This is a genomic window from Pseudarthrobacter sp. MDT1-22, assembly GCF_054511035.1.
The window spans coordinates 57,093-171,400 of sequence record NZ_JBTNDK010000003.1; the positions used below are offsets into that span (position 1 = coordinate 57,093).

Annotated in this window: 101 protein-coding genes, 4 tRNA genes, 2 pseudogenes and 1 other annotated feature (2 of these 108 cut by a window edge); of the genes and pseudogenes, 32 read left to right on the forward strand and 75 right to left on the reverse strand. The window is 65.3% G+C overall.

Annotated features, from left to right (window positions below; all coding sequences use genetic code 11):
* From ACX80M_RS03645 to leuC, 4 genes are all read right to left on the reverse strand, one after another.
* Window positions 1-334, reverse strand: partial view of a lysophospholipid acyltransferase family protein gene (locus tag ACX80M_RS03645; protein WP_058932093.1) — the 5' portion only. Its footprint begins 434 nt before the window's first position; 334 of the gene's 768 nt are visible here — the first part of the coding sequence; it begins with the start codon at window positions 332-334; its stop codon lies off the left edge, out of view.
* 10 nt (window positions 335-344) lie between these two features.
* Window positions 345-1,670 (reverse strand): UDP-N-acetylglucosamine 1-carboxyvinyltransferase, encoded by a 1,326-nt coding sequence (gene murA / locus ACX80M_RS03650; RefSeq protein WP_056349177.1) that lies wholly within the window; start codon window positions 1,668-1,670, stop codon window positions 345-347.
* Between the two features lie 158 nt (window positions 1,671-1,828).
* Window positions 1,829-2,431: a 3-isopropylmalate dehydratase small subunit gene (gene leuD / locus ACX80M_RS03655; protein WP_252609957.1), complete on the reverse strand. Its 603-nt coding sequence runs from the start codon at window positions 2,429-2,431 to the stop codon at window positions 1,829-1,831.
* Between the two features lie 9 nt (window positions 2,432-2,440).
* On the reverse strand, window positions 2,441-3,895 hold the full coding sequence (leuC, locus tag ACX80M_RS03660) for a 3-isopropylmalate dehydratase large subunit (RefSeq protein WP_459308886.1): 1,455 nt from the start codon (window positions 3,893-3,895) through the stop codon (window positions 2,441-2,443).
* 113 nt (window positions 3,896-4,008) lie between these two features.
* Between leuC and ACX80M_RS03665 the strand changes: the two genes are divergently transcribed.
* Both ACX80M_RS03665 and ACX80M_RS03670 read left to right on the forward strand, forming a co-directional pair.
* The gene (locus ACX80M_RS03665) at window positions 4,009-4,728 is read left to right on the forward strand and encodes an IclR family transcriptional regulator (RefSeq protein ID WP_058932091.1); all 720 of its coding nucleotides are present in this window, start codon (window positions 4,009-4,011) and stop codon (window positions 4,726-4,728) included.
* Between the two features lie 47 nt (window positions 4,729-4,775).
* Window positions 4,776-5,315 carry a DUF1697 domain-containing protein gene (locus tag ACX80M_RS03670; RefSeq protein ID WP_252601415.1) on the forward strand — a complete coding sequence of 180 codons (540 nt, stop codon included), beginning with the start codon at window positions 4,776-4,778 and terminating at the stop codon, window positions 5,313-5,315.
* Window positions 5,316-5,320: 5 nt separating this feature from the next.
* Here the strand turns inward: ACX80M_RS03670 and ACX80M_RS03675 are convergent, their stop codons facing one another.
* The 4 genes from ACX80M_RS03675 to ACX80M_RS03690 all read right to left on the reverse strand — a co-directional run bounded on the left by ACX80M_RS03675 (window position 5,321) and on the right by ACX80M_RS03690 (window position 9,155).
* Entirely contained in the window at window positions 5,321-6,937 is a 1,617-nt protein-coding gene (locus ACX80M_RS03675) for a GTPase (RefSeq protein WP_252609951.1), read from the reverse strand.
* Window positions 6,934-8,649, reverse strand: coding sequence for a dynamin family protein (locus tag ACX80M_RS03680; RefSeq protein WP_252609944.1), 1,716 nt, complete (start codon window positions 8,647-8,649; stop codon window positions 6,934-6,936). Before ACX80M_RS03680 ends, ACX80M_RS03675 begins: the two co-directional genes overlap by 4 nt.
* Window positions 8,650-8,864: 215 nt before the next feature.
* Window positions 8,865-8,940 (reverse strand) — tRNA-Glu (locus ACX80M_RS03685).
* A 143-nt stretch (window positions 8,941-9,083) separates the two neighbouring features.
* A tRNA-Gln gene (locus ACX80M_RS03690) sits at window positions 9,084-9,155 on the reverse strand.
* Between the two features lie 297 nt (window positions 9,156-9,452).
* On the opposite strand from ACX80M_RS03690, the gene ACX80M_RS03695 reads away from it, so the two are divergent.
* Window positions 9,453-10,847 carry a hypothetical protein gene (locus tag ACX80M_RS03695; protein WP_459308889.1) on the forward strand — a complete coding sequence of 465 codons (1,395 nt, stop codon included), beginning with the start codon at window positions 9,453-9,455 and terminating at the stop codon, window positions 10,845-10,847.
* A gap of 8 nt (window positions 10,848-10,855) precedes the next feature.
* Here the strand turns inward: ACX80M_RS03695 and ACX80M_RS03700 are convergent, their stop codons facing one another.
* Genes ACX80M_RS03700 through ACX80M_RS03715 form a run of 4 tightly spaced genes read right to left on the reverse strand, consistent with a single transcriptional unit; the run spans window position 10,856 to window position 14,757 of the window.
* Window positions 10,856-11,593 (reverse strand): HAD family hydrolase, encoded by a 738-nt coding sequence (locus tag ACX80M_RS03700; protein ID WP_459308891.1) that lies wholly within the window; start codon window positions 11,591-11,593, stop codon window positions 10,856-10,858.
* Window positions 11,593-13,107, reverse strand: a complete 1,515-nt coding sequence (gene gltX / locus ACX80M_RS03705; protein WP_459308893.1) for a glutamate--tRNA ligase — start codon at window positions 13,105-13,107, stop codon at window positions 11,593-11,595. The genes ACX80M_RS03700 and gltX overlap by 1 nt, the downstream gene beginning before the upstream one ends.
* A gap of 20 nt (window positions 13,108-13,127) precedes the next feature.
* A complete protein-coding gene (locus ACX80M_RS03710; RefSeq protein ID WP_058932084.1) occupies window positions 13,128-13,904 on the reverse strand; it encodes a fumarylacetoacetate hydrolase family protein in 777 nt (258 codons plus the stop codon).
* Between the two features lie 55 nt (window positions 13,905-13,959).
* Window positions 13,960-14,757 (reverse strand): MBL fold metallo-hydrolase, encoded by a 798-nt coding sequence (locus tag ACX80M_RS03715; RefSeq protein WP_252613500.1) that lies wholly within the window; start codon window positions 14,755-14,757, stop codon window positions 13,960-13,962.
* A 99-nt stretch (window positions 14,758-14,856) separates the two neighbouring features.
* Here ACX80M_RS03715 and ACX80M_RS03720 point away from each other — a divergent pair, with 99 nt between their 5' ends.
* Window positions 14,857-15,459, forward strand: a complete 603-nt coding sequence (locus ACX80M_RS03720) for a hypothetical protein (protein ID WP_252609933.1) — start codon at window positions 14,857-14,859, stop codon at window positions 15,457-15,459.
* 105 nt (window positions 15,460-15,564) lie between these two features.
* On the opposite strand, the gene ACX80M_RS03725 is transcribed toward ACX80M_RS03720, so the two are convergent.
* The 12 genes from ACX80M_RS03725 to ilvD form a co-directional block, all read right to left on the reverse strand.
* On the reverse strand, window positions 15,565-16,677 hold the full coding sequence (locus ACX80M_RS03725) for a branched-chain amino acid aminotransferase (protein ID WP_252601440.1): 1,113 nt from the start codon (window positions 16,675-16,677) through the stop codon (window positions 15,565-15,567).
* 111 nt (window positions 16,678-16,788) lie between these two features.
* Complete coding sequence (locus ACX80M_RS03730) at window positions 16,789-17,841, reverse strand: 3-isopropylmalate dehydrogenase (protein ID WP_459308897.1); 1,053 nt, start codon at window positions 17,839-17,841, stop codon at window positions 16,789-16,791.
* Window positions 17,842-17,884: 43 nt separating this feature from the next.
* Entirely contained in the window at window positions 17,885-18,565 is a 681-nt protein-coding gene (locus ACX80M_RS03735) for a class F sortase (RefSeq protein WP_252609929.1), read from the reverse strand.
* A gap of 115 nt (window positions 18,566-18,680) precedes the next feature.
* Window positions 18,681-19,496: a hypothetical protein gene (locus ACX80M_RS03740; protein ID WP_459308899.1), complete on the reverse strand. Its 816-nt coding sequence runs from the start codon at window positions 19,494-19,496 to the stop codon at window positions 18,681-18,683.
* A 269-nt stretch (window positions 19,497-19,765) separates the two neighbouring features.
* Window positions 19,766-21,325, reverse strand: coding sequence for a methionine--tRNA ligase (gene metG / locus ACX80M_RS03745; RefSeq protein ID WP_459308901.1), 1,560 nt, complete (start codon window positions 21,323-21,325; stop codon window positions 19,766-19,768).
* Between the two features lie 34 nt (window positions 21,326-21,359).
* Window positions 21,360-22,115: an ABC transporter ATP-binding protein gene (locus ACX80M_RS03750; protein ID WP_056349225.1), complete on the reverse strand. Its 756-nt coding sequence runs from the start codon at window positions 22,113-22,115 to the stop codon at window positions 21,360-21,362.
* A complete protein-coding gene (locus ACX80M_RS03755) occupies window positions 22,112-24,907 on the reverse strand; it encodes an ABC transporter permease (protein ID WP_459308903.1) in 2,796 nt (931 codons plus the stop codon). The genes ACX80M_RS03750 and ACX80M_RS03755 overlap by 4 nt, the downstream gene beginning before the upstream one ends.
* A 204-nt stretch (window positions 24,908-25,111) precedes the next feature.
* Window positions 25,112-26,701, reverse strand: a complete 1,590-nt coding sequence (gene serA, locus ACX80M_RS03760) for a phosphoglycerate dehydrogenase (RefSeq protein WP_056349234.1) — start codon at window positions 26,699-26,701, stop codon at window positions 25,112-25,114.
* 123 nt (window positions 26,702-26,824) lie between these two features.
* On the reverse strand, window positions 26,825-27,850 hold the full coding sequence (ilvC, locus tag ACX80M_RS03765; RefSeq protein WP_459308906.1) for a ketol-acid reductoisomerase: 1,026 nt from the start codon (window positions 27,848-27,850) through the stop codon (window positions 26,825-26,827).
* A 99-nt stretch (window positions 27,851-27,949) separates the two neighbouring features.
* On the reverse strand, window positions 27,950-28,462 hold the full coding sequence (ilvN, locus tag ACX80M_RS03770; protein WP_028271611.1) for an acetolactate synthase small subunit: 513 nt from the start codon (window positions 28,460-28,462) through the stop codon (window positions 27,950-27,952).
* A gap of 2 nt (window positions 28,463-28,464) precedes the next feature.
* Window positions 28,465-30,372, reverse strand: a complete 1,908-nt coding sequence (locus tag ACX80M_RS03775; RefSeq protein ID WP_252601457.1) for an acetolactate synthase large subunit — start codon at window positions 30,370-30,372, stop codon at window positions 28,465-28,467.
* 377 nt (window positions 30,373-30,749) lie between these two features.
* Window positions 30,750-32,471 (reverse strand): dihydroxy-acid dehydratase, encoded by a 1,722-nt coding sequence (gene ilvD, locus ACX80M_RS03780; RefSeq protein ID WP_058932073.1) that lies wholly within the window; start codon window positions 32,469-32,471, stop codon window positions 30,750-30,752.
* Between the two features lie 208 nt (window positions 32,472-32,679).
* On the opposite strand from ilvD, the gene ACX80M_RS03785 reads away from it, so the two are divergent.
* The 3 genes from ACX80M_RS03785 to ACX80M_RS03795 all read left to right on the forward strand — a co-directional run bounded on the left by ACX80M_RS03785 (window position 32,680) and on the right by ACX80M_RS03795 (window position 35,230).
* The gene (locus ACX80M_RS03785) at window positions 32,680-33,915 is read left to right on the forward strand and encodes a sunset domain-containing protein (RefSeq protein ID WP_459308909.1); all 1,236 of its coding nucleotides are present in this window, start codon (window positions 32,680-32,682) and stop codon (window positions 33,913-33,915) included.
* Window positions 33,869-35,038 (forward strand): PQQ-dependent sugar dehydrogenase, encoded by a 1,170-nt coding sequence (locus ACX80M_RS03790; protein ID WP_459308911.1) that lies wholly within the window; start codon window positions 33,869-33,871, stop codon window positions 35,036-35,038. Before ACX80M_RS03785 ends, ACX80M_RS03790 begins: the two co-directional genes overlap by 47 nt.
* 116 nt (window positions 35,039-35,154) lie before the next feature.
* A tRNA-Lys gene (locus ACX80M_RS03795) sits at window positions 35,155-35,230 on the forward strand.
* 278 nt (window positions 35,231-35,508) lie between these two features.
* Here ACX80M_RS03795 and ACX80M_RS03800 read toward each other — a convergent pair.
* Together ACX80M_RS03800 and ACX80M_RS03805 are read right to left on the reverse strand one after the other, a co-directional pair.
* On the reverse strand, window positions 35,509-37,173 hold the full coding sequence (locus ACX80M_RS03800) for a family 16 glycosylhydrolase (protein WP_459308913.1): 1,665 nt from the start codon (window positions 37,171-37,173) through the stop codon (window positions 35,509-35,511).
* A gap of 358 nt (window positions 37,174-37,531) precedes the next feature.
* Complete coding sequence (locus tag ACX80M_RS03805; RefSeq protein WP_459309076.1) at window positions 37,532-37,987, reverse strand: MarR family winged helix-turn-helix transcriptional regulator; 456 nt, start codon at window positions 37,985-37,987, stop codon at window positions 37,532-37,534.
* 95 nt (window positions 37,988-38,082) lie between these two features.
* On the opposite strand from ACX80M_RS03805, the gene bcp reads away from it, so the two are divergent.
* The 8 genes from bcp (at window position 38,083) to ACX80M_RS03845 (ending at window position 48,165) form a co-directional block, all read left to right on the forward strand.
* Window positions 38,083-38,556 carry a thioredoxin-dependent thiol peroxidase gene (gene bcp / locus ACX80M_RS03810; RefSeq protein ID WP_459308915.1) on the forward strand — a complete coding sequence of 158 codons (474 nt, stop codon included), beginning with the start codon at window positions 38,083-38,085 and terminating at the stop codon, window positions 38,554-38,556.
* Window positions 38,557-38,703: 147 nt separating this feature from the next.
* Window positions 38,704-38,785: transfer RNA gene (locus ACX80M_RS03815), tRNA-Leu, on the forward strand.
* Window positions 38,786-39,034: 249 nt separating this feature from the next.
* Window positions 39,035-39,706, forward strand: coding sequence for a fasciclin domain-containing protein (locus ACX80M_RS03820; protein ID WP_141140923.1), 672 nt, complete (start codon window positions 39,035-39,037; stop codon window positions 39,704-39,706).
* A 196-nt stretch (window positions 39,707-39,902) separates the two neighbouring features.
* Window positions 39,903-41,525, forward strand: a complete 1,623-nt coding sequence (locus ACX80M_RS03825; RefSeq protein ID WP_252613639.1) for an ABC transporter substrate-binding protein — start codon at window positions 39,903-39,905, stop codon at window positions 41,523-41,525.
* Window positions 41,526-41,604: 79 nt separating this feature from the next.
* Window positions 41,605-43,107, forward strand: a complete 1,503-nt coding sequence (locus ACX80M_RS03830; protein WP_252601482.1) for a malate:quinone oxidoreductase — start codon at window positions 41,605-41,607, stop codon at window positions 43,105-43,107.
* A 113-nt stretch (window positions 43,108-43,220) separates the two neighbouring features.
* On the forward strand, window positions 43,221-46,472 hold the full coding sequence (locus ACX80M_RS03835) for an efflux RND transporter permease subunit (RefSeq protein WP_252609905.1): 3,252 nt from the start codon (window positions 43,221-43,223) through the stop codon (window positions 46,470-46,472).
* Window positions 46,473-46,585: 113 nt separating this feature from the next.
* Window positions 46,586-47,695: an LLM class flavin-dependent oxidoreductase gene (locus ACX80M_RS03840; RefSeq protein ID WP_252601486.1), complete on the forward strand. Its 1,110-nt coding sequence runs from the start codon at window positions 46,586-46,588 to the stop codon at window positions 47,693-47,695.
* Window positions 47,695-48,165, forward strand: coding sequence for a MarR family winged helix-turn-helix transcriptional regulator (locus ACX80M_RS03845; RefSeq protein ID WP_252601489.1), 471 nt, complete (start codon window positions 47,695-47,697; stop codon window positions 48,163-48,165). Before ACX80M_RS03840 ends, ACX80M_RS03845 begins: the two co-directional genes overlap by 1 nt.
* Before the next feature lie 62 nt (window positions 48,166-48,227).
* Here the strand turns inward: ACX80M_RS03845 and ACX80M_RS03850 are convergent, their stop codons facing one another.
* Window positions 48,228-49,034: a transglutaminase-like domain-containing protein gene (locus ACX80M_RS03850; RefSeq protein ID WP_252601492.1), complete on the reverse strand. Its 807-nt coding sequence runs from the start codon at window positions 49,032-49,034 to the stop codon at window positions 48,228-48,230.
* Window positions 49,035-49,104: 70 nt separating this feature from the next.
* Complete coding sequence (locus ACX80M_RS03855) at window positions 49,105-49,920, reverse strand: hypothetical protein (RefSeq protein WP_252613480.1); 816 nt, start codon at window positions 49,918-49,920, stop codon at window positions 49,105-49,107.
* Window positions 49,921-50,014: 94 nt separating this feature from the next.
* On the opposite strand from ACX80M_RS03855, the gene ACX80M_RS03860 reads away from it, so the two are divergent.
* From ACX80M_RS03860 to ACX80M_RS03870, 3 genes are read left to right on the forward strand one after another with little or no spacing between them, the layout of a single operon-like run.
* Entirely contained in the window at window positions 50,015-50,677 is a 663-nt protein-coding gene (locus ACX80M_RS03860; RefSeq protein WP_252601498.1) for a DUF1684 domain-containing protein, read from the forward strand.
* A 47-nt stretch (window positions 50,678-50,724) separates the two neighbouring features.
* Window positions 50,725-51,573, forward strand: a complete 849-nt coding sequence (locus ACX80M_RS03865) for a fumarylacetoacetate hydrolase family protein (RefSeq protein ID WP_252613478.1) — start codon at window positions 50,725-50,727, stop codon at window positions 51,571-51,573.
* 17 nt (window positions 51,574-51,590) lie between these two features.
* Window positions 51,591-52,082 carry a GtrA family protein gene (locus tag ACX80M_RS03870; RefSeq protein WP_252609893.1) on the forward strand — a complete coding sequence of 164 codons (492 nt, stop codon included), beginning with the start codon at window positions 51,591-51,593 and terminating at the stop codon, window positions 52,080-52,082.
* 98 nt (window positions 52,083-52,180) lie between these two features.
* On the opposite strand, the gene ACX80M_RS03875 is transcribed toward ACX80M_RS03870, so the two are convergent.
* The 7 genes and pseudogenes from ACX80M_RS03875 to ACX80M_RS03905 all read right to left on the reverse strand — a co-directional run bounded on the left by ACX80M_RS03875 (window position 52,181) and on the right by ACX80M_RS03905 (window position 59,744).
* A complete protein-coding gene (locus ACX80M_RS03875; protein ID WP_459308921.1) occupies window positions 52,181-53,338 on the reverse strand; it encodes a cysteine desulfurase family protein in 1,158 nt (385 codons plus the stop codon).
* A 7-nt stretch (window positions 53,339-53,345) separates the two neighbouring features.
* Entirely contained in the window at window positions 53,346-54,218 is an 873-nt protein-coding gene (gene nadC, locus ACX80M_RS03880; RefSeq protein WP_459308923.1) for a carboxylating nicotinate-nucleotide diphosphorylase, read from the reverse strand.
* Entirely contained in the window at window positions 54,211-56,013 is a 1,803-nt protein-coding gene (locus ACX80M_RS03885; RefSeq protein WP_459308925.1) for an L-aspartate oxidase, read from the reverse strand. The genes nadC and ACX80M_RS03885 overlap by 8 nt, the downstream gene beginning before the upstream one ends.
* A gap of 53 nt (window positions 56,014-56,066) precedes the next feature.
* On the reverse strand, window positions 56,067-57,389 hold the full coding sequence (gene nadA, locus ACX80M_RS03890; protein ID WP_459308927.1) for a quinolinate synthase NadA: 1,323 nt from the start codon (window positions 57,387-57,389) through the stop codon (window positions 56,067-56,069).
* Window positions 57,386-58,096 (reverse strand): NUDIX hydrolase, encoded by a 711-nt coding sequence (locus tag ACX80M_RS03895; protein ID WP_252610026.1) that lies wholly within the window; start codon window positions 58,094-58,096, stop codon window positions 57,386-57,388. The genes nadA and ACX80M_RS03895 overlap by 4 nt, the downstream gene beginning before the upstream one ends.
* Before the next feature lie 156 nt (window positions 58,097-58,252).
* Window positions 58,253-58,492, reverse strand: a pseudogene (locus tag ACX80M_RS03900) (Lrp/AsnC ligand binding domain-containing protein); the annotation flags it as partial.
* Window positions 58,493-58,524: 32 nt separating this feature from the next.
* A protein-coding gene (locus ACX80M_RS03905; RefSeq protein ID WP_459308929.1) for an IS3 family transposase occupies window positions 58,525-59,744 on the reverse strand; the annotation gives its coding sequence in 2 pieces (ribosomal slippage) (window positions 58,525-59,465 and window positions 59,465-59,744; 1,221 coding nt in all).
* Window positions 59,353-59,466 (reverse strand) — a sequence feature (AL1L pseudoknot). (Overlaps the previous gene by 114 nt.)
* Before the next feature lie 150 nt (window positions 59,745-59,894).
* Here ACX80M_RS03905 and ACX80M_RS03910 point away from each other — a divergent pair.
* From ACX80M_RS03910 to ACX80M_RS03930, 5 genes and pseudogenes are all read left to right on the forward strand, one after another.
* Window positions 59,895-61,274: an amino acid permease gene (locus ACX80M_RS03910; RefSeq protein ID WP_459308931.1), complete on the forward strand. Its 1,380-nt coding sequence runs from the start codon at window positions 59,895-59,897 to the stop codon at window positions 61,272-61,274.
* 144 nt (window positions 61,275-61,418) lie between these two features.
* Window positions 61,419-61,743 (forward strand): annotated as a pseudogene (locus tag ACX80M_RS03915) (biotin/lipoyl-containing protein).
* A gap of 4 nt (window positions 61,744-61,747) precedes the next feature.
* The gene (locus ACX80M_RS03920) at window positions 61,748-62,575 is read left to right on the forward strand and encodes an alpha/beta fold hydrolase (protein ID WP_056349303.1); all 828 of its coding nucleotides are present in this window, start codon (window positions 61,748-61,750) and stop codon (window positions 62,573-62,575) included.
* Window positions 62,576-62,659: 84 nt separating this feature from the next.
* A complete protein-coding gene (locus ACX80M_RS03925) occupies window positions 62,660-63,541 on the forward strand; it encodes a serine hydrolase (RefSeq protein WP_459308933.1) in 882 nt (293 codons plus the stop codon).
* Between the two features lie 91 nt (window positions 63,542-63,632).
* A complete protein-coding gene (locus ACX80M_RS03930; protein WP_459308935.1) occupies window positions 63,633-64,280 on the forward strand; it encodes a phosphoribosyltransferase in 648 nt (215 codons plus the stop codon).
* Between the two features lie 87 nt (window positions 64,281-64,367).
* On the opposite strand, the gene ACX80M_RS03935 is transcribed toward ACX80M_RS03930, so the two are convergent.
* Window positions 64,368-65,702 carry an MFS transporter gene (locus tag ACX80M_RS03935; RefSeq protein WP_248760052.1) on the reverse strand — a complete coding sequence of 445 codons (1,335 nt, stop codon included), beginning with the start codon at window positions 65,700-65,702 and terminating at the stop codon, window positions 64,368-64,370.
* A gap of 301 nt (window positions 65,703-66,003) precedes the next feature.
* Between ACX80M_RS03935 and ACX80M_RS03940 the strand changes: the two genes are divergently transcribed.
* A complete protein-coding gene (locus ACX80M_RS03940) occupies window positions 66,004-66,729 on the forward strand; it encodes an IclR family transcriptional regulator (protein ID WP_252600058.1) in 726 nt (241 codons plus the stop codon).
* Window positions 66,730-66,772: 43 nt separating this feature from the next.
* Here the strand turns inward: ACX80M_RS03940 and ACX80M_RS03945 are convergent, their stop codons facing one another.
* The 4 genes from ACX80M_RS03945 to ACX80M_RS03960 form a co-directional block, all read right to left on the reverse strand.
* Entirely contained in the window at window positions 66,773-68,092 is a 1,320-nt protein-coding gene (locus tag ACX80M_RS03945) for an MFS transporter (protein ID WP_459308938.1), read from the reverse strand.
* Window positions 68,093-68,219: 127 nt separating this feature from the next.
* A complete protein-coding gene (locus ACX80M_RS03950) occupies window positions 68,220-71,297 on the reverse strand; it encodes an AAA family ATPase (protein WP_459308940.1) in 3,078 nt (1,025 codons plus the stop codon).
* Window positions 71,294-72,475 (reverse strand): exonuclease SbcCD subunit D, encoded by a 1,182-nt coding sequence (locus ACX80M_RS03955; protein ID WP_252600061.1) that lies wholly within the window; start codon window positions 72,473-72,475, stop codon window positions 71,294-71,296. Before ACX80M_RS03955 ends, ACX80M_RS03950 begins: the two co-directional genes overlap by 4 nt.
* 71 nt (window positions 72,476-72,546) lie before the next feature.
* Entirely contained in the window at window positions 72,547-73,551 is a 1,005-nt protein-coding gene (locus ACX80M_RS03960; RefSeq protein ID WP_252613458.1) for an aquaporin, read from the reverse strand.
* A gap of 142 nt (window positions 73,552-73,693) precedes the next feature.
* Between ACX80M_RS03960 and ACX80M_RS03965 the strand changes: the two genes are divergently transcribed.
* Window positions 73,694-74,776 carry an ADP-ribosylglycohydrolase family protein gene (locus tag ACX80M_RS03965; protein WP_252609870.1) on the forward strand — a complete coding sequence of 361 codons (1,083 nt, stop codon included), beginning with the start codon at window positions 73,694-73,696 and terminating at the stop codon, window positions 74,774-74,776.
* Here ACX80M_RS03965 and ACX80M_RS03970 read toward each other — a convergent pair.
* Window positions 74,763-75,281 (reverse strand): DUF4395 domain-containing protein, encoded by a 519-nt coding sequence (locus ACX80M_RS03970; protein WP_252609869.1) that lies wholly within the window; start codon window positions 75,279-75,281, stop codon window positions 74,763-74,765. The two genes, ACX80M_RS03965 and ACX80M_RS03970, sit on opposite strands and share 14 nt — an antisense overlap.
* 66 nt (window positions 75,282-75,347) lie before the next feature.
* Window positions 75,348-76,340, reverse strand: a complete 993-nt coding sequence (locus ACX80M_RS03975; protein ID WP_459308944.1) for a 3'-5' exonuclease — start codon at window positions 76,338-76,340, stop codon at window positions 75,348-75,350.
* 127 nt (window positions 76,341-76,467) lie between these two features.
* Between ACX80M_RS03975 and ACX80M_RS03980 the strand changes: the two genes are divergently transcribed.
* Window positions 76,468-77,244 (forward strand): DedA family protein, encoded by a 777-nt coding sequence (locus tag ACX80M_RS03980; protein ID WP_252600144.1) that lies wholly within the window; start codon window positions 76,468-76,470, stop codon window positions 77,242-77,244.
* Between the two features lie 117 nt (window positions 77,245-77,361).
* Here the strand turns inward: ACX80M_RS03980 and rdgB are convergent, their stop codons facing one another.
* The 6 genes from rdgB to clpS all read right to left on the reverse strand — a co-directional run bounded on the left by rdgB (window position 77,362) and on the right by clpS (window position 81,764).
* The gene (gene rdgB, locus ACX80M_RS03985; RefSeq protein WP_252600066.1) at window positions 77,362-78,039 is read right to left on the reverse strand and encodes an RdgB/HAM1 family non-canonical purine NTP pyrophosphatase; all 678 of its coding nucleotides are present in this window, start codon (window positions 78,037-78,039) and stop codon (window positions 77,362-77,364) included.
* The gene (gene rph, locus ACX80M_RS03990; protein WP_058932038.1) at window positions 78,036-78,794 is read right to left on the reverse strand and encodes a ribonuclease PH; all 759 of its coding nucleotides are present in this window, start codon (window positions 78,792-78,794) and stop codon (window positions 78,036-78,038) included. The genes rdgB and rph overlap by 4 nt, the downstream gene beginning before the upstream one ends.
* Window positions 78,795-78,881: 87 nt before the next feature.
* Window positions 78,882-79,679: an MBL fold metallo-hydrolase gene (locus ACX80M_RS03995; RefSeq protein ID WP_252609863.1), complete on the reverse strand. Its 798-nt coding sequence runs from the start codon at window positions 79,677-79,679 to the stop codon at window positions 78,882-78,884.
* On the reverse strand, window positions 79,676-80,743 hold the full coding sequence (gene murI / locus ACX80M_RS04000; RefSeq protein WP_252609862.1) for a glutamate racemase: 1,068 nt from the start codon (window positions 80,741-80,743) through the stop codon (window positions 79,676-79,678). Before murI ends, ACX80M_RS03995 begins: the two co-directional genes overlap by 4 nt.
* 69 nt (window positions 80,744-80,812) lie before the next feature.
* Window positions 80,813-81,379 (reverse strand): DUF2017 domain-containing protein, encoded by a 567-nt coding sequence (locus ACX80M_RS04005; RefSeq protein WP_141140950.1) that lies wholly within the window; start codon window positions 81,377-81,379, stop codon window positions 80,813-80,815.
* A complete protein-coding gene (gene clpS, locus ACX80M_RS04010) occupies window positions 81,372-81,764 on the reverse strand; it encodes an ATP-dependent Clp protease adapter ClpS (protein ID WP_252600070.1) in 393 nt (130 codons plus the stop codon). The genes ACX80M_RS04005 and clpS overlap by 8 nt, the downstream gene beginning before the upstream one ends.
* A 38-nt stretch (window positions 81,765-81,802) precedes the next feature.
* On the opposite strand from clpS, the gene ACX80M_RS04015 reads away from it, so the two are divergent.
* Together ACX80M_RS04015 and ACX80M_RS04020 are read left to right on the forward strand one after the other, a co-directional pair.
* Window positions 81,803-83,131 carry a nicotinate phosphoribosyltransferase gene (locus tag ACX80M_RS04015; RefSeq protein ID WP_252600071.1) on the forward strand — a complete coding sequence of 443 codons (1,329 nt, stop codon included), beginning with the start codon at window positions 81,803-81,805 and terminating at the stop codon, window positions 83,129-83,131.
* Window positions 83,131-83,763 carry an isochorismatase family protein gene (locus tag ACX80M_RS04020; RefSeq protein ID WP_248760022.1) on the forward strand — a complete coding sequence of 211 codons (633 nt, stop codon included), beginning with the start codon at window positions 83,131-83,133 and terminating at the stop codon, window positions 83,761-83,763. Before ACX80M_RS04015 ends, ACX80M_RS04020 begins: the two co-directional genes overlap by 1 nt.
* Before the next feature lie 3 nt (window positions 83,764-83,766).
* On the opposite strand, the gene ACX80M_RS04025 is transcribed toward ACX80M_RS04020, so the two are convergent.
* The 8 genes from ACX80M_RS04025 to ACX80M_RS04060 form a co-directional block, all read right to left on the reverse strand.
* Entirely contained in the window at window positions 83,767-85,551 is a 1,785-nt protein-coding gene (locus ACX80M_RS04025) for a DEAD/DEAH box helicase (protein ID WP_252600072.1), read from the reverse strand.
* Entirely contained in the window at window positions 85,551-85,892 is a 342-nt protein-coding gene (locus ACX80M_RS04030; RefSeq protein WP_056349372.1) for a DUF3039 domain-containing protein, read from the reverse strand. The genes ACX80M_RS04025 and ACX80M_RS04030 overlap by 1 nt, the downstream gene beginning before the upstream one ends.
* Window positions 85,893-86,014: 122 nt before the next feature.
* Complete coding sequence (gene nagB, locus ACX80M_RS04035; RefSeq protein WP_252600073.1) at window positions 86,015-86,797, reverse strand: glucosamine-6-phosphate deaminase; 783 nt, start codon at window positions 86,795-86,797, stop codon at window positions 86,015-86,017.
* A gap of 30 nt (window positions 86,798-86,827) precedes the next feature.
* Complete coding sequence (locus tag ACX80M_RS04040; protein WP_459308950.1) at window positions 86,828-88,399, reverse strand: transporter; 1,572 nt, start codon at window positions 88,397-88,399, stop codon at window positions 86,828-86,830.
* Complete coding sequence (locus tag ACX80M_RS04045) at window positions 88,381-89,187, reverse strand: ABC transporter ATP-binding protein (protein WP_252600075.1); 807 nt, start codon at window positions 89,185-89,187, stop codon at window positions 88,381-88,383. Before ACX80M_RS04045 ends, ACX80M_RS04040 begins: the two co-directional genes overlap by 19 nt.
* 71 nt (window positions 89,188-89,258) lie before the next feature.
* Window positions 89,259-90,356 (reverse strand): NADH:flavin oxidoreductase/NADH oxidase, encoded by a 1,098-nt coding sequence (locus ACX80M_RS04050; RefSeq protein WP_252600076.1) that lies wholly within the window; start codon window positions 90,354-90,356, stop codon window positions 89,259-89,261.
* Window positions 90,356-91,363, reverse strand: coding sequence for a tetratricopeptide repeat protein (locus ACX80M_RS04055; protein ID WP_459308953.1), 1,008 nt, complete (start codon window positions 91,361-91,363; stop codon window positions 90,356-90,358). The genes ACX80M_RS04050 and ACX80M_RS04055 overlap by 1 nt, the downstream gene beginning before the upstream one ends.
* Before the next feature lie 65 nt (window positions 91,364-91,428).
* The gene (locus ACX80M_RS04060; protein ID WP_252613444.1) at window positions 91,429-93,123 is read right to left on the reverse strand and encodes a hypothetical protein; all 1,695 of its coding nucleotides are present in this window, start codon (window positions 93,121-93,123) and stop codon (window positions 91,429-91,431) included.
* 216 nt (window positions 93,124-93,339) lie between these two features.
* On the opposite strand from ACX80M_RS04060, the gene ACX80M_RS04065 reads away from it, so the two are divergent.
* Window positions 93,340-94,659 (forward strand): AI-2E family transporter, encoded by a 1,320-nt coding sequence (locus ACX80M_RS04065; protein WP_252613442.1) that lies wholly within the window; start codon window positions 93,340-93,342, stop codon window positions 94,657-94,659.
* Window positions 94,660-94,713: 54 nt separating this feature from the next.
* Here the strand turns inward: ACX80M_RS04065 and ACX80M_RS04070 are convergent, their stop codons facing one another.
* Together ACX80M_RS04070 and ACX80M_RS04075 are read right to left on the reverse strand one after the other, a co-directional pair.
* The gene (locus ACX80M_RS04070; RefSeq protein WP_459308955.1) at window positions 94,714-95,514 is read right to left on the reverse strand and encodes an alpha/beta hydrolase; all 801 of its coding nucleotides are present in this window, start codon (window positions 95,512-95,514) and stop codon (window positions 94,714-94,716) included.
* Window positions 95,515-95,612: 98 nt separating this feature from the next.
* Window positions 95,613-95,969, reverse strand: a complete 357-nt coding sequence (locus ACX80M_RS04075; RefSeq protein ID WP_252600081.1) for an ATP/GTP-binding protein — start codon at window positions 95,967-95,969, stop codon at window positions 95,613-95,615.
* Window positions 95,970-96,006: 37 nt separating this feature from the next.
* Here ACX80M_RS04075 and nucS point away from each other — a divergent pair, with 37 nt between their 5' ends.
* Together nucS and ACX80M_RS04085 are read left to right on the forward strand one after the other, a co-directional pair.
* The gene (gene nucS / locus ACX80M_RS04080; RefSeq protein ID WP_104061289.1) at window positions 96,007-96,702 is read left to right on the forward strand and encodes an endonuclease NucS; all 696 of its coding nucleotides are present in this window, start codon (window positions 96,007-96,009) and stop codon (window positions 96,700-96,702) included.
* A 338-nt stretch (window positions 96,703-97,040) separates the two neighbouring features.
* Window positions 97,041-97,244, forward strand: coding sequence for a cold-shock protein (locus ACX80M_RS04085; RefSeq protein ID WP_011692441.1), 204 nt, complete (start codon window positions 97,041-97,043; stop codon window positions 97,242-97,244).
* A 142-nt stretch (window positions 97,245-97,386) separates the two neighbouring features.
* On the opposite strand, the gene ACX80M_RS04090 is transcribed toward ACX80M_RS04085, so the two are convergent.
* The 14 genes from ACX80M_RS04090 to ACX80M_RS04155 form a co-directional block, all read right to left on the reverse strand.
* A complete protein-coding gene (locus tag ACX80M_RS04090; protein WP_459308959.1) occupies window positions 97,387-99,936 on the reverse strand; it encodes a bifunctional lysylphosphatidylglycerol flippase/synthetase MprF in 2,550 nt (849 codons plus the stop codon).
* A complete protein-coding gene (locus ACX80M_RS04095) occupies window positions 99,933-101,240 on the reverse strand; it encodes an alpha/beta hydrolase (protein WP_459308961.1) in 1,308 nt (435 codons plus the stop codon). Before ACX80M_RS04095 ends, ACX80M_RS04090 begins: the two co-directional genes overlap by 4 nt.
* Window positions 101,241-101,244: 4 nt before the next feature.
* Window positions 101,245-101,676 carry a DUF2550 domain-containing protein gene (locus tag ACX80M_RS04100; RefSeq protein WP_252600084.1) on the reverse strand — a complete coding sequence of 144 codons (432 nt, stop codon included), beginning with the start codon at window positions 101,674-101,676 and terminating at the stop codon, window positions 101,245-101,247.
* A gap of 10 nt (window positions 101,677-101,686) precedes the next feature.
* On the reverse strand, window positions 101,687-101,971 hold the full coding sequence (locus ACX80M_RS04105; RefSeq protein WP_056349400.1) for a F0F1 ATP synthase subunit epsilon: 285 nt from the start codon (window positions 101,969-101,971) through the stop codon (window positions 101,687-101,689).
* 1 nt (window position 101,972) lies between these two features.
* Window positions 101,973-103,427: a F0F1 ATP synthase subunit beta gene (atpD, locus tag ACX80M_RS04110; protein WP_252600085.1), complete on the reverse strand. Its 1,455-nt coding sequence runs from the start codon at window positions 103,425-103,427 to the stop codon at window positions 101,973-101,975.
* A gap of 80 nt (window positions 103,428-103,507) precedes the next feature.
* The gene (locus tag ACX80M_RS04115; RefSeq protein WP_459308964.1) at window positions 103,508-104,401 is read right to left on the reverse strand and encodes a F0F1 ATP synthase subunit gamma; all 894 of its coding nucleotides are present in this window, start codon (window positions 104,399-104,401) and stop codon (window positions 103,508-103,510) included.
* A gap of 74 nt (window positions 104,402-104,475) precedes the next feature.
* Window positions 104,476-106,113, reverse strand: a complete 1,638-nt coding sequence (atpA, locus tag ACX80M_RS04120) for a F0F1 ATP synthase subunit alpha (protein WP_459309079.1) — start codon at window positions 106,111-106,113, stop codon at window positions 104,476-104,478.
* A gap of 83 nt (window positions 106,114-106,196) precedes the next feature.
* Window positions 106,197-107,024 (reverse strand): F0F1 ATP synthase subunit delta, encoded by an 828-nt coding sequence (locus ACX80M_RS04125; protein ID WP_252600087.1) that lies wholly within the window; start codon window positions 107,022-107,024, stop codon window positions 106,197-106,199.
* Complete coding sequence (locus ACX80M_RS04130; protein WP_252609854.1) at window positions 107,024-107,581, reverse strand: F0F1 ATP synthase subunit B; 558 nt, start codon at window positions 107,579-107,581, stop codon at window positions 107,024-107,026. Before ACX80M_RS04130 ends, ACX80M_RS04125 begins: the two co-directional genes overlap by 1 nt.
* 56 nt (window positions 107,582-107,637) lie before the next feature.
* The gene (gene atpE, locus ACX80M_RS04135) at window positions 107,638-107,853 is read right to left on the reverse strand and encodes an ATP synthase F0 subunit C (protein WP_056349415.1); all 216 of its coding nucleotides are present in this window, start codon (window positions 107,851-107,853) and stop codon (window positions 107,638-107,640) included.
* 79 nt (window positions 107,854-107,932) lie between these two features.
* Complete coding sequence (atpB, locus tag ACX80M_RS04140) at window positions 107,933-108,733, reverse strand: F0F1 ATP synthase subunit A (protein ID WP_056349417.1); 801 nt, start codon at window positions 108,731-108,733, stop codon at window positions 107,933-107,935.
* 81 nt (window positions 108,734-108,814) lie between these two features.
* Window positions 108,815-109,153 carry a hypothetical protein gene (locus ACX80M_RS04145; protein ID WP_459308968.1) on the reverse strand — a complete coding sequence of 113 codons (339 nt, stop codon included), beginning with the start codon at window positions 109,151-109,153 and terminating at the stop codon, window positions 108,815-108,817.
* Complete coding sequence (locus tag ACX80M_RS04150) at window positions 109,146-109,628, reverse strand: hypothetical protein (RefSeq protein WP_056349423.1); 483 nt, start codon at window positions 109,626-109,628, stop codon at window positions 109,146-109,148. Before ACX80M_RS04150 ends, ACX80M_RS04145 begins: the two co-directional genes overlap by 8 nt.
* A gap of 93 nt (window positions 109,629-109,721) precedes the next feature.
* A complete protein-coding gene (locus ACX80M_RS04155; RefSeq protein ID WP_252565138.1) occupies window positions 109,722-110,834 on the reverse strand; it encodes an MraY family glycosyltransferase in 1,113 nt (370 codons plus the stop codon).
* A 293-nt stretch (window positions 110,835-111,127) separates the two neighbouring features.
* Here ACX80M_RS04155 and ACX80M_RS04160 point away from each other — a divergent pair, with 293 nt between their 5' ends.
* Window positions 111,128-112,024: a glycosyltransferase gene (locus ACX80M_RS04160; RefSeq protein ID WP_252609850.1), complete on the forward strand. Its 897-nt coding sequence runs from the start codon at window positions 111,128-111,130 to the stop codon at window positions 112,022-112,024.
* Here the strand turns inward: ACX80M_RS04160 and ACX80M_RS04165 are convergent.
* The 3 genes in view from ACX80M_RS04165 to prmC are tightly spaced (at most 15 nt apart) and all read right to left on the reverse strand, a layout consistent with a single transcriptional unit that may run on beyond the window.
* Window positions 112,021-112,779: a WecB/TagA/CpsF family glycosyltransferase gene (locus ACX80M_RS04165; RefSeq protein WP_252609849.1), complete on the reverse strand. Its 759-nt coding sequence runs from the start codon at window positions 112,777-112,779 to the stop codon at window positions 112,021-112,023. The genes ACX80M_RS04160 and ACX80M_RS04165 overlap by 4 nt on opposite strands.
* On the reverse strand, window positions 112,776-113,579 hold the full coding sequence (locus tag ACX80M_RS04170) for an L-threonylcarbamoyladenylate synthase (protein ID WP_252600091.1): 804 nt from the start codon (window positions 113,577-113,579) through the stop codon (window positions 112,776-112,778). Before ACX80M_RS04170 ends, ACX80M_RS04165 begins: the two co-directional genes overlap by 4 nt.
* A gap of 15 nt (window positions 113,580-113,594) precedes the next feature.
* Window positions 113,595-114,308 carry the 3' portion of a peptide chain release factor N(5)-glutamine methyltransferase gene (gene prmC / locus ACX80M_RS04175; protein ID WP_104061165.1) on the reverse strand. Its footprint extends 156 nt past the window's final position, so only the last 714 of its 870 coding nucleotides appear in the window; its start codon lies off the right edge, out of view; it ends in the stop codon at window positions 113,595-113,597.

Consider the following 114,308-nt stretch of genomic DNA (forward strand, 5'->3'; position numbering starts at 1 on the left):
CCACAATCTCCTGGGCGAGCTGCAGCGAGCGGTTCGCTCCCGCCGTCGAGCGTTCCACCGGGATCTGCCGGGTGGCCCGCAGGACCGCGCCCAGGACGGGAACCTTGAACAGCCCGGCCTTCGCCAGGAAGTGCGGGGCGCGGTTCTGGTTGTAGAGAATGTGCCCCACGATCAGCGGATCGATTTCCGTGCAATGGTTAGGCGCGGCAATAAACCCGCCGGCGGGGAGGTTCTCGAGGCCTTCCCACTTCTTGTTCATCATTGCGTTCAGCACCGTGCGCACTATGGCCGCGACCACAACGAATGTGGCCTGGCTCTTGGCCGTTTCCTTCACGTACCCACTGCTACTTTGTCGAGGTGATGTCGAAGTCGGCGCCGAGGCCGGACAGCTTTTCGGTGAAACGTTCGTAGCCGCGGTTGATGATGTCGATCCCGGTCACGCGCGACGTGCCCGAAGCGGCCAGCGCCGCGATCAGGTGGCTGAAGCCGCCACGCAGGTCCGGTACGTCGATGTCGGCGCCCTTGAGCTGGGTGGGACCGGAGATGACGGCGGAGTGGAGGAAGTTGCGCTGGCCGAAGCGGCACGGCACGCTGCCCAGGCACTCGCGGTGCACCTGGATGCTCGCGCCCATCCGGATGAGCGCGTCGGTGAAGCCGAACCTGTTTTCATAGACGGTCTCGTGGACGATCGACACGCCTTCGGCCTGGGTCAGGGCCACCACCAGCGGCTGCTGCCAGTCGGTCATAAAGCCGGGGTGCACATCCGTTTCCAGGACCAGAGGGTTGAGCTTGCCGCCCCGGTGGTAGAAGCGGATGCCGTCCTCGCCGATGTCCATGCCGCCGCCTACCTTCCGGTAGGTATTCAGGAACGTCATCATGTCCCGCTGCGAGGCGCCTTCGACGAAGATGTCACCGCGGGTCACCAGTGCTGCCGAAGCCCACGACGCCGATTCGTTGCGGTCCGAGAGGGCACGGTGGTTGTAGCCGCCCAGGTCCCGGACACCTTCAATGCGGATGGTCCGGTCGGTCTGGACGCTGATGATGGCGCCCATCTTCTGCAGCACTGCGATGAGGTCGATGATCTCAGGTTCCGTGGCAGCGCCGGAAAGCTCCGTGATCCCTTCGGCGCGGGTGGCGCTGAGCAGCACCTGCTCCGTCGCACCCACCGAGGGGTAGGGCAGATTGATCTTGGCGCCGTGCAGGCCCTTGGGCGCAGAGATGTGGATGCCGCCCGGGCGTTTTTCCACCACGGCGCCGAACTGGCGGAGCACGTTCAGGTGGTAGTCGATGGGACGGTCACCGATCTTGCAGCCGCCAAGGTCCGGAATGAAGGCCTCACCGATCGCATGGATCAGGGGTCCGCAGAGCAGGATGGGGATACGCGAATCACCGGCGTGGGCATCGATCGCCGTGCTCGGGGCGGTTTTGGCCGCCTTCGGATCCAGGGTGAGGTCACCGCTGACGGGATCCTTGACCACCGTCACTCCATGCAGCTGCAGGAGCGAGGTGACAACCTCGACGTCCTTGATCTCCGGAACGTTCCGCAACACCGACGGCTCGTTGCCCAGTAATGCTGCCACCATGGCCTTGGGAACAAGGTTTTTGGCTCCCCGGACGCTGACGCGGCCTGTAAGCGGGACTCCGCCGCGGATTGTCAGAACACTACTCATATACCGGTTTCCTTACGATTACTCGCCCCAAAATCCTTGCAAAGGCTCCAGCTAAGCATAGGAGGTTGCGTTACCGAACCGAAATACGGGCGCCGAAAGCCTCCGGCGCGGCGCTGTACAGGCGGCTCCGTCCGGGGCGGGAAATTCCGCGCTCCCGCTCAGGAAAGGCGGGCCGGAAGCGTTTTGGGCATAAAGGCCGGACGGGTGGCCTCGAAGGCGGTGATGTCCTCTTCGTGCTGGAGCGTCAGGCCAATATCGTCCAGGCCTTCCAGGAGGCGCCAGCGTGTGTAATCGTCGATTTCAAAAGGCGCGACGATACTGCCGCAGATAACAGTCTTTGAAACGAGGTCAACGGAGACTTGGGTGCCTGGTGCGTTTTCCAGTTCTTTCCAGATCAGCTCGATATCGTCCTGGGCGAGCTCGGCGGCCAGCAGCCCCTGCTTGCCGGAGTTCCCACGGAAAATATCGGCGAAACGTGAAGACAGGACCGTCTTGAAGCCGTAGTCCTTCAAAGCCCAGACGGCGTGTTCACGGGACGAACCGGTACCGAAATCCGGGCCCGCCACCAGAACGGAGCCGGCGTTGAACGGCGCCTGGTTCAGGATAAAGGCCGGGTCCTTGCGCCAGGCGGAGAACAGTGCGTCCTCGAAGCCGGTACGGGTGATCCGCTTGAGGTAGACCGCGGGGATGATCTGGTCCGTGTCAACGTTGCTCTGGCGCAGCGGGACGCCGATGCCGGTGTGGGTGGTGAACTTTTCCATGGCGGCCTCCTAGGCTGCGTCGGTGCGGATGGCGGCGGATTCGGGGGCCGGATCGAGATCCGACGGCGAACTCAGGGTGCCACGGATGGCCGTGGCCGCTGCCACCACAGGCGAGACCAGGTGGGTGCGGCCGCCCTTGCCCTGCCGGCCTTCGAAGTTACGGTTGGACGTCGAGGCGCAACGCTCCCCCACCTCGAGCTGGTCCGGGTTCATGCCCAGGCACATCGAGCAGCCGGCGAAGCGCCACTCGGCGCCGAAGTCCTTGAAGACCTTGTCCAGGCCTTCGGCCTCTGCTTCCAGCCGCACGCGGGCCGAACCGGGTACCACCAGCATCCGGATGTTGGGGTCCTTCTGGCGCCCGCGGATGATGTCCGCAGCAGCCCGGAGGTCCTCCATGCGCGAGTTGGTGCAGGAGCCCAGGAAGACCGTGTCCACCCGGATGTCTTTCATGGGCGTACCGGCGGTCAATCCCATGTACTGCAGGGCGCGTTCGGCGGCAGCCTTGGCGTTTTCGTCGCCGAAGTCCTCCGGGGACGGCACCTTGGCGGAAAGCGAAACACCCTGCCCTGGGTTTGTGCCCCAGGTGACGAACGGCTCCAGCGTGTCGGCGTCCAGGGCCACCTCGACGTCGAACGTGGCGTCGTCGTCGGTCCTCAGCGTGTTCCAGTACTCGACGGCGGCATCCCAGTCGGCGCCCTGTGGCGCGTGCGGGCGGCCATTCATGTAGTCGTAGGTGATCTGGTCCGGGGCCACCAGGCCGGCGCGGGCACCGGCTTCGATGGACATGTTGCAGATGGTCATGCGGGCTTCCATGGACAGCGCGCGGATGGCGGAACCGCGGTATTCCAGGACGTAGCCCTGGCCTCCGCCGGTGCCGATCTTGGCAATCACGGCCAGGATGATGTCCTTGGCGGTAACGCCCGGGCGCAGCGTGCCTTCGACGTTGATGGCCATGGTTTTGAACGGCTTCAGGGACAGCGTCTGGGTGGCCATGACGTGCTCCACTTCGGACGTGCCGATGCCCATGGCCAGGGCACCGAACGCGCCATGGGTGGACGTGTGGGAGTCACCGCAGACAACGGTCATGCCAGGCTGCGTGAGGCCAAGCTGCGGGCCAACCACGTGCACAATGCCCTGTTCCGCGTCGCCGAGAGAGTGCAGGCGGACGCCGAACTCCGCGCAGTTGTTGCGCAGCGTCTGGATCTGCGTGCGGCTGGTGAGATCGGCAATGGGCTTGTGGATGTCCAGCGTGGGAGTGTTGTGGTCCTCCGTGGCGATGGTGAGGTCCGGGCGGCGCAGCTTGCGGCCAGCCAGGCGCAGGCCCTCGAAGGCCTGCGGAGAAGTCACCTCATGGACAAGGTGAAGGTCAATGAAGAGGAGGTCGGGCTGGGCATTGGCTCCTTCGCCCTCGCCTTTGCGCACCACATGTGCGTCCCAGACTTTCTCGGCCAGTGTCTTTGCCACGGCCATCTCCCTTCACTGCTGTTTGGCTGTTTGGTTCCACTGAACCAGCAGGGCTGCATTTTGTGCCAGCCCAAAGATTTGCATCTCAGATAATGAGACGGCAATATCATTACATGGACAATTCTAGTGGAGTCGGTGTCATTGATAAAGCGGCCCATGTGCTTGATGCATTGGAGGCCGGCCCCACCACGCTGGCACAGTTGGTGGCCGCCACGGGCCTGGCCCGGCCCACGGTGCACAGGCTCGCCCTGGCCCTGATCCATCACCGGCTGGTAAGCCGCGACATCCAGGGCCGGTTTGTCCTCGGCAGCCGCCTGGTGGAGCTGGCCTCCGCCGCCGGCGAGGACCGTCTCATCGCTTCTGCCGGGCCGGTCCTGATGCAGCTGCGCGACGCTACCGGCGAAAGCTCCCAGATCTTCCGCCGCCAGGGCGAATGGCGTATTTGTGTCGCCTCCGCGGAACGCCCCATCGGCCTGCGCGACACCATCCCCGTCGGCACCAAGCTTTCCATGAAGGCCGGCTCCGCCGCCCAGGTGCTGCTCGCCTGGGAAGACCACGACCGGCTTCTCGAGGGCCTGCAGGCCGCCCGATTCACGCCCACCGTGCTGGCAGGCGTACGACGGCGGGGCTGGGGACAGAGCCTCGGCGAACGCGAGCCCGGGGTCGCCTCAGTCTCGGCACCGGTCCGGGGACCGTCCGGACGCGTGATCGCCGCGGTCTCGATCTCCGGCCCCATCGAGCGGCTCACCCGCCAGCCGGGCCGCCTCCACGCCGAGGTGGTTTGCAACGCCGCGCGGATCCTCACCGAGGCCCTGCGCAAGGGCAACGACTGAAGGCTCGCCTCCGTCCAGGCCTGGCTGCCCCCGGCTAGGCTGTCGGCATGAACAGCTACGCAGTCTTCCTCCGCGGGATAAATGTCGGCGGGATCAACATCAAGATGGCGGACCTCAAGACTGCGCTTGCATCGCAGGGGTTCGCGGACGTCAGGACACTGCTGGCCAGCGGCAATGTGGTGCTTGCCAGCGACGAGGATCCTGCCGCGGTCAAGCAGACCTTTGAAAAGTTCCTGCGTGACGCCTTCGGCTACGAGGCCTGGGTGGTTGTCCTCACGGCACGGCGGGTCTCCGAACTCGTGGCGGCCTGCCCGTATCCGGCAGACGACAAGGCAACGCACACCTACATCACGCTGGCATCGGACACCGCCATGCTCAATGAGCTTGAAGCCGCCGGCGCAGCCTTTGAAGGTACCCAGCAGAAACGCCTCGGCCCGGAGGCATTGGCCTGGCTGGCTCCGGCCGGCGGGACGTTGGACAGCCCGTTCAGCAAGATTTCGTCCAAGGCCAGGTTCAAGGCAACCACTACCACCCGGAACCTGCGGACGCTGATCAAGGTCAGGGACGCCGCAACCGCACTGGTGTAACTACCTTAGTTTCCGCCCGCGACCTTCAGTGCGGCGTTGAAGGACGCGAGCCTGCTGACCTCAATTTCAACCGGCTCCACCACGAAGTCCCGGGCAACCTCGCCCACCGCTGCCCGCAGCCGTTTCCTGGCCCTGGCTGCGCGCGCCTTCGCGGCTCCTGACCCAATGAATTTTCCAGTCAGCGCCAGGAAGATCCCCAGCACCACACCGCCGCCAATCAACAGCGTCGGCACCGGCCAGCCCTCCACCTTGGGAACCTCGGGGACGGGCAGCTGGAGATAGCCGAGCCCGGCCAGCACACCCAGCCAGCCCAGGCCGCCCAGGACTGTCAGCAGCGCGAGCCACTGGACCACGTTGAACATGCCCCACCACCAGGACTTCCGGGACGCCATCAGGTCCGTGCCTGCGATGGCCTGGTCCAAGGCATCCGGCAACGCCTCCCGCCCCTCCCGGGCAGCACCCCTGATCGCGGCACGCCACGGTCCGGGTGCGCCCGCACTCGCCGCGTCCGCAAACTCACGGACAGCAGCATCCGTCCGGGCGCGTTCCGGGGCGCCCGCGGCCGGGAGCGAGGTCCGGTTAAGTTGGGACGGAGAAGAACTTCTCAGATTGAGCCGGCGGAGCGGATCAGGCCGGAACCGCACCAGCCACCGCGTCACCGGCCACCCCGTGCGGCGCGTCGACTCGATGCGGTAGGACCGCGCAACTGCGTCCACCACCACGGGCACGTTGGCGGCCGTTGCCAGCTCATCGGTGAGCCGGGATCTCGACGCCGGCCTGACACCGGCGGCTTCCCCGGCGCCGGCGGCTTCCCTGAGTTGCCCGGAGGCCCGTGAAACGTCAGCGGCCAGCCGCTGTGAAAGCGCCTGGCGCTGCACCACAACATGTCGGATGGCACTCCGGACTTTGTCCACGCCGGTGCCCTTCAGGGCGGATGCGCCCAGGACCTGGACCTTGCCCAGCCCGTCGCGGGCAAGGATCCCTTTCAAGGACTCCAGCACAGGCTGCACGTCCCGTTCGGGCAAGCGGTCCACCTGGTTGAGGACCACCAGGGTCACGGCGCCATGCGCGGACAGGGGCGCCAGGAAATCGTTGTGGACCGCCGCATCGGCGTACTTTTGCGGATCCAGTACCCAGACCAGGACATCAACCAGGCCAACCATGCGCTCCACGATCTCGCGGTTCGCGGCCCTGGTGGAGTCGAAGTCCGGCAGGTCCAGCAGGATCAGCCCCGTGCGCTCGTCCGCGAAACCTGCCACGGGCTCCGCATGGTGGCGGTTGCCCACCTCAAGCCAGTCCAGCAACGGCTCGCTGCCGTCCGCTCCCCAGACACCAGCCAAAGGTTCCGACGTTGTGGGCCGGCGGGCGGCCGCCGTCGCGATTTCAGCGCCGCTGACCGCGTTGAAGAGTGACGATTTTCCGCTGCCGGTGGCACCGAAGAACCCAACAACGGTGTGATCAGCCGACAGTGACCGCCGGGAGCTCGCGCGTTCCAGGAGCTGGAACACCTCCTCGAGTGCAGCATCCGGTAAGACGCCTTCGGCGAGTTCGCGGGCATCGTTGAGGGCTTCGAGCCTGCGGTCCAGCTGCGACGCTTCACGGGCTACGCTGTGGCGGCTCATGCCTTGTCCGCCAGCCGGGCCAGGGCAGCGGCGTGGCCCGTCAGGATCCGGCCGGTGACCGCGCCGCCCTCCGGCAGGCGTTGGATGAATTTCTGCTGCTCTGCCTGCAGCAGCCGCTGGCAACGGGCGTGGAGGTCATCCCGCGCGGTCTTCGCAAGTCGGCGGACCGCGTCTTCGCCGAACACTGCCTCGAGCAGTTTCTGGCCGACGACGGCGGTACCGCCCGCGACGCCGATCTCCAGCCCGGTGAGGCCGGCTGTCATGGAAAACACCACGATCATCAGTGCGGCACCCAGCCCGTTAATCCCGAAGGAAAGCCATCTGGCCTGCGTGCGCTTGCCCTGCCCTTCCGTGCGGATCAGTTCCATCAGGCCGGCCTGCCAGGCCCTGATCTCCGCTGCGGCCGCATCGGCAAAGCCGGGGCTGGTGCCGGACAGATCCTCCGTCCCCAGGAGCTCGCGGCCGGCCGGGTCCGAGCGCCACCGCTCGTCGGTTTCCTCGCCGGCATTGGCGGCCTCGTCCAGGATGACGGCCTGCAACCCCGTTTCGATGGCGGCCTCAACCCGGACGGCCGGCGTCGGCTCGCCCCGGAAGAACGCTCCCACGCGGTCCCGCAGCCGTCCGATGTTCTGCTCCAACGCCCGGAAGAATTCCCCTGTTCCAACGAAGTCCTGCCAGCGCGCCAGTACTTCGCCACGGAGGAGGGCGCCGTCCTTTGTTGCGTCCAGGATCCGGGCCCCGGCATCGCGATAGGCGGCCTCAGCGCCTGCACGGAGCGAGGCCGCGGCACGCTCCTGCCCCTGGACCGCGTGCGCCACGGAACCGACCCGCCCGGCCAACGCCTTCACCGTCCCGTTGAGGGTACGGCGGGCAATTTCGGACCGCCCAGCGGCGTCGGCAGCAAGTTCCTGCAGCCAGCGCCGCAGCGGCTCCACGGCGCTCGTTGGCAGCATGCCAAGATGGTCCAGGTCCGTCTCCGGCACAATGAACAGTCCGGCATCGCCGAGGCCTTCTTTCTGCAGCAATGTGCGGAGGTCGGCGCTGACTTCGGCTTCCGCCTCCGCCGGCACACGGTCCAGGACCACGGCCACCATGATGTCCCGCGAGGACGCGTCCAGGAGAAGCTTCCACGGGACCGCGTCCGCGTAGCGGTTGGCGGTGGTCACAAAAACCCAGAGGTCCGCGGCGGCCAGCAATTGACCGGCGAGCCTGCGGTTGTCGTCGGAAATAGAGTCGACGTCGGGGGCGTCAAGCAGTGCGATCCCCTGCGGAACAGCCTGGTCCGCTACCAGCACCAGGGAGGAAATGGCTTCCGCATCGGGTGTTGCGCCGGCCCGGCTGGCCGGAACGGGTTCCCTGGAGACGGTGCCCCGGATCCGGTTGAGGGTGGGCAGCACGCGGTGGCCTTCGAACCAGCCCGCATCGGCCGGGTGGTGCAGCAGAATTGGCTGCCGGGTGGTGGGCCTGATGGCCCCGGAGCGTGTGACCGGGTGCCCCACCAAGGCGTTCACCAGCGTTGACTTGCCGGCACCGGTGGAACCTCCGACGACGGCAAGCAGCGGCGCGTCCAGGCTGCGGTACCGCGGCAGGATGTAATCGTCCAGCTGGGCGACGGCGTTCCGAGTGTCCTGGCGCGCCTGTTCCACGTCCGCAAGGGCGAGCGGCAACGACACGGCGGACAGATCCCCACGCACGGCCTCAAGCAAGGCCACGGCTGGCTCCGATGCCGCGTCGGGCCGGCCCGGCTGGGTTCGCGGTGCGCGCTTAGGCGGCGGAGGCTGCGTGGGACGAAGCCCGTCTGAGGAGGTCACAGGATCATCATGCCAGTTGCGCCGGCTGTTCCACCGGGCCCCGGCTTTGTCCTATATCCCGCAGCGCAGCCTCCACAACGAAAAACGGCCCCGGGCTGATGCCCGGGACCGTTCGTTGGTGACCCCAGCGGGATTCGAACCCGCGTTACCGCCGTGAGAGGGCAGCGTACTAGGCCGCTATACGATGGGGCCGCGTACTTCCAGGAAGTTTTCACTTCCAACCGGCGCCAGGCCGGTTTGCTAAGTGAGTATTTCATACACTCAGCGCGCGTTTCAAATCGGCGAACCGATCTGAAACCACTGATTTGCCGCGGTTAGCCTGCGACCAAACAGAGCTGGGATACCAGGACTCGAACCTAGAATGACGGTACCAGAAACCGTAGTGTTGCCAATTACACCATATCCCAATGATACTTTCGGGCCGGAGTTTCGGGCTTCAAGCCCTGCTCCGTGCGCCTCAGCACGAGAAATTACTTTACCCGAGACTTTGGGCTGGCACAAATCGGCACCGAAGACCCAAGGTCCGAACCCCTTGCCAGATCACCCGGAATAAGTTTACTCTCGGTAAGTTACCCGAGAGTAACCACCCTCTGCCTTTGCTGCAGGCACTTCGGAATTTAGATTTTCGTCCGGACTGCCGCCCCTGGTCCAGGTGGGTGGCCGGCGGATTTCACACTGCCGGCAAACCGTCGAGAGGACCCACCGTGACACAAAGTCGTGCCGCCGCGCCCACCAAGACCCGAACCCGGGCACAGCAGCTAGCCATCGCCGTCCTGGCCCTGATGCTGATTGCTTTGCTTGGATTTTACACCCTGGTCACCGGCAGGATCACCGACGGATCGGCCAAGCTGATGGACGGTGCGGGCCAGGCCTCGGCCGGCGCTGAGCAGCTCAAGGACGGCGCCGGTCAGCTGGCGGCCGGCGCGGGCCTGGCAGACACCGGTGCCGGCAAGCTCTCCTCCGGCGCCGACAAAGTCTCCCTGGGTGTCAGCGAGAAGCTGGCCCCGGGCGCTGAAAAACTGCAGTCCGGTGCAGACCAACTCGCCGCTGGCGCTGTCAAGATCGAAACTGACGTCAACAACAAGTTCGCGCCCGGCGTGTACAAAGTGGACGATGGCGCCCGAAAGCTCGCCGCCGGAGCCACCCAGCTCGCCGCGGCACTGACGCCTTCGGCCGCCGGAAACGCCGAGAACAACCTGGGCGACGGCGCGACTGCGCTGAATGCAGGTGCGGGCCGTCTGGCCTCCGGAACCGGCGAGCTGGCCGCCGGAACGGCCCAGCTGAAAGGCTACCGGGGAGCGAACAACTCCCCCGAGGCGGGCACTGGCACGGCGGCCTTGGCACAGGCCCTTGAGCTGCTGGAAGCGGCAGCGTCGGACCCGCTTCAGGGGCTGGTTCCACTGTCCGTTGTCAAGGACAAGATCACCAAGATCACCGCTGGAGCCCACAAGCTCGACGCCGGGGCGCAGCAACTGCAGGCTGGTGCCGGGAAGCTCAATGAAGGAGCGGCACAGTTGCACACGGGAACAGGGCGTCTCACCGCCGGCTTCGCCACGCTGGGTGAAAAGCTCAACAGTCGCGATCCCAACAACCCTGGTGTTGTGCTCGGTACCGAACTGCTGGCCGCCGGAACTGCCCAGATCCGCACCGGCATGGACGGCGTGCCCGGCAACCCCGACCGCCCGGGCCTGATCAATGCCGTCGCCAGCATCACTGAGGGCAGCTCACGGCTGGCGGACGGCACGTTGGCCCTGAATGCCGGCATCAAGGGCGATCCGGCCGATCCCGGAAACCCCGGCCTACTCCAGGGCTCCGAGGCACTGGCTGCCGGCGCTTCGGATCTTGCTACAGGCAACACCAAGCTGGCCTCGGGATCGACAGAGTTGGCGACCGGCGCCGAGAAGCTTGCTGATGGTAATGCCCGGATTTCGGATGGCACGGACACCCTGTACTCCAGCGCAGCGGCCATCTCGCCCACGAGCATGGTGGGGAAGTCGGATACCGCCGTTGCCCTCGGCTTGGTTGCTGTGCTCGTGTTCGGATCCGTGGGCATCTACGTGGTGCTGTGGAACAGGCGAAGGTTGCAGGCTGCGGAGTAAACGGCCGGTCAGCCCAGCAGCTGCCCCAGCGAGCTGACCTCGTGGCCGGAGAAATCCGGCCCCGGCTCCCCCACCCTGTTGAGCCAGACGCCTACCAGGCCTGCCGCCGTCGAACCTTCTGCGTCCAGCATTCTGTTGTCCCCAACGTAGAGGGTCTCCTCCGGGGCAGTCCCCAGCAGGCGGACGCCTTCGAGGTAGATGGCCGGCTCGGGCTTGGCAACGCCTACCGTGTCCGTGCCAACCAGGCGGCGGACGCGTTCCAGGCCGGCGCCGTCGAGCTTGGCCCGCTGGTAGTCGTGCACGTTGTTACTGACGGCACCGTAGGGGATGCCGGCAGCGTCCAGCAGGTCCAGGAGCGGCAGCACGTCCTCAAAGGCACGCACATACGTGGGCTGCAGCCGGCCGTAGGCCGAGAGCCACCCGTGCGCTTCTTCGCCGTCGGCAAGATCCACACCGAAGTGCCCCAGGGCGGCGCGTCCCCGCAGGAGGCGCTGGTCGTTGAAGGTCAGCTCCCCCGCCAGGTACCGGTCGTAGTAGTGCGTGGTCTCGTGCGTGAAGATCCTGCCGAAACGCTCCCACCCGGTCTGGTCCAGACCCGGCAGGAGGTGCTCGCTGACCTCACGCAGGGCGGTAGTCATGGCGTATTCGAGGTCCACCAGGGTGTCGTCGATGTCGAAGAGGACGCCCCGGATGGACCCGAAGCGTGTGCTCAGGACTCCGTCAGCCGTGGTGCCGGTGGTAGACATCAGCCGCGGAAGGTGCGGAGCCGGCTCAGGGACGAGTCCTTGCCCAGGAGCACCATGGATTCGAAGAGGGGCGGCGAGATCCGGCGCCCGGAGATGGCCGTGCGGACAGGACCGAAGGCCAGCCGCGGCTTCAGCCCGAGGTCCTCCACGAGTGCCTGCTTCAGGGCCGTCTGGATCTCCTCCGGGTTCCAGTCCTGAATGGGCTCAAGGGCAGCAAGGGCGGCGTCGAGGACTTCGGTCAGGTTGGCGGGCAGGCCCTTGCGGGCGTCGTCTGCGACGTCGATCGCGTCGTCGGCCTTGAACAGGAAGGCGAGCATTTCCGGGGCCTCCCCCAGCAGGGTGATCCGCTCCTGGACGAGGGGTGCGGCCTCGGTGAGGATCTCTTCCTCCCGGTCCGTGAGGATCTCTCCGACCAGGTCCGCGGCCCTGAGGTACGGCACCAGGCGCGCACGGAAATCGGCCGCCTCAAGCAGCCGGACGTGCGTGCCGTTGATGGCCTCTGCCTTTTTCAGGTCAAAACGTGCCGGGTTGGCCAGCACATCGTGGATGTCGAAGTGCTCCACGAGCTGCTTGACAGTGAAGATGTCCTCGTCGGCGCTCAGGGACCAGCCCAGGAGGGACAGGTAGTTCAGAAGGCCTTCGGGAATGAAGCCGCGTTCGCGGTGCAGGAACAGGCTGGATTCGGGGTCGCGCTTGGAGAGCTTCTTGTTGCCCTGGCCCATGACGTAGGGAAGGTGGCCGAACTCCGGCATGTACTCGGCCACGCCGATGGCGTAGAGGGCACGGTACAAGGCGATCTGGCGGGGCGTGGAGCTGAGCAGGTCTTCGCCGCGCAGCACGTGCGTGATTCCCATCAGGGCATCGTCCACCGGATTTACCAGCGTGTACAACGGCGCGCCGTTGGCACGGACCACCGCGAAGTCCGGCACGGAGCCGGCCTTGAACGTGATCTCGCCGCGGACGAGGTCCTTGAACGTGAGGTCCTCGTCCGGCATCCGCAGGCGCAGCACGGCCTGGCGGCCTTCAGCCTTGTACTGGGCCAGCTGTTCCTCGGTGATGTGACGGTCAAACCCGTCATAACCCAGCTTGGGGTCGCGGGAAGCCGCACGGTGGCGGGCTTCGATTTCAGCCGGCGTGGAGTAGGACTCGTAAATGTGGCCGCCGGCCTTCAGCCGAGCGATGACATCCTGGTAGAGGTCGCTGCGCTGGGACTGGCGGTACGGCTCGTGCGGGCCTCCCACCTCGACGCCTTCGTCCCACGTGATGCCCAGCCACTTCAGCGCATCCAGCAGCTGGTGATAGCTTTCCTCGCTGTCCCGCGCCGAGTCCGTGTCCTCGATGCGGAAGACCAGGGTTCCCTTGGTGTGCCGGGCATAGGCCCAGTTGAACAGCGCCGTCCGGATCAGGCCCACGTGCGGGGTGCCCGTAGGTGACGGGCAGAACCGCACCCGGACCGGGGTTTCGGCAGTGACGGACGGGATGGCGGCAGGGTTCAGCGCGGAGGCAGTAGTCATAGTGGTTCCAACTTTACCCGTCAGCGGCGGACCACCGGGTTGGACAGCCGACCGATGCCCTCGATCTCCACGTCGTAGCGGTCCCCCGCGGTGACGAGGTCGACGCCGGCCGGAGTGCCGGTCATGATGACGTCCCCGGGGAGCAGGGTGAAAGCCTGGGACACGATGGAGACGATTTCCCGGACGCCGCGGATCATCTGGCTGGTGCTGCCGTCCTGGCGCAGTTCGCCGTTGAGCCAGCCCTTGATGGCCAGGTCTTCGGTGTCCAGCTCGGTCTCGATCCACGGTCCGAGGGGTGCCGACGTGTCGAAGCCCTTGGCCCTGGCCCACTGCAGGTCCGTTTTCTGGACATCGCGGGCGGTGAGGTCGTTGCCGCAGGTGTAGCCGAAGATGACGTCGTCGACGCGGTCTTCGGGGACGTCCTTGCAGATCCGGCCGATGACCACACACAGTTCGGCCTCGAACGAAACCTCGTCTGAGAATTCCGGCAGCACAATGGGGTCGCCGGGGCCGATGACAGAGGTGTTCGGCTTCAGGAACAGCAGCGGCTGCTGCGGGACTTCGTTGCCCAGCTCGGCGGCGTGCTCGGCGAAGTTGCGGCCGACGCCGATCACCTTGCTGCGGGGAATGATCGGGGCCAGGAGCCGGACGTCTTCGAGCTTGTGCTTGACGTGTGTGCGCTCCACCCCGTTGAAGAAGGGGTCGCCGTTAATGACAGTGATTTCCTCACTGCCGGGCTCACCTTCAACAACGCCGTAGAGGGGATCAGAATCGACTACAAACCTGGCAATACGCATGGTGGCTAGCCTACCGTCTTGAGCGGCAGCGGCTGCCCTGCGTCACGTCTAACTGTCACGCGTCAGCCCGCCCACGCAGGTAGTCAAGCTGCGCGGCCACCGACATTTCGGCTGCCGGCCGGACGGAAGGTTCGACGTCGGCGTACACGTCGTCTGCGACATCAACCACGGTCGCGTCCCCGCCAAGCCGGACAAGTGCAGCGCGGATCTGCGCCAGCCTCTCGTGCCGGTGCTCGCGGTAGGCACGCGTGATGGCCGCCAGGGAGGGCAGCACCGGACCGTGTGCCGGTAGGACGGTGGCCTGGCCAAGGGCTTCGAGCCGGTCCAGGGACCGCAGGTAGTCCCCCAGTTTGCCGTCCGGGTAGTCCAGCATGGTGCTGCCGCGGCCCAGAATGGTGTCGCCGGTCAGCAGAGAGCCATGCGGGCCGTCGTCGGGTAGGAAGAAGCAGACCGAATCCGAAGTGTGGCCCGGAGTGGCCACGACTCGGATGGTCACTCCCGCCGCCTGGATAGTTTCGCCGTCCTGCAGGGGCTCGCCGCCACCGTGGCAGTGCCGGGGATCGGCCGCGCGGACCGGGGCGCCCGTGAGTTCGTGGAGCCGCTGGGAACCCGCAGTGTGGTCGGCGTGCCGATGCGTCACGAGAATGAGTTCCACGGGGCCCACATCTGCGAGGCGGTGGAGGTGGCCTTCGTCCGCAGGACCCGGATCCACCACCACGGATGTACTGGCACCGGGGGCGGAGATGACGTACGAATTGGTGCCGTCCAGGCTCATGGGCCCGGGGTTGGGTGCCAGGAAGAAAGCCGTCAGCGGGCTGGCAGCGAGAGGAGTGCCGCTCGAGGTGGAGTTCACTGCACCATCTTCGCATCAGGACGGCACGGAATAACCGCACCCCGGGGTCGGGTTATGGCTGGTGTACCCACCGCCCAGAGAGAGCAGCCCGGCACACCCATGAGCACTTCACCCACCATTTCGTTGTCTGAACTGTTGTCCGGCGCCGACGCCGTGGGGCACGACCACGCGCTGACGGAGAAGAACAGCGGCCTGCAGCACATCCACAACCACGCGACCGGCGCCATTGTCTGGTTTCCCACGTGGCGGAAGTTCCGTGAGACCACCGACTGGCGCGAGGAAGTCGATGCTTTCGCCGAGGACCTCAAGTCGGGTTCACAGCTGGTGGAAAAAGTGGCGTCCCGTTCCGTAGCCGGAGAGTTGGAGTCACTCCTGAAGCGCGCAGCCGCAGCAAGTGATGCGAATATCTTTGTCCAGGACAACCTGACCAGGCACCTGACCCGGACCTGGGCTATTGCCGACGCCGTAGCCGAGGTAACAGGGAAGGACCTGCCCGCCGGCGGCACCATACCGTCCATCTTTGCTGACTACCCCTACGACGTTTACGCCCAGGACGGCGGCGCCTTCGCCACCGCACTCTGGAACGACGTCATCGATGCCCGCCGCAACCGCGCCCTGGCCGACGAAGCGGCACGCAAAGCCCTGAAGCCGGTCTCGCGCAAGGCCCTGAAGAACGCTGCCCGGAAGGCCGCCCGCCGCTGAGGGTGCCTGGAATCAGCAACGCGGGGTCACTTAACGCCCATTCCGATGGGGATATCGGGCGTTAAGTGACCCCGCGTTGTGGTGGCCGGGGCGCGAAGGTGGTGCTTAGGCCAGGCGGGTCAGCCAGCCGTGGGTATCCGGCACGGTTCCGGTCTGGATGCCGAGGAGCTGTTCGCGGATGGCCATGGTGGTCTCCCCCGCCTTCGCGTCCTCGGAGCCGATGAATTCGGTGGTGTCCTTGAGGACACCGATCGGGGTGATCACCGCTGCGGTGCCGCAGGCGAAGACCTCGGCGATCTCACTGGAGGCCACGCCGTCGCGCCATTCATCAAGGGTGATCTTGCGCTCCGTCACCTCACGGCCCATGTCCTTGGCAACCTGCATCACGGAGGAGCGGGTCACGCCTTCCAGGATGGTCCCGCTGAGCGCGGGAGTGGCCAGTGAGCCGTCCTTCATCACGAAGAAAACGTTCATGCCGCCGAGCTCTTCCACGGCGTCATCGTTGAAGTGGTCCAGGAACAGCACCTGCTTGCAGCCGTTGGCTTCGGCTTCCTGCTGGGCGATCAGGGAGGCGGCGTAGTTGCCGCCGCACTTGGCCGCACCGGTGCCGCCGCGGCCTGCGCGGGCGTATTCGCGGGAGATCCAGATGGACACGGGCTTGAGTTCGCCGCCGAAGTAGTTGCCGGCGGGCGATGCGATCACTCGGAAGGACACCTCCCGCGCTGCCCGGACACCCAGGAACGCCTCGGTGGCGATCATGAACGGGCGCAGGTACAGGGCCTCGCCGTCACCGCCGGGAACCCATTCCTTGTCCGCCTGCACCAGTTCCCGGATGGCGCCGAGGAAGTATTCCTCGGGCAGTTCCGGAAGGGCCAGGCGTCGGGCCGACTTGTTCAGGCGGGCCGCGTTGGCCTCCGGACGGAAGGTCCAGATTGAGCCGTCAGCGTGGCGGTATGCCTTCAGGCCTTCGAAGATCTCCTGGCCGTAGTGCAGCACCGCGGCAGACGGGTCCAGGGAGATGGGTCCGTAGGCCTCAACGCGGGCGTTGTGCCAGCCACCCTCGCCTTGCTCGTCCACGCTGTAGTCGACGACGGCGGTGTGGTCGGTGAAGTAATTGCCAAATCCCGGGTTGGCCAGGATGGCTGCACGCTCTTCAGCTGACTTCGGGGTTGCCGAGAGCTGCTGGTTAAATTCGACGCCATGGGCGGTCTGAGTCATGGTTCCTCCACGATCGGCTGCCTTCTGAATGTGGTTCAACACTGAACCGCAGGGCAGCATTTGGTGATTCGAAACAAGCTTACGCCCGTTGGCAGGACCTTCCGGCCGGGCCTAGAGCGCTGCGGCGATGGCGTCCCCGACGGCGCTGGTACTGCGGGCGCCGCCGTCGCGGGTTTCGACGTCGGCGATCACCGCAGCTTCGATCCTACGGGCAGCGGCGGTGTAGCCGAGGTGGTCCAGCAGGAGCACCGCCGACAGGATGGCCGCGGTGGGATCTGCCTTCTGCTGTCCGGCGATATCCGGGGCCGAGCCGTGGACCGGTTCAAACATGGACGGGGCGGTGCGGTCCATGTTGATGTTGCCGGACGACGCCAGCCCGATGCCGCCGGTGATGGCTGCTGCGAGGTCGGTCAGGATGTCGCCGAAGAGGTTGTCCGTGACAATGACATCGAAGCGGGAGGGGTCGGTGACCATAAAAATGGTGGCCGCATCGACATGCAGGTAATCGTGGGTGACCTCCGGGAATTCCTGGGCCACCGCCTCGACGGTGCGTTTCCACAGGTGGCCTGCGTAGACCAGGACGTTGTGCTTGTGCACCAGGGTCACATGCTTGCGTTCCCGGGCGCTGGCGCGGCGGAAGGCATCGCGGACAACGCGCTCCACGCCATATGCCGTGTTCAGTGAGACCTCGGTGGCCACCTCGTGGGGTGTGCCGGTGCGAAGCGAGCCGCCGTGGCCCACATATGGACCCTCGGTTCCCTCACGGACGACGATAAAATCGATGGTGCCGGGATTGGCCAGCGGGCTCCCGACTGTTCCGTACAGCCGCGACGGCCGCAGATTGACGTAGTGGTCCAGGCTGAAGCGGAGCTTGAGCAGCATCTCCCGCTCGATGATGCCGGACGGAATCCGGGTGTCGCCGGGGGCGGCACCGACAGCACCGAAGAGGATCGCGTCCCGTGTACGCAGGTCGGCAAGGACATCATCCGGAAGGGTCTCGCCGGTGGCCAGCCAGTGCTCGGCACCGAGCTGGTAGTGGGTCTGCTCGAGGACAACGCCTTCAGCGGCGACAGCCTTTTCGAGGACTTTCAGTGCCTCGGCAATGACCTCTGGGCCAATGCCGTCACCGGGAATGACAGCGAGATTGATCGTGGATGCACTCATGCTCCAAGAATATTTAGATCATCCGCATGCCGGACAATCAGTCTCATTTACTGAGACGGAGGAGTGGGTCCTCCGGTGAGGCCACCACCACCACGTTGGTGCCCCAGGCATCACCCGTATAGCAGGAAATCAGGACCAGCCTGTGGGGTGCCACCTGCCAGATGGGGCTGTCTTTGAGGCCGGACTTGACGTAGTTAGTCACCGAGTCCACCAGGTAGGCCACTTCGCCCGTGGCTGTGGCCACGGTCAGCCTGTCACCAGCCGCCGCGTGTGTACTCAGCCGGTTGAACGGCGCATCCCGGTCCGTCCAGCTGTGCCCGGCGATGTACGTGGTATTGACCGAGCCCACTCCGGGCACGCCGTAGGGCAACAGCCAGTAGCCGTCCATGGTGGGGGGCGGCACGATGGTCTGGGTGGCTTGGTCCTCGCCCGTGGGTTCGAGCGGATGGACCACCACATCGATGTCTGCGGCCGGGTACACCAGCCGCTGCGGCGGCGACGCTGCCGGACCCGCCGGGACCGGGGCGCCGGTGTCCGTGGAGGGCGTGGGGGTGGACGGCGCTGGGGCCTGGGTGGTCGGCTGCACAGCAACCCCGGTCACGGTCGGCGACGGTCCCGGCCCGGCCAGGAATGGCAGAAACGCGAACGCCAGGTAGGCCAGCACACCGCACAGCACCACAAAGACGATGCTTTTGGTGGTGAAGAGCCTTCGATCGCTGTCCATGGTTACCCCGTTTGTGAGTCGGATTTGCCTGGTTTGCCGGCAGGCGCCGTGCCCTTGCGGCCACGGCGCCTGCCGGTGATTCAAACAGCGCCCCTGCGGGCGCCAGTAGCCGGCGTCATTCCTTCCGGGGCCGGGATACGGTACCGCTGGCTGCCAGGGTCCTGCGGGCAGCCACTCCCGCTGCAGCGAGCAACATTACGACGATGCCAGCGGCCCAGGGGGCGACGGAAACGTCAGTCGAACCTGCCATTGCAGTCTGGACATTGAAGCCAGGGTTGTTAGCGGCTACGGCACCTTGACCCGCCGGCGCACCCACAACAGCACCTCTGGGAGTTTCGCCCGGCGTCACCGGAGTAACAGCAGGCGGGACCACCGGAGGAACAACAGGCGGCACTACTGGCGGCACCGTTGTGGGAACGCAACCGTTGTTAAGGGTTGCCTGCCCCTTAGCCGTCCAGTTCTGGCCTGCAGGCAGCACGTTGCCGTTGTTCGGCGGGATGATGTCTTCAGTGTGCTGGTGGTTGGCGTTGGCGTGGCCGTTGAGCCCCTGCAGGGCGATCGTAATCGGCACGTACGGGTTCTTGTCCGAGCCGGTGGCGTGGCAGATGCTGATCTTGTGATCGCCACGGCCGTTACCCTCGCCTGGTGCGGCGCAGCCTGCATTCCAGATGCTGGCCTTGTCAAGGTTCTGGCCTCCGGGACGAACTTTCCCGTCGTTGGCCGGAATGATGTCCTCATCGTGCTGGTGGCCCACGTGGGCGTTGAGCGCGTTGAGGCTGATGGTCACCGGCACGTAGGGATTGCTTTCCGAGCCGGTGGCGTGGCAAATGGTGATCTTTTTCTCGTCCTCAGAAGGCGACGCGGTGGCCGGCGCAGTGGCACCCAATAGCGCAAGACCCGCGACACCAAAAGCGGCAAGGATCCGTTTCATTTCCGTCTCCATCCATTGTCTGGTCCAAACTGATCAGACAGGTGGAAGAACGGCGCCATCCCCGACACGGAGGGCTAAAGGCAAACGGACAGCATCGGGGCGACGGTTCTCCCAGATGCGAATCATCAGTTTGCTAACCAGATAAGGCTAGACAGACGGACACCAGGATGTCTCCAGTACTCAGTACGCGCCTTACAAGGCGGGCCCTACTGACCGGCCCCGGAACCGTACTCAGTCCGCGTACCAGCAAGTAGCCAGCAGCGACATACCTAGGCTTCGGCCGGTTCCTCATACTTGGGGAAGACGGGCGCCGGAGCCGGCAGCGGAGTTCCGGCGACAATAGGTGTGGTGAGCGCGGAATACTGGCGGGATCCGCCGTCGGGCTGTCCCAAGGTGTCCAACAGCGCGGCCGTGGCGGTGGGCATCACTGGCTGGGCCAGGATAGCCACGATGCGCAGCACTTCCAGCGTCACGTACAGCACGGTGTTCATGCGTTCGACGTCGGTCTTCCGCAGTACCCAGGGAGCCTGCTCGGCAAAGTAGGCGTTGGTGTCACCCAGGACGCCCCAGATGGCCTCGAGTGCGCGGCTGAATTCCTGCTTTTCGAAGGCGGTCCGGGCAGTCTCCAGGAGTCCGTTGGCCTGTGCCAGGATCGCGGTGTCTTCAGCCGTGAAGGCACCCGGAACCGGGACCCGGCCCTCGCAGTTCTTGGCCACCATGGACAGCGAACGCTGCGCCAGGTTGCCGAAGTTGTTGGCCAGGTCCGAGTTCATGCGGCCCACGATGGCCTCATGGTTGTAGCTGCCGTCGGCGCCGAACGGGACCTCTCGGAGGAAGAAGAACCGTACCTGGTCCAGCCCGTACTGCGCCACGAAGTCTGCCGGTGCCACCACGTTGCCGAGCGACTTGGACATCTTCACACCGTTGTTGTGCAGGAAGCCGTGGATCATGACGCGCTTGGGCAGCTCAATGCCGGCGCTCATCAGGAACGCCGGCCAGTAGATGGCGTGGAACCGTGAGATGTCCTTGCCGATCACATGCACATCGGCGGGCCAGAACTTCTTGAAGGACTCCGAGTCGACGTCCGGGTAGCCGACGCCGGTCAGGTAGTTGGTGAGCGCGTCCACCCAGACGTACATCACGTGCTTGTCGTTGCCGGGGACGGGGACACCCCAGTCGAACGTGGTGCGGCTGATCGACAGGTCTTCGAGGCCGCGCTTGACGAAGCTGATGACCTCGTTGAAGCGGGACTGCGGTGCCCCGAACTCCGGCTGGGCCTCATACAGCGCCAGCAGGCGGTCCTGGTAGGAGGACAGCCGGAAGAAGTAGCTCTCCTCAGCCGTCCACGTCACCTCGGTGTCCGTCTCCTTCGAGTACCGCACGCCGTCGTCCTTGACCAGGGTGTCGTCCTCCACGTAGAAGGCCTCGTCCCGGACGGAATACCAGCCCTCGTACTTGGACAGGTAGATATCGCCGTTGGCTTCCATCTTCTTCCAGATGGCCTGCGACGCGGCGTAGTGGTCAGCGTCCGTGGTCCGGATGAAGCGGTCGTAGGTAATCCCCAGCGCGGCGTGGGCAGACTTGTAGACTTCCGCGTTGCGGTCCACCAGCTCCTTGGGCGTGACGCCTTCCTTCTCGGCCGCCTGCGCAATCTTCATGCCGTGCTCATCCGTGCCCGTCAGGAACATCACGTCAAAGCCGTCAAGCCGTTTGAAGCGCGCCATGGCGTCGGTGGCGATGTACTCGTAGGCATGTCCGATGTGCGGAACACCGTTCGGGTAGGTGATGGCCGTGGTGATGTAGAACGGGGTTTTGGCTGTTGCGCTCACGTGCGGACGTTACCTTTGGTGCGGAGGGGCAGGGCTAGATCAGTTCAGTCAGCGTATCGCTCAGGCGGACCAGTTCGTGGTCGTGTGAAGCGACCAGTACTGCGATGCCGTCCGAGGTGGTGTCCTTGAGGATGCTGATGATGCGGTTGGCTGAGGCTCGGTCCAGGCTGGCCGTGGGCTCATCAACCACCAGCACGCGCGTACCCAGGATCAGGGCGCGGGCGATCGCCACACGCTGGCGTTCACCACCGGACAGCTGGGCCGGACGGTGCCGCATCCGGCGGCCCAGGCCCACCAGGTCCAGGAGGTCCTTGGCCATGTCGCGGCGCTGGTCCACCTCGCCGTCGGGCACGGCCGGCAGGAGGACGTTCTCGAGGGCGCTCATGCCGTCGATCAGGGCGCCGCCCTGGTCAACGTAACCGATCAGGGCCCGACGTCGGTCGGCGATTTCGTCGTCGCCCATGCTTTCGAGGGAATCACCTTCCCAGAAGACACGGCCCGACGTCGGCAGGGTCAGTCCCGCACCCACTGTCAGGATGCTGGTCTTGCCGGATCCGCTTCGGCCGGCCACGCAGTGCATCTCGCCGGCGTGCAGCGTGAGGTCGAAGTTCTCCACAACACTGACGGCTTCGGCACCGCTTTTACCGCCGCCATAGCGGATGGTGATGTCGCTCAGTTCCAGCGGGGTCCCGTGGTCCGCGGCCTTGACGATGGTGTTGGCACGGGTCTGCAGGGGCGACTCAGCCGAGCCGGACCTCCGGCTCCGGTAAACGTTCGTCTCGTTTGTCATTGGACCACTTTCGTTGCAATCGGTATCCAGCAAAGTACAGCCACGAGGCCGGCGACGCCGGCCCATAGCGCGGCATACGGGGCAAGGAGGAGCCCGATGCCCAGCGCGCCCAGGACGCCCAGCGGCAGGGCCACCGTGCCCACCAGCGCGTTTTCGAAAAGACGGACCTGGCGGAGCATGTCCGGGTTCCAGCCCATGGCCTCAAGGATGCCCAGGTACTGGCGTTTGGCGTTCAGCTCAAACCGGCCGGTGACCAGGGTCAGGACCAGCCCCACTGCGACGCCGGCGAGGGCAAGGAGCATGCTGGGCATCGCCACGCTTGCTGCGGCCAGGCCGCTGAGGGCGCTCGCTCCGGCAGCACGGGGGATGTCGATGAGCAAGGCAACCAGCCCGCCCACCGCGGCTCCGAAGACGCCGACTGCGACGGCCAGGGACAGGGTGTTGAACTTGTTCGTGCTGAGCTGCCGGTTGGCAAAGGTCAGCGGGGAGTCCACCGGGATCAGCCGCTCGTCGTGCTGCGGTTCCTGGTCCACCTCATCACGGTGGCGCAGCTGTTGGGCGGCGAAGAAGGCCGCTGCCGCATACAGGACCAGGACGGAGGCTGAGACGATGGCTGTGGTCACGCTCCAGCTCACCAGGCTCAAGACGATCCCGGCTACCGCGAGCAGCGCAGCGCCGACACCGAATTCCTCAAGCACCCAGTTCCTGATGCGCACTTGGGTCCAGCCCATGGCGCGGAGGGTCCCGGCTTCACGTTTGCGTTTGCGGATGTAGCTGACGGTGGAGGCGCCGGTCAACAGCGCGGCTCCGCACAGGGTCAGGAAAAGCAGTGTCACGTTGGTCCCGGTGAGGGAGCCGGAGACTGCGTCCGCTGCATTCTGCCGGACCCAGGACTGCTGGACAGTGCCCAGCGCTGACTCCTTGCCGGCGTCGTCCTTGGAGTATCCGGGGACAAAAATGCTGGCGTCCTCTCGGGCGGAACCGGCCACAACAGTAGCCTCAAGACCCATTTCGCGGATCTCGCTGGCGAGCTTTTCGACGTCGGGCTGGGCTTCCTTCCAGCTGCCAGGAGCCTTGGCCCGGACACGTACGGCATCGATCACGGCGGCGTTGTCCTTGTAGCCGCGCGCTGCGGCCAGGCCGTAGAAGTCGGTGATGGCACCGGCCGACTGGCTCGCCAGTCCGGTGGCACTGAGTGAAGGCTTGAGTTCGGTACCGGTGACCGTCTTGCCTTCCGCGTCCTTGGTGAGGGTAAACGGAGTGGGGTCGTAGCCACCCAGCGGAAGGCGGTTGACGTCGCCGGCAGCTTTCTCGACAGCCGCGGGGTCGAAGGTCCCATAGACCATGGCCAGCGGAGCCGCGAGCTTTTCCCCTGTTGCCAGGTCTTCCCGGTAGGAACGTTCATCCACGGGCTCACGCTGGGTCTGGTCCACCGGGGCGCCGTTGGCACCCTTCTCCGGCAGGCGGTTTACAGTGACCCAGTCGCTGGGAACGGCGTTCTTCTGGACCGCACCATTGGCCGCGGCGTCGCCGTCCGTGTACTTCGGCGCGGCAGCGAAGTCGGTGCTCCACTTGGCCGGGGTGTAGAGGCCCTGGTTGAAGTTGCCGGCGCTGCCGAGGAGACCGGAGTGGTCGGTGGAGCCGGGCCAGGACAGCGCGAACGGGTCCTTGGACACAAACGGCAGGTAGTCCTTGCCGAGGGAACGCGTGGCGGTGCCGACTTCCTTGACAACCTTGCCCGCGGCGTCGATCTCCTCGATCTTTACGTTGTACTTAAGGTCCAGTGACGTGCCGGAACGGACAACCAGGGGAATGGCCTGCGAGTCCGCGGTCAGCTGTCCGCTGCGCTTCGCCTGCTGGTACTGCGTCATCAGCGGTGCCCAGTACTTGAGCTTGACACCGAGGAAGTCAGGGCCCTCGTTGAGCTCTTCCAGGCTGATGCCGTTGGTGAAGAGGCTTTCGAAGTGCCGGCCGATTGCTCCGGCGTTCCGCGCGTCAGCGGGCGGGGCCTTCTCCAGCGGGGCGAGGAAGTCGCCCGCCGAGCCGAGCAGTGCCCGCTCGGAGACGGGGTCGACGGCGACCACGGACTCGGTCACTTCGGGAGACAGGGGCAGTGACACCGAAAGGTTGAACAGGTTATGTTCGGAGCCGCCGGCTGGAGCGGGGAATTTGATGCCTGTCTCGCCTGCGGGTGGTGCGATCCGGATGCTGGTGCCCCCGGCAGCCTTCTCCTCGACGAGTTTGGCCTTGCCCAGGCTGCCCTCGGCGGTGGACTTGAACAGGGTCTGCTCGGAGACACCGTCGGAGCTGACGGCGCTGGCGGTCAGGCGGTAGTTCTTGGGGGTATCGCCGAGCACGGACTCAGCAGCGGGCCATTTGCTGGGATCTGTGGCGCCGGCGGCCTGGTCCGTGGTCGCTGTGCCTGCCAGCCCGGAGTTGTAGCCAAGGTAATCCATGGCGTCGAGCCGTGGCGCTTCCAGGTTCTGCGTCACGCGGGACACCAGGCTGATGGGTGCCGCCACGGACGTTCCGGAAAGCTTCCGGATGTTCTCGAGCTGGTCAAAGCCGATGCCGCCGCCACCGTTGGCGATCTCCGGCTGCATCAGCGCCCCGGAGCCTGCCTTGGCCTGGACCAGGACGTCGTAGAGACCCCGCGAGTTCTCATCCACCGTTCGATTGAGTGCGGCCTGCGACTGGCCTTGGACGAGGACCGACAAGCACATGGCTGCGATCAAGATGGCCGCGGTCAGCAGCAGCACTTTGCTTCTGATGAACCTCTGGACGGCGTTCATTGGGCTCCCTGAAACCTGGATTGCGTGCGCACACCGGGATCCGCAGGCGGCGGATATATAGGATTTCCTGCCTGGTGTGCAAAAAGTATTGGCCGGTCTGCCGGCGTGGTCCTGAAACAGGACCCAGCCATTGTAAGCAGACCGGCCAATCATACGTGGCCGACGTTAAGGTTCGGTCACGCGTAGTTGATGGCGGTGCGGTTCTTAGTCCTCGAGGTCCACTTCGCGGACCATTTCGGCGCCGATGCCTGCCTTGATGGCGTCAAGCACCTGCTGCGGAACGGAACTGTCGATGGTCAGCAGTGCCAGAACCTGGCCGCCTTCCGCCTGCCGTGCCACCTGCATGCCGGCAATGTTGATGTTGTTCATGCCCAGGATGTGTCCGATGGTTCCGATCACACCAGGCCGGTCGGCGTAGGCCACCACCACGAGGTGCTCGCTGATGGGGATCTCAACGTCGTAGCCGTTGACGCCGACGAGCTTCTGGATCTGCTTCGGACCCGTGAGCGTACCTGCCACGGAGATCTGGCTGCCGTCGCTCAAAGCACCCCGGATGGTGAGGACGTTGCGGTAGTCCTCCGCTTCCGCCGTCGTGATGAGGCGGACGTTGATGCCGCGCTGTTCGGCGATGACCGGGGCGTTGACGTAGGAAACCTGCTCGGTCACCACATCGGCAAAGATGCCCTTGAGCGCGGCGAGTTCCAGGACCTTGACGTCCAGCGCCGCGATCTCGCCGGCCACCTCGACGTCGATCTGGGTCAGGGAGGCGTGGGTCAGCGCGGTGAAGATCCGGCCCAGCTTTTCGATCAGCGGGATGCCCGGACGGACATCGGAGGCGATCACGCCGCCGGCCACGTTCACGGCATCCGGTACGAGTTCGCCGGCCAGCGCCAAACGCACGGACTTGGCAACCGAGACGCCTGCCTTCTCCTGGGCTTCATCGGTGGATGCACCCAGGTGCGGGGTGACCACCACGTTGTCCAGGGCGAAGAACGGAAGGTCCGTGCTGGGTTCCTTGACGAAGACGTCCACGGCTGCGCCGGCGATCTGGCGGTCCTGCAGGGCTGCGTAGAGAGCCTCTTCGTCCACGAGGCCGCCACGGGCCACGTTGACCACGTAGGCGGTGGACTTCATCTTGGTGAACGCGTCGGCGCCGAGCATGCCGACGGTTTCCGGCGTCTTGGGCATGTGGATGGTAACGAAGTCCGACTGGCTCAGCAGTTCATCGAGGGTGACGAGCTTGACGCCGAGCTGCGCGGCGCGGGCCGAGGTGATGTACGGATCGTAGGCGAGGATTTCGGTGTCGAAGCCCTGGAGGCGGGCAGCAACGAGGGCGCCGATGCGGCCCAGGCCGATGATGCCGATCTTCTTCTCGAATAGTTCGATGCCGGTGTACTTGGAGCGCTTCCATTCACCGTTTTTCAGCGCGGAGCTGGCCTGCGGGATGTGGCGTGCGAGGCTCAGGATGTGGCCCACGGTCAGTTCCGCTGCCGAAATGATGTTCGACGTCGGGGCGTTGACCACCATCACGCCGGCCTGTGTGGCGGCCTTAATGTCAACGTTGTCCAAGCCAACACCGGCGCGGGCGATGACCTTGAGGTTCTTCGCGGCGGCAATGGCTTCGGCGTCCAGGTGGGTGGCGGAGCGGACCAGGATGGCGTCCACGTCCGCGATGGCGGCGAGCAGCTGGGACCGGTCGGAGCCGTCAGTCTGGCGGATCTCGAAGTCCGGGCCGAGGGCCTCGATGGTGGCGGGCGAAAGTTCTTCGGCGAGCAGTACTACGGGTTTTGACACGAGTGATCCTCTGCGTTGCAGTCCTTGGGATGGAACAAGTCTAGGCGGACGGAAAGGCCGGGCTCACATTGTTAAGTGAACCCGGCCTCATAATGGCACCCGAGGGGCACCCGCACAGCAGACTTAGCGGGCTGCGGAGCCCTCTACGTAATCCTCGTCCGTCTGCTGCCAGGCGAAGAGGGAGCGCAGCTCGCGGCCAACGGCCTCGATCGGGTGCTGCTCAGCCTTGGCACGCAGGGCCTTGAACTCTTCGCCGCCGTTGTCCTGGTCGTCGATGAAGCGCTTGGCGAACGCGCCGCTCTGGATGTCGGCGAGGACAGCCTGCATGTTTTCCTTCACGTCGGGGGTGATGACGCGCGGGCCGGAGACGTAGTCGCCGTACTCTGCGGTGTCGGAAACGCTCCAGCGCTGCTTGGCGATGCCGCCTTCCCACATGAGGTCAACGATGAGCTTGAGCTCGTGAAGAACCTCGAAGTAGGCGATCTGCGGCTGGTAGCCGGCTTCGGTCAGGGTTTCGAAGCCGTACTGGACCAGCTGGGACACGCCGCCGCAGAGGACGGACTGCTCGCCGAAGAGGTCGGTTTCGGTCTCTTCGGTGAAGGTGGTCTTGATGACGCCGGCGCGGGTGCCGCCGATGGCCTTGGCGTAGGACTTGGCCAGGTCCCAGGCTGCGCCGGTGGCGTCCTGCTCCACGGCGATAATGTCCGGGATGCCTCGGCCGGCTTCGAATTCGCGGCGCACGGTGTGTCCCGGAGCCTTCGGGGCGATCAGGATGACGTCAACGCCCTCCGGCGCCTCGATGTAGCCGAAGCGGATGTTGAAGCCGTGGGCGAAGGCCAGTGCCTTGCCCGGGGTCAGCTTGTCCTTGATGGAGTCGTTGTAGATCGAGCGCTGGTACTGGTCCGGCGCCAGGATCATGATGACGTCGGCCCATTCGGCGGCGTCGGCAACGGTCAGGGCCTTGAAGCCGGCTTCTTCGGCCTTGGCGATCGACTTCGAGCCTTCCTTGAGGGCGATGACAACCTCGACGCCGGAGTCGCGCAGGTTCAGCGCGTGGGCGTGGCCCTGGGAGCCATAGCCAACAATGGCGACCTTGCGACCCTGGATGATCGACAGGTCGGCGTCGTCGTCGTAGAACATTTCAGTCACTTGGGTAACTCCTCTTGAGTGATTCACTGGGTAATTAGTCTGGGGTGTTGCGGTACTGCACGGGCATTGCGCCGCAGGTGGGGCCGTGCCCCGCCTCAACTAAGCGCTGCGCAAAGCCCTGTCACTCATGGAGCGGGATCCCCGTCCAACGGCCAGGGTGCCGGACTGCACAATTTCGCGGATGCCGAAGGGCTCAAGCACTGAGAGCAGCGCCGTGAGCTTTTCGGGGTGGCCTGTTGCTTCAATGACCACGGAGTCTGTGGAGACGTCAACCACTGAAGCACGGAACAGGTCTGCAGCCTGGGTCACCTGCAGACGAGTCGCGGCATCCGCACGTACCTTGACCAGGATGTGGTCTCGCTGCACGGAAGATTCGGAGGTGAGCTCAACAATCTTGATCACGTTGACCAGCTTATTGAGCTGCTTGGTGACCTGTTCAATCAGGTCACCGTCGGCGTCGACGACGACGGTCATCCGGGACATGCCCGGAACTTCCGTCGGGCCCACGGCCAGGGAGTTGATGTTAAAGGCGCGTCGGGCGAACAGGCTCGCGACGCGGGTCAGTACACCGGGCTTGTCTTCAACCAGAACGGACAGTGTGTGGCGGGTCATGTTCAGTCCTCCTCTTCCCATTCCGGGGTCATGTTGCGGGCAACCTGGATCTGGTCGTTGCTCACGCCGGCGGGCACCATCGGCCACACCATGGAGTCGGGGCTCACGACGAAGTCGATAACCACGGGGCGGTCATTGATTTCGAGGGCCTTCTGGATGGTGGCATCAATATCCTCGTCCCGCTCGCAGCGGAAGGAGGCACAGCCGTAGGCCTCCCCCAGCTTGACGAAGTCAGGGATGCGGACGGATTCGTGGCCGGTGTTGAGGTCCGTGTTGGAGTAGCGCCCCTCGTAGAACAGGGTCTGCCACTGCCGGACCATGCCCAGCGAGGAGTTGTTGATGATGGCAACCTTGATGGGGATCTTGTTGATGGCGCAGGTGGCCAGTTCCTGGTTGGTCATCTGGAAGCAGCCGTCGCCGTCGATGGCCCAGACCACACGGTCCGGCTCCCCCACTTTGGCGCCCATGGCGGCCGGTACGGCATAGCCCATGGTGCCGGCGCCGCCTGAGTTCAGCCAGGCGTGCGGGCGCTCGTACTTGATGAACTGTGCCGCCCACATCTGGTGCTGGCCAACGCCGGCAACGTAGATGCCTTCGGGGCCAGTCAGCGCGCCGATGCGTTCGATGACGCGCTGCGGGGCGCTGAGCCCGTCCTCCGGCTCGGTCCAGCCCAGCGGGTAGGTTTCCTTAAGGTTGTTAAGGAACGCCCACCAGGTGGTGAGGTCCGGCGTGCCGGCGGATTCGAACTGGGAGCGGACAGCCTCGGTGAGCTCGGGGATGATTTCCTTGACGGATCCCACGATCGGCACGTCGGCGGTACGGTTCTTGGAGATCTCGGCGGGATCAATATCCGCGTGGATCACCTTGGCGTTCGGGGCGAAGGACTTCAGGATGCCCGTCACCCGGTCATCGAAGCGGGCGCCGAGCGTGATGAGCAGATCGGACTGCTGCAGCGCCGTGACCGCGGAAACCGTGCCATGCATGCCCGGCATGCCCACGTGCTGCGGGTGCGAATCGGGGAACACACCGCGTGCCATCAGGGTAGTGACAACGGGCGCACCCGTGAGTTCCGCCAGTTCGCGGAGTTCCGCGGCAGCGTGTGCCTTCACCACACCGCCGCCCACGTAGAGCACGGGTTTGGTGGCCGAGGCGATCAGCTTGGCAGCTTCGCGGACCTGCTTGTTATGGCCGCGCGTCACCGGGCGGTAGCCGGGGAGGTCGATCTTCGGCGGCCAGGAGAAGGTCATCTGACCCTGCTGGGCGTCTTTGGCGATGTCCACCAGGACGGGTCCCGGACGTCCGGACGAGGCCAGGTGGAAGGCCTCCGCCATAACGTGCGGGATGTCGTTGGGGTCGGTCACCAGGAACGAATGCTTGGTGATCGGCATGGTGATGCCAACAATGTCGGCTTCCTGGAAAGCATCGGTGCCGATCACACCGCTGGAGACCTGGCCGGTGATGGCCACCAGCGGCACGGAATCCATGTGGGCATCCATGATGGGGGTAACGAGGTTGGTGGCACCGGGGCCCGAGGTGACGATACAGACGCCCACCCGGCCGGTAACCATGGCATAGCCTTGCGCGGCGTGGCCGGCTCCCTGTTCGTGACGGACCAGTACGTGATTCATGCTGGAGGCCATCAAGGGGTCATAGGTAGGCAGGATAGCGCCACCAGGCAAACCAAAAATATCGTCGACGCCGAGTTCTTCGAGCGATCGGACAATAGCTTGCGAGCCGGTCATCACCGTTGGGGGTACAACGTTGTTCGGCCCAAGGACAGGAGAGACAGCGGCAAGATCAGCGACGACGGCGGCCTGGTCAGCCGTTCGGTCGGCGCGTTCCGGAGCCTTGGGGGCTCCAGCGGACTTAGTAGCCATCAGCGAGGGGCTGATCGGCGATCCTTTGCTCATCGGACTCTTCCTTGTGGATCATCTGTGTACTTGGAAATGCGGAAATAAAAAAACCCCTCAGCCTGGCGGCTTTTCGAGGGGTTGCGCGTGACGGTTCGTTACCAGTCGGGCTAGTGAGCCACGCGCTTGGTAAGGACGACGGCTGCATCTGCAGCGGCGCAGCTGGTAACGAATGCGATCATGCGTTCAGTTTTCCCTCTGTGTGAGATACATGTCAACGAGGACTGTGCGCATCTCACAGTGTGGACACCATTGTCCACTGGTTGGCCACGTTCCCCAACTGGGTCGCAGTAACTGTCGTTATGAGCGCTCATAACGACAGTTACGGCTACCTAGTTGGGCTCAACCAGCAGCCGAGGTTGAGGAACGAAATCGTGCTACCCGCAGTATGCGCCCGTGGAGGCGCTGTGGACCAGCTTGGCGTACTTGGCGAGCACACCCTTGGTGAACTTGGCCGGGAGGGGCTCCCAGCCGATCTTGCGGGATTCGAGCTCGGCCTCATCAACCAGCAAGTCGAAGCTGCGGGCCGCGATGTCCACGCGGATCCGGTCCCCGTCCTTGACGAAGGCGATGGGGCCGCCGTCGACAGCTTCCGGTGCCACGTGGCCTATGCAGAGGCCGGTGGTTCCGCCGGAGAAACGGCCGTCAGTGAGGAGCAGTACGTCCTTGCCGAGCCCCGCGCCCTTGATGGCGCCCGTGATGGCGAGCATTTCGCGCATGCCGGGGCCGCCTTTGGGGCCTTCGTAGCGGATGACCACAACATCCCCGGCCTTGATCAGGCCCTCATCCAGGGCGGCCAGGGCACCCTGCTCGCGCTCGAAGACGCGGGCGGTGCCTTCAAAGACGTCGGCGTCGAAGCCGGCACTCTTCACCACAGCACCCTCGGGCGCCATGGTGCCGTGCAGGATGGTGATGCCGCCGGTCTTGTGGATCGGGTTGTCCATGGCACGGAGGATCTTGCCGTCCAGGTCCGGCGGGTTGATCGCAGCGAGGTTCTCGGCCACGGTCTTGCCCGTGACGGTGAGGCAGTCGCCGTGCAGCAGGCCGGCGTCGAGCAGTGCGCGCATGATGACGGGCACGCCGCCGATCTTGTCCACGTCGGTCATGACGTAGCGGCCGAAGGGCTTCAGGTCACCGAGGTGCGGGATCTTGTCGCCGATGCGGTTGAAGTCCTCCAGGTTCAGCTCGACTTCAGCCTCGCGGGCGATGGCCAGGAGGTGCAGGACGGCGTTGGTGGAGCCACCGAAGGCCATGGTGACGGCGATGGCGTTTTCGAACGCCTTCTTGGTCATGATGTCCCGGGCGGTGATGCCAAGGCGGAGCAGGTTGACCACTGCTTCGCCGGACTTGCGGGCAAATTCATCACGGCGGCGGTCTGCCGAGGGCGGGGCGGCGGAGCCGGGGAGGGACATGCCCAGGGCCTCGCCGATGCAGGCCATGGTGTTGGCGGTGTACATCCCACCGCAGGCGCCTTCGCCGGGGCAGATGGCCTTTTCAATACGGGTCAGGTCTTCGAGGCTCATCTTGCCCGCGGCGCATGCACCGACGGCTTCGAAGGCGTCAATCAGGGTGACTTCCTTTTCGGAGCCGTCCTCAAGCTTGACCCAGCCCGGCATGATGGAGCCGGCGTACAGGAACACACTGGCCAGGTCCAGGCGGGCGGCAGCCATCAGCATGCCGGGGAGGGACTTGTCGCAGCCGGCCAGGAGGACCGAGCCGTCGATGCGCTCGGCCTGCATGACGGTTTCCACGGAGTCGGCAATGACCTCACGGGAAACGAGCGAGAAGTGCATGCCTTCGTGGCCCATGGAGATGCCGTCGGAGACAGAGATGGTGCCGAACTGCATGGGGAAACCGCCGCCTGCGTGGACACCTTCCTTGGCGCCCTGGGCCAGCCGGTTCAGGGAGAGGTTGCAGGGAGTGATTTCATTCCAGGAACTCGCAACGCCGATCTGGGGCTTCGCGAAGTCGTCATCGCCCATGCCGACGGCGCGGAACATACCGCGCGCGGGGGCGGCATGGATCCCGTCGGTGACGACCCGGCTGCGGGGTTTGATGTCGATCTTGTTCTCGGTTGCTGTTTGGGTGTCCTCACTCATGGGTCAAAGTCTATGACTCCGATCGGGACGCCAACGACCCGAACAGCACGTTTGGCCCATTTTCAGGAATATTTCGATCAAACAGTGGACGCTCGTCTCAAATTCTGAGACGGACCCTTACGGGCCTGCCGGAACCTAGACAGCCCCGTTCGCACCGACGTACCGTCAGGGAACGGCAACCGTGCCATCCGGACTGAAGGGCCCTGCTATGGATTTTGTCTTCTGGATTATCCTCATTGTGCTGATCGTGGGCGTTGTGTGGTGGCTGCTGAACCGCAGCAGCTCCTCGAGCACCGGTGACTCCACGCCCATCCGGACGGACGGCGGACTCTCCGGCGGAAGCGCAGCTGCCTCGGCGGAAGCCGCAGGCACGGCGGGCATCCCCAGTGCTGCGGGCTTCGGCGCTGCTGAGCCGACACCACCGACGACGGCGGACGAGGCGCCCGTGCGGTCCAGCACGGCAGAACCCCAGGAAGCCGGGGGTGGGCACAAGGCCGGCCTTGGAGAACCCAGCTTGGAAAAGGACACCATCGTCGGGCAGGACGCCGGTGTTGACCCCGAAGTTGTCGGTTCCACTGTTACTGCTGGTGCCGCAGATACCGCTGGCGCCACAGACACTTCTGGTCCCGCAGAAACCGCTGCAGCCGATGCACGGGAACGCCCGTCCGCCGAAGAACTGTCATCCCCCGAGTCGGCTGGCTCTGGGGAACCCGGCCGACCTGGGCAGCTGGCTGGGCAAGAGGAGCCGGCTCGCCCGGAGTCGCTAGCAGCCCAGGAACCTGGCAGCAAGGAGAGTGTGAGCCGGCAGGCAGACGAAGCCGAGTGGGAAACCCAGTGGTCAGAGGCAAGCGCACCAGCCCAACCCGCCGCCAGCCACCGGCCGGCAGGCGAAGCGTCCACCGTAATTGCCGACACCCCAACGTCCGAAGCACCACCGGCCCAGGGCGCTGGATTTGTGCATCACCCGGAATACACGGAGCCCCATGCGCCCACGCTGCCCGGCGCAGAAACAGCCGCTGCGGAAGCCGAAGCCGCTGATACGCAACCCGAAGTGGCCGCCGCCGATTCAGCCCCGCACGCGGCAAGCGCCGCTCCCATGCAGGCTGCAGGATCCATGGAGGCCGCAGTAGCCACAGACACCGCAGTATCACCAGAGGCCGCTGAAGCCCGGACCATGGAGCCGGCAGCCGTGGCGGACTACGAAGCTGCACCGGAACCGACCGGGCATCTGGCCGCGGACCAGCCCTACGGCGCAGGTTCCGCGTCGCCCGGCCCGGATGGAAGCGGTCCGGCGGATTTCGAGGTCAAGGCCGACGCCGGAACAATGGTCTATTACGAGGAGGGGCATCCGGACTATGTGCAGACGAAAGCCGACGTCTGGTTTGAGTCGGCGGCCCATGCGGAAGCTGCCGGCTTCCGCGCCCCCCGGCGGACGCGTATCTGACCGGACGCAGGCGCACTTTCGGGCCTTCGCGGCGGCCAAGCCCACTGCGGGCGCCTTCGCAGTGTGCCTGGCCGTGCTGCTGTCGGGCTGCACGGGGGACGCCAACGATGCCCCCACCGGCAATATCACAGGAACCGGGACCGGGGCCGGCCCGGGTAACGCCACGCCACCGGAGGTTGTGGCACGGCTCGATCTCCAGCTCGACATTCCCTGGGCCGCGGTATTCCTGCCGAACGGAACCGCCGTCGTCTCCGAGCGTGACTCTGCGCTGCTGAAAGCTGTCCGTGATGGCAGGGCGACCACCATCGGCCAGGTCCCCGGCGTGGCTCCTGGCGGTGAGGGAGGCTTGCTGGGACTAGCCCTCTCCCCCGGCTTTCCGTCCGCCAACTACCTTTACCTGTACTTCACCTCGGCACAGGACAACCGCATCGCCCGGCTGAAGCTGACGGAACAGCCTGACGGATCCCTGGACCTTGGCGACCCCGAGGTGGTCTTTTCCGGAATCCCCAAGGCATCAACCCACAATGGCGGCCGGATCCGCTTCGGCCCGGACGGGTTCCTGTACGTGGGCACAGGCGACTCCCAGCGCCGCGAACAGCCACAGGACCGCAACGCTCTGGGCGGGAAGATCCTGCGGCTGACTCCGGAGGGTGACCCCGCACCTGGCAACCCTTTCGGCAATGCCGTGTACAGCTTGGGGCACCGAAACGTCCAAGGACTGGCGTGGGACAGCGCCGGCCGGCTCTGGTCCAGCGAGTTCGGCCCGGACGTCAACGACGAGCTCAACCTCATCGAGCCGGGAGCCAACTACGGCTGGCCCGCAGTAACCGGCGCACCTCACCGGGAGGCGTACCGCGACGCGAAGGTGGTGTGGCCTTCGACGGCGGACTCCTCACCCAGCGGCCTGGAAATTGCCGGGTCGACGGCCTACCTCGGCGCCCTGCGCGGCCAACGCCTCTGGACGGTGTCCTTGTCCGGCGAGGAGGCAAGCGCTCCTGTGGCCTATTTCACACGCGAATACGGCAGGATCCGGGACGTCATCCGGACTCCCGACGGCGGCTTCTGGCTGCTCACCAACAACAAAAACCCTGATTTTGTGCTGGTTCTGACCCCTCCCGGCTGAACCTGGGGAGCATTGGGGCCTCGATTTCACATGGGTCGGAAGTTCGTGTAGAGTTTCATGTCGTTGCGGAGATCAACCGGGAAAGAAAAAGCCCGGTAGGTCACCACATAGGAGATGCACCTCTAGCTCAATTGGCAGAGCAATTGACTCTTAATCAATGGGTTCCGGGTTCAAGTCCCGGGGGGTGCACCACAGAAACCCCGTCTTCACTGGCCACAAGCCTGAAGGCGGGGTTTCCTTTTGTCCCTCGATCGCTGTGGGGTATTTAGGGGCTGATTTATTCGCTGCTGCTCCGGGGTAAGAGCTGGGACACGCCGCCATCACAGCCGACTGCCGCGCGAACTCCGAATTCAACCACCTTTGGCTTCCTTGGCACCACGTATGTCCACCAAAAGAGGCACTCATTCCTTCCGGAATGTGGCGGTACGTCCCTCACGGCGCCCGAACCGGCGGTGATCGGAACCGAGGAATTAGCCATGGCTTCGAGACCCGCTGTCAGTCTGCATTCCGCCAGACACGGGACGGAATTCCCACGTATAAGAGCCGTCAGCCTTGAGGCTCATCCGTAGGTGACCCCAGGTGTCGCTAAACTTCCGCTGCACATAAGGGGGGCTGCTGGTGAACGCCCGGAGGCCGATTCCACCAGTGGACACCTGAAACTGTTGCATCCCGTCCGCAACGCACTGGTCCTCGTTGTTTATCGGGCAGGTCCGCTCATAATTGTGCTGTGAGCCGGACAGCAACACACGAACGCGGTTCGCCCAGAACACGTCAATCCACGGCTTCGCCTTAGAGAAGCGGGTATGGCTCGATGTGTTGCTGGTGAAATACGGATCATGATATATAACCGCCAGATGCTTTCCAGCGGCCTTCGCCGCTTTCAGATTGGCATCCATCTCTGAGGTCATCGCCTGCGCCCGCTTAGCGTTATAACGCCAAGTGGCCGTAGGCGCTACAAGAATGTGCCAGTTGCCCTTGTCGAACGAATACCATTCAAGAGCGTCTTGGAACCGTACAACATCGGAGCTAGTCGCGCTCTTCACCGTGGACACGCACTGCCCATCCATGTACCGGTCAACGTCGTCATTTTCGCCGGATTCAACATCATGATTCGGGCCAGCGGTCCAGTACGTCTTGGCCTTAGCCGGACCCCACAACTGGTTGTAAGCCTCGAGCGCGGTACAGGTGCCCTTGTCATACTGGAAATCGCCCAGCGCAAGGAAGTTGTCCAGCGAACCGTCGTTGAGACCGGCGATGATACTAGCCGCGTTCTTACCACTGTGCGACGTGGCCGACGTGTTACCCGCAGGGTTTATGTCCCCGGTGGCGGCGAACTCAAACGACTCATCGGATGGCGGCGGCAGGGCAGCGGGAGTTGGATCGCCAGCCGCATAGACGCGAACCCAATCCACTCGCATCTCGCCAGCGCCGTTATCAGTGCTGTCTGGGAACCAGTCCAGTTGTAGCGTCTGGTGCATCGGTCCGGGAGGCTGGTGCGCCGGGTCGTTGTCCTCAAACCACTTAACCCCATCGACGTAGCCGACGATCCCATTCGGAGACCAGTCAACCGCGTAGTTGTGGAACTGACTAACGTCCAGAGCCTTGGCCGCCGACGTCTGCGAGTTCGAACATCCATAGTGGTGGAAGAACTTGATGACGTTCCGCTCAACCGTCGTCTCCGCGTAGTTAATTTCGCCGTCACACGGCCACTTCCCACTATCCGGCCACAGGATCGACACCATGTGGTACTCATTGTCACCCGATCCCGCCGCGCGGACCTCCCACCGGCCGTACTTCTGGCGCGCAAACTTCGCGCTCATTCCAGCGGTCGTGCCGTCCGGTGTTCCAGTCATGACCATTTCGGAACCGTCGACCGTGACCTGCTGGGGACTCCGAATGCCATTCCCCGCGTGCCCGGCACTGTTGTACACGGACCACTTCGCGGCGTCCGGTGCGCCGGTATAGTTGAACTCGTCGCCAGCGGTCGGCGTGCCCCAGTTCAGATCTGTCGCGGCCGAGCCTGTCGTTGGCGTAGTCGGCGTTGGCGTAGCTGATGCTGATGTGGCGGCCGGCGCCGCTGTCGTTACTGCCGGTCCAGTTGAAGGGGCCGAGCAGCCGGCCAGGAGGATTGCCACGACCCCAAGGGCGACCAAGTGTTTCCGCATACGTCAGATGATAAGGGCATCGCGCGGCGAGACCTAGGCCAGATACCGCTGGTGATGTTGAAGAGTTCATTAAGGAACTCCGCCGCGTCAGCGGTTTCCAGGACAAGGTCCTGCAGGCGGGAGATGATCCAGCCCTCAGCCGCTGCAGGACCTTGTGAAGCGACCAACGATGCACCTCTTGGAAGTGGGCCCTGAACCGCCGCAAAACCACGCGGCCAAGACGCCCACTTCTTGACCTTTCCCCCCTCAGGGTACAACCAATAAAGGCACCACCGCTGCGGAATTTTGCAGTAATGGTGCCAGCCAGATTTACCGGATTCCGGGATGGCTAGCCGAGCGGGGCACCGTCCACCAGGGCGCGGGTTGACGGCGAGGCGAACTGGCTGGCCAGCTCCCGGACCACCGCCTGGAGCTCCTGCCGCAGGGCGTCGGGGTCAATGGCTGCCGCGGCGAGTACCGAGCGTTCCATCTCAACTGCTGCGGTTGCGGCTTCCCGGCCGCTGTCGGTGAGGGACACCACCTGGCTGCGGCGGTCCGAGGTGCTGCGGACGCGGGCAATGTGGCCGTGGGATTCCAACCGGCTCAGTGTTTTACCCATGGTCTGGGCCTGAACGCGCACATATTGGGCGAGTTGGGCCTGTGTCATCGGCCCCTGCGCAGAGAGGACTTCGATAGCGATCACGCCGGCGTGCGTCAATCCGATGGCGCTTAGCTTTTCGTTCCAGGAGTGTTCTACGAGGCGTGCCGCAGTGGACAATAGGCGCCCAGTGGGCCAGCGATCCATGTCAGGCATACCAGCAAGTATAGCTAAGGCTGGTTAGCACCGGTCGTGGATGCTTACTAAACTGGTGTGTTCCGCCTGCAACGAGGAGATTAACAGTGGCTGACAGACTCTTGACCGGCGACGTAGCGCCCGGCTTCACCCTGAAGGATTCTTCGGGTAAAGACGTCAACCTGGCCTCCGGCCACAGCGGCAGCACCATCGTGTATTTCTACCCAGCCGCTGCCACCCCCGGCTGCACGAAACAGGCCTGCGATTTCCGCGACAGCCTGGCATCCTTCACGTCGGCCGGTTATCGGGTCCTGGGTGTTTCCCCCGATTCCGTGGACAAACTTGCTGCCTTTGCCGCCAACGAGGACCTGAGCTTTCCGTTGCTTTCGGACGGGGACCATGCCGTGGCCGAGGCCTATGGCGCCTGGGGCGAAAAGAAGAACTATGGACGGACGTATGAGGGACTGATCCGCAGCACGGTGGTGATCGATCCCGACGGAAAGGTGGCGCTGGCCCAGTACAACGTCCGGGCCACCGGCCACGTGGCAAAACTGCGGCGCGACCTCAATCTGGACGCGTAACGCATTACGCGTGCCGAGGCACAGGGGCAGGAACCGGCTGACCGGAACCCCGCCGGCCCGAGGCTACAATGGAAGCTGGCACCGCCGTCGTACGTTTTTATCCGTAGGCCATCTGGCCAAGGTTGAGACAACGGCGGCAACTGCCAAGCGCGAGTGGTGAAATTGGCAGACACGCAGGATTTAGGTTCCTGTGCCTTCGGGCGTGGGGGTTCAAGTCCCCCCTTGCGCACACTTACACAGAGATCCCGGGCCCACAGGCCCCGGGATCTCTGTCATTTAACTGTCCCAGCCACGGCATTCTCCCCCGGTTTGGCGCGCAATTAAAAACTCTTGGCGATCCACCCATCCGCTTCCGTGCTCCGGCCGAATACCCATTGAGACACCAGCCAAGGGCAGGTGCCCAACAGTCGGAAAAGGCCACGCGGCAGGCACAACGTCTGCCGCAGGCAAGAAATCGGCACAAACAAGGAGAACCGAAATGCAGTCATTCAAGCGCACATCCTTCACCGTCGCAGGCGTTGCAGCTGCAGCCCTGCTGAGCCTTACCGCCTGCGGTGGAACAGCAACCACAACCCCGAGCTCCTCCGCTCCGGCCGCCGCACCGTCAGCAACGAAGATGGCCCCGTCACCGTCCGCCAGTGCTGCTGCCATGGATCCGGCCGCAAACCTCGTTGGCGCAGGCTGCGCCGGCTACGCAGAGAAGGTCCCCACCGGGGCAGGCTCGGTTGCCGGGATGGCCCTTGACCCGGTAGCGGTCGCGGCATCCAACAACCCCATCCTGACCACCCTCACGGCAGCTGTCTCCGGCAAGCTGAACCCGAAGGTTGACCTGGTTGACACCCTTAACGGCGGCGAATTCACGGTCTTCGCTCCGGTGGATGACGCCTTCGCCAAGATCGATGCCGCCACCATCGAAACGCTCAAGACGGACGACGCCCTGCTGAGCAAGATCCTGACCTACCACGTGGTCCCCGGCCAGATCACCCCTGACAAGATCGCCGGCACACACGCCACGGTCCAGGGCGGATCGGTCACCGTGACCGGCAGCAAGGATGCCCTCATGGTTGATGGCGCCAGCGTGATCTGCGGCGGCGTCCAGACCAAGAACGCCACCGTTTACCTGATCGACTCGGTGCTGATGCCCAAGTAGTCCGGCTTTCAAGCCCAGAGGCCTGTTCCGCAGCCGGAACAGGCCTCTGGCGTGTGTCCAGGGAGCACCGGGGTGTGTCAACTAGACTGTGTCCTTGGCCCGCAGTCCGCGGCGCCGGCCGGAAGCAGCCAGAGGTGATAGACGAGTGCCCAGAAGTACTTCGCGGCGAACGGTCATCAAGACCGGCGCCGTTTTTATGGCGTTAGGCCTGACCTCCTGTACCGGCAACCCACCGCCTTCGCCCTCGGCAACGTCTCCTTCGACGGCGCCCGCCGGCGCTGAACCCACCGAAACGTTCACGTTCGGCACGGCGTCCCAGCCCCTCGGCCTGGACCCCGCGCTCTCGAACGATGTGGAAAGCTACCGGATCACCCGGCAGATCCTCGAAGGCCTGGTGGGTGTGGACCAGACCACGGGCAAGCCCACGCCGCTGCTGGCAACGGAATGGTCCGAAGAAAACGAAGGCCGCTCGTACACGTTCAAACTCCGCAGCGGCGTCTCGTTCCAGGACGGCATGCCCTTCAACGCCGACGCCGTGTGTGCCAATTTCAACCGCTGGTTCGCCTTCTCGGCGGAACTGCGGCGGCAAGCGCCGGGAAGCTCGTTCAAGAGCGTGTTCAAGGCACATTCCGAGGACGCTGCGCTCTCCATTTTCAAGAGCTGCACGGCCCTTTCCGCTGACACTGTCCGGATCGACCTGACCCAGCGCTTCACTGCGTTCCTCCAGGCGCTCACCCTGCCGGCGTTCGCCATCGCATCCCCGGCCGCCCTGACGGCGGGCACGGCGGATGTCCTGGATCAGACCCGTGGCGGAAACCCGGTCTCCCGGTTCGCCACCAACCCCGTCGGCACAGGACCGTTCAGCCTGGCCGCCTGGGACGAGGCGAGAGTCCGGCTCATCAGCCACAAAAACTACTGGGGTGACCGCGGGCAGATCTCCACCATTAATTTCGTCACGTACGACCACCCCCAGACGCGGCTTCAGGCCCTCCTGGACGGCAAGATCGACGGCTACGACGCCGTCACGGTGGGCAACTTCGATCAGCTGGTCAAGCGGGGCATGCAGATCGTCCAGCGTGATCCCTTCTCGGTGATGTACCTGGGCATCAACCAGGAAATTCCGGTCCTGCAGAACGAAAAAGTGCGGCAGGCCATTGAGCTGGCCATCGATAAGGAAACCCTGATCCGCAAGTTCTTCATCGACAACACCGCCAAGGCCTCACAATTCGTTCCTCCGAAGATCAGCGGTTTCAATAATGACGCTCCCGCACTGGGCCACGATCCTGTCAAGGCCAAGGCCTATCTGACCGAGGCCGGCTACACCGGGGAAGAGCTCAGGTTCTACTATCCGCTTAACGCCACCCGCCCGTATCTGCCCACGCCGGAGAAAATCTACGCCGAAATCAGCAGGCAACTGACCGCCGTCGGGTTCAACATTAAGCCTGTCCCGGTGGACTGGTCCGAAGGCTATCTCCAGAAAGTGCAGTCACCCGGGGACCACGGGCTCCACCTGCTCGGCTGGAATGGCGCGTATGCCGATGCCGATAACTTTGTGGGCCCGCTGTTCGGCGAAAAGAACGGCGAATTCGGCTACCAGGACCCGCAGGTCTTTTCCAAGATCAACCGCGCCCGCGGCCTCCCTGCCGGCAAGGAACGCGACGAGCAGTACCACACCATCAACGCCCAGATCGCGGCCACCGTGCCGGCAGTTCCCATCGCCTTCCCCATCTCGGCGCTCGCACTCTCGGACCGCGTCAGCAGCTACCCGGCGTCCCCGGTACTGAGTGAAGTTTTCACAAAGGTACAGCTAAAGCCTTGACGGCCCGGCCCAATTTCAGTATGCGGGCCGCCCGGGGATATTCTTTGACAGCCAGAGCCGCTGCTATCGGAGACTGATTGTGACCTTCATATCCAAGACCCAACATGCCGACGTCGTACTGATTGGCGGCGGCATCATGAGCGCCACGCTCGGGGCATTCATCAAGCAGCTTGAACCGAACTGGACCATCTCCCTGTTCGAACGCCTGGATCAGCCCGGGCTGGAAAGCTCCGACCCCTGGAACAACGCCGGAACGGGCCATGCCGCCCTGTGCGAGCTCAACTACTCCCCCGCAGCCAAAGACGGCTCGGTGAACCCGGCCAAGGCCCTGCTCATCAACGAACAGTTCCAGCTGTCCCGCCAGTTCTGGTCCCATCTTGTGGAAGAATCCCTGATCGGCTCGCCGAAGGGCTTCATCAACACCGTCCCGCACATGAGCTTTGTCATCGGCGAGGACAACACCAAATTCCTCAAGACCCGCTACGAAGCGCTCAAGCCCCACACGCTGTTCCGCAGCATGGAGTACTCCGAGGACCAGGCCCAGATCGCCAAATGGGCGCCGCTGATCGTCAAGGGCCGCGACGCGAAGCAGCGTATCGCCGCCACCCGGGCAACCGAGGGGACCGACGTCGACTTCGGGGCACTGACCCGTGAGCTCACCACCTACCTCGGGAACAACGGCGTCGAAATCAATTACGGCCATGACGTCAGCGGCATCTCCAAGGCGTCCGACGGCGGCTGGGACCTTTCGATCAAGCACCCGGCTTCCGGGGAACACGGCAAGATCCACGCCAAGTTTGTGTTTGTGGGCGCCGGCGGCGGCGCACTGCACCTCCTCCAGGCCTCCGGCATCCCGGAGAGCAAGGGCTTTGGCGGATTCCCCGTGTCCGGCCAGTTCTTCCGCTGCACCGACGAGAAACTTGCCGCCCAGCACAGCGCCAAGGTATATGGCCAAGCTTCGGTGGGCGCGCCGCCCATGTCGGTCCCGCACCTTGACACCCGGTACGTCGACGGGAAGCGTTCCCTCCTGTTCGGCCCCTATGCCGGCTTCTCCACCAATTTCTTGAAGAACGGCTCGTACCTTGACCTGCCGTTGTCCATCCGGCCCAGCAACATCATCCCGATGCTTGCAGTCGCCAAGGACAACATGGACCTCACCGCGTACCTCGTCAAGGAAGTTGCCAAGCGCCACGGGGACAAGGTGGAAGCGCTGCGCGAGTACTACCCCGAAGCCAAGGACGGCGACTGGGAGCTGATCACCGCCGGCCAGCGTGTGCAGATCATCAAAAAAGACCCGAAGCGCGGCGGCGTGCTGCAGTTCGGCACGGAAGTCATCGCCGGCCGTGACGGCACCATCGGTGCGCTGCTGGGCGCCTCGCCCGGCGCGTCCACAGCGGTGCCCATCATGATTGAACTGCTGCAGAAGTCCTTCCCGAAGAACTTCAAGGGCTGGCAGGGCAAGCTCAAGGACATGATGCCGGGCTACGGCGTGAAGCTGGATGAGAATCCGGAACTTGCTGCCGAACTCGAAACGGCAACGGCCAAGGCACTGCAGCTGGAGAGCGTTTCCGCCAACCACTGACGTCCGGCCGCCCGCCGGGCGTCAGGCCGGGCTGGACGGTCCGGGCCTCAGGCCCGGCTGGACGGTCCGGTCCGGTCCGCAGGAGTACGTCAACCCCACAGGAGAGACCCGCGATGTTCCGGCTGGCACAACTTTCATTGGCAAACCGGGCGCTGATCGCGCTGATCACCGTCTTCGCGACGGTGTTCGGCGTGATCACCATGTCATCGCTGAAACAGGAACTCATCCCCTCCATTGAGTTCCCGCAGATCACCGTCCTCTCCGCCATGTCCGGCGCCTCGCCCGAAGTGGTGGACAAGCAGGTCAGCGCACCGCTCGAAACCGCCCTGAACGGCGTCGAAGGCCTGGAGTCCACCTCCTCGACGTCACGCAACGGCGTCTCGCAGATCTCCATGGTGTTCACCTACGGGACAAACCTCGACCGCGCCCGGAACCAGATCGACCGCGCCATCTCCAACGCCAAACGCTCCCTGCCGGAGGACGTGCAGCCGCAGGCCATCGCGGGCAGCATCAGCGACTTCCCCATCGTGTTCCTGGCAGTGTCCTCGGACAAGCCCCTCAGCGAACTCAACGCCGACCTGGCACGCCTCTCCGTTCCCCGGCTCCAGAAGATCGACGGCGTCCGGGGAGCCGACGTGACCGGCGGCGCCACCCAGCACATCGAGATCCTCCCCCGGCCCGAGGCGATGGCCGCCAAGGGCACCACGATCGAGTCCATCCGGAACGCCCTCTCCAACAACGGCGCGCTGATCCCGGCCGGGACCATCCAGGAGCAGGGCAAGACGCTATCCCTCCAGATCGGCAGCCCGGTGGATTCCCTGGACGCCATCAAGGCGCTACCCGTGGGCGGAGCCAAGGATGCCGCGACCATCGGCACGGTAGCCGACGTTAGCCTGCAGGATGACGAACGGACCTCCATCACCCGGACCAACGGCCAGGAAACACTGGCCGTCTCCGTGACCAAGAAGCCCGACGGCGACACCGTGGGAATCTCCCACGCCGTGAACGACTCGTTGGCGGCCCTGGAGGCCGAGCTGGGGTCCAACGCAAAGTTCACGGCGGTGTTCGACCAGGCCCCGTTCATCGAGAAGTCCATCAAGGACCTCACCACCGAGGGCCTCCTCGGGCTGGGCTTCGCCGTCGCCGTCATCCTTGTCTTCCTGATGTCAGCCCGCTCCACCCTTGTTACCGCGGTCTCCATTCCGCTGTCGCTGCTGATCACCTTCATTGGCCTGTCCGCGACGGGCTATTCACTGAACATCCTGACCCTGGGCGCGCTGACCATTGCGATCGGCCGGGTGGTGGACGACTCGATTGTGGTGATCGAAAACATCAAACGCCACCTCAGCTACGGGGAGGAGAAAGTCCCCGCGATCCTCACCGCAATCCGGGAGGTGGCCGGCGCAATCACCGCCTCCACCTTGACCACTGTGGCGGTCTTCCTGCCCATTGCCTTCGTGAGCGAGCTCGCCGGCGAACTCTTCCGGCCGTTCGCCCTGACAGTCACCATGGCGCTGCTGGCATCCCTGCTGGTATCGCTGACCATCGTTCCGGTCCTGGCCTACTGGTTCCTCAAAAGCCCCGCCGGTTCCGCCCCCGCCGGTTCTCCCGCCGCTGGTTCGCCCGCTGCCCGCGAAGCTGCCGCCCGGGCTACTGCCGCCGCCCGTGCCCAGGCCCAGGAAGCCGAACAGAAAAGCCGGCTGCAGCGTGCCTACCTGCCCGTCCTCAGCAAGACCCAGAAGCACCCGGTGCTGACCCTCGTCGCCGCCGTGCTGGTACTCGGCGCCACGGCCGCCATGACGCCGCTGCTGTCCACCAACCTCCTCGGCGATTCCGGCCAGAACAGCCTGACTGTCCGCCAACTGATGCCAGCGGGCACAAGCCTGGCCGACACCAGCGCAGCCGCCATCAAGGTCGAGGACGTCCTCCGCGGCATCGAGGGTGTCAGGAATGTCCAGCTCACCTCCGGAAACGCGCAGGCAGGTTTTGCCGCCCTGACGTCCTCCGGCGCCGCCAACTCCACGTTCACGGTGGTGACGGATGAAAAGGCCAATCAGGCGAAGCTCCAGGAAACCGTCCGGACCGAAGTGGGCAAGGTGGCCGGTTCCGGGAAGATTACCGTCGGCACGCAGCAGGGTGGCTTCGGGACGTCCTCCACGGTGGACATCACCATCAAGGCGGCAACGTCCGAGGACCTCCGCACAGCCAGCGAGGCCATGGTGGAAGCAATGACCGGCGTGCCGGCGACCAGCGAGGTGGCAACCAACCTCGCGGCCAGACAGCCGGTGGTCCAGGTCAAGGTTGACCGGGCCAAGACCGCCGCAGCCGGACTGAACGAGGAACAGGTGGCCGGCGTCCTGGCTGCCACCATCAGCCCCATCCCCGCCGGCACGGTCCGGATCGACACCAACGACTTTCCGGTCCAGATCGGCAAGGGCACCCGGTTCACCAGCATTGACGCCGTGCGCAACATCGCGCTCCCTGCATCCGGCGCCCCCGTCACCCTGGGCAGCATCGCCTCAGTGGAACAGGTTGACGTGCCGGTCTCCATTACCGCCAGCAACGGCCAGCGGACCGCCAAAGTGTCAGTCACGCCGTCGGGCTCCAACCTCGGTGCGGTGAACGCGGAGGTGCAGAAGCGCCTCACGGAGGTCAGCCTCCCCGCAGGGGTCACCGCCGAACTCGGCGGCGCCACCACCCAGCAGGCCGAGTCCTTCCAGCAGCTGGGCCTGGCGCTCCTCGCCGCGATCGCGATTGTCTACGTCATTATGGTGGCCACCTTCAAATCGCTGATCCAGCCCCTGATCCTTCTGGTGTCCGTTCCCTTTGCCGCCACCGGCGCCGTGGCCCTGCTGCTGGCCACGGGCGTTCCGCTGGGCCTGCCGTCGCTGATCGGCATGCTGATGCTTGTGGGCATCGTGGTTACCAACGCCATTGTGCTCATCGACCTCATCAACCAGTACAGGCAGCCACGGGACGGCCGCGGCGGGATGAGCGTGGCGGACGCAATCACCCATGGCGCCAGGCAGCGGCTCCGCCCCATCCTGATGACCGCGCTGGCCACCGTTTTCGCCCTGACACCCATGGCGCTTGGCCTGACCGGGGGCGGCGGCTTCATTTCCCAGCCGCTGGCCGTGGTGGTGATCGGCGGCCTGGTTTCTTCCACAACGCTGACCCTGGTGCTGGTTCCCGTGCTGTACCGGCTCGTGGAGGGACGGCGGGAGACAAAAGCACTGCTCCGTGCCATGCAGCAGCGCCCGGAATTTGCGGCAGCCGACGACGTCGATGCCGAGTTCCGCGACTGGACCACCGGCATGGTGCCCCGCGTCAGTGGCCGCCGTGCCGCTCCGGGCGACCCCCTGTAACACCTGGAATATTCTCGCCGGCGAGGCGTTATATCCGTCGATACATGCAAACGCATGAAAATCGGGTATAGTAGAAGCAAGCTCAGAGAAGCCCAGGAAACGGAAGGCACACCATGCAGATAGGCGTATTCAGCGTCAGTGACATCACCACTGACCCCACCACCGGCCGGACCCCCACGGAGAACGAACGCATCAAGGCGGCCGTGGCGATCGCCAAAAAAGTCGAGGAAATCGGCATGGATGTCTTCGCCCTCGGCGAGCACCACAACCGCCCGTTCTTCTCGTCCTCGCCCACCACCACGCTCGCGTACATCGCAGCGCAGACCGAGCGGATCACCCTCTCCACTGCCACCACGCTGATCACCACCAACGATCCGGTCAAGATCGCCGAAGACTTCGCCATGCTGCAGCACCTGGCTGACGGCCGCGTAGATCTGGTCTTGGGCCGCGGCAACACCGCTCCGGTATACCCGTGGTTCGGCAAGAACATCCAGGACGGCGTGGAACTGGCCATCGAGAACTACAGCCTGCTGCGCCGGCTGTGGGACGAGGACACGGTGAACTGGTCCGGCAAGTTCCGCACGCCGCTGCAGAACTTCACCTCCACCCCGCGACCGCTCGACGGCGTGGCCCCCTTTGTGTGGCACGGCTCCATCCGCACGCCGCAGATCGCCGAAGTGGCCGCCTACTACGGCGACGGCTTCTTCGCGAACAACATCTTCTGGCCCAAGGAGCACTACCAGCAGCTGATCAGCCTCTACCGTGAGCGCTACGAGCACTACGGTCACGGCAATGCGGACCAAGCCATCGTGGGCCTCGGCGGCCAGTTCTTTATGCGGAAGAACTCCCAGGACGCCGTGAAGGAATTCCGGCCCTACTTCGACAATGCGCCCGTCTACGGCCACGGCCCTTCGCTGGAGGACTTCACCTCCCAGACACCGCTCACCGTGGGCAGCCCGCAGGAAGTCATCGAAAAGACCCTGACGTTCCGCGAGTACTTCGGCGACTACCAGCGCCAGCTGTTCCTGATCGACCACGCAGGCCTGCCCCTGAAGACAGTGCTGGAGCAGCTTGACCTGTTCGGCGAGGAAGTCCTCCCGGTCCTCCGCAAGGAATACGCTGCCCTCAAGCCCGCCCACGTGCCGGATCCGCCCACGCATGCCGGCCGCGTTGCCGCCCTGATGGCTGCACCGGCGCCTGAGACTGCCCCTTCGGAGGCCTGATGGCTGCCGACGGAAACGAATCACCCATCCGCTTGGCGGCGGAAACCTGGGAATCCCTGTTCCGGGCGCAGGTTGCCGTCATGCGCAGGCTGCAGGCCGGAGCTGCCTTCCGAAAGGTGGCCATCAACGAGTACGACGTCCTGTTCACGCTGTCCCGGTGTCCGTCCGGCTGGCTCCGGCTCAATGAACTCAATGACCATGTCCTGCTGAGCCAGTCGAGCCTCAGCAGGCTGGTTGAGAGGCTGGAGAAGCGCGGGCTCGTGGTCCGGATGGCTGCCCCCGACGACGGCCGCGGCGTGCTGCTGAAGCTCACCGAGGAAGGGGCCGCCCTCCAGAAGGAGATCGGCCGGGAGCACGTGCGGGACATCTCCAGCCTGGTGGGGCCGGCCCTGACGGCTGCCGAGCAGAGGGAACTCCAGCGACTGACCGAGAAACTCCGGCATTCCGTGGGAGCGCGGCCGGCAAAGTAACTGCCTGGGAAATATCTGGCCGGGAAGTAACTGCCCGCCAGTAACCGGGCCGTGCGGGAATCTCAGCCCAGCATGACCAGCTTGGCCGGATCTTCCGGAGGCAGCTGGCCGTTGACCACAGCGCTGACGCGCAGCTCGTTCAGCGTGAGGCGCCCGCCCACTGTGGACAGGAATGCGGTGTCCGAGGAGTCCCGGCCAGCGGTGATTCGCAGCATCGACTCCCGCGGGGCCAGCCCCGTGGGGTCGATGACGTGCCAGGCGCCATTGACATGTGCCTCGGCTACCGCGTGGAAATCCATGGGGCTCAGCCCCGGCGCGTACACGGCGGTGAGCCGGGCCGGGACGTCCTTGGAACGCAGCAGGGCGATGGCCAGGTGCGCGAAGTCCCGGCACACCCCCCTGCGGTGCAGGAGGGTTTCCACGGCGCCGTCAGTTCCCCTGGAGGACCCGCTGATGTACCGCAATTCCCCGAAGACCCAGCTCCGCACGGCCTGGAGCAGTTCGGCGCCGTGCAAGCCGCCGAATTCGGCATATGCCGTGGGCAGGAGCCGGTCCGACTCCGCGTAGCGGCTTGGCCGCACGTAGCGGATGAGCTCAGCCAGGGTGGCTTCTTCGGGAACGGCCTGCCCGGCCACCGTCGCTGAGTACTCAACGGTGACCTCGGCCGGTTCAGTCAGCTCCATGTAGTGCAGGCGGCCGCCATGATGGTCCGTGAGTTCCTGCAACGGAACCGGCTGACCGTCGGCCGTGACAGTCAGGGATTCATCAAACGAGGTATAGCCGGGATTCCTGGCTACGGCGATGGCCAGGGCTGCCTTCGTGTCGGCGATGGTCCTGAAAACCATACGTGCTGAAACGGTGCGTTCCATGTATCTCCGGGGTGTGAGGTAGTGGCAGAACTTTCCGCGCTGGCCCGGGGTTGAGGGGCAAGGGGCAGGACTAGTTTTTGATCTCCAGAGACATTAGCATCCGTTGGACGTTCGCGAATTCCGAGTTCTCGTCCACGTACTTTTCGGCCTGGCCCAGGGTGTCAAACGCCTTCGCGGGGGCCACCTTCTCATCCGGGGCGAAGGCCTTCAGGACTCCGAGGTCACCGAACGAGTAGTCCCCCTTTCCGGCCGGGCCACGGACCACATTCCGCAGTTCGCAGGCCTGGCCGTCAGCCCCGCCCACAATGTTGGTGATGCCGTAGGAACCGAAGTAGCGGTAGCCCTGGATGACGCGGAACACCACGTGCGGGGCGATGGTGCCTTCCCCCGTCAGGCTGGGAAGCTCCACCGGCACGCTGCTGATCACAACGTACGGTTTCCGGGCAGTCTCGGGGCACTCGGACGACGACGACGGCATTCCTGTCCGCAGTGTGGCCACCACCGTGCCGTCCGGCTTTTTCACCTCGATCTTCAGGGCACCCGGCAATGTCCCGTCCTCGGGCGTGACGGACTGGGCGATCCATTCCTCCGGCAGGTCGAAGCTGACGGTCTTCGCCGGATCGGTAAAGGTCTTCCAGGCAGCAGCTGTTGCGGCCGGGCCGGGTGCTCCGGACGTCGACGCACCTGCTGTGGCAACAGGACCCGACGACGGGGAACCGGTAGCGCCGGCGGTTGAGGTCGTACTGGCGCCTGGGCTGGCCGATGTCTCCGGCTGCGCCGTCCATGCCGAATCGCTGTTACCAGGCGCGCTGCAGCCGGCCGCCAGTCCACCGGCCATCAGCAGCGCTACCGTCCGCACTCCCCACATTGCCGCCTTGTGTGTCATGCAGCCAGCCTATCGGCGGGCGACGGTGGACAAGGGCCGGAGCCTCGTGTCGCCGTCGGACATTCCCCGCGCGCAAGGGACTAGGCTGGTGCCTATGGCGGATGAGCAGTACGGCGCGGACCTTGAGAGCCTGGCGGACATCTCCGCCATCGACATTGCGGACTGGCGGCTGCGGACATTTGCCCTGTACGACACGGTACGGAAGGTTGCCGCTGAAGATCCGGCGGAGGCCCATTCCCTTTGGCGGCATGAACGCGACCGGATGTTCGCAACGCATCCGGCCTCGGCCCTCAGCGCTAGGGAAAAATCGCAGTTCTCCGGCCTGAAGACGGCCGATTACGATCCCATCTACCGCTTCTATGTGCCGCTGACCCTTGAGGGAGCCGGCCGGGAAATGACCGTGGAAACCGCCACTGACGGCGTGGTCCGGTTTGTCCGGCTGGGCACGTTCGATCTTCCCGAGCTGGGCCAGCTCGGCGTGTGGAAGTTGCACGGCTACGGCGGCGGAATCTTCGTTCCGTTCCGGGACGCCACGGCCGGCCAGCCCGGTGGAAGCTACGGCGCCGGCCGGTACCTCCTGGACACCATCAAGGGCGCGTTCCACGGGGTCCATGGCTCGGGGGCGGGCGCGGAGTTTGTCCTGGACTTCAACTTTGCCTACAACCCGTCCTGCGCGTACAACGAGGCTTGGGCCTGCCCGCTACCCGGCCCGTCCAACCGCCTGGCTGTGGAGATCCCGGTGGGCGAGCTGTACTGAGCCTGCCGCAGCCGGCCACCGGCCGCCGGAGGACGTAGGATGTCATCATGACTGCCAGCGCCCCCCGCCGCCTTGCCCGTGTCCGCCCCCTGTCCCCGGCTGTTGCCGACGAACATTTCTTCGTGGCCAATGACGCCCCCGACTTCGGCTCCGACGCAGGCCGGTCCTGGACAGTTGTTGATTCCCCCTTCGAGGCGTCCCGCGCGAACGCCAACCACCCGGCCCGGCCCGGCTGGGAAGCCGGGACTGCAGTAGACCAGGACTCGTTCACCTTCCTGGCGCCATCCGTCCCCGCCAACGTCTTCGGCATGGCGCACAACACCGGCCAGGCCGGCCGGGACCTCCCCCCGCAGGCCTTCCACAAGGCGGCATCGAGCGTGATCGGCCCGGGCGAGGCCATCGAGCTGAGCTCCACGGTGGGTTACGTTGACCCGGAAGCCGAACTGACCGTCGTCGTCGGCCGTTCTGTCCGCGGCCTTACGCTGGAGACGGCCCGCAGCGCCATCCTGGGCTTCACCATCGGCAACGATGTCTCGGCCCGCGATCTGCAGAAGTCGGACGAGCTGTGGATCAGCGCCAAGAGCCAGGACACCTTCACTCCCGTGGGCCCATGGATTGTGACGGACCTCGACGACTCGGACCTGTCCATCAGCATCGTCCACAACGGCACCGAACTGAAGGCCGCCAGCAGCACCGATCTCGGCTGGAAGGTGGACGAAATCCTCGTCTACCTCAGCTCCTTTATGACCCTGCACGCCGGCGATCTGGTCCTGACGGGCTTCCCGGCAGAGTGTGCCCGCATCCACCCCGAAGACACAGTGGTGTGCCGCGTGGAGGGCATTGGCGAGCTCAGCAACCCGGTCAAGGCGGCGTCCTGGGAGGAACCACCGGCCTGATATGTCAGGCTTGACCCATGGAGACCCCTGCTGCGCCCGCCGCCCAGCTGACGCAGCAGCCCACGCGCGGTGCGCCAGCCACCAAGCATTACCGCGGAATCTTCAGGTTTCCGCTGGTGCGGCAGCTCCTCCGCTTCACGGGCGTCGGCATTATCTGCACCGCCACCTCCCTGGCGCTCTATGCGTTGCTGCGCCCCTGGCTGGGACCGCAACTGGCCAACGCGGCCGCCCTGGTGCTGACGTCTTTGATGAACACGGCACTGAACCGCAGGCTGACGTTCAAGATCTCCGGGCAGCGCCGGATGGCCCGCGACCACCTCAACGGCGTGATCGTCATCGTCGTGGCGCTGGTCATCACCGGCGGCAGCCTGGGCGTGCTGCACTGGCTGCACCCGGACGCCACCGTGTCCGATGAGCTGTGGACCACCACCCTGTCGGGCTTCGTGGCCACCGCCGTGCGGTTCACGATGCTGCGGCACTGGATCTTCCGCCGCGCCCGCCACATCTGAACCGCTCCCCTACGCTCTCCCAAGTAGGTAGCGCTATCTGTCGTTTTGAGCCTCCAAAACGACAGATAGCGCTACATAGTTGGGCAGGTTGGGGGTCGCTAGCTGCGGCCGAGGGTCCGGACACTCCCGACGGCGGTGCCCACGGCTGCCGCCGCTTGCTCCAGTTCCTCGGATGTCACCGTTGAGGTGAAGCTGAACCGCACAGCTGTCTGCGCGACCTCGGCGTCATAGCCCAGCGCGGTCAGCACCGGCGACGGCGCGTCCGAGCCGGCGGCGCACGCCGAACCGCTCGAGCACACCACGCCCTGCCGCTCCAGCTCCAAGAGCACGGATTCGCCGCTGGTGCCGGGGAAGCAGAACGACGCTACTGACGGCAGCCGTTCCGTCCGGTGCCCGGTGAGCAGGGCTCCCGGGACTGTGTCCAGGATGGTGGCGATGAAGTGTTCGCGGAGGCCTGCCACTCGGGCGGCCAGTTCCGGCCGTTCGGCGTGGGCGAGCGTCAGGGCGGTGGCCAGCGCCACTGCTCCTGCCACGTTTTCGGTCCCCGACCGCCGGCCGCGTTCCTGCCCGCCGCCGTGCACCAGGGGCTCGACGCGGGTCCGGCCGCGGAGGTACAGCACGCCGCAGCCCTTGGGTGCGCCGAGCTTGTGGCCGGAAATGCTCAGGGCATCCACGCCCAGCGCCTTGACATCCAGGGGCAGCCAGCCGGCGGCCTGGACGGCGTCGGTATGGAACGGGATGCCCATCGCGGTGGCCACTGCAGCCAGTTCCGCAACCGGCTGGATGGTGCCTACTTCGTTGTTCGCGTACATAATGCTGACGACGGCGGTCTCCGCCCGGAGCACGGCGGCGAGCGCCGCGGGCGCCACCCGGCCGGCGCTGTCCACGGGAACCACATCAACGGCGAAGCCGTGGAACCGCTCCAGGTACCGGGCGGACTCTTCCACGGCGGGATGTTCGACGGCGCTGATCACCACGCGGTTGAGCCTCGGGTCCGCGGCCTGCCGGGCCAGGGCGATGCCCTTGACCGCGAGGTTGTCCGCCTCCGTTCCGCCGGAGGTGAACGTGACCTCGCCGGGGCGGCAGCCGAGCACCTTAGCCACGGCGGCGCGGGCGCCTGCGAGCGCAGCCGCAGCGGCCTCGCCCAGGGTGTGGTGGCTGGAGGGGTTGCCGAACTCGCCGCTTAGGTAGGGCCACATGGCCTCGAGGACTTCGCGGCGGACGGGCGTGGTGGCGGCGGCGTCAAGGAAGATCATGGCCGAATCAGCCGGCCCTCAGTTCGACGTCAAGGCCCAGGTCCAGGGCAGCCACGCTGTGCGTGAGGCCACCGATGGAGATGACGTCCACGCCCGCGGCCGCGATGTCCGCCACGGTGCCGAGGTTGACGTTGCCACTGGCTTCCACGATGGCGCGCCCTGCCACCTGCTTGACGCCTGCACGGAGCTCCTCGAGGGTGAAGTTGTCCAGCATGATGGTGTGCACGCCCGCGGCGAGAACAGGCTCGATCTGCTCGGCGCTGTCCACCTCCACCTCGAAATGCGTCGTGTGCCCCAGCTGGGCCTTGGCCGCGACCAGCAGGGCGGTGAGCTTGGCGGGGTCGCCGCCGGTCATGACGGCCAGGTGGTTGTCCTTGGCCAGCACGGCGTCGGAGAGGCTGTAGCGGTGGTTCGCTCCCCCGCCGCAGCGCACCGCGTAGCGCTCCAGCACGCGCAGGCCGGGGGTGGTCTTGCGGGTATCGGTGATGCGCGCTTTGGTACCTTCGACAAGCTCTACGAATTCCGCGGTCTTGGTGGCGATGGCGCTCATGCGCTGGACCAGGTTCAGCCCGACCCGTTCGGCCAGCAGTACGGAGCGGGCGCTGCCCCTCACCCGCGCGAGATGGGTTCCGGCGACGAACGCTTCACCGTCTGCAAGCAGTAACTTCACGTCCGTCTCCGGATCAATGTGCTTCATGGCGTCGCGGAACACCGTTCCACCGCTGAAGATGCCGGGCACGCGGGCGTTGAGCACTGCCGTGGCGCGGGCGTCAGCCGGGATCAGCAGCTGGGAGGTGATGTCGCCGCTGGGCGCGTCCTCGGCAAAAGCCCGCTCCAGGATGTCCCGGACGGGTGCTGCGGGGAGGGTCAGGCTAGTCATTAACGAGGCTCGCTTTCCGGCTCATGGTGTAACGCTTATCAAAATGTTCGACGGCGGCCACGCTGTCGCTGCGGTAATGCGCCCCCAAGGATTCCCGCCGCTCCCGCGCGGCATGCACCAGCAACTGCGCAGCCAACAAAAGATTGGCATCCTCATGCTCCCGAGGATCGAAAGAGTCAGGCACGTTGACCGGATTGTCAGCAGAGGCCCACGCCCCAAGCAAGCCAGAAGCCTCCCGCAACAACCCGCCACTACGCAAAACCCCAGCGTCGGCAGTCATCAACCGCCGAAGAGCCACCCGGGAAAACGGCTCGGGCTCCGCAAACGACGTCTCGACAGGCCCAGGCGACGGAACGGTCTCAAACTCCCAGGCTGGCACCTTGAGGGCCGGCTCGTCAGTAGCCGCACCCAACGGGAGCGCCGAATCGTCGTCCGAGGGTGCTCCGGAAGCGTGCGTCAAGGGGAGGCCGCCAGCGGCCGAGACAGCACGCGGAGGAGCAGCGTCGGGCGACACCCAACCCGCGCCGTCGCTCAAGAATGCGGAGACTGCCCGCCGCCCAAAGACAAGTCCTTCAAGGAGAGAGTTGCTGGCAAGCCGATTAGCCCCTTGAACGCCGGTGCAAGCAACCTCACCGGCGGCAAGCAACCCAGGCACCGAGGTCCGCCCGTAGAGGTCGGTAAGGACCCCACCCATCCAGTAGTGCGCGGCTGGGGCCACGGGGACGAGTTCGCGGGTCCAGTCGACGCCGGCTTCGCGGGTGCGTTGGGTGATGGTGGGGAACCGCTTGGCCAGGTAGCCCTCGCCCCTCCGGGCTTCGACCACCATGGCGTCAAGGAAAACGTGCCCGTTTGGATCCCCAAGGGTCGCGAGGTGCAGGGCGATGCTGCGGGCGACGACGTCGCGCGGGGCGAGCTCCGCGTCGACGTGATAGGCGGGCATAAAACGTTCGCCGTTAGCGTCCAGCAGGATGGCGCCTTCGCCGCGGACGGCTTCGGAAATCAGGAGCGGTTCGGTGCCGTTGCCGGCTGCCTCAAGGGCATCGGCTGGCAGCACCATGCAGGTGGGGTGGAACTGGAAGAACTCCAGGTCCGCCACGGCGGCTCCGGCCCGCCAGGCGAGCGCCAGCCCGTCGGCAGTTGCCACGGCAGGGTTGGTGGTCTGGGCGAACAGCTGGCCCGCTCCCCCGGTGGCCAGGAGCACGGCATCGCCGTGGACGCCGAGTTCCCGCCCGTCGTGGAGGAAATTCACACCCGCCACGCGGCCATCGCTCTGCGACAAGGACGTGACCTGGGCGTGCCCGATGACCTGGATCCGGCCAGCGGCCTGAGCATCCAGGACGGTCCTGATAAGTGCTCTGGCCACGCCGGCACCGGTGGCATCGCCGCCGGCGTGCAGGATCCGCGGCGCGGAATGGGCGGCTTCGAGCCCGAGCGAGGGGTCGCCGTCGTCGTCCATGTCGAAACGCACGCCGAAGCGTTCCAAGCCGGCGATATCCAGGCGGGCCTCCGTGCAGAGCACGCGGACAGCCTCCTCGTCGCAGTGCCCGGCCCCGGCCTTCAGAGTGTCTGCGAGGTGCGCGGCCACAGTGTCCCCGGGCGCGGGTTCGTCGAGGACGGCGGAGATGCCGCCTTGGGCGTAGTACGTATTGCTGTCCGCGAGCGCGCCCTTGGTCAGCAGCACCACTTCGGCGCCGGCATCGGCGGCCAGCAACGCGGAGTAGAGTCCCGCAATGCCGCTCCCGACGACGATCAGCCGCCGGGGTGCCGGACCACCGGCTGGGCTCTCTGCGCTCATGTGGGGCTCGTTTCGGTTTCCGGGGTTACAGGAGGTGGACTAGAGCGGACACGCTACACAGGACGCGAGGCGAGCATACGCTCAAGCGCGGTCTTGGCGTTGTCCTGGACGGAGTCGTCCACGCTGATGCGGTTGACGATGCGGCCTTCGACGAACTCCTCCAGGACCCAGGCGAGGTAGCCGGGGTGGATGCGGTACATCGTGGAGCAGGGGCAGATCACCGGGTCCAGGCAGAAGATGGTGTGCTGCGGGTATTCTGCGGCAAGCCGGTTCACCATGTTGACCTCCGTGCCGATCGCGAAAGTGGTCGGTTCGGTGGCCGCTGCAATGGCCTTCTTGATGAAATCGGTGGAGCCGGCTGAATCGGCGGCGTCCACCACCTCCATGGGGCACTCGGGGTGCACAATCACGTTGACGCCGGGGAACTCGGAGCGGGCCTTTTCGATCTGACCGACGTTGAAGCGCTTGTGGACCGAGCAGAAGCCGTGCCAGAGGATCACGCGGGAATCGAGCAGGGCCTGTTCGTCGTTGCCGCCCAGTTCCTTGCGCGGATTCCACATGGGCATCTGCTCCAGCGGCACACCCATGGCTTTGGCGGTGTTGCGACCCAGGTGCTGGTCAGGGAAGAAGAGGACCCGCTGGCCGCGTTCGAAGGCCCATTCCAGGACCACCTTGGCATTGGATGAGGTGCAGACGATGCCGCCGTTCCGGCCGCAGAAGGCCTTCAGGGCGGCGGAGGAATTCATGTAGGTGACCGGAATGACCGGAACCCGCCCCTCGGCGTCGGCCTCGGTACCGAAAATCTCTTCGAGCTGTTCCCAGCACTCCTCCACGGAGTCGGTGGCCGCCATGTCCGCCATGGAGCAGCCGGCGGCGAGGTTGGGCAGGATGACGGCCTGTTCCGGCGTGGAGAGGATGTCCGCGGTCTCGGCCATGAAGTGCACGCCGCAGAAAATGATGGCTTCGGCGTCGGGCCGGGTCAGGGCGGCGTTGGCCAGCTGGAAGGAGTCGCCCACAAAGTCGGCGTACTGGATGACTTCGTCGCGCTGGTAGAAGTGGCCGAGGATCACTGCCCGGTCCCCGAGCTTGTTCTTGGCCGCGCGGATACGGACATCGAGCTCAGCATCGCTGGCGAGCTTGTATTCCTCCGGAAGCTGGCCCTGGCGCGGCGTGGCGGCCGGGGCAACGTCCGCGCTGGAGGCGCCGGGTCCGTAGGCAGGGGCACCCGCGAGGGCTTCGGCAAGGTCGTATTCCCACGGGCCCTTGGCGAGCGCCGGGCTGCAGGTGGATGCTGTTTTGCCTGCTGCCGCGCTTCGGGCCGCGCTTTCGGCTTGTTCGCGCGTGATCAGCTGGATGGCTGTGTTGACGCTGCTCATGGTGTGCTCCTGTTATCGGGGTCAAGGCCAGGACGGCCGGTGAAGCGGTAAAGACGTGGCGGGCGGTGCTTGCCGCCCTGGAGGTATTCGCCGGTTTCTTCGATCTCCGGCGTGGATTTGAGCTGGCGGCGGAAGTTGGCCGGGTCCAGCCGGGTGTCCAGGACGGCTTCATAGACCTCCCGGACCTGGGCGAGCGTGAAGTACTCCCCCAGGAAGTGGTAGGCCACGGAACCGTAGGCCAGCTTGTTCCGCAGGCGCCGGAGCGCGTACTCAACAATGGCGTTGTGGTCGAAGGCCAGGTCCCCCACCTTGTCTGCCCGGAACCACTTCACGTTCTCCGATTCGTCGGCCAGGGCGGCCTCGGTGGGCTGGACCAGCGCCCAGTAGACGATCGACACCACACGCTGGGTGGGTGAGCGGTGCAGGCCGCCGAACGCGTAGAGCTGCTCCAGGTAGCTCGGTGTGAGTCCGGTGGTTTCCTGCAGGTTCCGGGACGCGGCATCCTGCAGGGATTCAACGTGCGTCAGCGGTCCGCCGGGAAGGGCCCAAAGGTCCTTGTACGGCTCGCGAATCCTGCGGACCAGGGGAAGCCAAAGGGTAGGCCGGCCCGAGGATTCGCTGGGCCGCAGGGCGAAAATGACGGTGGAGATCGCGAGCGAGGGGGCAGCGGTGGCCCGCTCGGAGACGTTCGCTGAGCTGCTGTACACGGTCACTCACCCGCTCCCTGCTTCTGGGCTTCATTGCCATCACTTAGTTAAAGTCAAGTTGACTAGAACTGATTCTACGGCCACATTCCTCTGATTCAAAATGTTTCGCCGCCACGCGTAACCGGGCAACGGCCCCTTGGGCTGGTCCCCGGAGCCCTACTCCGGCTGCCTGGCGGCCGCGGCTTCGAGCAACTTCAGCGTCCTGCCCTGGAAATGGGTGTTAAGGACAATCACGGCCGACGCGCGGAGCACGGTCCTGGTGGCGATCATCGCATCCAGAACACGCTGCAGGTCCGGATTGGACCGCGCGGCGATCCTCGCCATAAGGTCCGAACTGCCCGAAACGGTGTGGACCTCGATCAGTTCCGGGATCGCGGCCAGCGCCTCGGCTACCGCACTGTCAAGCCCCGGGTTTGGTGGAGGGATTGTTAGACCCGTTCCATCGTTTTGATGGCGGGCAGATTTGAGTAGAAGATGGTTTCTGCTTCTACCGGCGGTATATAGCCGATCTCGCCGTGGAGACGCCGGTGGTTGTACCAGTCGATGTATTCGGCGACGGCGATTTCAAGGTCGTTGATGCCGGTCCATGGTCCTTTGTTCCTGATGAGCTCTGCCTTGAAGAGGGAATTGAGCGCCTCTGCCATGGCCTTGTCGTAGCTATCACCCTTGGCTCCCACGGAGGCGACCGCTTCGGCGTCAGCAAGGCGTTCGGTATATCGGATGGCACGATACTGCACCCCTCTGTCGCTGTGGTGTACGAGCTGGGAGATGTCCTTCCCATCGCGCCGGCGGGTCCAAAGGCCCATCTCCAGAGCGTCCAGCGCCAGGGCTGTGTGCATGGTCGTGGAGAGCTGCCAGCCGACCACCCGGCGGGAGAAAACATCCAATACAAAGGCCGCGTAAACCCAGCCGGAGAACGTTCGAATGTAGGTAATGTCTGCGACCCAGAGGCAGTTCGGAGCAGGTGCGCTGAATTGTCGCCGCACGAGATCCGCCGGCCGCTCCGAAAGTGGCCCTGACACCGTTGTGCGAGGTCCTTTGGCCCGGCGCACGCCATGCAGGCCGGTCCGGCGCATCAGTCGCTCGATGGTGCACCGGGCCACCCGGTGTCCCTCACGGTTCAGAGCCGCATAAACTTTCCTGGCCCCATAAACACTGTAGTTCTCCCGGTGCACCCGGGTGATTTTCTCCGCCGTCACGGCGTCGGATATTGACCGTTTGGACTCCGGTCGTGCCTTGGCGGCGTAGTAGGTCGATGGGGCGATCGGCAGCTCTCTGCAGATCGGCTCGACCCCGTATTCGTCCTTGTGATTGTCGATGTAGGCGATCATCGTCGGGAGGGGCGGTCGAGCTCCGCCGCGAAGAAAGCTGATGCTGATTTCAAGATCGCATTCGCCCGCCGCAACTCAACAACCTCACGTTCAAGCTCTGCCATGCGCGTCGAATCATCGGTTGTAGTGCCAGGACGCACGCCCTGATCGATCTCCACGATGCGCACCCAGCCACGGATAGTGTCAGCAGGGATGCCCAGCTGCGAGCCAATCCTGGTGCATGCTCCCCGCCGGCCACTGGGGTCCTTCTGCGCGTCCATCACAAGCCGGACCGCCCTCTGGCAAAGCTCCTCAGGATACTTTTTTGGTGCTGGCATGGTGCTCATCCTTTCAAGGACTCAACACCCTCCATTAAACCCGGGGCGATTCACACCGTGGCCCAGGTCCTGGTTGATGGTCAACTTAGGCGGTAAATTCAAGTGGTCCCTGCGGGGGCACCAACCCCAACCCCAAGAAGGTTCACAGGCATGACATCGAAGTCCACGGCAGTGCGGCCGGAATCCCACCTCGGCCACACCATGAAACCCCGGCAGCTCACCATGATGGGGCTGGGCAGCGCCATCGGCGCCGGCCTGTTCCTGGGTTCAGGGGCCGGCATCCAGGCCGCGGGGCCTGCCGTGCTGATCTCGTACCTGGTCGCCGGGACGCTCATCATCCTGGTGATGTGGGCGCTGGGCGAGATGGCCGCTGCGAATCCCACTAGCGGCGCGTTCTCCGTCTACGCCGAGCGGGCCCTGGGAAAAACCGCCGGCGCCACAGTGGGCTGGCTGTGGTGGCTCCAGCTGGTGGTGGTCATCGCCGCGGAAGCCCTGGGCGCGGCGGGCCTGCTGTTTTCCGTCTGGCCGGTTATCCCCGTGTGGGCCCTTGCCCTGATCTTTATGGTTGTGTTTACGGCCATCAACCTGACGGGCGTCAAGAACTTCGGCGAGTTTGAATTCTGGTTCGCCATCCTGAAGGTTGCCGCTATTGTGGCGTTCCTGGCCGTGGGGGTCGCCCTGCTGCTGGGCTTCCTGCCCGAGGTAGCTTCGCCCGGACTCGCTAACATCACCACTGATTTTGCCCCCGCCGGGCTTGGCGGAATCGCCACGGCATTGTTCGTGGTGATCTTTGCCTTCGGCGGAACCGAGATCGTGGCCGTGGCCGCCGCGGAAACGGAGGACCCGGAGCACAGTGTGGGCAAGGCGATCCGCACGGTGCTGTGGCGCATCCTGGTCTTCTACATCGGGTCGGTCTTTGTCATCGCGGCCGTCCTGCCGGTCTCCTCCGAAGGACTCGCCTCGCCCTTTGCCGGCGTGCTCGACGCGGCCCGGATCCCGGGCGCCGGCACGGCGATCACCCTGGTTGCCGTCGTCGCACTTCTCTCTGCACTGAACGCCAACCTCTACGGCGCGTCCCGCATGGTGTACTCGCTCGCCGAACGCGGCGAGGCTCCCCGGTTCCTGGCCAGGCTCAGCGGCGCCAGCGTGCCCGTGGTGGCGGTGGGCGTGTCCGTGGCGTTCGGCTTCTTCGCCACCATCCTGGAGCTGCTGTTCCCGGACCGGATCCTGCCGGCCCTGTTCCAGCTGGTCGGATCCACGTGCCTGGTGGTCTGGGGCACGGCCCTCGTCTCGCAGCTGATCCTCCGGCGCCGCACGGACCGGGACGGTGCCGAACTTCCGCTGCGAATGAAGGGATTCCCGGGCCTGACTATCTTCGGACTCGTCCTCCTTGGCCTGATCTTCGCCGTCGGCTTCAGCGCGGAAAGCAGCCGCGGACAGCTGCTGAGCACCTTCGTTCTGGTTGCCTGCCTCGCGGCAGCCTGCTGGCTCAGCGCCCGGCTCACCACCCGCGATCGCCTACCCAAGTAGCAGCAGATGTCGTTATGAGCCGGCAAAGTCAACTGGTGGAAGCAAGTTGGGTGAGGGGCAGAAAGACCGACGGCGGCCCGCACTGTACAAATTGCGAAGCCGCCGGCCGAGCGGGATCCAACGAGTATTGGAGTACCGCCGTGGCTGAATTCCTTCCCGCTCCCGGACCTCGGCGAGGGCCTGATCGAGGCGACCGTGCTTGAGTGGCTGGTTTCGCCCGGCGATCAGGTAGAGCGTAACCAGCCGCTGGTGGAGATGGAAACCAGCAAATCCGCTGTTGAACTGCCCAGTCCGCAGGCAGGTAAAGTGGTCCGTATCTTCGGTGGGGCAGGCGACAGGATCAATGTCGGCGAACCCCTGATCGTGTTCGAGGTGCCGGATAACACCGCCGGAATCGTGGGCACGGTCCCAAAGGACGAGGCACCGACGCGCCCGGGTCCGCCTGAGCGCCGTACTTGATGAGGACTGACACCATGAGCGGCAGGCACACCGGCGAGATGCATTCCCACACCGTTGAGGGCACGGACCCCCAACTTTTTGTGGAGGTGCACGACCCCCAGAACGACGCCGGACTGCGCCCTGTGCTGCTGCTGCACGGCTTCTCCTCTTCCAGCAAACTCAACTGGCATGACACCGGCTGGGTGGCGGCCCTGCTGGAGGCCGGCCGCCGCGTCATCACCGTGGACCTGCCAGGACACGGCCGCAGCGGAGCCCCCGAGGACATGGACTCCTACTCCCCCAGCCGGATTCGCGCAGATCTGCTGCAGATAGCGTTCGACGCCGGCGTGCGGCCATTGCACGACGGTGACCCCACCAGCGGGGTGGACGTTGTGGGCTATTCCTTGGGCGCCCGGCTCGCCTGGGAATTCGGCGCCACCCAGCCCGAGATCGTCCACCGCCTGGTCCTGGGCGGACCGAACATCGCCGATCCGCTGGCAGCCTTTGACCTCATCGCAGCGCAGAACTACCTCGCCGACGGGACCCCCATCGCGGACGAGTCCACGGCCGGCCTGCTCAAGATGGCCATGCTCCTGCCGAGCAACAACATTTTCGCGCTGCTGTCCCTGGTGGATGCCATCAAGGCCGAGCCCTTCGATCCCGCCGAAGCCGTACCCCACATGCCGATGCTCCTTGTGGCCGGCGACCAGGATGAACGTGCGGCCACCATGCCGCAGCTTGCCGCACTCGGAATCCGGGCAGGGTCCATGGCTGAACAGCTGACGTTGCCTGGCCGCAACCACACCAACGCCATCACCAGCCGGGCTTTCAAACAAGGCGCCATCGCTTTCCTGGGGGTCTGACCAGTGGGGGTCTGATCAGTGCGCGGCTGATCCCTGACAGGGATTTCATAGCTCCCGCATAGGTTCCGCTGCTTGGATCGTCAGATGCACGATTCTTCCCAGCCGCGCGCCCGCCGCACGGTCGCCGCCCTACGCCGCCGTTCCGCCCTGGTGGCTGCCGCCGGTTTCCTCGGCGTCGTCCTGATCGCTGCCGTCTACATGCTGGCCCCTGCCCGGCCCGGGCAGGGTGCGGCATCGCGCGCATCAATTGGCATCGACACCTTTGCAAGCTCCGCCCCGATTGACGCGGGCCTGGACGCAGCCATCGATGCCATCATCGGCGCCAAGAGCCAGTACCAGGTGGGTGCTGCGCTGATGGCTACCGACGGCGGGGACGTGCACCAGTACGGCGTGGAGGAACCGTTCGAGGCAGCGAGCACGGCCAAGATCCTGACCGCTGCGGCCTATTACCACCTCGTGGAGGAGGGTTCAGCGTCCCTCGATGATCCGCTGGGCGCGTTCACCTCGGAGTTCCAGATCCAGGCGATGGTCCAGGACAGCAACAACGAATCGTGGAGCCTGCTGATGGACGCCGTGGGCCTTTCCGAACTTTCGGAGTATGCCGCCTCCATCGACGTCACGTATGACCCCGAGGTGAATACGCTTTCGACCGCCGAGATGGCCCATATCCTGGCGGAACTGTTCGAGGGCCGGCTCCTGGACCAGGAGCATACGGAGCAGCTCCTGTCCTACATGCAGGACACCAACTACGAAAACCTCATTCCGGCCGCAGTTCCGGACGGCGTCACCGTCTTCCACAAATACGGGCTGCTCGATAACGAACTCCACGACGCCGCCGTCCTCTTGATGTCCTCCGGCAGCTACGTGCTGGTGGTTTTCACGAAGGGTGCCGACCTGAGCGACATCCCGGAACGGACTGTCGTGATCAAGGAAATCACCAAGGCTGTTACCGCCGCCCTCTCGTAACTGAGCAGCGGTGGGAGGAAGTATCCCCGGTTCCCGGCGCGGCAGCAGAAGGTAGGCTGGAAGCGTGGCGGAGACGGCCGGAGAGGGAACAATGAGCACGCGTTTTGAAGACCGCACCGATGCCGGTGAACGGCTGGCGGCGGTGCTCACGCAGTTCCGGGAACGCCCCGACACCATCGTCCTGGGGCTGGCCCGCGGCGGCATCCCTGTGGCCGCCGCGGCTGCCAAGGCCCTGTACCTGCCACTCGGCGCCGTTCTGGTCCGGAAACTCGGCATCCCCGGCCACGACGAAACAGCGTTCGGTGCGCTGGCCTGGTCGGGAGGCCGGATAGTGCGCCTGCTCAACCGTCCCTTGATCACCCGCATTCTGGACCACGGCGTCCGCCAGGAGTGGCTGGACGAAGTGGAGAAACGCGAGAGGGCCGAGCTGCTCCGCCGGGCCGCGACTTACCCGGGGATCAGCAACGACCTCACCGGTCAAACGGTTCTACTGCTCGACGACGGCCTGGCCACCGGAGCCACCATGCGCGCTGCCGCCGAGGCAGCCCGTTCCGGTGGTGCGGCACGCGTCGTCGCCGCAGCGCCGGTGGGTTCGGTGGAAGCCTACACGGCCGTGTCGCGGGTGTGCGACGCCGTGCTGTGCCTGCATCTGCCGGGCAAGTTCCGCGCCGTTGGCAGCTTCTACCGGCACTTCGAACAATTGGCTGATGAGGACGCCATCAGCAGGCTGAACCAGTAGGCCCGACGGCAACACCGGGCCCGGAAAGCCAATCGGCGGGTCCAGGCCAGCTGGCCCGAACCCGCCGTTCTGCGATGCGCACAACTTTTAGTGGTGGCTGCTGACGCCCAGCGGGTTGCCCTTCGTCTCCTTGGCAAGCACAACCCCGACAGCCGAAATCACGCACAGGATCATGATGTAGATGCCGATGGATCCGGTCCATTTGGTGCTCTGCAGCAGAGTCTCGGCAATGGTTGCGGCGAAAGCACCACCCAGGATCGCACCGAACGCGTACCCGATGGAGATGCCCGAGTAGCGGACATTGGCCGGGAACATCTCGGCGTACATCGCCGACATGGGGCCGTAGGACAGACCGAGTCCGATGGTCAGGACGAAGAGCGCCACGCCGTAAAGCCAGATGTTCCTGGTGTCGATCAGGGCAAACATCGGGATCATCCAGACGAAGATGATCGCATACCCGATCAGGAACGTCTTGACCCGGCCGATCCGGTCTGAGAGCCAGCCGCCGGCGAGCGTGAAGATCAGCCAGCCGAAGGAGGCGAGGGTGGTGGCGAGCAGGATTTCCGGGACCGGCATCTTCAGCGTCCTGGTGGCGTAGGAGATGAAGAAAGCGATCAACAGGTAGCCAGCGGCATTGTTGGCGATGAAGATCATGGTCGAGTAGAGGACTGGCCTCTTGTGGCTACGAATGAGCTCGCTGAGCGGCGCCCTGCTTTCGGCCTTTCGGGCCGCCATCTCCTGGAAAACGGGGCTCTCGGCCACGGCCCGCCGGATCAGGTATCCCACCACAATCAGCACGATGGACAGCAGGAACGGAACCCGCCAGCCCCACGAAGCAAAGTCTTCCTTGGACATGTTCGAGTTGAGTATGAAGAGCAGGCCGGTGGCCAGGATCATGCCGACCGGGACGCCGATCTGCGGGTACGCGCCGAACACGCCGCGCCGGCTCTTGGGGGCGTGCTCCACTGCCATCAGGGCAGCGCCGCCCCATTCACCGCCGGCGGAGAAGCCCTGGGCAATGCGGAGGATGATCAGCAGGATGGGGGCCCAGACGCCGATCTGCGCGTACGTCGGCAGCATGCCGATCAGAGAGGTGGCTGCGCCCATCATCAGGAGGGTGAAGACCAGCATGGCCTTGCGTCCGAGCCGGTCACCAAGGTGGCCGGCAACCACTGCACCCAGCGGGCGGAACAGGAAGCTGATGCCGATCAGCGCGAAGGACAGGATCTGGGCCAGGCCCGGATTGGATTCGTTCAGCGGAGCCAGGAACAGCGGGGACAGCAGGGTACCCGTCAGTTGGGCGAAGATGAAGAAGTCGTACCACTCGATGGTGGTGCCGACCAGCGTTGCTGCGAGGACCTTGCGTTCCTCGTGCTTGCTGCTCGGGCCCGCCTCGGAATCGACGCGTGAAGTTTCGGTCATTGGAACTCCGTGGCTTGGGGCAGCCTGGTTGGGGATAACGGCTGCCGACGGTGGATTTGGGCCGTCCGATTTACTGATCGAACGGTCAGTTAGTATGACGTTACGCGAAGATGTGATGAAACGCACTCTTTTTCTTGATTCTCCGCACGGATCAGTTCCACAGTTGATGCGAGTCAGTTCCATAGTTGAACTTCCTTTTCGGAATCAGCACAGGGCTTTTCGAAATCCGCACGCAGTCCAAGCGAGGGAAGCACCGTCACGGCACCCGGCAGCGCCCGTGCAGCCGCCTAGGATGGGACCCATGACGTCCACCGCAGTCCCCGCCGGAGCAGCTCAGGCTTCGCCGTCCCAGACCCTGTCGCGCGGAATCCGTGCGCTGGAAATCCTGGCGGCCGCGGAGACTCCCTTGACCATTGCGGAACTTGCCGACGCCATGGGGGTTCACCGTTCCGTGGCCTACCGGATCCTGCGGACCCTGGAGGACCACTCCTTGCTGGTGCGCGATGACGCGGGCAGAGTCCAGCCGGGGCCCGGGCTGGCTGTCCTGGCGCGTGGGGTTGCCCGCAACCTGCAGACGGCGGCACTGCCGGAACTGACGCAACTCGCGAACTCCCTGACCATGAGTGCCTTTGTGGCCGTCTGGGACCGCGATGACTGTGTCACGCTGGTCACCGTGGACCCGCGGCATACCGGCGCCGCCATCGTCCAGCACCCCGGCTCCCGGCATCCCATCAGCGCCGGTGCCCCTGGAATTGCGATCCAGTCCGCCTATTCAGAAGCTGAGTGGCATGCGGCAGCCCCGGGAATCCCCTACCGGCCCGAGGCGGGAACCGCGCGGCAGCTGGGCTATGCCGCCAGCCACGATGAAGTCATCGCCGGAGTCTCCTCCGTGGCAGTTCCGGTCATGGTCCCTGCCGGACGGCCAGCCGCGCTGGCCGTCGTCTATATCCGGGCAGCCCAGAATCCGGACGAAATCGCCGCTGCGCTGATGGCGGGTGCCGCGCGCATTGAGGCCCAGCTGGGCTGACCATTGCACACGCCGCCTGGCCGTGACCAGCGCCCGGCGTCGATCAGTGGCGTTTGCGGAGAATGACGGCGGCCGCGCCACCAAGCACCAGCAGGCCGCCGGCGGCAATCACAGGCACAATGAAGGCTGCGTGGTAGCCGTGGGCCTGCGCCAGCTGGCCACCAACGGCGGCCCCCAGTGCGGTGCCCGCCACGATCCCGCTTGCCAGAGCTGTCATCACGGTCCCGAGCCTTTCCACCGGCGCCACCAGGCCTCCAATCGCGAAGACCGTGACCATCACGGGGCCCACGGGCAATCCCAGGACCAGAAGCACCGCAATCATGCCGCCCAACGATCCGGGCACCAGAAGCAGCAGCGCGAGCACCGTCATGAGTGCCGCGCTAATCAGCCACCGGGCGGCGGGAGTGAAGCGCTGGGGCCAGTACGCCACGGACAGGGCTGCGGCGGCCGAACTCAGTCCCATGACCGCATACAGCAGTCCGGCGATCTCCGAGGTGGCGAAACTGGCGGAGAAGGAGCTCAAAGCCGTCTGGGCGGACCCGAAGAAAGTGCCCATGGCCACCATCGCCAGGACGGGCAGTGCGACGACGGTGGGAATCCTCGCAGCCTTGCGCGAAGCTGCCGAGCCCCGGTTCAGGGGAACCGCCTTGTGGGTGGAGTGCACGGCAAAGGCGGGCACCAGCGTGATGGTCATGGCTGCGGCCAGGGCCAACGGCAGCCAAGGGGCCACCAGGCTGGCCAGGATACCCACCAGAGCCGGTCCCAGCACGAACGTCAGCTCATCAGCCGTGCCTTCGTACGACAGGGCCGTGTCCAGATCCCTGCCGCCCTTCGCTTCCTTGCCCCGCGAGGTGAGCGCCATCCAGCGCACCCTGGCCAGCGGCCCTACCTGCGGGCAGCTGGCACCGGCAAGGAATGCGGCGGCGATCACGGCACCGGGAAAGAATCCGGCTTCGGGCGCAGCCAAGGCCGTGCCGATCAGCGCCAGCACCGCCAACGTGTTAAGCACGGCCGCCACCAGGAGGACGGGCCGCTGCCCCCTGCGGTCTGCGAGCGCTCCAAAGACCGGGGCGCCCAGGGCTGAGCCGATCCCCACAGCACCGGCAACTGTGCCACCCAGCGCGTACGAGCCGGTCACGGACGTGACGAGGGTCAGGGCACCGACAGTCAGCATGGCCAGGGGAAGCCGGGCGAACAGGCCCAGCGGGATAAAGCTGCGGCCTGCGAGGTGCGGGAGCCTGGCGAACCGCCCGGTGGGCGGAGCCAGCGCAACGGAGGCTGGTGCAGCGGAGGATGGTGCAGCGGAGGCAGGCGCAGTGTCAGGAGCGAGAGGCGCTTCCACGGAAGCAGGCAAGAAGGACATTGTTGAAGAGTTCAAGGTTCCGGGCTCGTTCAGTAATGCGCATCGTCCCTCCTCCCGATGCGCGCGACCCGGTAACTATCCAATTATAGAGGCCGGCTGGGGCCAGTCCACCCCGGCATGGCCGCCGTCACACCAGCGCTTCGGCGGCGTCGGAAATGCGGAGGGTGGAACCGTTCCGGCCCTTGAGGACCTGGAGCTGGGTTCCGATACGCTGTTTCATTTCCCCCACATGACTGACGAGACCCACAACGCGCCCGCCGTCGCGAAGGCCTTCGAGGGCATCCATCACCTGTTCCAGGGATTGTTCGTCCAGGCTGCCGAAACCCTCGTCCACAAAGAGCGTCTCGATCTGGATGCCGCCGGACTCCTGCTGCACAACGTCTGCCAACCCCAGGGCGAGTGAGAGGGACGCCATAAAGGACTCGCCGCCGGAAAGGGTGGAAGTATCCCGGCGGTGCCCGGTCCACTGGTCCACGACTTCAAGGCCCAACCCGGATTTCGCGCCCCGCGCGGCCTTGGCGTCTGAATGCTGTAGCAGGTAGCGGCCATCGCTCATGGCCACCAGGCGTTCGGAAGCAGCCAACGCCACCTGTTCAAGCCGTGCCGCGAGGACGTAGCTGTTCAGGCTCATGCGGTACGTGTTGTCTCCCCGGCCTGCGGCGGTATCAGCCAGGGCTGTAAGCAGCTGGGCGCGCTCCCGCGGAACCCGCCCGGAACCGGCAAGCCGTTCGTAGTCATTGCGGACAGCGGCCAGCGATTCCACACAGCGCACGGCCATACCGGCGGCGAGATCGGCGGCGCGCGCCTCCTCCCCGGCCTGCTCCGCGACGGTTTGCAGCTCCGCAATGAGGGCTTCATCCACCGCTGGATGGGCTGCGGCTTCCGTCCGTGCCAGCAGCAGATCCTCGGATGCGAACAACTCGGCAATCCGCGCCTGTTCGTCGTGCCCGGCCCGGACCTCAGCCAGCAGGGCATCGGCGTCGGTGGCCGACAGCAGCTGCGCCCGGGCTTCAAGGTCAGAACTGAAACCAGCCTCCGGCAACGCCAGGTCAAGCTGGATCCGCGCTTCCTCGGCCCTGGCCCTGGCCCTGCTGAGCAAGGCCTGGGCCTCCACGGCCTTCTCCAGTGTGGCGGCAGCTTCCTGCACCGACCGCAGCCGGCGTGTGAGGCTGCGGTGGCCGCCACGCAGGCCGGAGAGCGCCTCGTCAAGCGACGCCAGCTGGTCCACGAGTCCCGACAATTCAACGGTGACCTGCGCGAGTTCGGATGTTGCTCTTTGCCTGGCGGAATCCGCTGCGGTAAATCTGGCTTCGGCTGCCTCAAGCTGCTGCCGGAGGTCAGCGAGGTTTTTCACCGCCAGCTGCGACTCGTCGGCGGCGGTGCAGGCAGACTCGAAGGCCGCAAACGCATCCTCTTCGGGCGTGTCCCCTCCTTGGCCTTCAAGGACAGCCACCAACTGGTTCGCGTCGCCCAACTCACGGGCACGCGCTGCCAGCTTTGTCTCTGCGGCCTCATGGTCCTGCTGGGCAGCTTCCTCGGCCTGGCTGAGGCCCACCGCTGACGCCGCAGCCTCCGCGGGAGCCGGGTGGTCCGCACTGCCGCAAACCGGGCACGCCTCTCCCTCGGCCAGCTGCGCAGCGAGTTCGGCGGCGGCGTTGGCGAGTCTTTCCTCGCGCAGGTCCAGCCAGCGGAGTTTCTTCTCGAGCTGGATCTCCCGGGACGCCGAGTGGCGCTCCGTGGCGAGCCCCTGCGCCGCCCGTGCAGCCGCGTAGCGCCGGACGACGTCAAGAAGTTCCTCAGCCGCAGCGGCTTCCTTGGCGTGCAGGATGGCGGCTGAGGCCAGTTCCGTCAGGGGCTCGAGGCCCGCCGTCAGGGTTTCCTGCTCCGTGCGGAGGGCCTGCAGCGAAACGCCCAGGTCAATGTCCTTTTGGGTGAGTTCCTGCTGCTTCGTGCTGAGTGCGGCACGCCTGGCAACGAGTGAATGGAGGCGTTCTTCGTCCGGCAATCTTGCTTCCACAACGGCCAACAAGGACCGGAGCAGGCTGAGCTCACCAGCGATATCAAGGGCCCCTGCGGCGGAGACCCCGCCATCGGAGTGGTCCGCATCCCAGGCGCCAAGGTCCAGCTGGTCCAGTTCGGGGTCTTCATCCGCCGCCATGCGCAGCAGTGTGATGGCGGATTCCATGGCTCCCGCCGCGTGCCGGACCTGGGTCTGGCTGGACTGGACTGCATGCAGCTGGCCCGAGAGCACCTCGGCGCGGCGGTGCTGTTCGAGGCGGGCGGCATGGACCTCCAGTGACGGCAGGGTTGCCTCTGCGGCTGCCTTCCTGGCCTCGGCGGCTGCCAGTTTGCGGTGCCGTTCCCGCCGCGCGGACTCGCTCTCCAGCCGGCCGGAGGTGTGCCTACTGACAGCTGCTGCAGCCTCCGCCGCAGCAGCCAGTTCCCCTGCGCGGTGGGCCACTGATTCCTGCAGCCATTCGATCCGGGCAGAAGATTCCTCCTGGGCAGGAGCTGCGGAATCGTCAATGGCCAGCGCGGCGGCCTCGGCTTCCGCCCGCGCCGCCAGCAGCTCAAGCTCCGCGTTCAGCCGGGCAACATCGTTCCGCGCGGCCTGCGCCTGCGCCGCCAATTCCTGTTCCAGGGCCTCGAACCGCTGGGTGCCGAAGAGCTTCTGCAGCAGTTCCAGGCGATCGGCTGCCTTGGACCGCAGGAAGGCGGCAAAATCGCCCTGCGGCAGCATCACCACGCGGGTGAACTGTTCCCGGTCCATTCCCAGCAGGGCGGTGATTTCAGCGCCGGCTTCGTCATTGCGTCCGGATCTCTCCGTCCACGTCCCGCTGACGCGTTCCCGGAGGAGCGTTTTGGCCTGCTGTGTGGTGAAGCCGTTCTTCCCCCGGGCACTGGGTTTATCCCAGGCCGGCGACCTGGTGACTTCGAAGTGGCGGCCCTGAGCGGAAAACTCGCAGGTTACCGCCGGTTCGAGCGACGGCTCGGCATGATCGCTGCGCAGGCGCTTACCCTCCTGGCGCGCCCCCGGCACGGATCCGTACAGCGCAAAGCAGACAGCGTCCAGCACGCTGGTCTTGCCTGCTCCGGTAGGGCCGTTGAGGAGGAAGAGCCCGTGGGCGCTCAACCTGTCGAAGTCGATTTCCTCGGTGCCCGCAAAGGGCCCGAAGGCGGAGATGGCAAGGCGGTGGATCCTCATAGCGATCCCTCCGTCAGGCGTACGTTATCCAGCGCCGCGGCGATAGCCGACCGCTCGGCGTCGTCCGCGTCCCGCCCCCGCACATGATCGAGGAATCCGCAGCAGAGCGAGAGATCATCCTGGGCTTCGGCGAGGCGGCTGCTGTAGCTCTTGGACGCCTTGACGGTGCCGCCCTGCGGATCAAAGCCGAGGACCAGCGTGTCCGGAAAACGGGCCCGCAGCCGCTCCATGGCCTGCGCGGGCCGCTGCTCATCCGTCAGGGTGATCTGGCAGAACGCCCCTTCGGCCCAGGAATGTTCCGCGGACTCCAGGAGTTCCGAGATATCGCCGCGGAGCACAGCCAGCTTCCGCGGGGCTTCCCACGACAGTTCCGATACGCCGGTCACACCGTCCGGGCCGACGTCGATCAGCCAGCTGCCCTTGGTGTGCTTGGCTTCGGAGAACGAGTAGGCCACGGGCGAACCCGAGTACCTGACCTGCGGCGACAGGGTCTGGCGGCCGTGCAGGTGCCCCAGCGCGGTGTAGCTGAATCCGTCGAAGAGGTCCAGGGGCACGGCTCCGACTCCCCCGATGCTGAGGTCCCGTTCGCTGTCTGAGCTGATCCCTCCGCTGGCGAACGTGTGGGCGAGGACCACCGAATGGACGGTTCCCGCTGCGCTGCGCTCCGCGAGGTCTGCCCGGATGCGGTCAGTGGCGGCGCGGGTGACTTCGAAGTGGCTGGCGGTTTCTGCACCGAGTTGTTCGGCGACGAGGCGCGGTTCCAGCCAGGGGATTCCATAGATGGCCAGGACAGCGCCCGGAGTCCCGCCGTCACCCGTCTCCAGGGGCAGGACGACTGGCTGGTCCAGGTCCGACAGCCGGGTCCGCAAGTGGACGCCGCCACGTTCCAGCAGCCGGGAGGCGAAGCCCAGCCGGATGGCGGAGTCGTGGTTGCCGGATGTCAGCACCACAGTGGCGCCGGCCGCCGTGAGCCGCACCAGGGCATCGTCCAACAGCCCCACGACGTCGACACCGGGCAGGGCGCGGTCGTAGACATCGCCGGCGATCAGGACAACGTCAACGGCGTTTCCGGTGACGGCGCTGACGAGCTGATCAACAAATGACCGCTGGGCGTCCAGCATCCCGACGCCATGGAAGGACCTGCCCAAGTGCCAGTCCGAAGTGTGCAATAACCGCATATTCTTACGCTAGCGGCTGCCACCGACAGTTTAGGAAACCGCCGCAACAGGCCGTTGCCCAGTCAGGCCAGCTAGCCGCGCTTTCCGTCGAAGAATTCCTGGGCCTCGTCGCGGTTGTCCGGCTCGTCCGCGGCGGAATGAACCGGTGCGGCCTTGGCCGGGGCAGCTGCCTTGGCCGGCACCTCGGCGGCCTCTTCGACGACGTCGGCATCCTCGTCGTCGTCAAAATCCTCAACGTCGTCGGCAGCACCGCCGACGGCGGCACTGTCGTCATATACTGGTCCGTCAGCGTCTGAAGCAGTAACGGCAGCAACCGGCTCGGCGAACCCCCGGAAGACCAGCCCGGCGATGGCTGCGCCCGCCAAGGGAGCAACCCAGAAAAGCCACAGCTGCTCAAGGGACCAGCTGGAGCTGAAGACGGCCGAGGCCGTAGCGCGGGCGGGGTTGAACGGCGCATTGCCCACGGACAGGCCCAGCTGCAGCAGGACAGCGCAGGCGAGGCCCACGGCTACGGCGGCTGCCGTCTTGTTGACGTTGTTGCGTGCGGTGGTGCCCAGGAAGACTGCAACCAGGATGGCGGCCCCGAGCACTTCCAGCAGGAGCACGCCGGCGAGGGGCGCCTGGATGATGGAATGTTCGCCGAATCCGGCGGTCACGGTGTCGAACGCCGTCCGGCTGTCCTGGATGCCCGGCAGTGTGCGCAGGATGCCGAAGAGTGCGAGGGCGCCCAGGAGCCCGCCCACCAGCTGCGCGCCGATGTAAGCAGCGGCGTCACCGAGCCGGATCCGGCCGGCAACGGCGTGGCCAACGGTCACCGCCGGGTTGAAGTGTCCGCCGGAAACGTAGCCGAAGGCCAGCATCGCCGCGGTCACTGCCAGGCCTGCTGCGAGCGCGGCGGGCAGCGGGCTGGACTGCGGGATGGAGAACAGCGGCACGCCCAGGCCTGCCACCACGATGAAAAGGCTGCCAAAGGCTTCGGCAGACAGCCTGGACACAAGCCCGTACCGGATTTCGGCACCGCTGCCGGCAGTCAGCCCGGGGGCGGGGTCACGGTGGACGGGCACAGGCGTGGTCATGGTGGGGCAATCCTTTTCGTTGGGGTTTGGTGCCTTTGCATTCTGCCAAGGGATTCTGGGCGTTGGCTGAGTCCGAGCTTAGTGGACGGACGGCGTGGCGCCCCGGCGCGTTCCACCTCCGCCCCACGGTAAATTTACTGTCATGAGCATTGAACCGGGCGCCGTTGCCGCGCCCCCGCTGAAGTCCCGCATCCACGGCTGCCTCCTGGGCGGGGCCTTGGGCGACTCGCTGGGCTACGCGGTGGAGTTCGACTCCGTGGAAGCGATCCGCAGCCGCTTCGGCCCGGACGGCCTGACAGACTTCTCCGCGCTCGACGGCGGCAGTCACTTTTCGGACGACACGCAGCTGACGCTGTACACCGTGGACGGGCTGGTGGAGGTGCTCGAATGGGCCAATGACGGCGTGGGTGCCGACGCGAACGCCTGCCTGTGGCTGGCCTATCTCCGCTGGCTGGCCACCCAGGGCGAGTCCTTACCGCCGCAGGCCCCGTCGCAGCCGCCTCGGTGGATCGACGGTCATGAGGTCCTGAGGCACCGCCGCGCTCCGGGAAACGCGTGTATCAGCGGGTTGGCCACCGGGGAGATGGGCACGGTTTACCGGCCGGTGAACCCGGACTCGAAGGGCCGCGGAACGGTGATGAGGTCGGCACCGTTCGGCCTGATTCCCTTCATAGCGTCCGACGCCGTCTATAAGTTGAGTGCCGACGCCGCCTCCCTGACGCACGGCCATCCGTCCGCACGGCAAAGTGCCGGCAGCTTCAGCCTGCTGATCCACCGCCTGGTGGCCGGTGACACCCTGGCGGACGCGGCGGCGGCGGTCCTGGCCGAAGTCCGTGGCCTGAAGGATGTGGCGGCGGAACTTCCCGAGCGGCTTGAAGCGGCCATCCGCTGTGCGGGAACAGGCGACCTGTCGCCGGAGGAACTGGTTCGGCAGCTCGGCGAGGGCTGGGTCGCGGAGGAGGCGTTCGCCGTCGGGCTTTACACTGTCCTGGCCACAGCGCCGGATGCGGACTCCACACTGTCGCCGCAAGACCATTTCCGGGCGGCCATGGCGCTGGCCGTCAACCACAGCGGCGCCAGCGATTCCACGGGATCCATCGGCGGAAACATCCTGGGCGCCTACTACGGCGAAGAGTGCCTGCCCCCGGAATGGCTCGACGCACTCGAAGGGCCGGACGTCATCCGCGGCATGGCCGACCTTCTGGTGGGCGTTACGACCGCCTGAGCGCGACGTTGTTGCAGGCCTCGCAGATGCCCTCCGGGATCAGGCCCCGGCGCTGCAGCACTCCGAAGATGACGCAGCCCAGGCAGAATCCGGCGAAGGCCTCCAGGGAGGCAGCCGCGATGAGTATTGCCAGCGCAATCCACGCTGCCGGGGCGGCACCGGCAAGGAACAGGATCAGCGCCGTGGTGGAGACTACGGTCCCCATGCCCTGGGCAAAACGCTTGGGCGGTCCGGGAACCAGGCGAACGCGGCCCAGACGGGGTGCCAGGACCTTGACGGAGAGCAGGGCCAGCGGCGAAATCCGTGGGCCGAAGAGCACCCGCAGCCAGAAGCCCGCGGCGATCAGCACGAGTCCCCAAACGGACCCGCTCAGCAGTGTGGCGCCCGCGAGGAGCACCACCAGGCCGGCGGTGATCCGGGCCGCGTATTCATTGACGGGGTTGGGAAAGGCGAACACGGCGGACCAGTTGATTCCGGTTGTTTGGCCGTCCGTTAGTTTGCTCATCCTGCAAGGCTAGGAGCCGGGCACGCCGCAGGGAAGATTTGTTGCGCCGGATGAACGCAGTGCGGCTCAGCCGCCCACCATCTGCAGGAACTCGCCTTCGGAGAGTACTTCGATGGGCTGGCCGCGGTCGTGGAGCTCCAGGACGCGCCGGGCCTTGCCGGTCAGCCTGCCGGACCGCAGGTCCGCGGCCACAAAGCCGTCACCCACCACCAGCACCGTGGTGCGGGCGGTTACCCGGCTTTCCGGCCGGGCACCCAGCTCGGCCGAACGCACCTTCGCTTCCGGCCGGGCCATGGAGAGCTCGCCGGTGAAGACAACGGTCTGGCCGTACAGCGGGTGGGACGGTTCGGCGTCGGCATTGGGGACGGGGTTGTCGCCCTCCTCCGGCCACCCGGACAGGAACGGGCGCACCAGCGCGGCGCTGTTTCCGCCAGCGGCGCCGGCAAGGGCGGTAAGGCTGGCTTTGGACAGGACATCGTGCGCCGGGTCAAACGCCTCCTGGTGCGGCAGGACCAGGCCCAGCGACAGGTAGAGCTCGGCAATGCTGTTGGCGTTGTTCCGGGCAGCGATGTCGATCAGGATGCCGGCGCAGGCACGGGCGTCTTCTGCGGCATCGTGATGGTTGACCAGCGGCACACCGGCTTCCTCTGCGGCGAACGGCAAGGAATTGGAGACGAGGGAGTAGCACCGCCGGGCCAGCATCACCGTGCAGACGTAGTCGTAGGCAGGGCCGGGCAGGCCGGAGACCTCAAGCCCTGACCGGATCACTCCAAGGTCAAAGGCCGCGTTATGCGCCGCCAGGATGTCGTCCCCGATGAAGGCACCAATCTCCGGGAACAGCTCACCGAAGCGGGGACGGCCGGCCACGTCCGTGGCCTTGATGCCGTGGACCCTGACGTTGTGGTACTCGAAGTGGTCGTGGTTGACCGGCGGCCGCATCAGCCACGACGCCTCATCCACCACGCGCCCGCCCCGCACCTTCGTCAGGCCAACCGCGCACGGTGAACCCCGGAAGCCATTGGCTGTCTCGAAGTCGATCGCCGTAAAGTCCAAACCCACGGCCCATACTTTACCGCCGTGCAGGGCCGTTCCCGTGTCACCGGGGCGGCCCTGTCGCGGATATCACGCGGACGACGCCGGGTAGCGAGGGTGCGTCAAGTACCCTGAGTAGGTGAACTTTCTTGCGATCAGCGACCTTGCCGTGCCCATGCTGGGTGGTGCAGGACCGGTCCAGCCGCAGCTGGCATCGTTCCTGCCCGACTGGCTGAACCCCCAGATTTTCTTGGCCGATCCAGCACTTGCGCCCTGGGTGGTGCTGCTGGTCTGCGGAATTGTCTTCGCCGAAACGGGCCTGCTGGTGGGATTCTTCCTTCCCGGCGATTCGATGCTGTTCACGGCGGGGCTGCTGGTGGCAACGGACACCATCCAGTTCAATGTCTGGCTCCTGGCGCTCCTGATCACCATTTCCGCCATCATCGGCAACCAGACCGGCTACCTGATCGGTTCCAAGGCCGGCCCCGCTATCTTCAATAAGCCGAACTCCCGCCTCTTCAAGCGCGAAAACGTGGAGAACGCCCATGCTTTCTTCGAAAAGCACGGCGGCAAGGCACTGATCCTCGCCCGCTTCGTGCCGATCATCCGGACCTTCGTGCCCGTGATCGTTGGCGTGGCCCAGATGAACAAAAAGAAGTTCTTCCTGTTCAACGTGATCGGCGCGGTCCTGTGGGGCAGCGGCGTCACGCTGTTGGGCTACCTGCTCGGTGACAGGGTCCCGTGGGTCCGGGAGAACCTGGACATCATCTTCATCGTCATCGTGCTGGTCTCCGTGATTCCCATCGGCATCGAAGTACTCCGCGGAATTTCCGCCAAGCGCCAGGCTGCCAAGTTCGGCACGGACGCCGTCGAGGAATTCATTGAGGAACACGAACCCGAGGCCGAGCGGAAGACCCACCGGGACCACTGAGCCCCCACCACGCAGCCTGTCACTACTCCCCGGCCACTCCGCCCGGAGTCACCGTCCAGATATCGGCATTTCTAACGGCTTTTGGGCGCGATATCTGGACGGTGAACTCCCGTTAGGTCACTGGCGGGCGAGCGCGCCGACGATGGCCGGCAGGAGGGCCCGGAAGGCCTTCCCGCGGTGGCTGATCGCGTTCTTTTCTTCCGGTGACAATTCAGCGCAGCTGCGGTCCTCGCCGGCCGGCCGCAGCACGGGGTCGTAGCCGAAGCCACCGTCACCGCGGGGTTCGCGCAGAAGGGACCCCTCAAGCTGGCCGTATTCCACCACTTCACGGCTCGCGGCACCCGGCCCGGGGACCGCCAGTGCCGCAGCGCAGACAAATGCCGCTCCCCGGTGCCCGTCCGGGACATCGGCAAGCTGGTCCAGTAAAAGCCTCAGGTTGGCGGCGTCGTCACCGTGCCGGCCAGACCAGCGCGCGGAAAAAATTCCGGGCGCCCCGCCCAGCACGTCGACGGCCAGCCCCGAATCGTCGGCGATGGCCACCAGCCCAGTGGCCTCCGCAACGGCCCGCGCCTTCAACAGCGAGTTTTCGGCGAACGTCACGCCGGTTTCGACGACGTCTGGCGCACCCACCGCCGCGGCGTCCACCACCTGCGTGTCGACGTCGAGCCCGGGGACCTGTCCGCGCAGCAGCTCCCGGAGCTCCCTGAGCTTGCCCTTGTTGTGCGTGGCCAGGACGAGGCGCGGTACGGGCGCGCCGTCAGGTTCAGCGTTCGGGTTCACAGTGTCCTGGTTCACAGTGCGTCGGCGAGGGTTTCGCGCTGGATCGCCGCCAGTGCGGTGGTGCCCAGGAGGGCCAGGTCCAGCAGCTGGTTCAGCTCGTCCCGGTCGAAGGGAGCACCCTCTGCGGTGCCCTGGACTTCCACGAACTTCCCGGATCCGGTGACCACCACGTTCATGTCGGTTTCGGCGCGGACGTCCTCAACGTAGGGCAGGTCCAGCATGGGCACGCCGTCGATGATGCCCACCGAAACCGCTGCGATCGTGTCGATCAGGGGCTGGGCGTTCTTGGCGATCAGCTTGTTGTCGCGGGCGAAGCGGATGGCGTCCGCCAGTGCCACGTAGGCGCCGGTGATGGCCGCGGTGCGCGTTCCGCCGTCGGCCTGGAGGACGTCGCAGTCCAGGACGATCGTGTTTTCGCCCAATGCCTTGGTGTCAATGATGGAACGCAGCGAGCGTCCGATCAGCCGGGAAATCTCGTGGGTCCGCCCGCCGATTTTCCCCTTGACAGATTCGCGGTCAGAACGGGTGTTGGTGGCCCGGGGAAGCATGGCGTACTCCGCCGTGACCCAGCCGCGGCCTTCGCCCTTGAGCCAGCGCGGCACGCCCGCCGTCAGGGACGCCGTGCACAGGACCCTGGTGTTGCCGAACTCGATGAGGGCCGATCCCTCGGCCTGCTTGGACCATCCGCGGGTGATGCTGATGGGGCGGAGCTGGTCGGGGGCGCGGCCATCGGCGCGCACTACGGGCACTGCGGTTGCTTCAGAAGTCATGCCTTTAGCTTATCGACTCACGACGAGCCGTCCCGCCGCAGAGCGTGCAGCGGGCCAGCCATTGCACTGGACCAGAGGGGCAGCGGGTCAGACGGTGTAGTGCACACCGGCCACGGCAACGGCCACGTCGCCGCCGAACACGGGGCGCGCTTCGGCCATAACAGTGGTGGGCGATGTCCAGACGGGGATGTGCGTGAGCAACAGCCGGCGTGCGCCCGCGCTCTCCGCGGCCTCGCCGGCACGCTTTCCGGTCAGGTGGACATCCTTGATGTCGTCGTCGCGGCCTTCCTCAAAGGCGGCCTCGCACAGGAACAGGTCAGCGTCCTTTGCCGCTTCCTCCAGTCCTGCGCAGGAATCGGTGTCCCCGGAATACGTCAGGATCCGGCTGACAGTGTTGCCTTGCTTGTCCGGTTCGGTCACTTCCACCCGCAGGGCGTAGGCCTCCTCCACGGGGTGGTTCACCGCGAACGGCGTCACCGTGAACGGCCCCACCGTGACGGATTCCCGTTCGGTCCAGTTCGTGAAGTCGAATTCCTCGTGCATCCCCGGATCGAGTTCCAGGCCGTAGGCGGTGGCCATCCGGTCCGCCGTCGCGGCGGGGCCCCACACCGGAATCCTGCCTCGTCCCCAGCCGCCGGGCTTCCAGCGGACGGCCACGTGCAGGCCGCACAAGTCCATGCAGTGGTCGGGGTGCAGGTGGGTGAGGAAGATCGCGTCGATGTCCTCAAGGTCCGTGTATCGCTGGATGGCGCCAAGGGCTCCGCTGCCAAGGTCCATCACGATCTTCCACGTCCGCTCGCCGTCGTTGGCGGTCAGGAGGTAGCAGGACGCCGGCGAGCTCGGGCCGGGAAACGAGCCGGTGCAGCCGACGATGGTGAGCTTCACAGGGCAGGTCCTCCGGCCCGATGGGCGCCCACAAAGTTCGAAATCCGAGGTCCCGACGACGACTGCCGGGCGCTGGCGGTCTGCGCGGCCGCGATCATCTCGGGGGTGATCCGTGCCAGGCTGCCGGTGGGGTATTGGGCCGCCACATGGTCCACGTGCCGGACGGACAGGACCTCCGGCCCCAGGAAACGGCGGGCCAGCGTTTCGAACTGGCCGGCGTCACCGGTGGCGATGAAGTGGTGTTCCGGCGGTGCTACAGCAGTGCGCTGAAGGTCGTGAGTGGCGAGGGCCCGGTACACGTCCTTCGCCGTTTCCTCCGCGCTGGACACGAGCGTCACGGCGTCACCCATCACGAAGGAAATGACGCCGGTCAGCAGCGGATAGTGCGTGCACCCCAGCACCACGGTGTCCACGCCTGCCGCCTTCAGCGGCGCCAGGTACTCTTCGGCAATAGCCAGCAAGGCGGGTCCGGTGGTGATCCCGGCCTCCACGTAGCTCACGAACTCGGGGCAGGCCACGGACGTGATGGCCAGGTCCGGCGCGGCGGCAAACGTGTCTTCGTAAGCCCGTGAACCAACGGTGGCGGAGGTTCCGATGACGCCGATACGCCCGCTGCGGGTGGCAGCGACAGCCCGCCGGACGGCCGGCTGGATCACCTCGATGACGGGGATGCCGTATTTCGCCGTGTACCGCTCGCGGGCGTCCCTCAGGACAGCGGCCGACGCCGAGTTGCAGGCAATGGTCAGCAGCTTGACGCCGGAGTCCACCAGTTCGTCCATCACGCCCAGGGCGTTGGCGCGCACTTCGGCAATGGGCAAGGGCCCGTAGGGCCCGTTGGCGGTATCCCCCACATAGAGGATGGACTCGTTGGGGAGCTGGTCGATGATGGACCGCGCCACGGTCAGTCCGCCGACACCGGAATCAAAGATGCCGATGGGGCGGGACCCCACCTGGGCGGTGGTGCTGCTGGCTGCGGAGTCCGATGCGGCTGCGCCTGACGGATCCATGCTCGAGGCTGTAGTCATGATTATTCGAGGATAGGTCTTCCCCGGGGCCGCAGCCATCACATTGTGGCGCCCGACTCATGTCAATTTTGTCACAGTGGCGGTCGAATCCCGGACCAGGACAGCAGTTCAGGCCCGTGAGTCCAGGGACTGGAGCATCGCCTGGACCAGTGATTCCTGCAGCCACGTGGTGAAGTTGTACACCAGGGCGAGGTAACTTTCCACGTCCTCGGCCTGGGACCAGTCCTGCATCAGGTGCACGTGTTCGGCGTCCTCTTCATCCCGGATATCCAGGCGTTCCGCCAGCACCAGGCGCACATCGTTCAGGGCCATGGACCAGAACCTTGCCCCTTCGGCGGTGAGGACCACTTCGTCCCTGTCCAGGTCCAGCGCGGCAGCGCGCAGCGCGCCGATCTTGGTTTCCCGCAGCGAGCGCTCGGTGAGCTGGCGGAACTCCAGGGACGCGCCGTCGTCGTTCTTCATCACGTTGGGCAGTAACCGCTTAACGGCACGGTCCGTCGGTTCCTGGACGTCCATATCCAGTCCGATCAGGGCGGCCAGCGGATCCTGGCTGGTGTGTTCGGCCGGCTGGAGCATGGAGATGACGTCATCGATCAGGCTGCGGAGCAGTTCCCGTTCGGCGGGTTCCAGGAACCCGGTGATGCCCTTGAGCCCGTATTTGAATGCCTTAGCCACGTTTCCCCTTGCCCTGCCCGGACCCGCCGGATTTTCCTGCGTTTTTGGAGTTTCCACCATTCCCGCCGGTGGCCTTCTCCACGGTGGCCCAGAGGCCGAAGCCGTGCATGGCCACGGCATGCCGCTCAACCTGTTCCTTGCTGCCGTGGGCAACAATGGACCGGCCCTTTTTGTGGACTTCCATCATCAGCTTGTTGGCTTTGGACTCGGAGTAGCCGAAGTAGCTTTGGAAGACATAGCTGACGTAACTCATCAGGTTGACGGGATCGTTCCAGATCACCAGGTTCCAAGGGATGTCCGGGGCGGTCAGGGAGTCCGTGGACGCCTCTGTCCCGGTCCGGGTGCCCTCCTGTGTATCAGGGCCGAGCGCAACGCTTAAGGTCATCTGTCCATTCTATGGGGATGCACACTAGAGTGAATTTTGTGAGTACCTCCGCCAGCTGGGACCATCCCCGCACGTCCTTTTATACAGACCACTACGAGCTGACCATGCTGCAGGCGTCCCTGCACTCGGGCGCCGCACACCGCAGGTCGGTCTTCGAGGCTTTTGCCCGGCGCCTGCCGGACGGCCGGCGGTACGGGATTGTGGCGGGAACGGGCCGCCTGCTGGAAGGCATCGCCGACTTCCGGTTCGGCGAAGCCGAGCTGGACTTCCTGGGGCGGACCGGCGTGGTCAACCAGGACACCCTGGACTACCTGGCGAACTACCGCTTTTCCGGTGACATCTGGGGCTACCCGGAAGGCGAGGCGTACTTCCCCAACTCCCCCATCCTGATTGTCGAATCAACGTTTGCCGAAGCCTGCATGCTGGAAACCTACCTGCTCTCGGTCCTGAACCATGACAGTGCCATCGCCTCCGCCGCCTCCCGCATGATCACCGCGGCCGGCAACCGGCCCTGCATTGAAATGGGATCCCGGCGGACCCACGAGGAATCGGCAGTCGCGGCAGCCCGCGCCGCCGTCATTGCCGGGTTCGACAGCACCTCCAATCTCGAGGCCGGCTTCCGGTACGGCATCAAAACGGTAGGGACCGCCGCGCACTCCTTCACGCTCCTCCACGACACCGAGCGGGAAGCGTTTGAGGCGCAGATCGCCTCCCTCGGACCCGGCACCTCGCTGCTGGTGGACACGTACGACGTCGAGGCAGCCGTGCGTGCCGCCGTCGAGTTGGCAGGGCCCAAGCTGGGAGGCGTCCGGCTGGACTCCGGCGACCTCGTGGCCCAGGCCCAATGGGTCCGGCGCCTCCTGGACGAGCTCGGCAACGTGAACACCAAGATCGTGGTCACCTCGGACCTGGACGAGTTCGCCATCGCCGCGCTGCAGTCCGCCCCGGTGGATTCCTACGGTGTGGGCACCTCGCTGGTCACCGGTTCCGGTGCACCCACAGCGAGCATGGTCTACAAGCTCGTCAGCCGCACCGACGACGCCGGCAATTTCGTCTCCGTGGCGAAAACCGCCAAGAACAAAACCAGCATGGGCGGCCGGAAGTACGCGCTGCGCAAGCTCAACGAGCGGGGGGTGGCTACCCAGGAAATTGTGGGCATCGGCCACCGCCCCGAAGACGACGGCAACGACCGGCCGCTGCTTCAGCAGTTTATGAAGAACGGCGAGCTGCTGCCGGGCTGGACCGGACACGAGGGTGTGGTCCGCGCCCGCCAACGGCACGCGGACACCATGGCCGAACTGCCCGGTGTCGTCAACCGCCTGCAGCGCGGCGAGCCTGCCATCCCCACTATCTACGAGGAGAACTGATGTCCCGCGCCCTGATCATCGTTGACGTCCAGAACGACTTCTGCGAGGGCGGCTCCCTGGCCGTGGCCGGCGGTGCCGGTGTTGCCGGAGCCATCAGCGAGTACGTGGACGCCCATCACAATGAGTTCGACCACATAGTTGCCACCCAGGACTGGCACATCGATCCCGGCGCGCATTTTTCCGACACGCCCGATCACAAGGACAGCTGGCCGCGGCACTGCGTGGCCGGCACTCGCGGCGCAGAACTCCATCCGGACCTGGACAGCGAATACATCCAGGCCTACTTCCAGAAGGGCCAGTTCGCCGCGGCGTACTCCGGCTTTGAGGGCCTGCTGGCACCTGAGGATGCCGTCCCCACAGGGGAACGGCAGCCGGGCGCCATGCCCGCTGACGCAGATGCCTACGCACCGGCGGACAACGCCATCGGACTGGACGACTGGCTGCAAAGCCACGATGTGGAGGACGTTGTAGTGGTGGGGATCGCCACCGACTTCTGCGTGATGGCCACCTCGCTGGACGCGGTCCAGGCCGGCTACTCCGTCACGGTCATCCGCTCACTCACCGCCGGCATTGCCGAGGACCTGGAGGATGCCGTCGCCGAAATGGAGCTGGGCGGCGTCGAAGTCGCGTAAGTACTACTTCCGGCCGATGAACCAGTCCTGGAGCTTCCGCAGCCTGGACTGAAGCTGTTCCTCGTTCGCCTGGGCCACTGGAGGGCCGCCGCAGACGGTCCGCAGCTTCGTGTGCACCACACCGTGCGGGGTCCCGGTCCGCGCCGACCAGGCCGCCACGTTCTTGGCCAGTTCGTTGCGCAGGTCCATCAGCATCCGGTGGTCCGGTATGGCCGGCGCCGCGGTGGCCGGCTCGGCTGCCGGTGTGCGCCGGTTCTTGCGGTTGAGCTGTTCGTGCTGGCGCTGCCGCAGCAGCGTCCCCACCTGCTCGGCATCCAGCAGTCCGGGGATGCCCAGGAAGTCCAGTTCGTCCTCCGAGCCCACTTCTCCCCCGGTGCCGAACTCGCCGCCGTCGAACAATACGCGGTCGAAGGACGCCTGTGAGTCGAGGGCCTCGAACTTGCCCTTGGTGAGGCTGTCGGACGCCTTGTCCTCCCGGTTGGCCTCTTCCATCAGCGAGTCCTCGGGATTGAACAGGCCGTCGCTGTCTTCTTTCTCAGGGCGGTCCAGCGCGTGGTCGCGTTCGGCCTCCATCGAGTTGGCCAGGGCCATCAGCGTCGGCACGGACGGCAGGAAGACCGAGGCCGTTTCGCCGCGTTTCCGGGCGCGCACAAAGCGGCCCACTGCCTGGGCGAAGAACAGCGGCGTCGAGGTGGACGTCGCATAGACGCCGACGGAGAGCCGGGGCACGTCCACGCCTTCTGACACCATGCGGACGGCCACCATCCACCGTTTCTCGCTCGCGGTGAATTCCTCGATCTTGCTGGAGGCCTTGGCGTCGTCGGAAAGGATCACGGTGGGCGATTCGCCGGTGATCCTTTTCAGCTGCCCGGCATAGGCCCTGGCATCCTCGTGGTCCGTGGCGATGACCAGCCCGCCGGCGTCCGGAACCGTGCGGCGCACTTCGCTGAGGCGTTTGTCCGCCCCCGCCAGGACAGCGGGAATCCATTCCCCGGCCGGGTTCAGCGCCGTCCGCCACGCCTGCGACGTGATGTCCTTGGTGACCGCGGACTCGCCCAGTGAGGCCGCCATTTCCTCGCCGGCACTGGTGCGCCACCGCATCTGGCCCGAGTAGGCCATGAACATGACCGGGCGCACCACATGGTCACGCAGGGCGTTGCCGTAGCCGTAGGTGTAGTCCGCTTTCGAGCGCCGGATGCCGTCCTTGTCCTGCGCGTATTCAACAAAAGGGATGGGCGAGGTGTCGGAGCGGAACGGCGTACCGGTCAGGGAGAGGCGCCGTGCCGCAGGGTCAAACGCTTCGCGGAGGCCGTCGCCCCAGGACAGGGCTTCGCCACCGTGGTGGATCTCGTCAAGGATCACCAGCGTGCGGGCGGCCTCGGTCTTGGCGCGGTGCAGCATGGGTTTGCTGGCCACCTGCGCGTATGTGACAGCGACGCCAACGAAACCGCGGCCGTGCTGGCCATCGGAGTTCTTGAAGTTGGGGTCGATGGCGATGCCCACCTTGGCAGCGGCGTCGGCCCACTGCCGTTTCAGGTGGTCCGTGGGCGCCACGATGGTGACGCGGTTGACCGCCCCTGATTCGATGAGCATGGAGGCCACTCGCAGCGCGAAGGTGGTCTTGCCGGCGCCGGGAGTTGCTACGGCCAGGAAGTCGCGGGGATCGGTCCTGAAGTAGAGGTCAAGGGCTTGCTGCTGCCAGGCACGGAGTTTTTGGGCGGTTCCCCAGGCTGCGCGTTCCGGATAGGCCGGTGGCAGGGTGGGGCCGCCAAAGAGCGTCTCCGTCACTACTTGTTGTTGCCCGAGTCCCCTCCGGGACCCTTGCCGCCGTCGTTCCCCGGACGGAGGCCGTCATAAACCTCTTTGCACATGGGGCACACCGGGAACTTCTGCGGATCCCGGCCCGGCGTCCACACTTTGCCGCAGAGGGCAATGACAGGATCACCCGTCAGCGCGGATTCCATGATTTTTTCCTTGCGCACGTAGTGCGAGAAGCGTTCCCGGTCACCGGGCTCCACTTCCTGGCGCAGCTCTTCGCGCTCGATGGTTGCCGTGGACGTTCCAGCCCCGGAAAGCTCGCGCATCGGGTCGTTTTCGAGAGGGTCCGTCATGCTAGTCATGGCATCCATCTTAGCGTCCCGGGACGGAGGACGTTCGACGGCGGGAGGACCGTTTTGCACTCACTGCACCCGCCGCCGTCGGCTGTTCCGCGCAACGCCGCTAGGCACCCGCCCGTGGTGTGTGGCCGGAATTACAGCTCCTGCCAGTCAGGTTTGTGATCGTACGTGTGCCGGTAGAAGTCGGCGAGCTTCAGCGACGATGCCGCGGCCTGATCCACCAGGATGGTGGCGTGCGGGTGGAACTGGAGGACCGAGGCCGGGCAGATGGCGGCGACGGGTCCTTCCACGAAGTCGCGGACGGACGGTGCCTTCTGTGCCCCGGTAGCGATGAGGACAACGTGCCGGGCCTCGAGAATGGTGCCCAGCCCCTGGGTCACCACATGGTGCGGCACCTCTGCCAGGCTGCCAAAGAACCTGGCGTTGTCCCGGCGGGTCTGCTCGATCAGCGTTTTGATGCGGGTCCGGGATGCGAGCGAGGAACCGGGCTCGTTGAAGCCGATGTGGCCATCCGTACCCACGCCCAGGAGCTGCAGGTCCACTCCGCCCGCTGCCCGCATGGCCTCCTCGTAGGCGGAACAGGCCGCGGGCAGGTCCGCGGCCGCCCCGTCAGGCGTATGGACGTTGCCTTCGGCGATGTTGACCCGGCTGGTGAATTCCCGCCGGATGACTTGCCTGTAGGACTCCGGATGCCCGTGGTCCAGCCCCACGTATTCGTCCAGGGCAAAGGCATGGGCATTGCTGAAGTCCAGCCCGTCACGCTGGTGCCGCGCCGCCAGCTCGTCGTACACCGGCAGCGGCGATGACCCGGTGGCGAGGCCCAGTACGGCGGCGGGCTTGCGCCGGAGCAGGGCCTCGATGGCATCGGCGACGAGCTGTCCGATCTGCTTGCTGCCCTGGAGGATGACAACTTCCATGTCCGGCCGCCCTTCTGGTCTTTTACGGAATCAACGGTTGACGGTCAGTTGGGCCAGCAGTTCGGGTCCGCGGGCATCAAGCCACTTTCCACCCAGCCGAATGCCCGCCCCAAACAGCGCCAGTCCCAGCATCAGGCCGACGGCCAGGTTGGCCCACCCGAACATGGCATTCCCCGTGACCAGCTGCGCGATGAGCAGGCCCACCTCAGGCAGGACCAGCAGGCTCAGGACGCCCATGCCGGCAAACTGCACCACCAGGGTCTGCCCTACATTGCCCGGGGGCTTCTTGAACGGGCTGTCCCCGGGCAACGGGACGGCCACCGTGTAGCGTGCCGACACCACGGACGACAAGCCAAGCCCGGTGAACAGGATGCCCAGGCTCAAGCCCAACTGGCCGGGCAGTTCCGACCAGCTGCCGGTAAAGAAGTACTGGCCCACTGCAAAGATCAGCACCACGGGCAGGGCAAAAGCCAGGCAGGCCAACGCCCTGCCCAGCCGGTCGTCCACACCGCGGACGCCCGTGGCCACATGCAGCGCGAATGCCGTGTTGTCATAGGAGACGTCCGCTGAGATGGACCAGGCCAGCAGGAAGGCAGCCAGCGGTGCAGCCACCGCCAGTACTCCGTAGTCACCGGACTGGCTGCCCTGGAACACCAGCAGGATGGGGAGCAGCGGGACCACCACCAGGGAACCGGAATAGCGGGGATCGCGCAGCCAGTACGTCAGCGCGCGCGCTGTTATTGCACCGGCCGGTGTGGCCGGCAGCAGGTCGAACAGCCCCAGTTTGCCACCCTTGCGGCTCCCGCTGCCGGCGTAGGGCGGGTTGACCAGGGCCCGTTCAAGGAGCAGTTTCCAGCACCAGGACAGGACTGCGAGGGTTGCAGCGGCGATCACGAGTTTCAGTGCGGCCGCTCCCGGGCGGCCAACCGCAACATCACCACCGAGGGACCACGCGGCACCAAGTGGCGTCCAGGACAAGGTGGCAGCCAGCTCCGGCAGGAAACCCGTCGAGGCGGTGATGCCCCTGCCCACGCCAGCGACGATCGGGCCCATCAGGACCAGCGGGACCATAAATGCGATGGCGCTGACATCCTTGAACCGGCGCGACGACGCCAGGCTGGCGGTGGCGGTGGTGACCACTTTGGACAGGACAATACATGTCAGAACGCCGACGGCGGCGCCCACCAGTGCGGCAACCGCGGGAAGGGGGCCACGGGCCCAGGTCCACACGGTGGCGAGCGCTGCGAGCGCCGTGGCCAGGCCGGGGATGCCGATCAGCCCACCGAGGGCCAGCCCCGTGAGCAGTTGGCGCATGGGGATGGCGGAGGTGGTGAAGCGGGCAGGGTCCAGGGTCAGGTCCGCGGCGGACGCGACCACCGGAATGAGGCCCCAGCCCAGGAGGGCCGCTGAACCACCAAGCACCACAACCGTCCGGGCCAGTTCGGGGTCTACAGTGCGCAGCAGGACCAGTGCCACGACCACTAGTCCCACCAGCCCCAAGGCATAGAGACCGCCGAACGCCAGGCCGACGAGCTGCCAAGGGCTGCGGCGAAGGCCGTTCCGCAGCAGGGTCAGTTTGAGCCTTAGGAGGTGCGCAACCATTCCAGGCCTTCCGTGTGGTTGCGTCCGCCGACCAGCTGGACAAACCTTTCTTCCAGCGTTGCCCCGGCGCGGACTTCGTCCACGGTCCCGGTGGCGAGGAGCCTTCCGGCCGCCACCACGGCGACGTGGTCGCACATGCGCTGGACCAGGTCCATAACGTGGCTCGAGACGATCACCGTCCCGCCGGCGGCTACATAACTGTCCAGGATGGACCGGATGTTGGCCGCCGAGACGGGATCCACGGACTCGAAGGGTTCATCGAGCACCAGCAGCCGCGGGGCGTGGATCAGGGCCGAGGCGAGGGCGATCTTTTTTGTCATGCCGGCCGAATAGTCCACCACGAGCGTCCCGGCGTCCTCGTAGAGGTCCAGGGCGGACAACAGCTCCCCCACACGGGAGGCCACCACGTCTTTGTCCATGCCACGCAGCAGCCCCGCGTACGTGACCAGCTGTTCGCCGGTGAGCCGGTCAAAGAGGCGGACACCGTCAGGGAGGATGCCCATCAGCTTCTTGGCCTCCAGCGGCCGGGCCCAGACGTCCACCCCATGGACAACGGCTGTCCCGAAGTCGGGCCGCAGCAGGCCGGTGGCCATGGACAGCGTGGTGGTCTTGCCGGCGCCGTTGGGCCCCACGATGCCAAAGAATGAGCCTGCCGGGACGTCGAGGCTGATGCCGTCCACGGCGATTTTTCCGCCGAAACGCTTGGCGAGGCCGCGGATGGACAAGGCCGGAACGGGCCCCGCGTGCACCACCGGATCAGAGTGGGGATCAGGATGCGCAGCAGTCATGATGCCAGCCTAGACCCAGGGCCCTGCCGAAGGGGTCCTCCCGCGGGAGTAGTGCAAAGGCGTAGGGAACCCTAGAACGAATGCCGCGGCATGGCCCGTTCGTACTGCGGTGCCCAGGGGAGGTCGTGCCCCAGTTCAAACGCCGCACGGAGCCACCAGTGCGGATCCCGGAGCGCGGCCCGGGCAATAAGCACGCCGTCGGCCTGCCCGGTGGCCACGGCATGCTCGGCCTGGCCTGCGGAAGTCAGCAGGCCCACGGTGCCTGTGGGGACCCCCGCTTCGCGGCGGATGCGTGCGGAGAACTCCGTCTGGTAGCCCGGACCCGGACTGATGTCCTGGTGGGCCACGGCCCCGCCGCTGGAGACGTCGATGAGGTCCACTCCGTGCTCCGCCGCCTGGGCGGCCAGCCGGACCGAAGCCTGGACATCGACGCCGCCCGGCGCCCAGTCGGTGGCTGAAATCCGCAGCAGCAGGGGCATGGATTCGGGGATGACGTTGCGGACGGCATCAACGACGGCGAGCATCAGCCGGTTCCGTCCGGCCTCGTCCCCGCCCCAGGAATCGGTCCGCGTATTGATCAGCGGGCTTTGGAACTGGTGCAGGAGGTAGCCGTGCGCGCCATGGATCTCCACGGTGTCGAAGCCGGCGTCCACGGCACGCACGGCGCCGGCCGCGAAGTCGGAAATGATGTCCTGGATCTGCGCCTCGGTCATCGCGGCGGGTTCGGCAAAGCCGTCGAAGGCAAGCCGTGACGGCCCCACCGTGGGCCAGCCGCCGTCGGACTCCGGGACGCTCCCCCGCTGCCCGGCGAACGGCCAGTAGGCGGACGCTTTCCGGCCGGCGTGGGCAAGCTGGGCGCCGATCTTCGCTTCCGCGGCACCGTGCCGGTGCACAAAGGACGTGATCCGCTGCCAGGCCTCGGCCTGTTCGTCGTTGTACAGCCCGGTGTCGCGGGGGCTGATCCTGCCGGCCGCGTTCACAGCGGCCGCCTCGGTGAGGATCAACGCCGCGCCGCCCGCGGCAAAGGAGCCCAGATGCATCAGGTGCCAGTCGTTCGGAACCCCCGGGGCGCCGTCGGGACCGCAGCTGTACTGGCACATGGGTGATACCCAGCCGCGGTGCGTGAGCTCCAGGGAGCGGAGCTTGAGCGGCTGGAACAGGGCCGGCACTAGAACAGGACCCTGGCGAGTCCTTGGCGTGCCTTGGCAACACGGGGGTCGGACGTGCCCACCACGTCGAAGAGTTCCAGGAGGCGTACGCGGGCTGTCTCCCGTTCCGGGCCGAAGTTCCGGCCGATGAAGCTGACCACGCGGTTCAGCGCGTCCTCCACGTGACCGCCGGACACGTCCAGGTCCGCCACGCCCAGCTGGGCGGCCAGATTGTCAGGTTCGTTGGCGGCGAGGGTACGCAAGGCTTCCGAGTCCTCGGCGGAGAGCGGCTGGAGCCGGGCCATCAGCTCCACCTGGGCCAGGCCGGCCTTGGCCTCGGCGTCGGCGGGCATTTCCAGCAGGGCCTGCCGGTAGGCCACGGCGGCGGCCTCATAGTCGCCCGCCTCAATGGCGTCGAACGCGGCCTGGTGCAGCGGCGGAAGAGGTGCTGGTTCAGTCTCCATGGGCGCACTGCCCCCGCCGAGGCTGCCCGTAACCCCATTGGCCGCCGCGACATTCAGCAGTTCATCCAGGAGGGGGCGGATCTGGGATTCCTCGGCACCGCCTTGGAAGAGCGGTACGGGCTGGCCCTTGAGGACGGCGACGGCCGTGGGGACGGCCTGGACCTGGAAGGCCTGTGCCAGCTGCGGGAAGGCTTCGATGTCCGCCGCCCCCAAGACCAGGCGGCCGCCGTAGCTGTTGATGACCCGCTCCAGCGAGTCGAGCATCGCGGCGGATTCCGGCGAGTACGCGGCCCATAGCGCGAAGACCACCGGAACCTGGGCGGAAAGCTCCACGAGTTCCTGGAAATTGCCTTCGGTGACAGTGACCCGCAGCGGTGCCGCGCCGTCGTCGGGCGTTACCGCACCCGCTTCTGCGCTGGCACCCGAATCCCCGGAAACAGGCGGATTGCCGGGAGCCGCAGGAGGCGCCTGGCCCTGTTTCAGGGATGAAAGGTCGACGGCGCCACGCAGGTTAAGCAGGCTGGCAGCGGCTGGAGGGACTGGGCGGGAAGCTGGCGAACTCATGCTTTCCACTCTAGCCACTCCGGCCGCTGCCGGGGGTACTGCATCAGGGACTGGACCCTGCGGGCCTATTTGAAGCTTGCGCCTACCAGCCCGCGCGTTGCGGCCACCAGCTTGATGGGATCCGTAGAACCTGCCGGCGGAACGTAGACCGCCATTGATTCAGCAAAGTTCAGGACCATGCCGGTGGTGGTTTCCTTGCCGCCGGCGAGGGCCGCGGCGTCGTCGCCGATGGTGAGCTTGTCACCGGAGGCTTTGGGCGTGCCTTCAAAGCCGAAGTTGATCCGGCCCAGCACCAGCGCCCCGCCGTCGGCCGTCCGGAACACCACAGTGCTTTCCGGTACTACCTTGTGGGTGAAGGAGAAGTTGCCGTTTTCGCCGGACTTGACTACCTCGGCCTGGTAGGAGAGCGTGTCGGCGATGTACGGCGAGGATGCGCCCTCCACCAGCTTGTCCTTGAAGCTCGACTCTGAATTCGTCAGGCGGTCGGCCAGCCCGGCCAGGGCTTCTTCGCCGCTGTACAGCAGGCCGGATTTGTCGTTGGCGGCCAGCGTGTCGGTGCCGTTCCGGCCGATGGCGGGGAACGTAGTTCCCGGCTGCAGCGGGGTGGTCTCGGTCAGCTTGTAGTTCTCCCGCGGGGAGGGCTGGACCAGGGTGAGCAGCTGCGGGACGACGTTGCCGTCACCCTGCGTAACGGCGAGGACTGAACGCGGCCAGCTGCGGTCGCTGGTGACCACCGTGGTGAGGAGCTTGGTGGAACGGACGGGCATCCGGGCTTCATAAGTGCCCACCTGGGAACGGATCTTGTAGTTCTGCGTACGGACCTCAAGCTCCGTCCCGGCTACGCGCTCTGCGAGCTTGGCTGCGTCCTTTGCGGCGTCACCGGCGTCGGCGGTGCTGGAGACCTGCTCCAGGATCCTGCGGAACTGGGCGTCCAGGAGGACCGGCGCGGCCGCCTGGGCGGCCTCCGGCGATGCTGATTCGGGAGCCGGCGCGGGCGTGGTGGCAGCGTTCGCAGCAACACCCGTTCCGGCCACAACGAGGGCGGTCACTGCGGCGGTGACCATGCCGCCGGACACCATGCCGAGCCGTGAGGCGGACCTTGCCTCGGCCTTGGCCCGGGCGCGCCGGGCGAACAGGCTTCCCGTGCCGCTGCCTTCGCCGTCCCGCTTGCGTGCGAACAGGACCAGCAGGGCAATGCCGGCGAGGATCAGCAGGCCGCCAATCACCATAAGCGGGATGGCCCACGGGGTGGAGGTGTCATTCGGGAACGTCATGGAGATCGACGATGGGGCGGGCTTGGTGCCATCGGACGCCAGCAGCAGTGACCATTCGCCGTCAGCGGGCGGTGTCCACGAGTACTCCAGCTCACCGCTCGCGTTCTCAGTGGAAACCCAGAGGTCGGATCCGGACGGATTCGGCGCCGTGGCGTCGCCGTCGGCGTGCTCAACCTGCAGGGATTTGTTGTCCTCGGAAACCCCGGTGATGGTGTTGTGGGCCGTCGGGCCCACCCAGGCCTCCACGTCGTCAGGCCGGCCGGCCGCCAGCATAAAGTTGCCGTCGCCTTCGATCTTGATCTTCACCGTTCCGCCCTGCGCAGTGCGCAGGTTCTGGTCGATGACGGTCAGTGGCGCCTCGGCGGCATCTGCCGGGGCGGAAGCCGTAAAGGTCTCGGAGGGAGCCCAGATTGTCTTCTGGCCAATACCGGCCAGAAGTGTCAGGAGGCCGAGCAGCACGAGTGCAACTGCAGTCTTGAAGCGCAAAGGAAACACCTATCATTCGCGGGGGTTTACCTTCAATAGTAACCGTTTTGTTACCAGAACCCCCGTTTGGGCGCCAGCGGGGTCCGGAATCGGCGGCGCCCGGACGGCCCGGCGGGCGCCCTCGCTCCTGTTGGCAAGGCTGCTGATAGTGTTTGCGATGATCATCACACCGGCCCGCAAATGCGGCGCCACGCACGGAACAGGCCCCAGAATCCAGTGACTGACAAGACGGAAGAGTCCTCCACGGGACACGAAAATCAACCGGCCGCTGGCGCTTTGGAATCCTCGCCGGACACGCCTGCGACGGCGAAGCGACGGGGCTCCGCAGCTGCGGCCCTTGGCCAGCTTGTGCGGCGCCTGCGCCAGCCGCTGCCGGGCGCCCAGCCCAGGCTCCGGTTTGAGATCCCGCCGGAATACAACCACACGGAAGAACCTGCCGCCACCGAAGACGGCGAGACTGGCGGGAGAGCCGCGCAGTTTGGCCGCCCGGGTCCCCGGATGTCGATGCAACATCCCCTCTATATGGGCTTCATGGGCACTGTAGGGGTGGGCCTTGCCCTGCTGGTCTACTGGATCGGCTCCAACACCACGCAGCTGCTGCTGTGGATTGTGGCTGCCCTGTTCATTGCACTAGGCCTGGAACCCGTGGTCGGCTGGCTGGAGAACCGCCGGATTCCCCGCCCGGTCGGCATTCTCCTGGCCGTCCTGGTCCTGGTGGTGGCCGTGGGAGGTTTCTTCGCTACCCTCATCCCCACCATCGTGGAACAGGTCACCCAAATTGTGGTGCAGGCACCCACCTGGGTACGGGACTTCATCGATTCTGAGTTCTTCCGCAACGTGGATGACCAGTTTGGTGTGCGCGACCGCATCAACGAGGAACTCGACAAGTTCGTCAACAACCCCGAGGCGATGGGCGGGATCTTCGGTGGAGTGGTTGGCTTCGGCTCCACCCTGGCCAACGGTCTCTTCGGCACATTGATCGTCCTGGTCCTGAGCCTCTACTTCCTGGCAGCCCTCCCGGCCATGAAGAAGTGGGGCTACCGGCTGGCGCCGCGGTCCCGCCGGGCCCGGGTTGAAGCCCTCTCCGAGGAGATCACCCGGTCCGTCGGCAACTACGTGATCGGGCAGGCCTGCGTGGCATTGCTCAATGCCACGTTCGCGTTCATCGTGATGTCCATTGTGGGTGTCCCGTTCGCCCTCTTGCTGGCCTTCGTGGTGGCACTGCTGGCATTCATCCCCCTGGTGGGCGGCATGATCGCCGGCATCGTGGTCCTGCTGATCGCCTTGACGGTCGGGTGGCAGACTGCCGCCGTCTACGGCATCTGCTACTTCGCCTACCTCCAGTTCGAGGCCTACTTCATCTCGCCGCGCATCATGCAGAAAGCCGTGGCCGTGCCGGGCGCCGTCGCCGTGATCTCCGTGATTGCCGGCGGCAGCCTGCTGGGAGTCCTGGGGGCGCTGATCGCCATCCCGACGGCGGCGGCCATCCTGCTGCTGGTCAAGGAGATCTACATCGTCCGCCAGGACAAGCACTAGCGGACAGGCGCCAGCGGACAGCCACCAGCGGACAGGCACTAGTAGCGGCAGCCGCTAGGCAGCCGCAGTGGCCACCGGGCCGTTCCACACCTGCGGCAGGCCTTCGGGACCGGAGCCTGCCTCCGTCACCTCATCGACGATTTCGTTGAGCACGCGGGAAGCGTATTTCTCCCCCACCCAAAGGTGCTTGGCGCCGTCGACACCCACCACCCGGGCCTGCGGCACCAGGCTGAAACGTTCAGCGGCGGCGGCGGGCTGGAGGTAGTCGTCATGCTCCGGCACGAGGACGGTGAGCGGCTTGGCGGAGTCCGCCCAGAGACGCAGGTGGGCGTCGGTGGCGCGGTGCAGCGGAGGCGACAGCAGGACGGCACCTTCAATCTGGCTCGCCACCGGCTCAACGGCACCGTACATCAGCGCCAGTTCGGTGCCGAAGGACCAGCCCACCAGCCAGCGGTTGGGCAGTTGGCGTTCGACGGCGAAACGTACCGCCGCCTCAACGTCCTGCCGCTCGCCGATCCCCTCTTCGAAGGAACCTGCGCTGGTTCCCCTCGGCGACTCCGTCCCGCGCGTGTTGAAACGAAGCACAGCCACGCCGGCCAGGGCCGGAAGCCGGTAGGACGCCTTGCGGTACACGTGCGAGTCCATAAAACCGCCGTGCGTCGGAAGCGGATGCAGGGTGATCAGCGTCGCGGTGATCTGGCCGAACTCGGGCAGCGCCAATTCCCCCACCAGGGTGTGGCCATCCTCCGTGCGGAGCTCGATGTTCTCGCGTCGGGCCGGCAGCACCGTTGACGCGCGGATGGGTGCGGGCCCTGTTGGCTGGCTGAATTCGTACGACGCCGGATCAAAAGTCATGCCTGCCAGCTTAGCGACTCCCGGCGTCCGCAGGCGCAGTGCGCTGGCTCTTAACGCGGCTTCTGCGGGGCGGAGCCGTTCGCCCGGGCTATTCCGAGTCAGCGGTATCGGTACGTCCGGGACAGCCAGCAGTTGGTGTGCCAGTGGCGGCGCTCAGCCAGGCCTGCGGCCGCACCGAATATGTGATCGTCCTTCCAGACCACCAGGTGGGCGATGCCGGGGACCACAGCGGTGGAACAGCCGGGGCAAATGTAGGTCTTTTCCGCGTTCCTGGCGGTCATGGTCCTGACCGTCCACTCGCCGTCGGGCGCGCTTTCCCGGCGGGCGATTCCAGCCCGCGCCCGCTCCAAATCCAACTCCGGAACGTCGCCGTTGCCCTTCTTGCCGGCAGGCTTTCCGCCAGCTACGCCCGGCTTTCCGGAGGCAGGGCGGCGGGGACGGTTGGAACGCGGCATGCCTCCATTCTCCCCCAGCCCCGGTAGTGTGTACGGCGTGCGACTTGTCATAGCCCGATGTTCAGTTGATTATGTTGGCCGGCTCAAAGCCCATCTCCCCCTTGCCACCAGGCTCCTGCTGGTCAAGGCCGACGGCTCGGTGCTGGTTCATTCCGACGGCGGCTCCTATAAGCCGCTGAACTGGATGAGCCCGCCCGCCACCCTGCGGGTGTCCTCGCCGGAGGACATTGACCTGGAGCTTGGCGTCACGGAACAGTGGACCGTCCAGTCCGCCAAGACCGATGACCGCCTGATCATCAACATCCACGAGCAGCTGCACGAGAGCGCCCACGACCTTGGGGTGGACCCCGGTCTCATCAAGGACGGCGTCGAAGCCGACCTCCAGCGCCTGCTTGCCGATCAGATCGAGACCCTGGGCTCAGGTTTTTCGCTCATTCGCCGCGAATACTTCACCGCCATCGGCCCGGTGGACATCCTGGCCCGCGACGCCAGCGGGGCCACGGTGGCCATCGAGCTGAAGCGGCGGGGCGACATTGACGGCGTGGAGCAGCTCACCCGCTACCTTGAACTCCTGAACCGCGATCCGCTGCTGGCCCCGGTCCGCGGCATCTTCGCTGCCCAGCAGATCAAGCCGCAGGCCAAGGTGCTGGCCAACGACCGCGGCATCGACTGCATCACGCTGGACTACGACGCCATGCGCGGTGTGGACGACAGTGACTCCCGGCTTTTCTGAGGGCCCGCAATCCGCTTTTCTGACGCCGAGTTCCGCTTTTCTGACGCCGGATATCCGCACCGATGACGCCTTCGACCCCCTGACAAGGGGATTCATCCGTTTTATACCGCAAAATTTGCCGTATTGGCCGTTAAGACCGTTGACCTGACGGAATCGGCGTGAAATTCTTAGACCAGTCTTTGTGTAGGTGTTTTTCATGCTCGCAAGACATGTTGCGAGCGCGAAGCTCCTGCAGCGCAGGTTCCCAGGAACGGCATTGAAGGATTCTTCTCGCGGAGTGACCGAGTCCGGCACGAGGTGTGCCGGACTTAGACAAGTTCCATAATGAGGAGAAATAAATGGCACAGGGAACCGTCAAGTGGTTCAACGCTGAAAAGGGCTTCGGCTTCATCACCCCGGATGACTCCGACGGCGATGTCTTCGTTCACTACTCGGAAATCCAGACCGGTGGCTTCAAGACCCTCGACGAGAACCAGCGCGTTCAGTTCGAAATCGGTCAGGGTGCCAAGGGCCCCCAGGCTACCGGCGTAACGCTGGTCTAGTCCCCCGCCCGGCGGCCGCCATCTGTGTGGCCTCCAGCGAAGAAAAGATCCCCGGCATCCGTGCCGGGGATCTTTTCTTTGTCCGCAATGTCTTTGTCCACCGTGACTTTCCAGTCGCAAATCGTTCGGGCCGCTGTGAGGATCAGCTTCCCTGGCCCACCAGGCCCCGGACCAGCCGTGCCCCCTGCCGCAGCGAAAGGCCGGGCAAATAGGCCCGGGTGAGCGCCCGTCCGATCGCCGGCAACTGCAGCGGATCCTGGTAGTACAGGTAAAGCGTCCGGTACTCGGGTTTGAAGCGTGATTTGAAAGCCGCCAGGGACCGGAATCCGTAGACCGGTTCGAGGGCGTGGCCCACCACATCGAGGATGCGGACGAGGTTCTCTGCCGGCACCGGCTCCCCCGGCGTTTCGTCGCCGGGCCGGCTGGCGAGCGGGGACCCGGAGAGCGAGATCACCTCCACGGATTCGCGCAACTCCAGGACCGCCGAAGCAATGAGGAACTCCATCACCCCGGGGAATCCGTCAGCGCCCCGGCGCATAACGTCCAGAGTGCGGCTGACCAGCGTCCCGCCGTCGTAAACGGGCAACCAGCTCGTGACCCCGTGCACGTGGCCGTCGCCGTCCACGGCCAGGCAGCAGAGCACTTCGTCGTCCATCAGCTCATCCATGCCGCCCAGCGTGAATCCCATTTCCGGAACTGATTTTCCTGCCGCCCATTCCTCCGACACTTCGCTGAGCCGGGCACGCAGGGCGGACGGAAGCCCGTGGTACGTGCCCCAGACGGCTTTGACGCCCATCTTGGCGGCGCGGTTGCGGGCAGTCCTGACGTTCTGCCATTCCTTGCCCGTGAATTCAAGTTGCCGGACGGACAGCCTGGTCTCCTGCGCTACCGACACGCGCTGGAAGCCCCGGTCCCGCAGCAGGGGCCACAGCGTGTCATCGCACGAGTAGAAGGCCGGGATGAGCGCGCGGTTGCCGCAGTAGGAAAGAAACCCTTCGGCAGTCCGCTGACGGGAGTCTGCCGCACCGAAGGGACCGGCCAGCGTCAGGGCAACACTGCCGTGCAGCTGGTAGGCGACGGCGCCGCGTGCATCCGGGCTGAACCAGTACCGGTTGGGCTCCCAGAGGGCCATCCACGACAGTGAATCGCCGCCCTCGTGCAACAGCTTCCGCGCGGCGGCCCTGTCGTCGTGGCCCGAATCGCTGCCATGATGCCGGCCCAGGAGCACGGACCAGACGCCGGCCAGGGCAACCAGCCAGAAGACCGGTCCGGAGTATCCAAAGATCAGGGACTCAAGGCCGTTCCGTTCAGCAAACACCCGGTGGTAGAGATTCGGCAGTGGGACCGGCAGATACTGCCTGGACAGTTCGGCCAGCAAGCCCAGCAGGCCGCCGTCGCGCGTCATTCCCCCAGCGGCAAACCAGGCCAGGGCGTAGCTCGCGGCCAGGAGGAGCCAGACGCCACCGACCACCGCCAGGAGCCGACGGCGGGCGGCAGGGATCGTCTCGACGCGGAACTGGCGGCGGTTAGCCCAGAGCAGGACCGCCAGCAGCAGTGGGACGATCACCAAAGGCAGGATGTGGGCAAAACCTGAACCCATGGCGGCTGTGTGCGGCCGCGCGGGATAGTGCGGGATCAGCGCGAACAGGGCCAGGTAGACGGCGGCCATCGCCGTGACGGCCAGCTGAAGGGCCAATGTGATGCGCAGTGCCATGCGGCGGCCGCGGCGCATTCCGTCAGCACAGATGAGGAGCAGAACCACCGGCACTACTGCCAGGGCGAGGCCAAAGGGTCCGGCGAAGCCCGTCCGCCCCACCTCCAGGCAGGATGCCACCACTGTTGCTCCACAGTTTGCTTCGAGCTGGCCCAGTGTCGGAATGGGGTTCAGCACAACATCCCGCAGCAGCGCCAGCGGGCCGGTGGGCGTCCGGGCAACGGCGGTAAGAATAGGGCCCACGGCGAACACGGCCACCGTCAGGGCCAGCAGGTTCCTGGTTTCCCTCCCGCTCGAGCGGGGCGGATGAAGCTGGCCGTGGTCGCTCTGGTTCCACCAGCTGGCTGCGAGACCCACCGCTGCACCAACCAGGCCGATGACGGTCTCGGCATGCCCCACGTACAGAACCAGCAGGAGTGACACCGAGAGCAGCGCCGTCCGCAACCGCCGCCGCCACAGAACAGGAATCCTGCCGCTCGCGGCGAGCGAAGACGCCAGGACAGCGGCGTAGGGCCCGATCAGGCTGCTGTCCGCCATCAGCCCCAGCCAGCCGTCTCCCGCGTACCTCGCCAACTGGGTCAGGAGCAGGAAGACTGTGACAGCAGCAAACTGGCCACCGAGGAAAAACGCTACCGTCTGAAGGGACCCGAGGTTCTTCTCGGCCAGGCCCAGCAGCAGCAGGATCATCAGGGACGCCACCAGATAGGCCAGGGGGTTGGTGGCAAAGAACAGCGACGTCACCAGGGACCACCAGTTGCCGGCCTTCAGACCCGGGGCGCTGACGCCTGCGAGGGATAGAAGCTCCTCCGGCGGCCCGCTGAGGAAGCTGCCGGTTGCCGCCCCGACCAACAGGAAAATCCCGAGGATACTGAGGGTCAGTGGCACCGACCGCAGGTAGCCCCACATTCTTCGGACAGCCGGAAGCACGACTGTTGACCAGAGCAGGGCCGGCGCACGGATTTCGCCAGCTTCCCTCATTTGGTCCACCCCCAGTGTGCGGCCAGCAGCTCAAGCCCGTTGTCCATGCCGGGAGTCAGCACGTCCCACGAATGGCCGGTGTGAGCCACCACGTCCGAGCCCACGGTGAAACCTGCCCCTCGGGCCTCCGCCTCAAGGGTCCGCAGATTTGCCACGAACTCCGGATCGGTGGCCCCGGCCGCGAAATACGCCACGCTGCCAGGATATTTGCGCTCCTTCAACAGCGTCAGCGGTACCTGGGCATCAAAGGCAGCGGTGTCGCCGTGAAAGGCCGCATCAACCGTTTTCTGGCGTTCCTTGGCCAGCGCAGGCTCGCTCTCGCTGGAAAAGGCGAGAACACCCGCGTACAGCTCCGGGTGGCGGGTGGCCATCTGAACTGCGCAGGTGGCACCAAAACTGAAACCGCCGATGGCCCATCGCCGGTGGTCGGAGTCCACGTCCAACGTTCCCGAGATCCATGCCGGCACATCGACAGAGAGGTAAGTGTCTGCCTTGGCGATGGCGCTGTCCATGCAGAGATTGTTCGCTGACTGGTTGCCGTTGGGATCAACCACCACAACAACAGGCGCCGCTCCCCCATGCCGGGCGGCGAAAGTGTCCATGCGTGCCGGGAGCGACCCGCCGGTCAACCAGTCGGCAGGGCCGCCGGGCTGGCCGGGGACCAGAACCAGGACCGGAAGGCTGGGACGATTCGAAGCAAAGTAGGCCGGTGGCAGGTAGATGTACGAGTCGCGTGCCTGGAGACCCGAGGACGTTCCTGGAATGGATGCGGTGCGAACAACGCCGTCGGCAGGGATCTCATTGGAGGGTTTCCATCCGTCCAGGGGCGTGGCAGGGCTGTCCGGCTGGCGCATCAGCTCCTGTTCCAGGGCCGGGATGCGGCTCAGCGCCGTTCCTGTCAGGTCCGCAACTGTCCGGTTGAGGCCGAAATACGCGTTGATCTGAACCGCAGCCAGCAACACTACGGCCAGGAGGGCGAGCACATCGAGCGCACGGCGGCGCCACGACGCCGTGGGGAGCCGGAGCAACACCAGCAGGAGGGCGGCCACGGCCGGGAACACCCAGGCCAAGACGTCGAACGGCAGTTCTTCGGGGAAGGCAGAGGCCCAATAGATAAGGATCCAATGGACCAGGAGCACCACGGCGGCGGCGGCGGCAACAGTGGCGGCAACACTGAGGAACCAGCGGCGGCGGCCAAGGGCGCGCGGAGGCCAGATCAGGGACAGAGCCGCGGCGGCACCAAGGACCCAGGCGGCCCAGTACACCGGTCCGTCGGTCAACCGGATATCAGCAATCCAGTCCACGTGGCTAGCGCCAGGTACCCACGCCGATGACCGGCCCGGCTTCCAGCCAGGAGGACAGCCCCGCGTACGCATCGAATTTCATGGCCAGCCGCAAATCCTGGCCTTCGTACCGCAGTTCAACAATCACGACGTCGGGCTGGACCTTCACGGCCTCGGCCTCGGTGGGCTTGCGGCGGCCCAGCAGCTCCAGGGAGCTGCGCTTGAACTTATGTTTGGGACGCACACTCAGTGACAGCAGGCGGAACCATTCAAGGTCGTTATCCTGATAACGACAAACCCCCATCTGCCAGCTGTTTCCAGCAACGCAAATGGAGGCGTCCACTGTGCCAAGGGCGCGCCGCAGATTGAAGCGGCGCACCCCCGAAAGGCCCAGTGCGAAAATCAGCAATCCGAAAACGATTGCCAAGGAGATGAACGTAAAAGTCGGAGCGTCCATCAAGGTCGTGCTAGCGGATCCCAGCAGTAGCCGCGTCACCCAGTTGGGCGTTGTCAGCAACAATCACCACGCGGTTGTTGTCGACGGAGAAGAATCCGCCGTCAACAGCCACGGCAATGCGGTTCCCGGAAACCGGCTCGATGGCCAGTTCACCTTCGGCCAGGATCGCCAGCAGGGGCGAGTGGCCGGGCAGGATTCCGATTTCACCATCGCTGGTGCGGGCCTTGACCATCTTGGCCGCTCCAGACCACACGAAGTGATCCGCTGCGACAATCTCAACCTCAAGCTCAGCCATACTACTTGGTCTGTTCCTGGATCTTGGCCCACTGGCGCTCGACATCGTCCAGGCCGCCGACGTTGAAGAACGCCTGCTCGGCTACGTGGTCGAAGTCGCCGTCGCAGATAGCGGTGAAGCCTTCAACCGTGTCCTTGATGGTGACGGTGGAGCCTTCGACGCCGGTGAACTGCTTGGCGGTGTAGGTGTTCTGGGAGAGGAACTGCTGGATGCGGCGTGCACGCGACACGACGATCTTGTCCTCTTCCGACAGTTCGTCAACGCCGAGGATGGCGATGATGTCCTGGAGTTCCTTGTTCTTCTGCAGGATCTGCTTCACACGGACAGCCGTGGTGTAGTGGTCCTGACCGATGTACTGCGGGTCCAGGATGCGGGACGTCGACGTCAGCGGGTCAACGGCCGGGTACAGACCACGGGAAGCAATTTCACGGGAAAGTTCCGTGGTTGCGTCGAGGTGTGCGAAGGTCGTGGCCGGGGCCGGGTCGGTGTAGTCATCTGCGGGGACGTAGATGGCCTGCATCGAGGTGATCGAGTGGCCCTTGGTGGACGTGATGCGCTCCTGGAGGAGACCCATCTCGTCTGCCAGGTTGGGCTGGTAGCCCACGGCCGAAGGCATACGGCCGAGGAGGGTGGAAACCTCGGAGCCTGCCTGGGTGAAGCGGAAGATGTTGTCGATGAAGAGCAGCACGTCCTGGTTCTGCACATCGCGGAAGTATTCCGCCATGGTCAGAGCGGACAGTGCAACACGCAGACGCGTTCCCGGCGGCTCATCCATCTGGCCGAATACAAGGGCGGTGTCCTTCAGGACGCCAGCCTCTTCCATTTCAACCCAGAGGTCGTTACCTTCACGGGTACGCTCGCCGACACCGGCGAATACCGAGGTACCACCGAAGTTGCGGGCCACACGGGTGATCATTTCCTGGATCAGAACCGTCTTGCCCACGCCGGCGCCACCGAAGAGGCCGATCTTTCCACCCTTGATGTACGGGGTGAGAAGGTCAATGACCTTGATGCCGGTTTCCATCATCTCGGTGGAACCCTCAAGCGTCGCGAAGGCCGGAGCCTTGCGGTGGATGGGCCAGCGCTCGGTGATCTCGAGTTCCGACTCAGCCACGTCAAGCGGCTGGCCGAGGACGTTGAAGATGTGTCCCTTGACGACGTCGCCGACCGGCACGGAAATGGGGGCTCCGGTGTCCACGACAGCGGTACCGCGGACCAGGCCGTCGGTTGCCTGCAGGGAGATGGCGCGAATGACGTTATCGCCGAGGTGCAGGGCAACCTCGAACGTGATCGTCTTGGTCTCACCGTTGAGGGTAATCTCCGTGGTGAGGGCGTTGTAAATCGAGGGGATTGCGTCAGCCGGGAATTCGACGTCGACAACCGGGCCAATAACACGTGCAATACGGCCGGTAGCACCGGTCGTCGCGGCTACGTGTTCGGTAGCAGTGGCAGTCATCTCTCTCACTTCACTCAGTAGATGGCGTAGGGGTTAAGTTTACTTTGGTGCAGGTACAGCTGGATCCGGGCTCGTGGAGGCTAGGACGCGTTCAACGCGTCAGCACCGGCCACGATCTCGGAAAGCTCCTGCGTAATTTCAGCCTGGCGGGCAGTGTTGCGCAGACGCGTGAACTTCTTGATGAGGTCCGTGGCATTGTCGCCGGCGGACTTCATTGCCCGCTGGCGGGCAGCGAGCTCCGAAGCTGCTGCCTGCAACATGGCGGCGAAAATGCGTGACTCGATGTAGCGCGGGAGCAGGGCATCAAGAACCTGCTCCGCTTCCGGCTCGAATTCGTAGAGCGGCAGGAGGTCCGAATCGGACGCCGCCTGCTCTTCGACAACCTCAAGCGGAAGAAGACGGATAACCGTCGGCTCCTGCGTCACCATGGACTTGAAGCGGGTGTAAACGACATGGATCTCGTCTACGCCGCCCTCTTCGTAGTCTGCAGCGAAGGCTTCGAGCAATGCCGCGCCGACCTCACGTGCAGTTCCAAACTCCGGCGCGTCAGTGTTGCCGGTCCACACGCGCTCGTAAGAAAGGTTGCGGAAGTCGAAGTACGCCTGAGCCTTGCGGCCCATCACGTACGTCTTGACTTCTTTGCCCTCCTCGTGGAGCAGCTCGGTGAGACCGACCGCCTGCTTAAGCACGGTCGCCGAGTAGGATCCTGCAAGGCCGCGGTCTGCACTGATAACCAGAACAGCTGCCCGGCGGATTTGCGTCGGCTCGGTGACCAGCGGGTGGTCGATTTCGCTCTGGCTTGCAACAGCAGAAACGGCACGCGTAATCGCGTTTGCGTAAGGCAGTGAAGCCGCTACGCGTGCGCGGGCCTTGCCAATGCGCGAGGTAGCGATCAGTTCCATCGCCTTGAAGATCTTGCGCATCGACGTGGTCGAGCTGATCTTCTGGCGGTAGACCCGAATCTGGGCTCCCATACTTTTCCTTTCCTAAGATCCCGGTGGCCGGGACTGCCGGAACCTCGGGGTTCCGACAGTCCCTGCCAGCGAAACTAGCGCTTCTGCTTGACGATCTTTTCCTGGTCTACATCGGCTTCCGAGATAGCTTCGTGCTCCTCGTGGCCGGCGCCTACCAGGCGGTTGTCACCTTCACCGAAGAAGCCCTTTTTGAAGGCCACAATCGCGGTCTTCAGTGCTTCAGCGGTGTCATCGTCCATAACGTTGGTCTGCGCCAGCGTGGTCAGGATGGAGGACTTGTGCTTGAGGTGCTCCAGGAATTCGGTCTCAAAGCGGTTGATGTCCTCAACCGGAACCTCGTCGAGGTGGCCGTTGGTACCTGCCCAGATGGACACAACCTGGTTCTCGATCGGGAACGGTGAGTACTGGCCCTGCTTGAGCAGTTCCATCAGGCGGGCGCCGCGGGTCAGCTGCTGGCGCGATGCGGCATCGAGGTCCGATGCGAACATGGCGAAAGCCTGCATGTCGCGGTACTGGGCCAGTTCCAGCTTCAAAGTACCGGAGACCTTCTTCATGGACTTGACCTGCGCAGCACCACCCACGCGGGACACAGAGACACCCACGTCGACGGCCGGACGCTGGTTGCCGTTGAAGAGGTCCGACTGCAGGAAGATCTGGCCATCGGTAATGGAGATCACGTTGGTCGGGATGTAGGCAGAGACGTCGTTTGCCTTGGTTTCGATGAGCGGCAGGCCGGTCATCGAGCCGGCACCGAGCTCGTCGGAGAGCTTGGCACAACGCTCCAGCAGGCGGGAGTGCAAGTAGAAGACGTCGCCCGGGTAGGCTTCGCGTCCCGGCGGGCGGCGCAGCAGCAGTGAAACTGCACGGTAGGCCTCGGCCTGCTTGGAGAGGTCATCGAACACGATGAGGACGTGCTTGCCGCCGTACATCCAGTGCTGGCCGATGGCCGAACCGGCGTACGGTGCCAAGTACTTGAAGCCTGCCGGGTCAGACGCGGGGGAAGCCACAATGGTGGTGTACTCCAGTGCGCCGTTGTCCTCGAGGGTCTGACGGACAGCCGCGATGGTGGATGCCTTCTGACCGATTGCCACATAGATGCAACGCACCTGCTTGGTCACATCGCCGGAAGCCCAGTTGGCCTTCTGGTTGATGATGGTGTCGATGGCGATAGCCGACTTGCCGGTCTGGCGGTCACCGATGATCAGCTGACGCTGACCGCGGCCGATCGGGATCATGGCGTCGATAGCCTTCAGACCGGTCTGCATCGGTTCGTGAACCGACTTGCGCTGGGTCACGCCGGGCGCCTGGAGTTCCAGTGCACGGGTGGTTTCGGCCTTGATTTCGCCGAGGTCGTCGATGGGCTGGCCCAAGGGGTCAACCACGCGGCCGAGGAAGGCGTCGCCTACCGGTACGGACAGAACCTGACCCGTGCGGTGGACTTCCTGGCCTTCTTCGATTCCGGTGAAGTCACCGAGTACGATGACACCGATCTCGCGGACGTCAAGGTTCTGGGCCAGGCCCAGTGTGCCGTCTTCAAAGCGAAGCAGCTCGTTCGCCATGACCGAGGGAAGGCCCTCAACACGGGCGATGCCGTCACCTGCGGTTGTTACACGGCCAACCTCTACGCGCTCAGCGTTTCCGGGTTCGTAGGACGCCGCGAACTCGTTCAACGCATTACGGACGTCGTCGGCGTTGATGGTCAATTCGGCCATCTGCAGTCCCTGCTCTCCTGTTTTCGTGATCATCGTTGCTCACGATGACCGGGGTTTCGTTTCGTTAAGTTGTGCTTGTCCGGCTATCCGGCCAGTTGGCGGTGAAGCTGTCCCAGCCGGGTTATAACCGAAGCGTCGAGCACTTCGTCACCCACCTGGACACGGATTCCGCCGATCAGTTCAGGATCAACGGTGATGTTGATCTTGAGCTCGCGACCGTACAGGGAATTAAGCCCTGCCTGGAGGCGAGCGAACTGCGTCTCCGTCAAGGGACGGGTGACGCTGACCGTTGCAATCCAGCGCTGTTGCCGTTTGGCTGCCAGCTCGGCGAACCGGGCTACGAGCCGCGTCGGCTTGATGCCGCGGGGCTGGGAAACTGCCTGCGCGATGAGGACTTTTGCTTCCTCGCCTGCGCCGGGATGCAGCTTCTGCGCCAACCCGGTCTTCGCTGCAGCACTGGCCTGCGGCTCAGACAGAGCACGTTGTACCTCGTGGTTGGAGGCAACGGCCTGGTTGAAGGAGAACAGATCGTTCTCCAGCTCTTCCAGCCCAGAGATTCCGGAGGCAGAAACGGCCGACTTGTTTTCAGCAACGGCGATAACCACCGTTGCGGCAAGCGTCTCGAGTGCATCGCCGATATCTCGGGCCGATGCCCAGCGTGAACTGGCCAGTCCGCCCGCGATGTCCGCAGCCTCAGCGGAGACTTTTCCGCCAACAAGCTGCCTGACAAGCGCCGACTTTTCGTCACCGGTGCGGGACGGGTCAGTCAGGGCGCGGCGCAAGCCAGCCGAGCTGTCCACCGTTCCCAGGATTCCGAAGAGTTCCTTAGCCAACTGCAGCGAGGCCAACGGAAGCTTTGCTTCCAGTTGGGTCAGCGCCGTGGTCAGCGATTCGCTCGATACACCTGACATTACTTAGCTGCACCTGCGTTCTGGTTCTCCAGATCTGCCAGGAAGCGGTCAACCACACGGGCAGAACGCTCGTCATCGTTGAGTGCTTCGCCAACGATGCGGCCTGCCAGCGTGGTGGCCAGCGTGCCTACCTCGGAGCGCAGAGACACAACTGCGGCCTGGCGCTCCGATTCGATCTGCACGTGTGCCTGGGCCGTGATGCGGGCAGACTCAGAGGCGGCCTTTTCCTTCAGATCTGCAAGGATCTGGGCGCCTTCTGCACGGGCTTCCTCGCGGATGCGGTTGGCCTCGGCACGGGCATCGGTCAGCTGCTGCTTGTACTCTTCGAGTGCTGCAGAAGCCTCTGCCTGCGCCTTTTCTGCCTTGGCAATGCCACCTTCAATGGCCTCGGCACGCTCTGCAAACGTCTTCTCGAACATCGGGACAACGAACTTGACCACGATGTACATGAGGACAGCAAAGCCGGCGAGAACGACGCCCATTTCCCAGACGTTGGGAACGAGCGGGTTGGTCGCCTCGGCGCCTTCCACGGCGGCTGAGATGATCGTTTGATACATAATTCACCCGTCCTTATCTACTCGGTTCTGGATGTTCGCTTGGTTCTGAAGTCAGACTAGAGAACGAAAGCGAAGACCAGGCCGAGGATGGCGAGGGCTTCAGTCAGGGCGAGGCCGAGGAATGCGATCGGCTGCAGGACGCGCTGGGCTTCCGGCTGACGTGCTACGCCGTTGATGTAAGCAGCGAACACGAGGCCAACACCGATACCACCGCCGATTGCGGACAGTCCGTAGCCGATGAGGTTGAGGGAGCCGTTGATGGTGCCTTCCATTTTTCTTCCTTTCAAGATGCCATCTATGTGGCAGGTTGTTTGGGTTGCTTCATCCCCGTGAGGGGAAGTTTGTGGGTGCCTAGTGGCTGTCCGCGTGCAGGGCGCCTTCGATGTAAATGGCGGTCAGCAGCGTGAAGACGTAGGCCTGCAGGGCCATGATCAGTGCTTCCAGCATGTACATGGCAACTGCGCCGGCGATGACCAGAAGGGAGGTTCCCTTGAGCAGGATGTTCTCCTGCATCACCAGGAACTCAATGCCGGAACCGGCGATCATGACGATCAAGTGTCCTGCCAGCATGGTGGCAAAGAGACGGAGGCTGTGTGTGACCGGCCGGACTAGGAAGTTCGAGATGATCTCGATCGGGATCACAATCGGGAGAATGTAGACCGGGACGCCGGACGGCACGGTGGCCAGCTTGAAATACTTCAGGCCGTTCTTCTTGATGCCGATGGCAATCCAGGTGACGTACACAATGCCCGCGAGGACATAGGCGCCGCCAACGTGCGAGAAGCTTGGGAGCTGGATCACGGGAATGGCGCCGTAGATGTTGTTCACCAGAATGAAGAAGAAAAGGCTGAACAACAGCGGGACATACTTCATGAAATCTTTGCCGCCGATAATGTCTTTTGCAATGCCGTTTCGGACAAAGCCATAAGCCATTTCACCAGCGAACTGGAGCTTGCCGGGAACAAGCTGCTGCTTCCGCGCAGCTAGCAGAAAGAATGTGGCGATAATGACGACCGATAGGATTACCAGCAGCATCTGCTTGGAGAATCCGTCAGCCACCCCCCACGGCAGGATTGCCGGCAGGTGCATTTCTTCAATTCCAGGAGGATTGAACTCTCCTGAATCTTGGGCCGGGAGCGCAAGCGCGATCAACGCGTTTCCTCTCTGCAGTGTCCATCATTGGGCGTTGGTCGAGGACCCGCGGAATTGTGCTCCGCAGCTCCCCCTGTGAAATTATTTGGCATTTGTGTTTCCGTCCGCGGACGGGCCGCTGTCTGCGCCGCTCTTACCTGCCGTGGTTCTGGAACTGGTAAGGCCATGCATGTGGGAAAGATAGAAACCTCCGAGAGCTCCAAGCAGAGCGCCTGCGAGCACGATCCAGCGGGTTCCCCACAGATAATCCAGACCCCACCCTATCAAACTCCAGACGATGATTCCGCCAATAATGTAGCTAAAGACGGCCATTCCGGCGTTGTATCCGCCGTCGTTGTTTTCGGCCGACACCCCCGGCGTGGGCGCAGCCCTCTTGGGCACGGAGGAACCGTTTTTCGCTGTTCGTTTCCGATCAGGCATCGTTCGGCTCCTTGGGCTCGGGGTCGTTGTAAATCTGCAGGCGCGCCTTGCTGAAGCCATAGATTTCGGCAGCCTGCCAGAAGACAACAGTGGCAACGGCACCAATCAGGAACCATCGGTCGTGAAGCCAGGCAGGTGCTCCGATCACAAACAGGACAACCGCGAAACCCACGACCTTGACAAAGTAGGTGGCCGCGAACATTCCGATGGCACCGGAGGGGTTGTTGCGCCCCACGAAGTGGCCCACGAGAAGACTGATGGCGAAGAAGAGCATCACCAGGAGGCCGCCCAAAGTACTGGACAGAACGCCGCTGGGGCCGTTCAGGATCACAGCCGGGATGCCCGCCAGAATCAGTGCGCCTGCACCGGCAGCTGAACTGAGTGCGAGGAGGCGAAGCCACAGCGAGCGCGTGGGACCGGAAACACCAACGGGTCCGCTGCCGGACGAACGTCCGGGTTCGGCGTTGGAGGTCATAAGATCCCAATCGTCGGCGCCCTGGGGCTGGGTGGAGGGGCAGCTTGGGCTGCCCCTAAATTCTACACGAGATAGAAATAAATCCGAACGCCGTTACGCCGGCGACTGGTCACTGTGGCGGCGCAGGTAAGGCCAGGCCGTAATCAGGCCCATGACCAGCGTGGCGAAGATGTCGGCGGCCAATACAACTTGCCAAGGGAAGACTGCAAAGGCCAATCCCCCGAAGGACAGGACGGCGGTCCAGAGGTACATCAGGATCACGGCCGTCCGGTGCGAGTAACCGATATCCAGCAGCTTGTGGTGGAGGTGGCCTCGGTCTGCGGACCATGGCGAACGTCCCCGCGCTGTCCGGCGGACGACGGCGAGGCCCAGGTCAAGCAGTGGCAGGAACAGCACGGCGAAGGGCAGCAGAATCGGTATGACTGTGGAGATACCGTTGGCGCGGTCGTACAGCCCTGAGGTGATCTGGCCTGTGGAGACGATGCCGGCGGCTGCCATCAGCAGGCCGATCAGCATGGCACCGGAATCGCCCATAAAGATCTTGGACGGGAACCAGTTGTGCGGCAGGAAGCCGATGCAACTGCCAACGACGACGGCGGTGAGCAGGGTGGCCAGGTCCGAATAGTCCAACAGGACGGCATTCCGGTGCACCCAGTACGCCGTGAAGAAGAAGGCAGTTCCGCCGATGATGGCCACGCCGGCGGCCAGCCCGTCGAGGCCGTCAATGAAGTTGAAGGCGTTCATGGTTGTCACGATGAGCCCGGCCGTAAGCACGACGCGGAGCAGTTCGTTCTCCAGGTAGATCGGCTCCGGAACCCACGGGACAATGGTCATCCGGACGCCCCAAATGGCCACCACCAGGGCTGCGGCGCTCTGGCCGATGAGCTTCACCCACCAACGGATATCCAGGAGGTCATCCGCGATCCCCACGAGCACGATCAGTGCCGCGCCCGCCAGGACGCCCCACGGCGAGAAGTTGTTCCGGTAGATGTCCTTGACGAAGAAGGACTGGCTGGCCACGAGGAGGGCCACCAGCACGCCGAGGAAGATGGCAACCCCGCCCAGCCGGGACACCGGCGTCGTATGCATGTCACGGCTGCGGATGGGGGCGTGGAGTTCAAGCCGGTGCCCGATGACGCGGGCACCCCAGGTGGCTCCGTAGGACACGACGGCAGCCGTCAGCCCCATAAGCAGGTACATAATCATGCGATAGCGGCCGTTTCGTCGGTGTGCGGCGCAACCCTGCGGGTGCGCACAGGCATGGACAGCGGCCCGAACAGGTGGTCCTCGATCGATGGGCTCACTGGCGGGGAATCTGACTTTCGATAAATGAAACTTCTCCGTCGCCGGGCGCGCAGCAGGCAGTGCTTGGTGCCTTACAGGGCTGTATTACAGTGGACTCTAGTCAAGATACTAGCGCCAACGGCTCCATGGCTTCGCGCCACACTGGCGCATTGCGAGCGGGGAATCCCCTGTAGGCCATGCTGAAAGGAATCCCCATGACCGTCCGGGTTGCAGTTGCCGCCGTGACATTTAACCGTCATAAAGAGCTGTCCGTCCTGCTGGACGCCATTAATGCGCAGTCCGCGGCAGTGGACACCATCTGCCTTGTCGACAGCGGCACGGACCCCGCACGCGATGTTGCCGCGCGGCACCCAAATGTTGATTACGTCCGTTCCGAAGCGAACCTCGGCGGGGCAGGCGGCTTTGCCCTCGCCGCGCTGAAGGCGGTGGCCAGCGGAGCCAAATGGGTCTGGATGATGGACGACGACGCCGAGCCGGCAGATCCCGAATGCCTCGCCACGCTGCTGCGTGAGGCTGAGGCACGCGACCTTGAAGCCGTGGTCCCGCTGGTGGTTGCCCCCGGCCATCCCGACCGGCTGTCCTTCTTCTTCCGGCTGGACGGGAAAGTCACCCATGACCGGGCCGAACTGGAAAAAGTAGGTTTCCTACCCAACGACGGACACTTCTTCAACGGTGCCCTGATCAGGTCCGACGTGTTTTTCAAGGTGGGCCTGCCGGACATGCGCCTCTTCATCCGCGGCGACGAGGTGGACTTCACCATCCGCCTCCGCAAGGCGGGCATCCGGTTCGGCACGGTGACCACCACCGCCATCACCCACCCGCATGCGTTTTCCGAGACGAAGCACGTCTTTGGTGCACGATGGCATGTGATCGTGCCGGATTCGGCGTTCAAACGTTACTACTACTACCGCAACCGCGGGTACCTGATCCGGCGCTATTTCCGGGTTAAGTCGCTGGTGGCCGACGTCGGCGGCTATCTTGGCTACTTTGCGCAGCGCCGTGACCTGAAGGGACTGCTTGCCTGGGCAAGTTCCTTCTCGAAGGGACTGCGTGCCAAGGGCTTCGCGCCGCTGGAGGACCAGAAGTTCTAGGACACGCGCCGCAGCCGGCGGCGGGCCAGCAGCCACAGCAGCACCCACGGCTCGCCAAACACGCGGTACGCCACGCGGCGGGGATGCAGCAGCAGGCGCCATGCCCACTCAAGCCCGAGCCTCCCGAGCCATCGAGGTGCAAGCTTCTGGATTCCGGCCAGCTGGTCGATAGCGCCGCCCACCGTGCAGTAGATGGCCGGCGGGAGCGTGTCGAGCTGGCGCTGCAGCACTGATTCCTGCAGCGGCATTCCCAACCCGAGCAGGACGAGCTGGGGCTGCTGCTCCGCGAGCCAGCGCACAGCGGCCGTTTCGACGTCGTCGTTCCAGCCTTCGCCGGGCAGGCCCGCTATCGTGGCACCGGGAACAATGCTCCGGAGTTTTTCGACAGCCAAGGCGTTCGCCTCGGCGCCGGCGCCAACCACCGCAATCCGCTTCAGGCCGGCAACCTTGCCCAGGGACGGCAACCAGTCCGTGGAACCCAGCCGGTACTCCATGACCGGCCCCACGGCATTCCCCGTCCGGCTCCACAGCCAGAGCACCGGTGCCCCGTCGAGGAGCACCACGTCGCTCTCCTCATAAACGGAACGAAAGCCGGCGTCGGAATGTGTCAGCGTGACACTGTGCAGGTTATGTCCGACGACGGTCCGCTTGGTCCCGTCGGCGACGAACCCCGCCAGCACCTCAAGCAGGTCGTCAACCTTGAGCGGCGTGGCGTCCACGCCCAGGACGGGGATGTGCTGGCGTGCCAGGCTCACCCGTCAGTCTCCCGAACCGGCGCGGACGGCTCGTTGGCAGCTTTTTCAGCTGCCGGCTCTTCAGCGGCCGGCCCTTCAGCGGCTGATTCGGCCGGCAGAGCGACTTCTTCAGATTCTTCCTCGGGCTCAGCCATCGGAATCTCGCCCAGGCCCAAGACGCCCGGAACGTGCGCCCGGAGTTGCTCCAGGGACACAGCGCCGTTGCGCACCACGCGCAGGAGCGTCCCGGTGGCATCCACGATTGTGGAGGGCACGGCGTCAGTTCCTTCCACAGGCCGGAAACCGCCTTCGAGGTAGACCTCCACGGACTCCGCGAGCTGGGCACGTGCCTCCGCGGCGGTCTGTGCCGGCGGCTGGCCGGTCCGGTTGGCGGAGGAAACGGCCAGCGGACCGGTCAGCGTCAGGAGTTCCTGGGCCACCTCGTCGGCGGGCATACGCAGGGCCACCGTTCCCTGGGTCTCACCCAGGTCCCAGTCCAGTGACGGCTGGGCGTGCAGAATCAGGGTCAGTCCCCCCGGCCAGAACGCCTCGGCGAGCTTGCGGGCATCAGCGGAAACATCTGTGGCCAGGCCGTCCAGCGCGTTGATCCGGGGAATCAGTACCGGCGGCGGCATGGTGCGGCTGCGCCCTTTGGAGGCCAACAGCATGGTGACGGCCTGCGGCGAAAAGGCGTCGGCGGCAATTCCGTAGACCGTGTCCGTGGGGAACACCACGCACTTCTTTTCGCTGATGGCACGCTGGGCATGCTCCAGGCCAAGGGCGCGCTGATCCTCGGACGTGCAGTTGTAGGTTGTGGTCACTGGCCTATTCTTTCATCACTCGTGGTGCGGACCGGCAAGGACGGCGCTCGTGGCGCGTTCCTTGCCGTTGAGGTCCAGGTGCGTGGTGATCTCCCGCCAAGCACCCGTCCGCTGCATCATGCCGGCGATCCAGCCGGCCTGGACTTCCGCGTGTTCCATCACGAAGTAGCCGCCGGGAACCAGCAGCCGGGCAGCCGAGGCGGCCGCCGCCGTCGGAAGTTCCATGCCGTCCGCTCCCCCGCCGTACAGGGCTTCGGGAGGATCGTGCAGGGCAACTTCGGGTTCATTCGGGATGGCTTCGGCGGGAATGTAGGGCGGGTTGGAGATTACGACGTCGAAGGTTCCGTTAAGTTCCGGCAGCGCGTCGCGGAGGTCCCCCAGCACCAGCTTGACGCCCAGGGGCGCCAGGTTCCGGGCCGCCCACGCGTGCGCGAACGGACTGTATTCCACGGCGTGGACTTCAGCGCCGGGCACCTCGTGGGCGATGGAGCCGGCTATTGCGCCCGAGCCCGTGCCCAGGTCAACAATCCGCGGGTGTGCCATCCCCTTGACGTGGTCGATGACCAGCTGCACAACGGACTCTGTTTCCGGCCGGGGGATAAAAACCCCCGGCCCGACGGCGAGCTCCAGATACCTGAAGTGCGCCACTCCGGTGATGTGCTGCAGCGGGATCCGTTGGGCCCGTTCAGCGACAAGTTCGGCATAGCCAACAGGCGCTGGAGTGTCCCC

Excerpts from the sequence above, each read along its gene's own strand:
- ACX80M_RS03955 (WP_252600061.1), bottom strand. The coding sequence starts at position 72,475 with ATGCGGTTATTGCACACTTCGGACTGGCACTTGGGCAGGTCCTTCCAT.
- ACX80M_RS04055 (WP_459308953.1), bottom strand. The coding sequence starts at position 91,363 with ATGAGTTCGCCAGCTTCCCGCCCAGTCCCTCCAGCCGCTGCCAGCCTG.
- ACX80M_RS03755 (WP_459308903.1), bottom strand. The coding sequence starts at position 24,907 with ATGAACGCCGTCCAGAGGTTCATCAGAAGCAAAGTGCTGCTGCTGACC.
- ACX80M_RS04020 (WP_248760022.1), top strand. The coding sequence starts at position 83,131 with ATGTCCCGCGCCCTGATCATCGTTGACGTCCAGAACGACTTCTGCGAG.
- ACX80M_RS03845 (WP_252601489.1), top strand. The coding sequence starts at position 47,695 with ATGGCTGCCGACGGAAACGAATCACCCATCCGCTTGGCGGCGGAAACC.
- ACX80M_RS03670 (WP_252601415.1), top strand. The coding sequence starts at position 4,776 with ATGAACAGCTACGCAGTCTTCCTCCGCGGGATAAATGTCGGCGGGATC.
- atpE (WP_056349415.1), bottom strand. The coding sequence starts at position 107,853 with ATGGAAGGCACCATCAACGGCTCCCTCAACCTCATCGGCTACGGACTG.
- ACX80M_RS04045 (WP_252600075.1), bottom strand. The coding sequence starts at position 89,187 with ATGACTGCTGCGCATCCTGATCCCCACTCTGATCCGGTGGTGCACGCG.
- ACX80M_RS03950 (WP_459308940.1), bottom strand. The coding sequence starts at position 71,297 with ATGAGGATCCACCGCCTTGCCATCTCCGCCTTCGGGCCCTTTGCGGGC.
- ACX80M_RS03920 (WP_056349303.1), top strand. The coding sequence starts at position 61,748 with ATGAGCGGCAGGCACACCGGCGAGATGCATTCCCACACCGTTGAGGGC.
- ACX80M_RS03850 (WP_252601492.1), bottom strand. The coding sequence starts at position 49,034 with ATGGAACGCACCGTTTCAGCACGTATGGTTTTCAGGACCATCGCCGAC.
- ACX80M_RS03725 (WP_252601440.1), bottom strand. The coding sequence starts at position 16,677 with ATGACTCAGACCGCCCATGGCGTCGAATTTAACCAGCAGCTCTCGGCA.
- ACX80M_RS04100 (WP_252600084.1), bottom strand. The coding sequence starts at position 101,676 with ATGGACGCTCCGACTTTTACGTTCATCTCCTTGGCAATCGTTTTCGGA.
- ilvD (WP_058932073.1), bottom strand. The coding sequence starts at position 32,471 with ATGAGTGAGGACACCCAAACAGCAACCGAGAACAAGATCGACATCAAA.
- clpS (WP_252600070.1), bottom strand. The coding sequence starts at position 81,764 with ATGACCTTAAGCGTTGCGCTCGGCCCTGATACACAGGAGGGCACCCGG.
- ACX80M_RS04085 (WP_011692441.1), top strand. The coding sequence starts at position 97,041 with ATGGCACAGGGAACCGTCAAGTGGTTCAACGCTGAAAAGGGCTTCGGC.
- atpA (WP_459309079.1), bottom strand. The coding sequence starts at position 106,113 with ATGGCCGAATTGACCATCAACGCCGACGACGTCCGTAATGCGTTGAAC.
- ACX80M_RS04130 (WP_252609854.1), bottom strand. The coding sequence starts at position 107,581 with ATGTATCAAACGATCATCTCAGCCGCCGTGGAAGGCGCCGAGGCGACC.
- ACX80M_RS03825 (WP_252613639.1), top strand. The coding sequence starts at position 39,903 with ATGGCGTTAGGCCTGACCTCCTGTACCGGCAACCCACCGCCTTCGCCC.
- ACX80M_RS03870 (WP_252609893.1), top strand. The coding sequence starts at position 51,591 with ATGGAGACCCCTGCTGCGCCCGCCGCCCAGCTGACGCAGCAGCCCACG.
- rph (WP_058932038.1), bottom strand. The coding sequence starts at position 78,794 with ATGACTTCTGAAGCAACCGCAGTGCCCGTAGTGCGCGCCGATGGCCGC.
- murI (WP_252609862.1), bottom strand. The coding sequence starts at position 80,743 with ATGGCTGCGGCCCCGGGGAAGACCTATCCTCGAATAATCATGACTACA.
- ACX80M_RS03675 (WP_252609951.1), bottom strand. The coding sequence starts at position 6,937 with ATGAGCCGCCACAGCGTAGCCCGTGAAGCGTCGCAGCTGGACCGCAGG.
- ACX80M_RS03700 (WP_459308891.1), bottom strand. The coding sequence starts at position 11,593 with ATGTCTACCACCGGCACCACGGCTGACGGAGTCCTGAGCACACGCTTC.
- ACX80M_RS03775 (WP_252601457.1), bottom strand. The coding sequence starts at position 30,372 with ATGAGCAAAGGATCGCCGATCAGCCCCTCGCTGATGGCTACTAAGTCC.
- ACX80M_RS03805 (WP_459309076.1), bottom strand. The coding sequence starts at position 37,987 with ATGGATCGCTGGCCCACTGGGCGCCTATTGTCCACTGCGGCACGCCTC.
- ACX80M_RS03930 (WP_459308935.1), top strand. The coding sequence starts at position 63,633 with ATGAGCACGCGTTTTGAAGACCGCACCGATGCCGGTGAACGGCTGGCG.
- ACX80M_RS04115 (WP_459308964.1), bottom strand. The coding sequence starts at position 104,401 with ATGGGAGCCCAGATTCGGGTCTACCGCCAGAAGATCAGCTCGACCACG.
- ACX80M_RS03835 (WP_252609905.1), top strand. The coding sequence starts at position 43,221 with ATGTTCCGGCTGGCACAACTTTCATTGGCAAACCGGGCGCTGATCGCG.
- ACX80M_RS03965 (WP_252609870.1), top strand. The coding sequence starts at position 73,694 with ATGAGCATTGAACCGGGCGCCGTTGCCGCGCCCCCGCTGAAGTCCCGC.
- ACX80M_RS04150 (WP_056349423.1), bottom strand. The coding sequence starts at position 109,628 with ATGACCTCCAACGCCGAACCCGGACGTTCGTCCGGCAGCGGACCCGTT.
- ACX80M_RS04155 (WP_252565138.1), bottom strand. The coding sequence starts at position 110,834 with ATGATTATGTACCTGCTTATGGGGCTGACGGCTGCCGTCGTGTCCTAC.
- gltX (WP_459308893.1), bottom strand. The coding sequence starts at position 13,107 with ATGACTACTGCCTCCGCGCTGAACCCTGCCGCCATCCCGTCCGTCACT.
- nadA (WP_459308927.1), bottom strand. The coding sequence starts at position 57,389 with ATGAGCAGCGTCAACACAGCCATCCAGCTGATCACGCGCGAACAAGCC.
- ACX80M_RS03865 (WP_252613478.1), top strand. The coding sequence starts at position 50,725 with ATGACTGCCAGCGCCCCCCGCCGCCTTGCCCGTGTCCGCCCCCTGTCC.
- ACX80M_RS04030 (WP_056349372.1), bottom strand. The coding sequence starts at position 85,892 with ATGGATGCCATGACTAGCATGACGGACCCTCTCGAAAACGACCCGATG.
- murA (WP_056349177.1), bottom strand. The coding sequence starts at position 1,670 with ATGAGTAGTGTTCTGACAATCCGCGGCGGAGTCCCGCTTACAGGCCGC.
- ACX80M_RS03885 (WP_459308925.1), bottom strand. The coding sequence starts at position 56,013 with ATGAGCGCAGAGAGCCCAGCCGGTGGTCCGGCACCCCGGCGGCTGATC.
- ACX80M_RS03720 (WP_252609933.1), top strand. The coding sequence starts at position 14,857 with ATGAGCACTTCACCCACCATTTCGTTGTCTGAACTGTTGTCCGGCGCC.
- ACX80M_RS03970 (WP_252609869.1), bottom strand. The coding sequence starts at position 75,281 with ATGAGCAAACTAACGGACGGCCAAACAACCGGAATCAACTGGTCCGCC.
- nadC (WP_459308923.1), bottom strand. The coding sequence starts at position 54,218 with ATGACTAGCCTGACCCTCCCCGCAGCACCCGTCCGGGACATCCTGGAG.
- ACX80M_RS03875 (WP_459308921.1), bottom strand. The coding sequence starts at position 53,338 with ATGATCTTCCTTGACGCCGCCGCCACCACGCCCGTCCGCCGCGAAGTC.
- ACX80M_RS03840 (WP_252601486.1), top strand. The coding sequence starts at position 46,586 with ATGCAGATAGGCGTATTCAGCGTCAGTGACATCACCACTGACCCCACC.
- ACX80M_RS04090 (WP_459308959.1), bottom strand. The coding sequence starts at position 99,936 with ATGAGGGAAGCTGGCGAAATCCGTGCGCCGGCCCTGCTCTGGTCAACA.
- ACX80M_RS04125 (WP_252600087.1), bottom strand. The coding sequence starts at position 107,024 with ATGTCAGGTGTATCGAGCGAATCGCTGACCACGGCGCTGACCCAACTG.
- ACX80M_RS03785 (WP_459308909.1), top strand. The coding sequence starts at position 32,680 with ATGGATTTTGTCTTCTGGATTATCCTCATTGTGCTGATCGTGGGCGTT.
- ACX80M_RS03735 (WP_252609929.1), bottom strand. The coding sequence starts at position 18,565 with ATGGACAGCGATCGAAGGCTCTTCACCACCAAAAGCATCGTCTTTGTG.
- leuD (WP_252609957.1), bottom strand. The coding sequence starts at position 2,431 with ATGGAAAAGTTCACCACCCACACCGGCATCGGCGTCCCGCTGCGCCAG.
- ACX80M_RS03960 (WP_252613458.1), bottom strand. The coding sequence starts at position 73,551 with ATGACCACGCCTGTGCCCGTCCACCGTGACCCCGCCCCCGGGCTGACT.
- ACX80M_RS04075 (WP_252600081.1), bottom strand. The coding sequence starts at position 95,969 with ATGCCGCGTTCCAACCGTCCCCGCCGCCCTGCCTCCGGAAAGCCGGGC.
- ACX80M_RS03820 (WP_141140923.1), top strand. The coding sequence starts at position 39,035 with ATGCAGTCATTCAAGCGCACATCCTTCACCGTCGCAGGCGTTGCAGCT.
- ACX80M_RS03935 (WP_248760052.1), bottom strand. The coding sequence starts at position 65,702 with ATGACCGAAACTTCACGCGTCGATTCCGAGGCGGGCCCGAGCAGCAAG.
- ACX80M_RS03665 (WP_058932091.1), top strand. The coding sequence starts at position 4,009 with ATGGACAATTCTAGTGGAGTCGGTGTCATTGATAAAGCGGCCCATGTG.
- ACX80M_RS03790 (WP_459308911.1), top strand. The coding sequence starts at position 33,869 with ATGCGGAAGCTGCCGGCTTCCGCGCCCCCCGGCGGACGCGTATCTGAC.
- ACX80M_RS04040 (WP_459308950.1), bottom strand. The coding sequence starts at position 88,399 with ATGGTTGCGCACCTCCTAAGGCTCAAACTGACCCTGCTGCGGAACGGC.
- ACX80M_RS03855 (WP_252613480.1), bottom strand. The coding sequence starts at position 49,920 with ATGACACACAAGGCGGCAATGTGGGGAGTGCGGACGGTAGCGCTGCTG.
- ACX80M_RS03750 (WP_056349225.1), bottom strand. The coding sequence starts at position 22,115 with ATGACAAACGAGACGAACGTTTACCGGAGCCGGAGGTCCGGCTCGGCT.
- atpD (WP_252600085.1), bottom strand. The coding sequence starts at position 103,427 with ATGACTGCCACTGCTACCGAACACGTAGCCGCGACGACCGGTGCTACC.
- ACX80M_RS03710 (WP_058932084.1), bottom strand. The coding sequence starts at position 13,904 with ATGCGTATTGCCAGGTTTGTAGTCGATTCTGATCCCCTCTACGGCGTT.
- ACX80M_RS03940 (WP_252600058.1), top strand. The coding sequence starts at position 66,004 with ATGACGTCCACCGCAGTCCCCGCCGGAGCAGCTCAGGCTTCGCCGTCC.
- ACX80M_RS03740 (WP_459308899.1), bottom strand. The coding sequence starts at position 19,496 with ATGAAACGGATCCTTGCCGCTTTTGGTGTCGCGGGTCTTGCGCTATTG.
- ACX80M_RS04160 (WP_252609850.1), top strand. The coding sequence starts at position 111,128 with ATGACCGTCCGGGTTGCAGTTGCCGCCGTGACATTTAACCGTCATAAA.
- ilvN (WP_028271611.1), bottom strand. The coding sequence starts at position 28,462 with ATGACCCGCCACACACTGTCCGTTCTGGTTGAAGACAAGCCCGGTGTA.
- ACX80M_RS03730 (WP_459308897.1), bottom strand. The coding sequence starts at position 17,841 with ATGAGTGCATCCACGATCAATCTCGCTGTCATTCCCGGTGACGGCATT.
- ACX80M_RS03860 (WP_252601498.1), top strand. The coding sequence starts at position 50,015 with ATGGCGGATGAGCAGTACGGCGCGGACCTTGAGAGCCTGGCGGACATC.
- ACX80M_RS03945 (WP_459308938.1), bottom strand. The coding sequence starts at position 68,092 with ATGTCCTTCTTGCCTGCTTCCGTGGAAGCGCCTCTCGCTCCTGACACT.
- nagB (WP_252600073.1), bottom strand. The coding sequence starts at position 86,797 with ATGGAAGTTGTCATCCTCCAGGGCAGCAAGCAGATCGGACAGCTCGTC.
- ACX80M_RS03910 (WP_459308931.1), top strand. The coding sequence starts at position 59,895 with ATGACATCGAAGTCCACGGCAGTGCGGCCGGAATCCCACCTCGGCCAC.
- ACX80M_RS04070 (WP_459308955.1), bottom strand. The coding sequence starts at position 95,514 with ATGACTTTTGATCCGGCGTCGTACGAATTCAGCCAGCCAACAGGGCCC.
- ACX80M_RS03925 (WP_459308933.1), top strand. The coding sequence starts at position 62,660 with ATGCACGATTCTTCCCAGCCGCGCGCCCGCCGCACGGTCGCCGCCCTA.
- ACX80M_RS04105 (WP_056349400.1), bottom strand. The coding sequence starts at position 101,971 with ATGGCTGAGCTTGAGGTTGAGATTGTCGCAGCGGATCACTTCGTGTGG.
- ACX80M_RS04145 (WP_459308968.1), bottom strand. The coding sequence starts at position 109,153 with ATGCCTGATCGGAAACGAACAGCGAAAAACGGTTCCTCCGTGCCCAAG.